This is a genomic window from Ideonella sp. FW305-24 (genome assembly GCF_058788035.1).
Genome location: NZ_JBYTAI010000017.1, coordinates 56,694 through 138,067, shown reverse-complemented (window position 1 = coordinate 138,067; position 81,374 = coordinate 56,694). Strand labels below are relative to the sequence as shown.

The window sequence follows — 81,374 nt, the reverse complement described above, 5'->3', positions numbered from 1 at the left end:
CCGGCCAGCATTCGGGCAGGGTCGCCAGCGAAGCCACGGCCTGATTCAACTGCCTGATTCAAATACCTCTTCAATTCGCCAGATTGCCTCGTACCGAGTTCCAGCATGTCTCGGGCTGACTGAATCGCTTTTCAGTGCCTCGAACTGACGGCCAATTACCCCCTTGGGAGCTACCTTGTTCAACCAAATGAAGATTTCAACCCGCCTGGCACTGGGCTTCTGCACGGTGGTGGCCTTGATGCTGGTCCTGTCGTTGACCGCCATCGTGAAGATGGGCGGCATGCAGGATCTCACCACCCAGATCACGAACGACCGCTATCCCAAAGTGATGCTGGTCAACGACTCGATCAAGAACACGCTGGACAACGGCCGGCTGCTGCGCAACATGCTGCTGAGCAGCGATGACACGGAGATGGCCACCTACAAGAAGGCGGTCGGCGTCAACACCGACGAAATCAAGACCTCGCTCAGCAAGCTCGACGGCATGATCAACACCCCGAAGGGACGCCAGCTGTTCGACGCGATCCGGGTCAAGAGTGACGCGCTCGGAGAGCACTACAGCAAGCTCTATGAACTGATGAGCACCGACCGCAAGGCCGCGGTCACCTACCTCAAAAGCAGCTTCGGCCCCGCCAATACCGCGTATTGGGAAGCCCTGGAGGCCATGGGCGCGTTCCAGTCCTCGTTGATGGAGGACGCCGTCAAGGCATCCGCCGCAACCTACGACAGCACCCGCACGACCGTCATCGGCCTGTCCGCCCTCGCCATGGCGCTTGCCGCCGTGATCGCGACACTCATCGTGCGCAACCTGAGCAAGGTTCTGGGCGGCGAGCCGGCCTATGTGGCCGAGATTGCCAGCAAGGTCGCGGCAGGAGATCTGACGATGGACGTGGTGACGCGGCCGAATGACGGTGGCAGTGCGGTGCTCGCGATCAAGAGCATGGTGGACAAGCTCAAGCAGGTTGTCGACAGCCAGCGCCGCATGGTCGAGGCGGCCAACCGGGGTAGTTTTGAAGAACGCATGAGCCTGGATGGACTTCAAGGCTTTCAGAAGGACATCGCGCTGGGCCTGAACAGCTTGATGAGCACCACCGGCAGCAGCATCGACGACGTCGTCCGCGTGATGGCCGCGATTGCCAAGGGTGACTTGAGCCAAAACATCGACAAGGACTACGACGGCGCCTATGGCCGCATGAAGTCTTACGTCAACGACATGGCGAGCACCACAAGCGGCAGCATCGATGACGTGTCGCGGGTGATGCGCGCGATGGCCAACGGCGATCTGACCCAGCAGATCGAGGCCGAGTACCCCGGTGTCTACGCCGAGCTGACGCGCTATGTGAATGCCACCGTGGTCAAGATGGCCGAGGTGGTGGCAGAAGTCAATGCCAGCGCAGAGTCGCTGGCCGGTGCTTCGGAAGAGGTGAGCGCCACCGCGCAGTCGCTGTCGCAAGCCGCCAGCGAGCAGGCCGCCGGTGTCGAGGAAACCAGCGCCTCGATGGAGCAGATGACGGCTTCCATCTCGCAGAACACCGAAAACGCCAAGGTCACCGACGGCATGGCCTCCAAGGCCGCGACCGAAGCGGCCGAAGGCGGCGAAGCGGTCAAGGCCACGGTGGCGGCGATGAAGCAGATCGCGCAGAAGATCGTGATCATCGACGACATCGCCTACCAGACCAACCTGCTGGCGCTGAACGCGGCCATTGAAGCGGCCCGCGCCGGCGAGCATGGCAAGGGCTTCGCGGTGGTTGCAGCCGAAGTGCGCAAGCTTGCGGAGCGCAGCCAGATCGCGGCGCAGGAGATTGGCACCGTGGCGTCTTCCAGCGTCGAGCTGGCCGAGCGCGCCGGCAGCTTGCTGAGCCAGATCGTGCCCAACATCCGCCGCACCTCGGACCTGGTGCAGGAGATCACCGCCGCATCGGAAGAGCAGTCTTCCGGCGTGGGCCAGATCAACGGCGCCGTGACCCAGCTCAGCCAGACCACGCAGCAGAACGCTTCCAGCTCCGAAGAGCTGGCTGCCACGGCAGAAGAAATGAGCAGCCAGGCCGAGCAGCTGCAGCAGACCATGGCCTTCTTCAAGCTGAGCGGCGGCGGCCAGCGCCGCCTGCCTCCAGCCCCGATTCGCCCGAGTGGCAAGCCAGCAGCGCGCAGCAGCGGCCGTGCAGCCCAGGCCAGTGGTGTGCGACCGCCAGTTGCACGCCCGGTCGCCTTGGCCACAGCCGACAGCATCGACGAATCGCAGTTCGCCCGCTTTTGAGTGATCAGCAGCCCTCAAGCCCACAGGACATCCCCATGAGCGCACTGGTTCCCCACACCTCTTCCGCCGCCCTCGCCGCGCCCGCATCCTCAACTGCCGAGCCTGGCCAGTACCTGACCTTCATGCTGGCCGGCGAGGTCTTCGCGATCGGCATCCTGGCGATCAAGGAAATCATCGAGTACCACAGCCTGACCGAGGTGCCGATGATGCCGGCCTGCGTGCGCGGCGTGATCAACCTGCGCGGCGCGGTGGTGCCGGTCATGGACCCGCTGGCGCGCTTTGGCCGCAAGTCCAGCGATGTCACCAAGCGCACCTGCATCGTCATCGTCGAGACCGAGGTCGACAACGACGGCCGGCTGGAACGCCAGGTCATCGGCGTGGTGGTCGACGCGGTCAACGAAGTGCTGGAAATCGCATCGAGCGACATCGAGCCGGCACCGGCCTTCGGCGCCCGCATCCGCAGCGAGTTCATCCAGGGCGTGGGCAAGGTCAAGGGCAAGTTCGTGATCCTGCTGGACGTGAACCATGTGCTCACGATTGACGGGGTCGGCGAGACCGCGGCGGTCGCCCCCGCTGAGCTCGCCATCGCGAACTGAACACCTCACCTGAGCTTTGGCTGGTGAGCTTGACCGGAAGACCCTGAAGCAGTCCCCGCTACACGCGGCTTGTATTCGTCCACCTGAAAGATACCCGTGCCAAATCAAAAAAGCATTGCCATTCGACTGGCCGGCAGCTTTGCAGCCGTCATCGTCTCGTTGCTGGGAACCAGCCTCTGGCTGAGTGCCCACGCCTCGGCCGTCTCCGAGTCCGGCAGCCTGCTCGCCGTCGTGGCAGCACTGTGTGGCGTATTGGGATTCTGGGTGATACGCAGCGTGACGGTGCCGCTGGGGCTGGCGGTAAGCGCCGCTGAGCAGATCAGCCTGGGGCATCTCGACGTCACCGTGCCCAGCGGCCCGGCCGATGAAACCGGCCGCCTGCTGCAAGCACTGGGCACCACCGTGCACGGGCTCAAGCGCATGAATGGCGAACTCACCCGCATGTCCGCCGAACACGACGCCGGGGACATCGATGTGGTGATCGACACCGAGGCCCTGGTGGGCGATTTCCAAAGCATGGGCCAGGGTGTGAACCGGATGGTGGCGGGTCACATTGCAGTGAAGAAGAAGGCCATGGCCTGCATCGCTGAGTTTGGCCGCGGCAACTTCGAAGCCCCGCTGGACAAGTTCCCGGGCAAGAAGGCCTTCATCAACGAGACCATCGAGCAGGTGCGCAGCAACCTCAAGGGCCTGATCTCGGAACTCAACCGCATGTCGCGCGAACATGATGCGGGCGACATCGACGTGATCATCGAAGCGGCGCGCTTCGACGGTGAGTTCCGCACCATGGCGCAAGGCATCAACCAGATGGTCGGTGGCCACATCGCGGTCAAAAAGAAGGCCATGGCTTGCATTGCCGAGTTCGGGCGCGGCAACTTCGAAGCGCCGCTGGACAAGTTCCCAGGCAAGAAGGCCTTCATCAACGACACCATCGAGCAGGTGCGCCTGAACCTGAAGGCGCTGATTCGGGACACCGAAATCCTGGTCACCGCTGCCAACGCTGGGCGCCTCGAAGTGCGCGCAGACACTGACCTGCACCAAGGTGATTTCCGCAAGATCGTGGATGGCATCAACCGCACCCTGGATGCGGTGATCGAGCCCCTGAACGAGGCGAAGCGAGTGCTGCAGGCCATGGAAGGGGGCGACCTGACCCAGGTGGCCAAGGCCGACTACCAAGGGCAGCTCAAGGACTTGTGCGACTGTGTGAACAGCACGGTGGCCAAGCTCTCGCAGGTGGTGACCGAGGTCAACAGCGGTACCGATGCCTTGTCCAGCGCTTCCGAAGAGGTCAGCGCCACTGCGCAGGCCCTGTCGCAGGCGGCCAGCGAACAGGCTGCCGGCGTTGAAGAAACCAGCGCGTCAATGGAGCAGATGACCGCCTCCATCTCGCAGAACACCGAAAACGCCAAGGTCACCGATGGCATGGCCACCAAGGCTGCTGCAGAAGCCGCCGAAGGTGGCGAAGCCGTGAAGGCCACGGTGGCGGCGATGAAGCAGATCGCACAGAAGATCGTGATCATCGACGATATCGCCTACCAGACCAACCTGCTGGCGCTGAACGCGGCCATCGAGGCCGCACGTGCCGGCGAACACGGCAAGGGCTTTGCGGTCGTGGCCGCCGAGGTGCGCAAGCTGGCCGAACGCAGCCAGGTCGCGGCGCAGGAGATTGGCACCGTGGCCTCGTCCAGCGTGGAGCTGGCCGAGCGGGCCGGCCAGTTGCTGAGCCAGATCGTGCCGAACATCCGCAAGACTTCGGACCTGGTGCAGGAGATCACCGCCGCCTCGGAGGAGCAGTCTTCCGGCGTGGGCCAGATCAACAGCGCCGTGACCCAGCTCAGCCAGACCACGCAGCAGAACGCCTCCAGCTCCGAAGAGCTGGCCGCCACGGCAGAAGAAATGAGCAGCCAGGCCGAGCAGCTGCAGCAGACCATGGCCTTCTTCAAGCTGGCCAATGTGCAGCACCTTGCCCGCGCACCACAGCCGAGCCTGGTCGTCCGTGGTGGCCGCGGCCATGCCCCGCAGGCGTCACGCCGCCAGACCCGCAGCAACTCGCTGGTTTCCAGGAGCGGTGCCGTGACCCTTGGCGGACAGAGCAGCGCGCTCGGCTCGGCCGAAACCCTGGACGAGTCGCAGTTCGCCCGCTTCTGATCCCATGGTCATTTGAGTTGGGAATCAGGCACTGCGCCTGGCGGGAAAAGTGGGAAAAGTATTCGCCGGTGGTCGTGGACAGCGTTTCCAAAAAGCCGTCCGGGGGTGCTGGAAACTGAAATGGCCGCTTGTACGAAATCCATTGTCTGCAATGGACAATGCATCACAATCATTAACAACTTCATCGAAAATCGATCTCGGCGCAAATAACTGATCGCTTTGTCCCTTATCAGGGTTTCATCCCCCATTTGCGGGAGTGCGCCCCCGCCCGGGAAGCCTATGATCCGGCTCCTCCGGCGCTCAAAGGTTTGGCGACTGCCGAGCCGGAGATTTTTCTCCTGTCGCCAGGAGGCTCTCCCATGGAAGCAGTAACAGATCTTCGCTTTCACACGGTGAGCAGTGACCTTCGTTGCGCCGTGCCGGCAACGCGGCGTGTGCTGCTGATCGACGACCACGAACTGGTGCGCGCCGGCATCCGCACGCTGTACCGGCTGCTGGACGACCTCAGCATCGAGTGGCTGGAAGCCGCATCCTTGCAGGAAGGCCTGCAGGTCTACCGAGACAGCGGGCCGGTCGACGTGGTCTTGCTGGACCTGAACCTCAGCGACTGCAAAGGCCTGCAGGGCCTGCGCCAGTTCCTGCAGGCCTTCCCCGAGGCCAGGGTGGCCGTCTTCAGCGGCACGCAGGACGAGTTCGTCGTGCGGCAGGCCAGGGCGCTGGGGGCGGTGGGCTACGTGCCCAAGGGCGCGATGATGGTCGAGATGCGCAACACGCTGGCAGCGCTGGTGGGCGACGCGCGGCGCGGCCGGCCTGCATCGCCCGGCACCTTGTTCCCCCGCTTCCCGTCTTCTGCCATGTACGACCGCGTGGCCGAACTGGGTCCCCGCCACCTGGAGATCCTGGAACTGGTGCTGTCGGGCTGCAGCAACCAGGAGATCAGCAACTCGACCCAGCTCTCGCTGGGCACGGTGAAGAACTACGTTTCTTCGCTGTTGCTGGCATTGGATGTGAAGTCCCGTTCGCACATGATCAGCCTGTTCCGCTGACGGCCACCCCGGACCAAGGTGGCGTCACACGCGGCCGGTTTGCCAGCGCCATGGGCGGCGCATGTTGCAGTCGCCGGCCTCTCCCGTGGCGACGAGGACTCGCCGGCCGACGGCCGCTGGCACGAGCGCCGCGCGCGGGCCAGGCGCCTGAAGGACGCCGCCTTCGACGAGGCCTGGACTCCGGGCGCCTGCCTGCTGGCGGGCTTGGCCTTGCTGCTGCTCGTCTGCCTGCTGGTGCAGGCCTTCGGCCGCCCGCTGGAAGTCGTGCAGGGCCTGTGGCTGCTGGCGGTTGCAGGGTCGGCAGGCAGTTGCGTGTGGATGGCGGCGCGCTTGCGGCGGCGCAACCGGCGCAGCCTCGGCAACCCGCGCGCCACGCGCCGTTGGCTGACGGCACTGGCTGTGGCCTGCCTGCTGTTGCTGAGCCTCTACCCCTGGCTGGCCAGCACGCCAGTCCCGCGCCCGCCCTGGGCCGATGCCTTGCAGATCGTCCTGACGATGCTGCTGGCGCTGGCACTCGCCCCATTGCGCCATGTGGCGACCATGACCGCGCTGCTGCCCATGTCCGAAGGGCTGGCGGCGCTCGCCGAGGCCGCGGCCATGGGCACGTCCTGGCAGGAGGCGGCCGACCCCGTGCCATTCGGCCTGGCGTTCGGCGTCGTGGGCCTGGCCTGGTGGGGCCACCGCCGCTGGCGCCGCATGCGCGAAGCGCTGATGGCGCGGGACGACCAGGTCGAGGTGCTGGCGGGTGCGCGTGACGCCGCGCTGCGTGCCGACCAGGAGAAAAGCCGCTTCCTGGCGATTGCCAGCCACGACCTGCGCCAGCCGGTGCATGCGCTCGGGCTGTTCGCCGCCACGCTGGAGCAGCGGCTGCAGGGCAGCGCCGAAGAGCCGCTGGTGCGCAACGTGATGCGCTCGATCGAAGGGCTGGAGCAGTCGTTCAACGCAATGCTGGACATCTCGCGGCTGGACGCCGGCACCATCGAGCCCAACATCCAGCACTTCCCGCTGCGCGATGTGTTCCGCCGCCTGCACATGCACCACGCCGGCCAGGCCGAAGCCTCGGGCCTGGGGCTTCGGTTTTCGCCCGGCGGCAAGTCGGTCAGCAGCGACCCGCAACTGCTCGAACGCATCCTCGGCAACCTGGTGCAGAACGCGCTGAAGTACACCCGGCAGGGCGGCGTGGTGGTGGTGGCGCGATCCACGGCCACGCACACCAACGTGGAGGTGTGGGACACGGGTCCGGGCATGCGGGCTGCCGACCTGCCGCGCATCTTCGTCGAGTTCCTGCAACTGGGCGACGGCCAGCGCAGCCGCGCGCAAGGCCTGGGCATGGGCCTGGCCATCGTCAAGCGCTTGGCTCAGCTGCTGGGCTACCGGCTGGTCGTGGCCTCGCGGCCCGGCCGGGGCACGATGTTCCGCCTCAGCATTCCGCTGGGCGGCTTGCCCGAGATCCAGGATGCCACCGCTGCCGCCGACACCGTGCCGATGCCGGTCATGGAGCCGCGCTCGGTGCTGGTGATAGACGACGAGGAACCCATCCGCGAAGGCCTGCGCATCCTGCTGGAGGAATGGGGCTACGAGGCCACCGTGGCGGCCAACGCGATGGAGGCCGAGCAATCGGTACAGCTCCGCGGCCTGGCGCCCGACCTGATCCTGTCGGACCTGCACCTGGGTGCCGGCCGGGACGGCATTGCCGCCATCGAGGCGGTGCGCCGCCTGTGCGGCCAGGAGGTGCCGGCCATCCTGGTGACCGGCGACACCACGCGCGACGAGCTGCGCCGCGCCACCGAAAGCGGCCACACCGTGCTGTTCAAGCCACTGCAGCCGCGCCGCCTGTTCGACGCGATGCGCGGTATGGTGCCTTGAGGCGCAGGGGGCATGACTGAGGCGCTGCCCTGGGGGGCAGAAAATCTGCATTCCCGTCCGCCGACCGTGCTCAGCGCGCATCGGATGATCATGTCGAATCGGCGGGTCTTCATTCGTCGTGTTTCTACGGGGCGTGCCGAGCCGAGTGCGCCGACCGGTCAATCCAACAGGAGAGAAGCCATGGCCTACATTGACGGATTCGTGATCGCAGTGCCCACTGCCAACAAACAGAAGTTCATCGAGCACGCGCGACATTTCGATGCGATGTTCATCGAGCTGGGTGCGATCCGTGTGATCGAGGGGTGGGGTGACGACGTGCCCGACGGGAAGCTCACCGATTTCCGCCGCGCGGTCCAAGCGGCAGCCGAGGAAACGGTGGCGTTTTCGTGGGTCGAGTGGCCGGACAAGGCGACGCGTGACGCGGCCATGACGAAGATGAGGGAAGACCCCCGCATGGACCCGTCCACACCGGGCAATCCTCCGATACCGTTCGATGGCAAGCGCATGATCTTTGGCGGTTTCGAACAGGTGGTCGAAGTGAAGGCCTGAGCGCCGAGCTGGGGGCAGCGGGGTTGGGCTCGGACGCACCTGTCCTTGCCGGCCCTCCACAAGCAGTGGTCAAAGTGACTTTCGACCACTGCGCGGCGGCGGCCCGATCTCTAGAGTGCAGCCATCCCATTCCCATGGCCCGCACACGCGATGGCTGACCTGGACCTCGACTCGCTGCTCGCCCCGCTTCAGCATGACGCACCTTGCGGCGCGGACCTGGAGTACGACCCGGTTTTCCTCGCGCTGCAAACCGCAGGCGCCGGCCGGCCCGAGCAGCAGTACGGTGACACCGTCATCCCCGCTGAGGAGCCTGACTGGCCCAAGGTGCGCGAGTTGGCGCTGGCACTCGCGGCCCGCACCCGCGACCTGCGCGTGGCCATGTGGCTGCTGCGCAGCGGCGCGCGGCTGCAGGGCTGGCAGGGCGCATTGCAAGGCCTGCAGTTGCTGCAGGGCCTGCTGTTCCAGCACTGGCCGCAGGTTCACCCCCAGCTGGACGCGAGCGACGGCAACGATCCCACCGCGCGGCTCAACGCGCTGCAGCCGCTGGTCAGCCCATCCGAGGTGCTGGCCGACCTGCGCGCCGCCAGCCTCACCGGCCAGCGCGGCAGCCCGCGGGTACGCGAAGCCGAGCTGGCCGCAGGGTTGGCCGAAGCCGCTCCGGGTGAGGCCATGCCCTCGCCGCAAGGCCTGCATGACGCGCTGGCGAAACACGCCGCCGCGGTGCCGGTGCTGGCCCAGCAGCTGAGCGCCGGGCTGCCGGTGGTGCAAGGCATTGCCGCGGCCATCGAACAGCAGCTTGGTGCGGCCCACGGGCCGGACTTCGCGCCGCTGCTGCGCCTGCTGAAGCCGCTGGCCGCGCTCGGTGCGCAGCTGCAAGGGGCGGACGCACCGCGAGTGGCCGCCGGGGCAGACGACGGCGCCGCGGGGCCGGTTGCCGCGGCAGCGCCGGCAGCCAGCGGCGTCATCGCCTCCCGAGAGGACGCGATGCGTGCGCTGCAGCGTGCCTGCGAATGGATCGAACGCAACGAACCCAGCCACCCGGCGCCGCTGCTGATCCGCCGCGGCATGCGGCTGATGAGCAAGAACTTCATGGACATCGTGCGCGACCTGGTGCCCGACGGCGTGCGCGAGCTGGAAAAGCTCGCCGGCGCCAGTTCCGAGTGACAGCCATCGATTGAGAACCCTCTTTTCACACCGCCCACCCGAACCGCCAGCGATGGCGATGCCGCCAACCAAGGAGCCGCCATGGCCACCAGCAGCCAGAAGTTCATTGCCCGCAACCGCGCGCCGCGGGTGCAGATCGAATACGACGTGGAGCTGTACGGGGCCGAGAAGAAGGTCCAGCTGCCGTTCGTGATGGGCGTGCTGTCGGACCTCTCGGGAAAGCCGACCGAGCCGCTGCCGCCGGTATCGGACCGCAAGTTCCTGGACTTCGACGTCGACAACTTCGACGCCCGCATGAAGGCGATGAAGCCGCGCGCCGCGTTTGCGGTGCCCAACACGCTGACCGGCGAGGGCAACCTGATGGTCGACATCACCTTCGAGAGCCTGGACGATTTCTCGCCCGCCGCGGTCGCCGCGAAGGTCGACGGGCTGCGCCAGCTGCTCGAAGCGCGGCAGCAGTTGGCCAACCTCATCACCTACATGGACGGCAAGGCCGGCGCCGAGCAGCTGATCGCCAAGGTGGTCAAGGACGAGGCGCTGCTGAAGTCCCTGGCGTCCGCCCAAAACCCGGCCCAGAAACCGGCCGACGCCGCGCAGTGACCCCCCAAACCGCAGGAGCTCCCCATGGCTGAAGACACCCTCGTGCAAGCTGCCTCGGCGCTGCAGGGCATCGAATACGAAGGCGGCGAATTCGCGCAGCTGCTCGGCAAGGAATTCAAGCCCAAGACCGAGGACGCGAAGAGCGCCGTCGAGCAGGCCGTGCAGACGCTGGCGCAGCAGGCGCTGAGCCAGACGCAGCTGATCGGCAGCGACGTCATCATGTCGATCGAAGCCATGATCGCCGAGCTGGACAAGAAGCTCTCCGAGCAGGTCAACGCCATCCTGCACCACGCAGACTTCCAGCAGCTCGAGAGCGCCTGGCGCGGCCTTCACTACCTCGTCAACAACACCGAGACCGACGAGATGCTGAAGATCCGCGTGATGAACATCTCCAAGCTCGACCTGGGCAAGACGCTCAAGCGCTACAAGGGCACGGCCTGGGACCAGAGCCCCATCTTCAAGCGCGTCTACGAAGAGGAATACGGCCAGTTCGGCGGCGAGCCGTTTGGCGCGATGGTCGGCGACTACTACTTCGACCACAGCCCGCCGGACGTGGAGCTGTTGGGCGAGATGAGCAAGGTCGCCGCGTCGGCCCACGCGCCTTTCATCGCCGCGGTGAATCCGTCGCTGATGCAGATGGGCTCGTGGCAGGAGCTGGCCAACCCGCGCGACCTGACCAAGATCTTCACGACGCCGGAATACGCCGCCTGGAAGTCGCTGCGCGAGTCCGACGATGCGCGCTACCTGGGGCTGGCGATGCCGCGTTTCCTCGCCCGCCTGCCGTATGGCGCGAAGACCAGCCCGGTCGAGGAATTCAACTTCGAGGAAGAGACCGCCGGCGGCGACCATGCCAGCTACACCTGGGCCAACTCGGCGTATGCGATGGCGGTCAACATCAACCGCTCGTTCAAGCTCTACGGCTGGTGCACGCGCATCCGCGGCATCGAGTCCGGCGGCGCGGTCGAAGGCCTGCCGGCCCACACCTTCCCGACCGACGAAGGTGGCGTGGCGATGAAGTGCCCGACCGAGATCGCCATCAGCGACCGGCGCGAAGCCGAGCTGGCCAAGAACGGCTTCATGCCGCTGGTGCACCGCAAGAACTCCGACTTCGCCGCCTTCATCGGCGCCCAGTCGCTGCAAAAGCCTTTCGAGTACGACGACCCGGATGCAACCGCCAACGCCAACCTGGCCGCGCGCCTGCCGTACCTGTTCGCCTGCAACCGCTTCGCCCACTACCTCAAGTGCATCGTGCGCGACAAGGTGGGCTCGTTCAAGGAGCGGGCCGACATGGAGAAGTGGCTCAACAAATGGATCATGAACTACGTCGATGGCGACCCGGCGAATTCGTCCGAGGTCACCAAGGCGCAGAAGCCGCTGGCGGCCGCCGAGGTCACCGTCGAAGAGATCCCCGGCAACCCGGGCTACTACAGCTCCAAGTTCTTCCTGCGGCCGCACTACCAGCTCGAAGGGCTGACGGTGTCGCTGCGCCTGGTGTCCAAGCTGCCGTCGCAGAAGACGCAGTGAACCCGCGCCGGCGGCCTGACCGGCCGGCCGTGCAAACCATTCCCCCGCATCCACTCAGGAGAGACGCAACATGACCATCGACACCAACCTCAAGATCGCCGGCGTCGACGGCGAATCCGCCCACAAGGACCACAAGGGCGAGATCGACCTGCTCGCCTGGTCCTGGGACGTGCGCCAGGACAGCACCGCCGCCGCTGGCGGCGGCTCCGGCAAGGGCAAGGGCATTCCCGGCCAGCTGGTGTTCGCCCATTACTACGACAAGGCCTCGCCGGTGCTGGCCAAGAGCTGCGCCAGCGGCAAGCATTTCGACTCGGCCATCATTACCTGCCGCAAGGCCGGTGAAGGCCAGCTGGACTTCCTGAAGGTCACGCTCAAGCAGGTGCTGGTCACGTCGGTGGCGCCGTCGGCCAGCAGCGGCGGCGAGATCTCGGAAAGCGTCGCGCTGAGCTATGCCGACATCGAGTTCGAATACAAGCCGCAGGACGACAAGGGCGCGCTCGGCGGCTCGGTGAAATTCGGCTGGAACGTGGCCAGCACCGAAACGCGCTGAACCCCGGCCCCGCCCATGCCTGCCGGCAGCTTGCCGCTGGTGGTGGTCCCCACCAGCGCCGACATGTACCTGGACCTGACACTCAAGCGCGCCGGCAAGGCCAAGGGAGAGGCCGTTGCCGCCGGCCACCAGGACGACATCGTCGTCATCGGTTTCAGCTGGGGCGTGGGTGCGGTGGGCGACGCGGTGGCCGGCCTAGCCACCGGCCGGCGCAGCTACCGCCATTTGCTGATCACCAAGCGGCTTGACAGTGCCAGCACCGCGCTGATGAGCGCTGTCGCCACCAATGACGAGGTGCGCAGCGCAGTGCTGCATTTGCGCAAGGCCGGCGGGGAGCAGGAAGACTTCTTCTCGCTCACGCTGGAGAAGGCCCGTGTGGCCAGCTACGACGTGGAGGCCGGCGCCGATGGTGCCACGGTCGAGAAGGTGGCGCTGAGCTTCCAGAAAGTGGCGATCGAATACCGGCCGCAAAGCGCCAGCGGCCAACTGGGCGCGAGCCACAGCTTCACCGACGATCTGAGCTGAAAGACCATGGACACGATCAAGGAACTGGTGGCGGCTGGCAGGCCCGGGGAGGCGCTGGCCCAGGCGCAGCAGCAGGTGCGTGCCAAGCCTGAGGACGCCAAGCTGCGTGTGCTGCTGTTCCAGCTGCTGGTCGTGACCGGCCAGTGGCAGCGCGCGAGCACGCAGCTGGAAGTCTGTGGCGAGCTGGACGCCGAAGCGCTGCCCATGGTCAACACCTACCGCGAGGCCTTGAAGTGCGAACTGGTGCGCGAAGCAGTTTTCGACGGCAAGACCACGCCGATGCTGTTCGGCCAGCCAGCCGAATGGGTGGCGCTGCTGGTGCAGGCGCTGCAGCAGCAGGCCGAGGGCAATGCCGGTGCCGCGCGATCGCTGCGCGAACAGGCGCTGGCGCAGGCCGAGACGGTGGCCGGCGCACTGGACGGCACGCCGTTCGAATGGGTGTGCGATGCCGATTCGCGCCTCGGCCCGGTGCTGGAAGCGGTGGTCAACGGGCGCTATGCCTGGGTGCCGTTCTCGGCGCTGAGCAAGGTCCAGATCGAGGCGCCGGGTGACCTGCGCGATCTGGTCTGGCTGCCGGCGCACCTGTGGTTCCCGAACGGCGGCGAGACCGTGGCGCTCATCCCCACGCGCTATCCGCGCAGCACGAGCTGGGACGACGAGCGGGTGTGGATGGCGCGGCGCACCGAATGGACGCCGCTGGACCCACCGAATGTCGAGCAGTACGCGGGCGTTGGCCAGCGCGTGTTCGCCACCGATGCGGGCGAACATTCGCTGCTGGATGTGCGTTGCATCGAGCTGGGTCAGTCGGGCGCCGAGGCATGAGGCATCCCGTTTCCGCCGGGCCGGGCGCCGGGCCGCTCCCAAGCCGGCCGGCATTCCCTCGGGAGATCGTCCGGCGTACCCGTCGGACGAGGGGCTGACGTGTCCACGAGCCCGCGTGACCGCCTGCAGCCGGCGCTGCTGGACCGGCTGACCGACGACGAGCCGCATCGCCGCGAGGAGGCCGAGCATCACCGCGTGATGAGCAAGTCGCAGCTGCGCCAGGCGGTGCTGCGCGATCTCGGTTGGCTGTTCAACGCCGTGCAGCCGCTGGGCAAGGAAGCCGAGGCCTGGCCCGGCCTGGCCGCCAGCGTGCTGAATTTCGGGCTGCCGGCGCTGTCGGGCCAGCTGGCCTCGAAGGTGGACGTGAGCCTGCTGGAAAAGGCGATCCGCAGCGCCATCCTGCGCTACGAGCCGCGCATCCTGCCCGAGAGCCTGGCGGTGCGCGCGCTGGAGGCCACCAGCGTGCTGGACACCCACAACATCATCGAATTCGAGATTCGCGGCCACCTCTGGTCGCAACCCGTCCCGCTGGAGATCCTGCTGCGCACGCAGCTGGATCTGGAGGCGGGGCAGGTGGAGGTGAGGGAAGCATAGCGTGACCTGTCCGGGTCCATTGATTCTTGAAGGAGCGTTCCATGGCCGACTTTGGCGACGACCGACCAGACCCATTTCAAAACCTGCCTAACGAGGTTTTGTTCCAGATATTCGGGTATCTCAATCCACAGGACTACCTTCGTGCAAGCCGTGTGAGCCAGGCCACACGTGGCTTTGCGGTGGCGAACCTTCCCAACGCGATCAACGCTTTTGCGAACGACCTTGCCGGCCTGAAAGACGCGGGAAGGAATTGGCTGCTGAGCACAGCGGAATTGATGCATGCAAACAATGCCAACGTGCTGCAAATCGATGCCTGTCTTGAAACAGGTAGAAGCTTGATCTCCCGGCTTGGTGGCTATCGGGACGCGACTGCCGCACCGCTTGTCGCTGGCATGAGGACGCTCTGCCAGCTCCTGGAGACGGCCAAGCAGGGCGTCGTGGCGAGATCCGACGCCTGATTGAACATGGACCCCCGACTCCTCCGCCACTACACCGACGAACTCGCGCATCTGCGCGAGGTCGGGGCCGAGTTCGCGCGGGACTTTCCGAAGATCGCGTCGCGGCTGGGCATGGAAGGCATCGCGGTCACCGACCCGTATGTCGAGCGGCTGCTGGAAGGCTTTGCCTTCCTCGCGGCCCGCGTGCAGCTGAAGCTGGACGCCGAGCACCCGCGGCTGATCGCCCACCTGCTGGAATCGATCTACCCGAACTTCCTCGCGCCGCTGCCGTCGATGATGGTGGCCCGCCTGGAGGCGGATCTGACCGACCCGAACCTGCTGGGCGGCTACCAGGTCCCACGCGCGAGCGCCATCGCGGCCGAGCTGGTTCGCGGGCAGGACACGCGCTGCGAATTCCGCACCGCGCAGGCGGTCACGCTGTGGCCGATAGCGATCGCTTCGGTTCAATATTTCACCCATGGCGCGGATCTGCCGCTCAAGCAGCTGCCGCCCGCGCTGGGCGCCAAGGGCGGGCTGCGCATCCGGCTGCGCTGTGGCGGTGGCGCCAGCTTCCGTCAGCTGCAGGGCCTGGATCGCCTGAGCCTGCACATCAGCGCGCCAGACGACGTGGCCCACCGGCTGCACGAGCTGGTCCAGAGCGCCGTGATGGGCAGCTGGGTGCACGTGCCGGGTGCGCCGGCCGCACAGGCCCTGGCCCAATGGTGCGACGCCGCCAGCGTCCGCATGCAAGGCTTTGGGCCGGACGAGGCCTTGCTGCCGGAGCTGCAGCGCGGCTTCTCCGGCCACCGGCTGCTGCAGGAATTCGCCGCGCTGCCGCAGCGGCTGCTGTTTTTCGAGGTGGGCGAGCTGGCCACGCGGCTGGCGCGTGTGCCGGGCGATGAGGCGGACCTGGTGCTGCTGTTCTCGCGCGGCGACGCTGCGCTGGAGCCGCTGGTGGACGCCGGCAGCCTGTCGCTGTTCTGCACCCCGGCGATCAACCTGTTCCGCAAGCGGCTGGACCGCATCCAGCTCGGCCCCGGCGCCTGGGAATACCACGTGGTGGCGGACCGCACGCGGCCGATGGACTTCGAGGTGCACAGCCTCGAATCGGTCGTCGGCTTCGGCACCGCGCGCGCCGGCCAGCAGGCCTTCCAGCCGCTGTACGCCAGCGCGCATGCCCAGGGGCAGGGCGAGGGCGCAGCGCCCTCGGGCTTCTACACGCTGCGCCGCGAGCCGCGCCTGATGTCCGAGCGGCAGAAGCAGCACGGCCCGCGCTCTGGCTACATCGGCGAGGAAGCATTCCTCTCGCTGGTCGACCCGCAGCACGCGCCGTACCGCGAAGACGTGCGCCAGCTCTCGGTCTCTGCCTGGGTCACCAACCGTGACCTGCCGACGCTGCTGCCCCCGGGCCAGGCGGGTGGCCCGTCGCTCTGGCGGCTGGACTCGCCCGGCCCGGTCAAGCGCGTGACGGCGCTGCGCGGGCCCACCCGCCCGCAGAGCCGCCGGCCGGTCGGCGAGCTGGGCTGGAGCCTGGTCAGCCTGTTGACGCAGCGCCAGTTGCCGCTGGCCGGCGACGACCCGGCCCAGGCCGCGGCGATGCTGCGCCGCCTGCTGGTGCTGCAGGGCCCGCCGGAAGACCCGGCCTGGCTGCGCATGGTGGACGGCGTGCGCACGCTGCGCGCCGGCACCGTGGTGCGCCGCCTGCCTGGTGGGGGCCGGCTGACCTTCGGCAGCGGCGCCGAGCTGGTGCTGGAACTCGACGAGCTGGCTTTCCAGGGCGGCAGCGCGGTGCTGTTCGGCAGCGTGCTGGAACACTATTTCGCGCGCTATGCGTCGATCAACACCTTCACCCAGCTGACGCTGCGCTCGGCCCAGCGCGGCGAGCTGATGCGCTGGCCGCCGCGCATGGCCAGCGAAGGCGCGCTGTGAACGGGTTCTGTTTGTCGTGAACCTGCCATGACAGCACGCGAATCAGCCGTGGAAAAGGCGGAGCAAGAGGCGGTGGAACAGGCTGCGGCGCTGCAGGCCTTGTTCAATTCGCTGGAGGTCGCACCCCACGCGCACGACTTCTTCGCGCTGCTGCGCCGCATCGAAGGCCTGTCGCCCAGCGCGCCGCGCTTTGGCCGCGCGCTGCGGCCGGGGCAGGAGCCGTTGCGCCTGGGCCAGGCGGCGGAGCTGCGCTTTCCGCCGGCCATGCTGGCCAGCTTCAGTCGCGAGGGCAGCATGCCGCGGCTGGCGGTGCATTTCTTTGGCCTGATGGGCCCGCAAGGCCCGCTGCCGCTGCACCTGACCGAATACGTGCGCGAGCGCCTGCACCAGCGCAGCGACCCCACGCTGCAGCGTTTCCTGGACGTGTTCCACCACCGCCTGCTGTCGCTGTTCTACCGCGCCTGGGCCCAGTCCCAGCCCTGCGTGCAGCTGGACCGCCCGGCCGACGACCGCTTCGCCACCTGGCTGGGCGCCAGCACCGGGCTGCACGAAAGCATCCGCCCGCAGGACAGCTTGCCGCATCACGCGCGGCTGTTCCATGCCGGGCTGCTGGGGGCGGCCAGCCGCTCGCCCGAAGGCCTGGTGAAGATCCTGCGGCAGCACTTCGGCGTGCCGGCGCGCATCGAGCAGCGCGTGCCGCACTGGCTGCCAATGGCGCCGGGCGAACGCACCCGCCTGGGCCATGCGCGCAACCGCAGCGAGCGTGTCGGCACCGTGCCGGCGGCGCTGGGCCGCAATGCCAACGCCGGCCACCAGGTCTGGGACCGGCAGTTCAAGTTCCGCGTGGTGCTGGGGCCGCTGACGCTGGCGCAGTACCAGGCCTTCCTGCCCGGCGGCAGCGCCTGGCGGCCGCTGGTGGACTGGGTGCGCGAATACGCCGGCCTGCACCTGCTGTGGGACCTGCAACTCACGCTGCAGCCGCGCGAGGCACCAGCGCCGCGGCTGGACCGCCGGCTGCGCCTGGGCCTGAGCAGCTGGATCGGCCGCTCCGGCACTTCCCCGCGCGCCGAGCTGCGCCTGCGGCCGCAAACCTCATTCGTTGCCAAAGCCCACGGAGGCCTTCCATGACCGAAATTTCCCGCGTTGCGCTGTTCGGCAAGCTGAACCCGCTGGCCTACAAGGCCATCGAGGGTGCCACGGTGTTCTGCAAGCTGCGTGGCAACCCGTTTGTCGAGCTGCAGCACTGGCTCTACCAGATCCTCAACACCCCCGATTCCGACCTGCATCGCATCGTCAAGCACCATGGCCTGGACGCCTCGCAACTGGCCGCGGACCTGACCGCCTCGCTGGACCGGCTGCCGCGCGGCGCCAGCTCGGTGACGGACCTATCGAGCTGGGTCGAAAACGCCGTCGAGCGCGGCTGGGTCTATGGCTCGCTGATGTTCGGCGACAGCCAGGTGCGCACCGGTCACCTGGTGATCGGCCTGTTGAAGACGCCGTCGCTGCGCAATGCGCTGCTGTCCATCTCCAAACAGTTCGAGCGAATCAAGCCGGACGAGCTGGCCGACAACTTCGCCCGCATCGTCGAAGGCTCGCCCGAGCAGCAGATGCGCGCGACCGACGGGGGAGCCGAACCCGGCGAAGCCAGCGGCGCGGTGGCGCCCGCGGCGATGGGCAAGCAGGAGGCGCTCAAGCGCTACGCGGTGGACCTGACCGAGCGCGCGCGCCAGGGCGAGATCGACCCGGTGGCCGGCCGCGACGAGGAGATCCGCCAGATCGTCGACATCCTGATGCGCAGGCGCCAGAACAACCCCATCCTCACCGGCGAGGCCGGCGTGGGCAAGACGGCGGTGGTCGAGGGCTTTGCGCTGCGCCTGGCGCAGGGCGATGTGCCGCCGCAGCTGAAAGAGGTGTCCCTTTATGCGCTGGACATCGGCCTGCTGCAGGCTGGCGCCAGCATGAAGGGCGAGTTCGAGAACCGGCTGCGTTCGGTGATCGACGAAGTGCAGGCCTCGCCCAAGCCCATCATCCTGTTCATCGACGAGGCCCACACGCTGATCGGTGCCGGCGGTGCGGCCGGCACCGGCGACGCGGCCAACCTGCTTAAGCCCGCGCTGGCCCGCGGCAAACTGCGCACCATTGCCGCCACCACCTGGGCCGAGTACAAGAAGCACATCGAGAAGGACCCGGCGCTGACGCGGCGCTTCCAGGTGGTGCAGGTGGGCGAGCCCAGCGAGGAGAAGGCGGTGCTGATGCTGCGTGGCGTGGCCAGCATCCTGGAGCAGCACCACCGGGTGGCGCTGCTGGACGAGGCGATCGACGCGGCGGTGCGGCTGTCGCACCGCTACATCCCGGCGCGGCAACTGCCCGACAAGGCCGTCAGCCTGCTGGACACCGCCTGCGCCCGCGTGGCCGTGAGCCAGCATGCCACGCCGCCGGCGCTGGAGGACAACCAGCGCCGCATCCAGGCGCTGGAGGTGGAGCAGGCCATCATCGGCCGCGAAGCGGCCATCGGCATCGAGGTGACCGAGCGCAAGCGCCGCGTGGCCGCTGCGCTGGACGAGGCGCACACCGAGAACGCGGTGCTGGCTGAGCGCTTTGGCAAGGAGAAGGCCGTGGTCGACCGCCTGCTGGCCTTGCGTGCCAAGCTGCGGGAGGATGGCGAAGGCGCACCCAGCGCCTCCGAGCGCGATGACCTGCTGGCGGAACTGCAAGGCCTGCAGCTGCAGCTGGGCGAGCTGCAGGGCGACGCACCGCTGATCCTGCCGACGGTCGACGAAGCGGCGGTCGCCAGCGTGCTGCAGGACTGGACCGGCATTCCGGTCGGCCGCATGGTCAAGAACGAGGTGCAGGCGGTCTTGCAGCTGGCCGACACGCTGAACCAGCGCGTGGTCGGCCAGCAGCATGCGCTGGAGATGATCGCCCGCCGCATCCAGACCTCGCGCGCCCGGCTGGACAATCCGAACAAGCCCATCGGCGTGTTCCTGCTCTGTGGCACTTCTGGCGTGGGCAAGACCGAAACCGCACTGGCGCTGGCCGAGTCCCTCTACGGCGGCGAACAGAACGTCATCACCATCAACATGAGCGAGTTCCAGGAGGCCCACACCGTCTCCACGCTGAAGGGCTCGCCCCCCGGCTATGTGGGCTACGGCGAAGGCGGGGTGCTGACCGAAGCCGTGCGCCGCCGGCCCTACAGCGTGGTGCTGCTGGACGAGGTGGAAAAAGCCCACCCCGACGTGCACGAGCTGTTCTTCCAGGTCTTCGACAAGGGCTGGATGGAAGACGGCGAGGGCCGTTACATCGACTTCAAGAACACCATCATCCTGCTGACCAGCAACGTGGGCAGCGAGCTGATCATGAAGCTCTGCGCCGACCCCGAGCTGATGCCCGAGCCCGAAGGCATTGCCAAGGCCTTGCGCGAGCCGCTGCTGAAGGTCTTCCCAGCCGCGCTGCTGGGTCGTGTGGTCACCATCCCGTATTACCCGCTGAGCGAAACCATGCTGGCGCAGATCGTCCGCCTGCAGCTCGGCCGCATCCAGCGCCGCGTGCAGGACCATCACGGCGTGCCCTTCAGCTTCGACGACGCGGTCGTCAAGCTGGTCATCAGCCGCTGCAGCGAGGTGGAAAGCGGCGGCCGCGTGATCGATGCCATCCTCACCAACACCGTGCTGCCGCGCATCAGCCGCGAGTACCTGACCCGCCTGTCGGAAGGGCAGGCGATCGGGCAGGTGGGCCTGAGCGTGCAGGACGGCGATTTCGCATATGCGTTCGATTGACCCCGAGCCCATGAACGGCTCTGCGGCTTGAGCAGAATCCCCTGATGGCAGGCCAGCGCATTCCCGGTGCCACCAGCCCCACGCTGCGCGAGCCGGTGGGCTGGGGTGAGCCGTTCGACCTTCGCTCGGCGCTGCCCGGGCCGACGGGCCTGGTGGCCACCGGCATCGGCGCCGGCCTCGAAGGCTTGCCGGACAAGCGCGGCCAGTCGCCGCGGCCCAGCGTGCAGCCGGTGCGCCGGCCCACACCCGAGGGCGAATGGCGCAGGCTGACGGTCAATGAGCGCGACATGGCGCGCACGCTGTTCGGCAACTCGGTCGACTACAACCGCGTGAAGGTGCACAACGAGGAGTACCTCTGGTTCGGCTTGCAGCCGGACGACACCGCGATGACGCCCAACGGCGAGATGTATTTCAACCCCAAGCGCTTCAAGGAAGACTTCGCGCTCGCCGGCTTCAGCGATTCGCTGTGGTTCATGCACGAGATGGTGCACGTCTGGCAGCATCAGCTGGGCTACCCGGTGATGCTGCGCGGCGCCATCCGCATCGGGCTGGGCTACGACTACACGCTGGATGCGAAGAAGACGCTGGGCGACTACAACATGGAGGCGCAAGGCGACCTGTTGTCCGACTATTGGGCCGTGAAGAACTTCAGCCGCCCGCCCGAGATGCACCAGACCAAACACATCAACGACCGCGCCTTGTTCGAGACCGTGCTGCGCCTGTTCATTGCCAACCCTTCGGACAAGCGCAACCTGCCATGAGGCTCGCCGGGCGCCCATTCGTCGCGTTACTGGCCGGCCTGTTGGTCTCGGCCGGCGGCCTGGCCGCTTCCAGCAAGGGCTCGGTCGAGGTCACGGCCGATGGGGGCTTGCCTTGCTTCGCGTTGTCGCAGCGCGAGCTGGCCGGCCCGATGCGCGTGTGGACGCTCAGCATCAGCCATGGTGAGCGCACCGACTGGCGCTCGCTGCCGCCCGAGGACTGGGGCTTCTCGTTCGGACCGCCCGGCGGCGCGGTCCAGCTTCGGCCGGAGGCCTGCCTGCGCTATGGCGCGCTGCCGCCAGGCGCCACCCAGCGCACCGCCGCCGCGCCGCTGCAGGCCGGCACGCTGTACCGCGTCGAACTCGGCGCGCAGCCCGAGGCTGGTGCCGATGGCACCGTGGCCTACGAGGCCCGGTTCTGCGTCAAGCCTGGCAAGGCCAGTGGCAGTGCGGTCCAGCCTGTGCTGTGGGACGAAGCCGCCCGGCGCTGGCGCACCGAGGACTGCGCTGCGCCTTGAAGGCAGCCGATGACTGAAGTGGCCGGGGTGACTTTGGTCGCTTTCGCGTGCGAAGCGGCCTGCGTACCGTAGGACCTCACTCGCGCCTGCGCCGCTTCATGCCGTCTGCCTCGATCACGCTCAGCTCCCCGCTGCCCCCTGACGACCTGCTCTTCGAATCGATGTTCGACGGCTGTGGGCTCAGTGTGCTGGGCGAGACGCAGCTGGGCCTGCTCAGCGAGAAGCCCGACATCCTGTCAACCGACCTGCTGGGCAAGACCGTGAGCGTGGCCGTCACGCTGCGCGATGGCGGCAAGCGCTACTTCCACGGCCATGTGACCCGCTTCGGCATCGGGCCGCACCGGGGGCGTTACCACGCCTACCAGGCGACCGTGCGCCCCTGGCTGTGGTTCCTCACCCGCACCACCGACTGCCGCATCTTCCAGGACCTGACGGTGCCGGACATCGTCAAGAAGGTCTTCGAAGATCACACCGCCATTGCCCATTTCGAGTTCAAGCTCTACCGCAGCTACCGGCCGTGGGTGTACTGCGTGCAGTACCGCGAAACCGACTACAACTTCATTGCCCGCCTGCTGGAGCACGAGGGCATCTACTGGTACTTCGAACACACGGCCACCGAACACAAGCTGGTGCTGGTGGACGCCTATTCCGCGCACGACCCTGCGCCTCACTGCGAGCGCCTGCCATACCACGAGAACACCGACCAGTTGCCGCCCGATGCCGACTACGTGTCGAACTGGTCGTTCAGCTGCGGCGTCAAGACCGGCCAGGCGGCGCTCACCAGCTACGACTTCGAGCGCCCGGCCACCAGCCTCGCGGTGAAGGCCACGCAGCCCCGCGGGCATGACCTCGACAAGCTGGAAGCCTTCGACTACCAGGGCGACTACCTGCAGGTGGCCGATGGCACCCAGTACAACGAAGACCGCCTGACCGAGCTGCAGAGCACCTATGTCAGCATGCGGGGTGCCTCCAATGCCCAAGGTCTCACCACCGGCCATGTGCTGACGCTGGAGAAGCACCCGCGCGAAGACCAGAACATCAAGTACCTGATTTCGGCGATGCGCACCAACGCCGTGGTCGACGGCTACGAGAGCCAGGGCGGCGCGCCCGGCGGCTACCAGTGCACCTTCGACGCCATCCCGGCCGACCAGCAGTTCCGGCCGCCCAGGCAGACGGCCAAGCCCTTTGTGCAAGGCCCGCAGACGGCAGTGGTGGTGGGCCCCTCTGGCGAAGAGATCTACACCGACAAGTACGGCCGGGTGAAAGTGCAGTTCCACTGGGACCGCTATGGCCAGCACAACGAGACCAGCTCGTGCTGGGTGCGTGTGAGCCACCCCTGGGCGGGCAAGAATTTCGGCGTGATGCACGTGCCGCGCATCGGCCAGGAGGTCGTGGTCGACTTCCTCGAAGGCGACCCCGACCAGCCGCTGGTCACCGGCCGCGTCTACAACGCGATGCAGATGCCCCCCTGGGACCTGCCCGCCAATGCCACCCAGTCCGGCATCCTGACCCGCTCCAGCAAGGGCGGCGCCTACGGCACCGCCAACGCCATCCGCTTCGAGGACAAGGCCGGCGCAGAGCAGCTGTGGATCCACGCCGAGAAGAACCAGGACATCGAGGTCGAGAACGACGAGACCCACTGGGTCGGCCACGACCGCACCAAGACCATCGACAACGACGAGACCGTGCATGTGAAGCACGACCGCACCGAGACGGTGGACAACAACGAGACGATCACCATCGGCGTGAACCGGACCGAGAAGGTGGGTAGCAACGAGAAGATCACGATTGGCGCGAATCGCACCGAGAACGTCGGTGCCAACGAGACCATCGGCATCGCCGCCAACCGCAGCGAAACCGTGGGCGGTAACGAAACGATCGCCATCACCGGCAACCGCTCGATCACCGTCAGCGCGAGCGAGACGGCGACGGTGGCACTGCAGCGCACCCACGCCGTGGGCATCAACGAAACCATCGCCATTGGCGCCGCACAGGAAATCGTGATCGGCGCCGCGCAGGTGGTGGCGGTGGGTGCAGCCCAGAGCATTACGGTCGGTTTGACCCAGTCCACCAGTGTGGGTGTCAATCAGAGCAATAACGTGGGCGCGAAGCAGGACACCTCGGTGGGCTCGGACCGGAGTGTGAGCGTGGGCGGTGCGCAGGCCACCACGGTAGGCAAGGGCCGTTCAGTCTCGGTGTCGGACGACGACGCATTGACGGTCGGCAAGAACCTGGTGATCGACGCCGGCGACTCCATCACGATCAAGACTGGCAGCGCCAGCATCGCGATGAAGAAGGACGGAACCATCGTCATCAAGGGCAAGGACATCACGATCGACGGCTCGGGGAAGATCAATGCCAAGGCTTCGAGCGACATCGTGATGAAGGGTTCGAAGATTCTTCAGAACTGAAGGGACCCAGTGAACATGAGTGCGAGAGAACACTTCGATGCATGGGCTGCGGGCGAAATCGCAACGGGGTTGTCCATGCAGATCAGCGAGCTGATCGCGATGACGGATGACGGCATGACGCCATTGGTGACCAATCCATTTGCAACGCCGGGCGAGGAACTTGGCTTGCTCCGAGCCCGCAGCAGCGTCGATCTGCATGCCGAACACATTGGCCGGCAGGTGCTGCTGGTCTTTGAGGGGGGGCACCCCGAAAAACCCATTGTCATTGGCGTGTTGCGCTGCGGTACCGGTTGGTCTTCTGCAGAAGAGCCAGTGCGGGTGCAGGTCGATGCAGATGGCGAACGCATGTTGATTAGCGCGCGGCATCAACTCGTTTTGAGGTGCGGCAAGGCAAGCATCACGTTGACGCGTGCTGGCAAGGTGGTGATCGAGGGTACCTATGTCATCAGCAAGTCTACGGGCTCCAATCGCATCAAGGGTGGCGCCATCGCACTGAACTGACGGCCTCCTTCACCATGTGGGCCGTCATCAACACGACACCGTACGCCGCCGACCGAACCTGGGTGCAGGATCGCGAGGGCAACAAGATCTGGCTGGTCGTCGTGAAGGCAACTTACGTCATCAAGGGAAACGGTGCTATCTGCCTAGCAGATGAGCAGCGACTGGTCTGCCGGATGGCCAGGTACGCCGGGAAAGTGGGCGAAAGCGGTCTGCTGGAGGAGTCCGATCTGCTGGGTGTTAAGCCTGGAACGGACCTGATCGTCAATGGCTGCGCTTGGACGCGGGAAGGGAGTCGCGCCTCTTGGGTCGACGTCCAGCTCGGCGTGGCCGGCACGAGGAAACGATTGAGGGTGTTTGGCGATCGTGTCTGGGAGCGCAGCCTGGTCGGGCTGCCATCAATGTCGGAACCTCGGCCCTTCGCGTCGATGCCCATTTGCTATGAGCGAGCATATGGTGGCTGGGATCGTCAGGCGCGTGATCCGGACGACCATCGGCTGGACATGCGCAACCCTGTGGGGACCGGATTTGCTACCCGCGCAGAGCATTGTTTTGGCCGGCATTTGCCGAACGTGGAAGACCCGAGGCAGCTGATCTCGTCGTGGAAAGACAACCCGACGCCTGCAGGACTGGGCAGCGTCTCCTGCGACTGGACCTCAAGGCGTGTCATGGCGGGCACTTACGACGCCAATTGGCAGGCCACGCGTGCGCCGCTTTGGGCAGCTGATTTCGACGCCCGATACCACCATTGCGCGCCCGTTGACCAGCAATTCCCTCAGCCTCTGCGGGGAGGTGAAGTTGTCGAGCTCGTGAACCTGTCACGTGAAGGCGTCCTGTCGATTCGATTGCCAAGGGTCTACCTCACTTTCGAAACTCGCTTTGGCAGCCGGTACGTGGAACATCGGGCCCAACTGTGCACCGTTCTCATCGAGCCCGACCTGAGTCGATTCACGATGGCTTGGCAGACCTCGATGGCATGCAATAGGCGAGTGGATGAACTCGACGCCACGATCGTCAAGGAAAAGCGCCTGCTATGACCGCCCAGATTCAGCCGCCTCAAGCGGTGCCCATTCCTTGCACGGCCTGGCGGGGGACTCCGGAACGAGAGGTCTGCCTTTGCGCCATCGGCGTGCACACTCCGCTTGGTCTCGATGTTCGCTCGTCCGCCGCGGCCGTCCGTGCCGGGATATCGGCCATCTCGCTGCATCCGAGCTTCGTGGACCGGTTCGGCGAACCCGTCGGCCTGGCCTGCGACGCCTTTCTTGCATGCGACCTGCCACTGGTCGAGCGGCTGGGGCGGATGCTAGCGTCGGCCTTGGATCAGGTGTGTCCCGTGCCCTGGCGTTCGACGATGCCCGTCGATCTATGGCTCGGCCTGCCAGAGCCCAGGCCTGGTATGACCGGGTCTGTCGCGGGAGACATGCGGAGTCGTGCCTGGCACTGGGCAAGCGCTCGCCTCCCGGTGTCCTCGATTCACGCACTGCCCACGGGGCATGCTGCCGGGCTGATGGCGCTCCAAGCTGCAGCGGGCCGGATCAGCAGTGGTGCCAGCGAGTGTTGTCTGGTCGCGGCTGTCGATTCGTACCACGATGGCGAGACCCTCAGCTGGCTCGACGAGCGTGGCCGCCTGATGTCCAGCGCCAACCGCAACGGTTTTCCGCCCGGCGAGGCCGCCGGAGCATGCCTGCTGGTCAGTCGCAGCGCCGCGACACAGTTGGGCTTGCCCATCCTCGGCAGGCTGGTTGCAGCCGCCACAGCGACCGAGCCCGTGCCACTTGACAGCGAAGAAGTGTGTGTGGGGCTGGGGTTGTCAACTGTGGTCGCACGTCTGGCCGAAGCATTGAGCCTGCCCCAATCGCCAATCACGGCCACCTACTGCGACTTGAATGGGGAACGGCATCGCAACGAGGAGTTCGGATACACCTTGCTGCGCCATCAGCTCGCATTCGTCGACGCACACGACTACCTTTGCCCGGCCGACTGTTGGGGCGATGTCGGGGCCGCCTCGGGCCTGCTCTACGCTGCGCTGGCGGCAGCGTCCGCGCAGCGCGGCGACCGGCGCGCTGGGTTGCCAATCCTGTGGGCGGGTTCGGACGGTGGCCTGCGGTCGGCAGCGCTGTTGTCATTGCACTCGGCGGTTTCCTCACCATGATCAGCGTGGGCGTCAATCCTCCCAAGACCCCGGTCACGGAGGGCAGCATGGACATGGCACCGGCCACGCTACCGAACGTCTGCAAGATGCCAGGGCCGCCAGCTCCTTTCGTTCCCACCCCACTGCCCAACCTCGGTCGTTCGGAAGACCGGCTCACGGACGCCACCACGACCGTCAAGATCGAAGGGAAGAAAGTCGCGATCAAGGGGGCCTACTACATGAGCCAGCCGTCGCCTGACGTGGCAAGCCAGGGAACAGGTGGCGGCATCGTTTCGTCCAAGACCCAGGGGAAGACCGAATTCGTCGCCCCGGGTTCAATGAATGTCAAGGCCGAGGGCAAGAACATCCAGTTGCTCGGGGATGCCATGACCAACAACGGTGGCAGCCCGTCGAACTCCGGCACGATGCCGGGCAATCAGCAACCACCGAGTGGCTTGGGCATCATCGTGCTGGAGTGCGATCCCACCTGGACCGATTGTCAGAAGAAGCAGATGAAAGCAAAGGCGGCGAAGATGGACGCTGCGGCAAAGCAGCGTGGCAACCTTCAATCCCGGTCCACGGCGGGGCGACTGCGCAAGAACGCCAACGGCTGGGCGGCGAAGTTTGCGAGGGACTGGAACAAGCCGAGTCCCAGCGGTTGGCCGCCAGCGTCCAACCCGTCCACTCAAACGAGTCATTTCTACGATGCTTGCGCGCAGACCGCGAACCCTCTTGCGGCTGGCATGGAGGCCGACCATGCGTTGGAGGTCCAGTTGGGCGGGCGTGTGGCAGGGCCTTTCCTGTGGCTGGACGGCGCGGTCAATGGGGCATCCGGTCGGCAGATCAAGGCCGCTCGCCAGCGAGGCACCACCAACCCCACCGGTTTCACCACCAAGAATTGCTGAGGAGCTGCAATGGATCCGCAGATGGTCGCTCGCCTGAGGCGGGCTGTGGACGACGGCATGACCGCCCGATCGCGCTACTACGCTGCGATTGACCTGCCCGACGGGCAGCAGTTGGGTGGACCGGCGCCAGCGTCGTTGATCGAGCAACTGGAGACCAAGTTCGGGAAGCCTTTGCCACCTTCTTACCGGGCGTTCCTGTCGTTCCACAACGGCTGGCAAATGGTGGACGGCATGACGGCGCTCCTGTCGGTCGAGGAGATGCTCGCCGGCGCCAAGGCTGCCAAGATCAAGCGCTGGCAGCGCGATGTGGGCCGCGATGGCGACGCAACGGCCGCCAATGGTCTGGTGATCGGCTGGTCGGACATCAATCCGATGCGCCTGATCCTGGATCCTTTAGACGTTGATCCAGATGGCGAGTGGCGTCTTGTGCAGCACTACAAGGACGAAGAAGCGGACTACCCCAGCTTTCTGGAATGGCTGGAGGAGTCGATCTCGGACTACGAGGCACTGGCGGACGATCCGGAAGGGGCTGGGGAAGACTCGGATCCATGAGGGCACGCCGGGGGCTGATATAGGCCAAACGAGGGTGACGGCGAGGCACCGCCCACCTCCTGCACCATGACTTTCGGACATTGCGCCCGCATCCCATCCGCGGAACCATGTCCGCATGTCTTCCGCTCCTCGCCATGACGATCAGGTCGGGCGTTCGCCTGGTTTGCCGGACGACGATTCGGCCACTGTCGACCCCGATGCCACCCGCATCGCGCCCGCTGCCGCGTCCTTGGCCCAGTTGCCCGAGCACACCGCAGCCAACAGCAAGTCCGTCGGCCGCAATACGGTTTATCCGCAGACCCAGCGTCTGTCCAGCGATACAGCGTCGCCGGCGCCCGTCACCGGCACCCTGCCAGGCGGTCGCATCGCACCCGGCAATGAGGCACCTGTCCGCCAGGTCGGTCGCTACGAGATCTCGGAGCGCCTGGGCCGTGGCGGCATGGCCAGCGTGTTCCGGGCGCATGACCCGGGCATCGCGCGGGATGTGGCGATCAAGTTCCTGCATGCGTCCTTGTGCGAGGACGAGGAGTACCGGGCGCGGTTCCTGAGGGAGGCGCGGGCTTCGGGGGGCTTGTCGCATCCGAACATCGTCACCGTGCACGATGTGGGCGAGATTGACGGGCGGCCTTACATGGCGATGGAGCTGCTGGACGGCGAGTCGCTGGCGGAGGTGCTGGCGCCGGGGCAGCCGCTGCCGGTGCGTGACGTGGTGATCATGGGCATGCAGCTGGCGCGGGCGCTGGACTATGCGCACAAGCGCGGCATCGTGCACCGCGACATCAAGCCAGGCAACATCGCCCGCGTGCGCAACACGCTGGACATCAAGGTGATGGACTTCGGCATTGCGCACATGGAGTCGACCAAGGGCGAGCAGCGCACCCGCGTGGGCGACGTGCTGGGCACGCCGCAGTACATGGCGCCCGAGCAGATGCAGGGCGAGAAGATCGATGGCCGCTCGGACCTGTTTTCGGCCGGCATCGTGCTCTACCAGATGCTCACCGGCCAGCGCCCCTTCCAGGGCGACAGCGTGGTCAACCTGGCGCTGAAGATCGCCAAGGAAGACCCGACGCCGATGGCCAAGCTGCGGCCCGGCCTGCCGGCCTCGCTGCGCCGGGTGGTGGACCGTTGCATGGCCAAGGCACCCGAGCATCGCTTCCAGACCGGCGCCGAATTGGCCGAGGCGCTGGGCCGGGTGCTGGCCGAGATCGACGAGGAAGCCGGTGCGGCGAACCGGCCGCGCATCGTGCCGCTGCGTGTGAAGTGGGCCGGCATGATGGCGCTGATCGTCGCGGTGGTGATGGCGCTCAGCGCCTCGCTGATCATCCAGCGCCAGTACGCCGCGATGATGGCGCAGGTGGCCGACTACGGCGCGGCGCTGGCGCGTTTCATCGCGGCGCAGAACGCGGTGGCGGCGCTCAGCGAGGATTGGGTGGCGGTGGACGTGTCGCTGCAGGAGGTGATGAAGACGCGCGACTTCCAGAGCGTGACCGTGGCCGACCGCGGCGGCGTGGTGCGCGCCTCCAGCCAGCCGGGCTTGCAGAACCTGCCTTACCAGCCGCCACCAGGCGAGTCGCTGGGCGAGCGTGGCGGCGTGAAGCTCTCGCGTTACCTGGCCGGCGGTGAGCCGGTGCTGGGTTTCGAATCCACCATCACCTTCCAGGGCAAGCCGGTGGGCCGGGTGGCGCTGGGGCTGCCGGAGCGGCCGCTGGAGCGCGTGGCACGGCTCTCGATCACGCTGATGATCGGGCTGGCGGTGGTCACGGTGCTGGCGGTGGCGGTGGCGATGTTCTTCGTGGCCAACTGGTTCGCGCGGCCGATCAAGCTGATGACCGAGGCGTTGGGCGAAATCTCGCGCGGCCGCTACGACTTCCGCATCCGCGAGCAGCGCAAGGACGAGTTCGGCCTGCTGTACGCCACCTTCGACCAGATGGCCCAGGCGCTGCAGGATCGGCACGCACCTGCAGCGGCAACGACGCTGGCGGCCGCCGAAGAAGTGGTCTCCGCCGAGGAGAAAAAACAGGCGGCCGACGCGGGCGGTTCGCCCACCGGCGCCACGGCGGACCTGCCGCTCTGAGCCTCGCGATGAACACCGTGGTGGCATGGCGCTGCAAGGCGCTCCTGGCAATGGCCTTTGTTCTGGCGAGCTGCACTTCGACGCCGCCCGCGCTGCAGAACCCTCCGCAAGTGGCGACCGAGCCAACGGCTGCGACCGGCGTGGTCGCGCGCAGCGAGCGCCTGCTGGTCTACCTGCCGGCGCCGGGCGACAGCCTGCGCAGCATCGCGGGCCGGTTGCTGGGCGACGAGGGGCGCGACTGGCAGATTGCCGAGGCCAACGCCGGCCTGGCCAAGCCCGAACCGGGCCGGCCGCTGGTGGTGCCGCTGCAGCCGCTGAACCCGCTGGGCGTGCATGCCGACAGCTACCAGACGGTGCCGGTGCTCTGTTACCACCGGCTGGGCACCGGGGGCGGCAAGATGAACGTCTCGCCGGCCCGCTTTGCCGCGCAGATGGAATGGCTGGTGCGCAACGACTACCGGGTGATCCGCCTGGGCCAGTTGGCCGACTACCTGGCGGGCCGCGAGGCGCTGCCGCCTCGCTCGGTGGTCATCACCTTCGACGATGGGTATGAGTCGACCTACCGCCATGCCTATCCGGTGCTGCGCCGGCTGGGGTTGCCGGCCACGCTGTTCGTCTACACCGACTGGATCGGGGCCGGCGAGGCGCTGAGCTGGGGCCAGCTGCAGGAGATGGCGTCTTCCGGCTTGGTGGACGTGCAGGCACATTCCAAGAGCCACCGCAACCTGATCGAGCGCACGGCTGGCGAGGCCGACGAGCGCTACCGGCAGAACCTGGACCTGGAGATTCGCGGCCCGCGCGAGCTGCTGGAAAAACGCCTGCCGGTGCAGGTGCAGCACTACGCGTACCCGTATGGCGATTCCAACGACCTGGTGCTGGACCTGCTGGCCCGCCAGCGCTACAGCCTGGCCGTGACGGTGAACCCCGGCGGCAACGCCTTCTTCGCGCAGCCGCTGATGCTGCGCCGGACCATGATCTTCGGCGACCACGACCTGGAAGCCTTCAAGGCCAGGCTGCAGACCAGTCGCCGCTTCGGGCCGGTGCCATGAGGTGCACCAGCGCTGGGTTTGCCGTGCTGCTGTTGCTGGCGGGTTGCGTCGGCACGCCGCCTGCAGTGCCGCCCGCGGAAGGCGGCGGCATCGCGGTCTTGCCGGACGCGCTGACCGTCTTCGAGTCGGCGCAGCGGCAACGCGCACAGGAGCTCGAGCGCAAGGAACAACTGGCCGACGCGGCCTGGGCCTGGGAAGTGCTGGCCACGCTGCGGCCGGGTGAAGCGGAGTACCGCGAGCGCGTTGCCGCGCTGCGCCGACGCATCGACACTGCGGTCGCCGAGCGGCTGCAGCGCGGCCAGCAGGCCCAGAAGCGGGGCGACCTGGAGGCCGCGAGCACGCAGTACCTGGCCGCGCTTGCATTGCAGCCGCAACCCGTCCAAGCGGCCCAAGCGGCCGACGCACTGCGTGCCATCGAGCGCGAGCGCAACCGCCGCAACTTCCTGGGCCAGCCCTCGCGCATCACCATCGCGCGGCGCAATCCGGCCGAGTTTCTCCAACCCGTGACGCCGGCCGCACCCGGCCGTGCGGACAACGCAGCACCGGACCGCAACGAGCTGGAACACATCACGATGCTGGCCGCGCAAGGCGAGCTGGACGAAGCGCTGGCGCTGGCCGAGCAACGTGTGGCGGCCGACAGGCGCGACGCCGCGGCGCGCCAGCTGCTGGCCGACCTGTATGTGCAGAAGGCCGAGCAACTGGCCGCACGAGAGCAGAAGCCCGAGGCCATTGCCTGGCTGCAGAAAAGCCTGAAGTTGCCGGGCAACCACGCGCGGGCCACGGCGCTGATGAAACAGCTCAAGCCAGCCGCGCCGGTGGCGGCCGGTGCCGTGCCGGCCAAGGCTGCGGATGCCGCCCGCTCCGCGGGCACCGCGGTTGGCACGGCCATCAGTTCGCCACCTGACGCTGCGCCGGTGGACCGCTGACGCAACCGACGCGCTCCCGCGCCCCGGCTGCAAGCCTCGCTTCAGCTCATTTCAGCTGATCGACCTTCAGCTTCAGCTGCACGGCTTTCTGGCGTTCCAGCTTGGCCAGCTCGTTGTTCGGGTCCAGCGCCAGCACGCTGTCCCAGCTGCGGATCGCACCGGCCAGGTCCTGCTTGGCAAAGGCCGTGCGTGCGGCCTGGGTGTTCTTGTCGACCAGGCGCTTGCGCACCGCTTCGGCCTTGGCCGTGGCGCCGGGTTGGTCCAGAGAAGCGGCGCGGCGGTATTCGTTCAGCGCCTGCTCCAGCTTGCCGGCGCGCTCGGCGGCCTCGCCGTTGCGCAGCGCGCGTTCGCCGGGCGAGGGTTCGGGCGGCGGGGCGGGGGCGGCAACCGGCGGTGGCGTGTCGGGCACGGCCGGCTTGCCCGCATCGCTGCCCTTGGTGCCTGGCGTGCCGCGGACCGGCTCTTTCGGTTCCAGCGAGCCCGGAGGAGGCGCCTTGCCGGGCACGCGGATCTGCTGGCCGCCGGCCACCTGCCTGGGCACCTTGATGTCGTTGTAGCGGGCCAGGATGTAGAAGGCGTAGATGTCGCCCATGAAGCGCCCGGCAATGCGCGAAAGCGAATCGTTGGGTCGCACGGTGTAGACCCAGGACTCGCGGCCCAGCGTGGCGACCGGGTCGGCGGTGATCTGGCGCATCAGGTTGTTGGCCAGCTTGTTCGCGTAGTCCAGGCCCAGGGCTTTCTGCAACTCGGCCCGCGCGTCGTCCTCGCGGCCGGCTTCCAGCAGGTCCACCGCGGCCAGCGCGATCTTCTGCGCCTGGGCCTGCGCGGCGGGGCCGGCGGGTGGTGGCGGCTCGGGCGGTGGCGGAGGCGGTGGTGCGGGTTGCGAGGCGGCCGAGGCCGCTGGAGCGGGTGCGGTGGCCGCCTGGCCCGCGGGCCGGCCGCCATCGGCGGCACAGGCGGCCAGCAGGGCCAGCAGCGTCAGCGCCGGCAGGGCGCGCGAAGAGGTGTGGAGCATGGGCATGGCGGCAGGCGCTGTGGCGGCCCTGCGTGTCCTCAGGAGACCAATGTGCAGTATGGAAGAAGCGCTGCGACTGCACAGGTGACTTTCGGACCTTGCAGCCACAGGCATGGGACAGGACCATCGGCCGCGATGCAAGCTGCACTTCCTTCCGCCACAGCCGCCGCCCCGCCGCGCCTGCTGCGTCCGCCCATCCCGGCCATCGTGCAGCAGCATGCCGACGACGCAGCCCACCTGCGCCACCTGCGCTCGGTGCTGGTGCGCGCACCGCATGTGAAGCTGCTGCAGCTGCAGCGGCTGGACGACCGCCTCGAAGCCCACCTGGACGGCCTGGCCGTGGCCGGTGCCTACGGCCTGGCGCGGGCACAGGAAGCGCTGGAGCGGCCGGGTTGCGGCGAGGTCTTCGCGGCGCTGGTCTGCGCGCTGCTGCTGCCGGACGAGCCTGCGGTGGATCGCCTGCTGAGCCTGGCGCCGGTGCTGCCGGAGGCCTGGCGCGGCGCGGTCTCGGCGCTGGGCTGGGTGTCACCTGCGCAGTTGCGCGAGCGGGTGCGCGGGCTGCTGGCGTCACCGCAGCCGTGGCGGCAGGCGCTGGGCATCGAAGCCTGCCGGCTGCACCGTGTGGACCCGGGGCCCGCGCTGGCCGCGGCGCTGCAGCAAGACGATGCGTTGCGCCGTGATGCAGCGCTGAGGGCCGCTGGCGAGCTGGGCCGGGTCGACCTGTTGCCTGGAGCGCTGGCCTTGCTGGACTTCGCGCCGGAAGCCGCGCGCGCCGCCTGCCTGCTCGGCGACCGGGCGTCTGCGCTGCGCGCCATCGAGCAGGCCGCTTTTGCCACGCCGGCGGCGCACCCCTTGCGCAGCCTGGCCGTGCAGGCGCTGGACTGGCCACAGGCTCGCGACGCGGTGCGCGCGCTGGCGCATGACCCGCGGGCGGTGCGCCAGCTGGTCCACGGCATCGGCTGGCTGGGCGACGTGCGGCTGGTGCCCTGGCTGATCGAGCGCATGGGCGAGCTGCCGCTGGCGCGCCTGGCCGGGGAGGCCTTCAGCTTCATCACCGGCGCGGACCTGGCGGCGCTGGACCTGGAGCGCAAGCCGCCGGAAGACTTTCAATCCGGCCCGACCGACAACCCCGAGGACGAAGACGTGGCGATGGACGAGGATGACAGCCTGCCATGGCCGGACGCGGACCGCGTGCAGCGCTGGTGGCAGGCCGAGGCGGCACGTTTTCCGGTCGCGCAGCGGGCGTTCGTGGGTGGACCGGTCACGCCGGCGCACTGCCTGCAGGTGCTGCAGGTCGGCACGCAGCGGCAGCGTGCATTGGCGGCGCAGCAGCTGGCGCTGCTGCAGCCCGGCCGGCCGCTGTTCCCGGTGGCCGCGCCGGTGTGGCGGCAGCGCCGGCTGCTGGGCCAGCCCGCACGGTGACTTTCGTTCATTGAAGCGCCCCGGATCAGCCGCGAACATGGCGGGCAAGGAGCACGTTCCACCATGACCCTCACGCTGCGCGCGGTGTCGCTGAACGACCTGCCCCTGACCCAGCCCATCACCGCGCAGTTCGACGCGCAGGGCGGCACCATCGGCCGGTCCGACCACAACACCATGGCGTTGCCGGACCCGGAGCGCCACATCTCGCGCCAGCAAGCCGAGATCCGCAGCAGTGCCGCGGGCTACCTGATCTGCAACGTCGGCAGCGCCAACCCGATCACCGTGCACGGCCAGCCGCTGGCGCAGGGCCAGTCGGCGCCGCTGGCGCACCACGACCGGGTGCGCATCGGCGGCTACCTGCTGGAGGTGATCGATGAATCGCTGGCGCCCGACGCGGGTGCCACGGTGATCCAGCGCTCACCCGACACGCCCACCCGAATGAACGGCCTGAGTCCGGCCACGCCGGTGCACATGGCGAACCACGCGCTGCAGGGCGCGCTGTCCAGCACCAACCCGTTCGCCGACCTGATGGACCGGCAGCAGGCCTCGCCTGCGCCTGCGCCCGCAGCGGCCGTGCCATCGCCTTCACCGGCCAGTGCACGCCTGCCGGATGATTTCGACCCGTTTGCCGCGCCCGTGGCCCAGCCCCCGCCGGCCCCTCGGCCAGGTTTTGGCGCCGACCCTGGCGGCGTCTTCGCGGACCTGATGCCCGACACCGGCCCGCGCTCCATCGACGACCTGCTGGGCCTGCAGCCCGGGGCCAGCAACGACCCGCTGGCCGCCTTCATGGCCGGCGCCGCGCCGGTGCCGCAGGCCGGCGGCAATGCGCCATTGCCGACCGATCCGCTGGCGCTGTTCGGTGGACCTTCGGTGGCCGACATGCAGGCGCCGGTGACCCCGGCACTGCCAGACCACACGCCGGCGCTGCAGACCGTTTTCCAGCCACCGCTGGCGGCCGCACCCCGGGCGCAGCCGGAGCCGGACACGCTGGCGCCGCAGCCGGTGGTGGCGCCTGCCGCGCCGGTGATGAGCGGCACCGGTGGCGACACGGTTGCGCTGTGGCGCGCGTTTTCCGAAGGTGCCGGCATTCGCCTGGACCCGCCGCAGGGGCTGAACCCGGAGCTGATGCGCGTGATCGGCCAGCTGCTGCGCTCGGCCGTGGAAGGCACGCTGCAGATGATGGCGGTGCGCGCCGCGACCAAGCAGGAACTGCGCGCCGAGGTCACGGTGATCCGCTCGCGCGACAACAACCCGCTGAAGTTCTCGCCGGGCGCGCAGTCGGCGCTGGAGCAGTTGCTGCAGCCGCCGGTGCGCGGCTTCCTGCCCGGCCCGGCGGCGATGACCGACGCGATGCGCGACCTGGTCGGCCACACCATCGGCACCATGGCCGGCACGCGCGCCGCGCTCGAGGGCGTGCTGGGCCGCTTCCGGCCCTCGGCGCTGGAGGCCAAGCTGGTCGGCCGCTCGGTGCTGGACAGCGTGCTGCCGCTGGGCCGCAAGGCCAAGCTCTGGGAGCTGTACCTGCAGCACTTCGAGGCCATCCGCGAAGAGGCCCAGGAGGACTTCCACACGCTGTTCGGCAAGGCCTTCCTCGAAGCCTACGAGGACCAGCTGGAACGCCTGGGCGAACTTGCGCGGGACAACGCCCGGTCCGCCGAAAAAGAGGTGTCTCAAGAGAGCGCCCGCGCAAGCTGACGCCGGGCCAGAGAAGTCCAGCCCATGTTGAACATCCGCATGGCCGCCTGCAGCGAGCCGGGCACGCGCAGCAGCAACGAAGACGCGCTGGCGACCGGCGACTGCGGCCCCGGTTGGTTCGCCGTGCTGGCCGACGGGGCGGGCGGCCACCGCCACGGCGCCGAAGCCGCGCGCCGCGCCGTCTACCGCCTGCAGACCTGCCTGGGCGACGCCACGCTGCCTTGGCGCCCTGAGCTGCTGACCGGCGCGGTGCTGGCCGCGCACGACGACGTGCGCCGCGGCCAGGACGGCGAAGGCCTGGCGCGCATGCACACCACGGTGGTGGCGCTGTGCGTGGATGCGCAGCGCGCTGTGGCGCTGTGGACTCACGTCGGCGACTCGCGGCTCTACCGCCTGCGTGATGGCGTGATCGACACCGTGACCCAGGACGACAGCCTGGTGCATTCGCTGCTGCAGGCCGGCCTGCTCACGCCAGACCAGGCCGAGACGCATCCGCACCGCAACCAGTTGCTCGCCGCGCTGGGCATCGAAGACGCGCTGGAGCCGCACACCACGGCGCTGCAGCCCTTGGTGGCGGGGGACGTGTTCCTGCTGTGCAGCGATGGGTGGTGGGGGAGCGTGGGCGATGCGTTGATCCCGGCGACCTTGGGCGAGGCCGCGTCACCGGACGAATGGCTGGCGGCGATGCGGCGAGCCATCGAACAGCGCGGGCTTGCGGACCAGGACAACTTCAGTGCGATTGCGGTGTGGGTGGATGCGGCGGCGGACGGGATTTGAGATTGGTTGCTGGATGCCGCGGCGAGGTGGAGTGAAAACAAATGGGGTCAGAGTCAATTTATCTTGAGATGCCTCAATTCATCGCGACCCATTCCGCCAGATAAATCGACTCTGACCCCATTTGTTTTTGGCACCGTGGGTGGCAGTGCGAGCCGGGAAAGTAGCAGGACGAGATCCTTCGGGCCGTCTGGCGAGTTTCTCAAGCCGCTCAGGTTTGCCCGTCCGCTTTCAGCAGCCCGGCAAAACCGGTCACCGTCGGCAGCCCCGGCCCCCAGCGCAGGTTCGCCGGTGCCGGCGCCGGCAGCGCTGGCGACCACAGCGTGCAGCCCGCCAGGCGTTCCAGCAGTTCGCCCGCGGCCAGCAGCGGTACCGCGTCACGCCAGCTGGACGACGAGGCGGTGAACTGCAGCCACGGGCCTTCGGCGATGGGCGCGGGCGGCGGCATGCCGGCCAACGGCCAAGCAGGCGCGCCGGCCAGGGCCTGCTCGAAGCCATCCACCGACGCACCATCGCCCAGCGTCTGCAGCGCAACCCGGGCGACGACCGTGTACCAGCGCTCCAGGTGATCGAGCGACTGCCGGTCGATCGGCGGGTGCATGCGGGACTGGGTGATGAGCAGCGGGAAGTAGCGGCCGACGTTGTCGCAGCTGGGCATCAGCACGCCGAACCACCAGCGCATGTCGACCACGCCCGGGGCCCAGGCGAAGCGCAGCACGGGCGCGGTGAGGTAGGTGTCCAGCCAGCGGGGCCCGAGTTCGTGCGGCAGTTCGCGCATCAGGCCGGCGAGCCAGGTGTCGCAGTGGCGCACCCAGTGCGGCGGCAGGCGGCGCTGCGCGAAGTCGCCCAGCGAGGCGAGCTTGCCGTACCAGCCGGGTGGGCCTTGGGCCGAGGTTTCGGTTTCGACGGCGGCCATCACAGCCCCGTCGGGCAGTTGAACTCGTTGAGCTCGCGCAGCTTGAAGGGGTTGCGCACGCTGCTGGTGGTGACGTCGAACACGGCCTTGCGGCCGTCGACCTCGAAGGTGGCGCGGAAGCGCTCGGGCGCGTTGCCGGGGTCGATGCGCACGCGGTCGAACATGCGGAACAGTGCCCACGGGCCATCGGTGACCGGGCCGGAGCCGCTGGCGCTGGGCGGGCTCATCTGCACCCGCACCTGCGAGCTGCCGCGCGGGCCCGGCCACTGCACCGACATCGGCAGTTGCGGGCCGTGGGCATAGCGCACGATCTGGCCATCCACGTCGAGGATGAACTGGGTGATGGACGGGTCCATCTCCACCGGCTTGAAGTCCAGCCGCAGCGAGGGCGTGTTGCTGCCGGGAAAGAGGGTTTCGCGGATCGCCGCGGCGCGCTGGAACTGCGGCAACGTGCCGGCGTCGCCGCCCAGCGGCGTGCCTTCCACCGGGCGGAAGCGCCAGGGTCGGCTGCTGGTGTCCACGTAGGGCGCGAGCTTCTGCTGGAACAGCTGGTCGATCTTGCCGCCGGGGGCGAACAGCATCGCGAAGTCGGCCTGCGTCGCGTCGCGCGTGGCATTGCGGTCCAGCGGGTAGCGGCCGGCCACGGCCTGCAGGCAGAACTCGCCCACCTGCGAGCGCACTTCCTGGCCGAGGGTCTGCCGCATCAGGCCTTGCGAGATGCGCGAGCTGCTTTGCGAGAGGTCGTCCAGCATCGCGCGCAGCGGCTGCGGCATGCGGGCAGCCTCGGCCTTGACGCGGTTGGGCACCGGCGAGGGCGGCGGCGCTGCGCCGCCTTGCAGCGCGGTCTCGGCCGAGTTCAGCAGCAGGTTGACCTCGGCGACCAGCGCCAGCGTGTCGTCCAGCGGCGCCTTGCCGCCGCCAGCCGGTGGCGTGACGAGCTGGCGCAGGCCGGCGAAACGGTCGTCGACGATGGCTTCGATGCGCGGGCCGTTGGGGGCAGCGCTGGCATCTCTGTTGCCGAGTGCGATGGCAAGCTTTTCGCGAGCGCCTTGCACCAGGTCGGTCGCGCGTTGCTCCGCGCTCTCCAGCGTGGAGCCACCGCTGGCCAGCGTGGTTTCGCGCGAGATGGCCTTCATCAGCGGCGGCAGCGGGCTGTCCGGGGCAGACAGCAGGCGCGAGCGTTCGACCGACTGGGACAGGCTGCCCATGGGCTGCAGCCGCAGGTCGGCAATGAAGCCTTCCCAGGCCGCCGCGTAGTCGTTCAGGTAGAGCCGGCGCACGTCGTCCACCAGTGGCGCGTTGGCGCGCACCTGGGCCGCCGCGTCCTTGGGCGCGTCGGCCACGCCCAGCACCCAGGGCTGCTCAGCGGCCAGTTCGTCGGCCGCCTTGCCGACCATGGGCTGGAAGCCGCGCAGGTAACCGTCGCGCGAGTACAGGCCGGGCACGCCTTGCGTGAGCGGCGCGCCGCTGGCGCGGGTGAAGACGAGTGCTGCGTTGTTGCCCGCCGCGCGGATCACCGTGAACTCGGGGAAGTCGTTGCCCAGTCCTTGCGCACGCAGCCGGTTGTAGATGCGTTGCGGCAGCGGCAGCGTGGCCAGCTGGGTGCGCGTGGCATCCAGCAGCGGCTTGTCTTCGGCCAGCGGCGAGGCCACGCCGCCCTGGGCCAGCAGCGCGTCCAGGTGACCGCTGAGCTGGCTGCGCTGCTCGGGTGTCAGCTCGCGGCGCGTGGCCTGCCAGTCGCCTTCGAAATGCTGCTTCAGCGCGGGCGGGTCGAAGTGCGTCGGGTCGTGCAGCATCACGTAGGCCTTCAGCGCTTCGTACAGCGTCTCGGGCGTGGCGGCGCCCTGGCGCAGCTGCTCCTCGATGCGCAGTGCCAGCCGCGGCAGCAGCGCGTCGCCCAGCATGCGCTGGTAGGCCGCGCGGGCGGCGCTGTCGAGCTTGCGGCCCTGGAACAGGCCCATGCGCAGCGACCACGGGATCGGGCCTTCGGTGGCGGCCAGCGCGCGCGTGGCCTCCAGCGCGGGCACGATGGGCAGGATGTCGGCGCTGGCGCGGTTGGGCGTGGCCTGCAGCAGCTGGCGCACCTGCTCGGCACGGGCCGAGACCTCGCCCACATAGCGCCGGTTCTGCACGTAGCTCAGGCCCCAGGCGCCCAGCAGGCCGATGCCGAGCACGCCGACCAGCGCGTAGCCGCCCACGGCCAGTGCGGTGCGCTGGCGCTCCCAGCGGCGATTGGTGCCGCCCAGGCCGGCCTCGGCGAACACGACCTCCTGCAGCAGGCGGTTCAGGAAGTAGGCCCGGCCACTGGTCTGGTTGGGCGGGATCAGCGCATGTTCCAGCCGGTAGCTGCGCGCCACCGCGCCCAGCACCCGGTCGATGGGCGTGCCCTCCTGGGTGCCGCTGACGAAATAAACGCCGCGCAGCTGGGCGCGCGTGGCCTCGAAGGAGGAGGGCGCGAATACGCCTTCGACAAACTCCTGCAGCACCTGGCGCAGGCCGGCGAACTGCTCGGGAAAGCCGTAGATGCGGGCGCGGCGCTGCGGGTCGCGCTCCAGCTGCAGGCGGTCGATCAAGCCGTCCAGCAGCCGCTGCTGCAGCGCCTCGAACTCGGGCCCGAAGGCGGCCAGTGGTGCAGTGCTTTCGCGGCCGAAGGTGAAGCCCCAGGGGGCCGCGCGCTGGTCCTTGTCCAGCGTGGCGAAGTAGTCCATGAAGCCGGCCAGCAGGTCGGCCTTGGTGACCAGCAGGTAGATCGGGAAGCGGATGTCCAGGTCCTTGTGCAGCTCCTGCAGCCGGGCGCGCACAGTGGCCGCGTGTTGCGCGCGCTCGCCCGGGCTGCGCGCCAGCAGGTCCGAGACCGACACGGTGACCAGCGCGCCGTTGAGCGGCTGGCGCGGCCGCGAGCGGCGCAGCATCTGCAGGAAGCCGCCCCAGGTGGCGCGGTCGGTGCCGGGGTCGCTGTCCTGCGTGGTGAAGCGGCCTGCGGTGTCGATCAGCACCGCCTGGTCGGTGAACCACCAGTCGCAGTGGCGCGTGCCGCCCACGCCGCGGATGGCCTGCTCGCCCATCTGCTCGGCCAGCGGAAACTTCAGCCCGCTGTGGCGCAGCGCGGTGGTCTTGCCCGAGCCGGGCGCGCCGATGATGAGGTACCACGGCAACTCGTAGAGGTAGCGCCCGCCGAGCTTGCCGGCCCAGCCCTTGAGGCGGCTGCTGCTGCCGAAGCGGGCACGCTGCAGCGTCAGCATGGCCTGGCGGAAACGCTCGCTGACGGCAGCCATGTCCGGGCTCTCGCGCTCGGCAGCCTGGGAGGGCGGCTGCATCAGCTGCTGCACCACGGCGGTGTTGCCACGCCTGGCGCGCCAGCGGCTCCAGGCGACCCAGATCACGACCAGCGCCACCAGCACGCCAATGGTGATCCAGCGCGAGGCTTCGGTTTCCAGCGGCCGCTTTTCGCCAATGGCCACCATCGGCCCGACGATCCAGACCAGCAGCGAGACCGCCAGCAGCAGCACCGCGAGCAGCACCCAGCGGTTGAAGATCCAGCCCAGCACGCGCTTCATTTGACGGCTCCATTGCCGGCCGATGCGGCCTGCGCAGCCGGTTCTGGGTTGCGGGCATTGACCATCAGGCTGATCTCCACGCGCCGGTTCATGGCCTTGTTGGCGGGGCTGTCGTTGGGGACCAGCGGCTCGGCGTCGGCCCGGCCTTCGGCGCGCACGCGCTCGGGCGCAACCTGGTGCGACACCAGCAGCTGGCGCACGGCCTGGGCACGTTCGTCAGACAGGTGCCAGTTGGACGGGAAGCGCGGCGTGCGGATGGGCGAGCTGTCGCTGTGGCCGGTGACCAGCACCGCGCCGGGCATTTGCGCCAGCGCGGCGGCAATGCGCAGCATCAGCGCCTCGCGCTCGGGTGCCAGCGTGGCACTGGCGGGTGGGAAGAGGCCGTCGCCGCGCAGCGTGATGACGCTGCGGTCCACCTCGTCGCGCACGACGACCTGGCCGCTCTTGATGTCCGGCTGCAGGAACTGCGCGAGCCGCGGCTTGGCGGGCGGCGGTGGCGGGGCAACGACGGGCGGCGTGAGCCGCAGCGACTGGATCTGGCCGAACACCGGGTCCGAACGCTCGGCCAATGACAGCGAAAGCGCGAGGTACACGCCGACCAGCAGCAGCGCCATGACCGCCGCGGAGGCGGCCAGCGGCAGCCAGCCCAGGTGGCGGCGCTGCCGGGTGGCCTCGACCTGCCAGTGCTGGGCCAGTGCCGGTGCATGGTCGCCACGCTGGGTCTTGAGGATCTGCGCCAGCCGGTCGCGCACGGCTTCGAGCTGCGCGCGGCCGTTGTCGATCACCCGGTAGCGGCCTTCGAAGCCCAGCGTGAGCACCGCGTAGATCAGCTCCAGCAGGTCGCGGTTGACGTCAGGCTTCTCGGCCAGCCGGGCCATCAACTGGAAGACCTTTTCACCGCCCCAGGTCTCGTTGTGGAACATGGACAGCAGGCTGTGGCTGGCCCACACGCCGGAGCCGCCCCAGGGCGTGTCGGCGGCGGCCTCGTCGATCATGGTGCACAGCACGTAGCGTGTGGCCATCACGCGTTCGGGCGCGATGCCGGCGGCCGCGGCTTGCGCCGCAAAGTCGCGGATGCCCTGGGCCAGCGCGTTGCGCAGCGCAGCAGGGTCGTCCACGCGGCGGGTGGCGCGCAGCTGCGGCACCAGCAGCAGCAGGCGGTTGGCCAGCGTGAGCAGCGGGTTCAGGCCGGGGGCGGTGCTGGCGGCCTCGTCGGCCGTGTCCTGCTGTGCTGGCGCGGCGGGTGAGTTGCGCAGCGCCGCAGCGGCACCGCCGGGGCGCGGCTTGATGAAGGTGCTCTGGTCGTCGAAACCGGCGAAGGGGTCATTCAAGGCGGAGGGGTCCATGGCGGTTCCCGTGGCCTACTGCCGAATGGCCCACAGCTCGAGTTCCAGGCCGGGGAAGTCACCGGCCACGTGCAGCGCCAGGCTGCCGGCGCGCTCCAGCTGCTTCCACAGCTCGCCGCCGCGGTCCAGCTCGAAGTAGTGGAACCCGGCATGGAAGGGCAGCTGGCGTGGCGCCACCGGCAGCGAGCGCAGGGCCACGCCCGGCAGCTGCAGGTTGACCAGGTCGCGGATGCGGTCCACCGGCCCGAGCTTGGACTGCGCCGGAAAGCGTTGGCGCAGCTGCTCGGCCTGCAGCTGCGCGTTCACCGCGAGCACGAAGTTGGCGCTGCGCAGCAGGCTGGCGTCCGGCACCACGGCCGTGCGCACGCCGTGCGAGCGGTCCACCAGCTCGATCTGCTGCGCATTGCGCTCCAGCACCACCGAGAGCATGCGGCGCAGCTCGTCCAGCAGCGGCGCGAAGCTGGCGCGCAGGTCGTCGTGCCGGTAGAGCGGGTACTCGGTGGCCAGGCGCGATTCGCTGACCAGCGTGGCCAGGTCGCCGGCGAGTTGCAGGCAGTCGCGGTGCAGGGTTTCGGGGTGCGCGCTGGGCGCCTGCGCATGCTGGCGGAACAGCGGCGCGGCGCGGTTCAGCGCCTGCAGCATCAGGAAGTCCGCCAGCTCGGAGACGCCGTTGCCGAGCTGGCCCATGCGCGAAGCCAGCAGCTGCGCGCGCTGCTGCACCAGCCCGTGCAGCAGCGAGGCCATGGCCGAGAGGTGGCCGCTGGCGTCGATGCGGGTCTGCGGCGCGATGTAGGCGCGGTCCAGCACCAGCTGCTGGTCGCTGCGGCGCTCCAGCACGCGGGCCACGCCGAGCGCGGCATGGCCGTCGCCCAGCTCGCGCGAGGGCATCAGCCGCAGGCACAGCGCGCCGGTCTGCACCGGCTCGGGTTCGTCGCTGGCGTTGGTGAGGTCGCGCAGCGTGTGGTCGGCCACGCGGTAGCGCAGCAGTTCGCCGGTGGGCTCGCCGTCGAACGCGACCTGGTTCACGCCTTCGCGGGCCATTGGCGCGGCCAGGCAGATGGTGTCGCCCTTCAGGTCGGCCGGCACGTCCAGCGGGGCGGGGGCGGCGTCGGCCTGCGGGATCAGGAAGGGCGTGCCGTCCGGCAGTACGCCGCTGGCGCGCAGCACGCCCAGCCGGCCGGTGGACAGCAGCGCCTCGTCCAGTACCAGCTCGGTGAAGCCCCAGCCGTGCGGCGCCAGCGCGCGCACGCGCAGGTCCACCAGGTGTTCGAGGTAGCGGGTTTCCTGCTGGAAGTGGTGCGGCAGCAGGAACATGCCCTGCGTCCAGACGACCTTGTTGCGGTGTGAACTCACGGTTGCACGACCGCGCTGACCGCCAGCTCGTCTGCCTGGATCAGCAACTGCTGCTGCTTGCCGGGGGTGACGGCAACGACGCTGCGCCACTTCGCGTGTTCGATGTCGCGGTAGGCCGCGAAGACGGCGATGAAGCGCGTCTCGGGGGCCAGCGTCTTGTTCAGCGCGCGGCGCTCGCCTGGCGCCAGCGTGAACTCCTCGCGTGCCACCACTTCCGTGCCCAGCTCGGCCTGGTCGCGCTGGTAGAGCGAGACGAAGTCGGCGGCATTGAAGGCGTTGGCGGTCTTCAGCTCATAGACCCGCAGCAGCAGCGGCGAGGGTCGCTGGCTGACACTGGGGTTGACCCGCGCCGAGGCCGCGATGCTGCCGGACACGACGGTCGGCTTGGGCGGCGGCGGGGCCGACGCGCAGGCCGCCATCAGCAGCGCCGCGGCGCAGGCGCTGCTTGCCGAACCCGCGAAGCCGTGACGCATGTTGACCATCTGGAATGCCTTTGGAGACCGGTGGCCAGAATAGCCAGCCGGGCAGGCCGCGCCGCGTGACCAAGGTCATCGGCCGGGTGCCTGCCTGAACGCACGGCTGAGCTTTCTTCCAGATGGCCAGCGGCGACGGCGGCTTCGCCCGTCGCAAGACATGCCGCTGGCGCTGCGCGCCTCGCCCGAATCTGCAGCGCTGTTGCAGATGCTCGACGAACAGCTGAACACGCTCGCCGTTGCGCGGTGACCCGTTCGACGGTCGCCTGGACTGCCCCCCAAGCCGGACTCAGGCGGGCAGCTCGAACTCGATGCCGATCTGGGAGCCGTAGATGGGGTAGCGGATCTTGCAGCGGTAGCCGCGCAGCCGCGCCGCGTCGATGCCGGCCACCGTGCACACGTGGCGAAGCAGCTCGCCATAGCGCGGGTATTCCGGCAGGCGGAAGGCGTCCGGGCCCGTGCCCAGGGACTGCACGGTCTCGACCATGTCCAGCCGGTCGTTGCGCCGTGCAGCGTCGTTGGGATGGGCGGCCCCCCGCACGACGGTGTCGAAGATGTGAACCTCGGCCCGCGAGTCAGGCCAGACCTCATCGTGCAGCCAGACGTCCACGATGAAGTACTCGCACGGCGGCTCCGCGTGCCCGCCGATGCCAGCGGTGGACGAATCGCTGGTTCTGCGCCTGCGATTGAAGTTGGACAGCAATTGGCCGCAGACGTAGTCGACGCCGGGTGCGTCGTCGCTTCGGCCCAGCGGCAGACCGGAAATCGTCGTTTCGACGAACACGCTGCTGTGCTGGACGGTTTCGACAAGATCTGGCGTGACGGTCGAGAAGCCGGCCAGCAACATGTCGCTGGCCTTGGCAATGGGCCGACCTTCGAGCGAAGTCACGGTGTGATGCGCGCCGGGGGGCACGAACCACGATCCGACGTTGCGCAGCAGCCCCGAAGGGCGCGTGCGGCGGCAGCCCAGCAGCGCATCGATGCCCACGGAGCTGAAGTTTTCGGCGCCGGGGGTCGGGAAGATGATGCCCGCGCTCAGCACCACGTCCGCCTGCACGCCGCGCAACGCGCTCATGGCCTTGAAGGCGGCGGCCTTGTGGCGTGCCTCGAATGCCGCGCGCGACTCCACGACCCAGTCGCTCAACACGGCGTCGAAGGCGGCACGGTCGCCGAAATCGGTATCGATGAAGTGCCCCAATTCGTCCACCGCGGCCGCCACCTTGGTGATGCAGTCGCGGTCGACATCGGCAGCGGACGCGCCCCGGAGCATCTGGCGCAGCGCCTCCTGGCCGGGGATCGAGTTCAGCGTCGTGAGCGGGTCGCCGCCACGCACCGAGGTCAGCAGCCGGCTGACCACCGGCTGGCTGAGCTGCAGCACCTCGCGAATCGAGCGCTGGTCGCGCATCCCGCGCCGCCCCAGCTCGGAGACGAGGGTCGAGAGGACATCCTGCAACTTGCGGCCCAGCAGTTCGGCGCGCTGACGCAGCGCGGTGTCGCGGCTTTCGGAAATCATGAGCATGTCGGCCATGGCGAAAGCATAGCAGCTACGCGTTAGGGATATTCTGAGAATGTTCCAGGAAAATCCTTGCAAAGAATCGAGGCTGGTCCTATCCTGACCTGACACGCGATTTGAGACACGGCCGACGACCCTCAGGGCGGCGCCGATGCCCATCGCGCCCGCCGTTGTTTCCGAGGAGAGAGTCCGATGTCACGTTTTTCTCTGCACGTCCTTGCCAGACGCCTGATCGTCCTTTCTGCGCTGGTGAGCCCGCTCGCCTGGGCTGGCATCAAGGACGTGGAGCCCAACAACAGCTGCGCTGCGCCGCAGAACCTGGGCCAGACCAGCAAGGTCAAGCTGTCCGGCACCATCGACGCGTCGGACGTCGACTTCTACACGCTGACCGCCAAGCCCGGCCAATTGCTCCAGATCGACATGCGCGGCGCGCCATCGGGCGCCGGCACGCTGGGCAACATGCTGATGGGCCTGCTGGATGCCGACTGCAGCGTCGTGCAGTACAGCGACAACTCCGAGAACGGCCTGGAGGCACGACTGGTCTTCATGGCGCCCGCTGACGGCGTGGTCCGCATCGCCGCCGCGGGCGATCCGGATTTCGGCTTCACCGGCGCCAATACCTCGACCGGGACCTACAAGCTGACCATCGGCCCGCCCACGGTGCCGGTGATCGCCTTCAGCGGCAACCTTACGGATGCGGTCACGGGCCTGCCGTTGACCAAGGCCGACTTTGCCGTCGTGAACCTGATGTCCTGCCCTTCGGCGGATTACCAGATCTGCACGACCTACAGCGCACAGGGCATCCCCGACGCGAATGGCCACTACGCGATCGCCCAGGCCTTGCCGCCCGGCGTGTACCAGATCCGCGTGCTTGCCGACAACCACGCCAGCAAGAACCTGGCGCCGGTCACCGTCACCGGCTTCGAGGGCAAGTCGACCAAGAACTACGCGCTGGCGCCGCTGCCCATGGTGGTGTCGGACATGACCCCGTGCCAGACCATCGCGGCCGGCGGGAGCTGCAAGTACTCCTATGTGTTGACGAACACGACGAGCAAGACCCTGAAGACCAGCGTCTGGTCGCAGACCGAACAAGGTCCCAACGGCTCGCCGATGTTCCGCACCAACTACACGATGGGCAAGTCGACCAGCGCCCCGATGGCGATCAAGCTCGCGCCGGGTGAATCCAAGAAGGTCACGCAGTCGATGTCCTTGAGCGACATGCTGTCGGGCAGCACGGGCGCCTTGTACGTCTACGCCTCCACCGCCGACGACCAGACCAACACCATCGGCTACGGCTACGGCTTCAACTACACCGTGACGGCACCCGACAAGGCTGTTTCGACCGTGCGCTCGGCCCAGGCCATGAAGCCCCTGATGGCCCGGCAGCTGCAAGCCACGGCGCGCAGCGGGCCCGCTGCGTCGGCAGCGAGCGACGTCATCAGCGGCGTGGCGCTGGATCCGGTGACGAATCAACCGATCACGGACGGCAGCGTGGCGGTGCAGCTTCAGGGCTGCCAGGACCCGAGCCTCGACCTCTGCATGGGCACCAAAGCGCTGTTCACCGTGGACGCCAACGGCAAGTATTCGTACAACGCGCGCCGCCTGGCGCCGGGGCACTACCAGCTCTGGGCATTCCGCCAGGACGGCACGACCTACGGCCTGAACTACTCGCAGGCCTTCGACTACGCAGGCGGCGCCGCCACCGTCGACATCACGGCCGCGAAGGCGCCGGTCAAGTACGGCCCGGTCACGGCGTGTGCAGGTGCCGACGCGCTGCCTGTCGGCACGCCTTGCAAGGCCACCTATGACCTGACCAATGTCACCTCGGCGCCGCTGACGGTGGACCTGTGGGCCGTGGTCTCGACCTACGAGACCGGCTCGGTCCAGGGCTACAGCCAGTACAGCGTGGGGGTGGATGGCAGCAGCACCTTGAGCAGCGTCACGATCGCCCCCGGCGCCACGCTGACCGTCTCGCACAGCCTTCCACTGGCCAAGCAGCTGCCTTCGGGCACCTATGCCAGCACGGAGTTCTTTGCCAGCGTGCCGGGCAAGCAGGCGATGACCCTGGGCAACGCATCCGGCTTCTACGTCAACATCGTGCCCTGATGGCATGCACGCCCGTTGGCGTGCATGCCCCGGGGCTGGCCGGTCCGGCTGGAACAGGAATCCGTGCCGCGGGGAGCGCCCCCACCATCTCGAAGCCTGGCCGCGACCCTGCCAGGCGCGGAATCACCTCACGCGCAGCTCCCGCGCTGCGGCCACCATGTGGCGCAGCGCGGCCTCGGTTTCGGGCCAGCCGCGGGTCTTCAGGCCGCAGTCGGGGTTGACCCAGAGCTGCTCGGGCGGGATGACTTCGGCGGCCTTGTGCAGCAGGCGCAGCATTTCGGCTGTGGTCGGCACGCGCGGTGAGTGGATGTCGTAGACGCCGGGGCCGATCTCATTGGGGTAGCGGAAATCGCCGAAGCCGCGCAGCAGTGCCATGTCGGAGCGGCTGGTTTCGATGGTGATCACGTCGGCATCCATCGCGGCGATGTCCGGCAGGATGTCGTTGAATTCGGAGTAGCACATGTGGGTGTGGATCTGCGTGGCGTCCGCCACGCCGCTGGCCGAAACACGGAAGGCACGCGCGGCCCACTTCAGGTAGGCCGGCTGCTGTGCGCGACGCAGCGGCAGGCCTTCGCGGATGGCCGGCTCGTCGATCTGGATCACCGCGATGCCGGCGGCTTCGAGGTCGGCCGCCTCGTCGCGCATGGCCAGCGCGATCTGCAGCGCGGTGTCGGCGCGTGGCTGGTCGTCGCGCACGAAGGACCATTGCAGGATCGTGACCGGGCCGGTCAGCATGCCTTTCATCGGCTTTTTCGTCAGGCTTTGCGCATAGGTCGTCCAGCCGACCGTCATCGCCTGCGGGCGGGCCACGTCGCCGAACAGCACCGGCGGCTTCACGCAGCGTGAGCCGTAGCTCTGCACCCAGCCGTTGGCGGTGAAGGCAAAGCCGTGCAACTGCTCGCCGAAGTACTCGACCATGTCGTTGCGCTCGGCCTCGCCGTGCACCAACACGTCCAGCCCCAGCGCCTCCTGGCGCGCCACGGCCAGCGCAATCTCCTGCTGCATTGCCGCCTCGTAGGCCGGCTGGTCGAGCTGGCCGCGCTTGAAGGCCGCGCGCGCCGCGCGGATCTCGGCCGTCTGCGGGAAGGAGCCGATGGTGGTTGTGGGGAAGGGCGGCAGGCGCAGGCGCTCGCGTTGCAAGGGCTGGCGCTGCGCGAAGGCGCTGGCGCGGCGGTCGGCATGGGCCGGCAGTTGCGCCAGGCGCTCGGCCACGGCCGGGCGGCGCACACGCGGGCTGGCCGCGCGCGAAGCCACCGCGGCGCGGGCGGCAAACAGCTCGGCGCGCACGGCGGTTTCGCCTTCGTTCAGCGCACGCTGGATCACGCGCAGCTCGGCCAGCTTCTCGGTCGCGCCGGCCAGCCAGCTGCGCAGCTCGGCGTCCAGCGCGGCGTCATGGGCCAGGCTGACGGGCACGTGCAGCAGCGAGCATGAAGGCGCGATCCACAGCTCGCCGCCGCGCCGGGCCAGCGCCGGGCGCAGCAGGGCAAAGGCCCGATCCAGGTCGGTGCGCCAGATGTTGCGGCCGTCCACGATGCCGATGGACAGCACGCGCTGCGGCGGCAGCCAGTCCAGCACCGCCTGCAGCTCGTGGCCGGCGCGCACGGCGTCCACATGCAGGCCGGCGACCGGCAGCTTGCAGGCCAGGCTGAGGTGGTCCTCCAGTGGCGAGAAGTAGGTGGCCAGCAGCAGCGAGACGCCACAGTTGTGCAGCGCGTTGTAGCTGCGCTCGAAGGCCAGCGCCCACGCGCCGGGCAGGTCCAGCCCGAGGATGGGCTCGTCGACCTGCACCCATTGCACGCCCGCAGCCGCCAGCTGGACCAGCAGCTCGCGGTAGACCGGCAGCAGGTCGTCCAGCAGATCCAGCTTGTCCAGGCCCTCGGCCTTGGCCTTGCCCAGCCACAGGAAGCTCAGCGGGCCGATCAGTACCGGCCTGGCCTCGTGGCCCAGCGCCTGCGCTTCGGCCACCTCGGCCAGCAGGCGACCGGCGTTCAGGCGGAAACGGGTCCGCGCGTCGAACTCGGGCACCAGGTAGTGGTAGTTGGTGTCGAACCATTTGGTCATTTCCAGCGCCGGCTGGCCCGCCGCTGGCGAAGCGGCGCCGCAGTTGCAGGCTTCGTCGTGGGCATGCGCCGCGGCCACGCCGCGCGCCATCGCGAAGTAGCGCGCGAGCTCGGGCTCGTCGCCGCTGAAGCCAAAGCGCGCCGGCTCGCAGCCCAGCAGCTGGATGTGGTTGGCCACCTGGTCGTAGAAGGCGAAGTCGCCCACCGCCACGCTGGCCAGCCCATGGTCGCGCTGCAGCTCCCAATGGCGCACGCGCAGGCGCTGGCCCTGCGTTTCCAGCTCTGCCGGGCTCAGCTCGCCGCGCCAGTGGCGCTCCAGCGCTTGCTTGAGTTCGCGCTGCGCGCCCATGCGCGGAAAGCCCAATGTATGAGTACGGATCATGTTCAAGCCAGATGTGTATGAATTCAGCTTGAATGATCGGCGGCCGCTCACTATGATTCAACCGAAACTTTCTTCTGATCATCCTGAGTCTGGCTCATGACCGTTTCGCACGTCTCCGCCCAATCCCCGCTGGAGCTTCGGCACCTGAAGACCCTGCTGGCCTTGCGCGAAGCGGGCAACCTCTCACGTGCGGCGCAACTGCTCAACCTCACGCAGTCCGCGCTGTCGCACCAGCTCAAGGGGCTGGAGGCGCACTACGGCGTGACGCTGTTCGAGCGCAAGGCCAACCCGGCCAGCTTCGGCGCCGCCGGCCAGCGCCTGCTGCGCCTGGCAGACGCCGTGCTGCCGCTGTTCGACGAAGCCGAGCGCGACGTGCGCCGGCTGGTCCAGGGCTCGGCCGGCCAGCTGCGCATCGCCGTCGAGTGCCATACCTGCTTCGACTGGCTGATGCCGGCGATGGACGCCTTCCGCAGCCGCTGGCCCGAGGTGGAGCTGGACATCGTCTCCGGCTTCCATGCAGACCCGATCGGCCTGCTGCACCAGGACCGCGCCGAGTTGGCCATCGTCTCCGAGGTGGACGAAGACGAAGCCGGCGTGGCCGTGCACCCGCTGTTCAGCTTCGAGATCGTGGCGCTGCTGCCCAAGGGCCACCCGCTGCTCGCCAAGCCCTGGCTGGAAGCGGCAGACTTTGCCGACCACACGCTGATCACCTATCCGGTGCCAGACGAAATGCTGGACCTCGTGCGCCGCGTGCTGCAGCCCGCCGGCATCACCCCGCCACGCCGCACCAGCGAACTGACCATCGCGATGCTGCAACTCGTCGCCAGCGGCCGCGGCCTGGCCGCGCTCCCCCTCTGGGCCGTCGAAAGCTACCTCGCCCGCGGCTACGTCGCCCGCCAGCGCATCGGCGAGCCCGGCCTCACCGGCCGCCTCTACGCCACCAGCACCACAGCCATGGCCGAAAAGCCCTTCATCGCCGACTTCGTGAGCATCATGCGGGAGACATCGCTGCTGAACCTGCCGGGGGTGAACCTGCTGCCGCCCGCTTTCCACCTTGCCTTGCCTGCCCCATGAACCACTGGTGGCCGCCGTCGTGCCCGCGCTGGGCCGTCGAAAGCGAGCTCGCTGCCGAAGCCTGTTGGCGCTCGGCAAGGCATGCTGGCAGGGAGAGAATCACGGTCTGGACTGCCCCTGGTCGGCTGGGCAGCCAGTCCCTTCTCTACGGCTGGTGCCGTCAAACCCCTCATGACCGACGCTCAATACACGACATTGCCTCAGTGGCCCAACGCTTATCCGGCCAGCGGCGCCAGCGCCACCCTGAAACGCCTCAACGAGGATTTCATCGTGACCGAGTTGCCGCTGCAGCTGCCCTCCGGTGAGGGCGAACACATCTGGCTGGACATCGAAAAGAACGGTGCCAACACCGCCTTCGTCGCCCAGCAGCTGGCCGAGGCCGCCGGCGTGCAGGAAAGGGACGTGGGTTATGCCGGGCTCAAGGACCGCTACGCCATCACCCGCCAGTGGTTCAGCATCTACCTGCCGATTGGGAAAGGGAAAGGCGAGACGCCCGACCTAACCCAGCTTCAGCACCCGGAATTCAAGGTACTGGGCCAGAGCCGCCACGTGAAAAAGCTGCGCCCCGGTGATCTGCAGGGCAACCGGTTCCGCATCGTGCTGCGTGACCTGACCGGTGACCGCGACGCCTTGGAGACCAGTCTCAAGGCCGTTGCGTCGCATGGCGTGCCCAATTACTTCGGCGCTCAGCGTTTCGGCTTCGAGGGCGGCAATGTCGAGCAGGGACGGGCCATGCTGGCGCGCGAGATCCGCGTGCGCAATCCGAAGAAGAAGGGCATCTACCTGTCGGCGGTGCGCTCCTTTGTCTTCAATGAAGTGCTGGCGCTGCGCATTCGGCAGGGACTCTGGGGCAAGACCCTGCCCGGTGACGTGATGGACGAGGCGGGCGGGCCCACCGGACCGCTCTGGGGACGGGGCCGCGTGAGCACCGCCGATCAGGCGCAGGCCCTGGAAATGGGCGTGGCCGAACGTCACGCCACTTTGTGCGACGGCATGGAACACGCCGGCCTGGATCAGGCGCGCCGCGCGCTGGTGGCCAGGCCGGTGGACATGTCATGGGAATGGCCGCAAGCCGGTCAACTGGTGCTCACGTTCTCCTTGCCCGCCGGCAACTACGCCACGTCCGTTCTGGACGAAATCCTTCGCACCACGGAGCCTGAGCGGCACACGGAGAACGAGTCTGCGGCTGTCGAATGACGGTGTCCTCCTCTCGGGTTGAAGGGGTTTGGCGACGATCACGCTGTGCCAGCGGTCGTTCTGTCATGCCGCCGGGCGCCGACGCAGTGGATGGATTGAAGCGTGAGCAGAGCGGGGCGGATGCTCGACGTAACATGCCGGCTCGCCGGGCAAGCGGTCCGGCGGGATTTGAATCCGTGCGTCGCTCATCGAGCGACGCGACACCACTTCCAGGGGAAATGGCATGGCACTGAAGTTGGGCCTGGTGGGCATTGGCAAGATCGCCCGCGATCAACACATTCCGGCGCTGGCCGCCGACCCGCGCTTTGAACTGGTGGCTTGTGCCAGCCGCAATGCGCGGGTGGACGGCGTGGCGAACTTCGCCGACGTCGAGACCATGCTGGCGGAGGTGAAGGACCTCGATGCGATCTCGATCTGCACGCCGCCCCAGGCTCACTTCGAGGCCGCGCTCGCCGCGCTGCGGGCCGGCAAGCACGTGATGCTGGAGAAGCCACCCGCGGCGACGACCCGGCACATTGCGCTGCTGCAGGCCGAGGCGCAGCGGCAGGGCCGCACCCTGTTCCAGACCTGGCACTCGCGCTTTGCGGCGGGCGTGGACGCGGCGCGCGAATGGCTGAGCAGCCGCACGCTGACCGGCGGCACCATCACCTGGAAGGAAGACGTGCATCACTGGCATCCCGGCCAGCAATGGATCTTCGAGCCGGGCGGGCTGGGGGTGTTCGACCCGGGCATCAATGCGCTGTCGGTGCTGACCGAGGTGCTGCCGGGCGAAGCCGTCGTGCACGAGGCCACGCTCGATTTCCCGGAAAACCAGCAGGCGCCCATTGCGGCCCAGCTGGCGCTGCGCACGGAGGCCGGTGTCATGGTGAACGCGGAATTCGACTTCCGCCAGAAGGGCGAGCAGACCTGGGACATCGAGCTCGTGACCACGACCGGCCGCCTGAAGCTGACCCACGGCGGCGGCGCGTTGCAGATCGACGGCCAGCCGCTGGCGGCCGACGCAGCCCTGGCGGGCGAGTACCCCCGGCTGTACGCGCGTTTTGCCGAGCTGTGCATGGCTGGCGAGTCGGAGGTCGACTGGCGGCCGTTCCAGCTGGTGGCCGATGCCTTCCTGGTGGGACGGCGGCGAATCGTCGCGGCGCATCAGGTCTGAGCGCCTGAGCAGCGAGCGGCGAAAACGATCGGCTACTTCTTCGCCGGCTTGCGCTTGGCGGCCCTGGCCGCAGTGTTGGCCGCCACGCCGGCCCGGATCAAGGCCTTGAGCGCGGCCTCGTCCGGCTTTTCGCCTTCGCGGATGTCGATGGCGCGGCGCACGTTGCCTTCGTGGCTGGCATTGAAGAGCCGGTGCGGGTCGGGCAGGGCAGCGCCTTTGGCGAAGGTGAGCTTGACGACCTGCTTGTAGGTCTCGCCGGTGCAGACGATGCCGTCATGCGAGAAGACCGGCGTGCCGGGCGAGGTGGGCTTGGCCCATTTCCATTCTTCTTCGATTTCGGGATCGGCCTCGTGGATGAGCTGGCGGACCCAGGCCAGCGTTTCGCCTCGCCAGTCGCCGAGCGCCTGGATCTTCTGGGTGATGTTCTCTGTCGCCGTCATTTCTGTCTCTCCTTCTCGGGTGCCGATGGCACGCCGTGGCGCTGCGGCTTGTTCGCTGACCTGCGGGATCAGTCGGCCGCGGGCGAAGCGGTGCTGGTGGTTTGTGGGTCGAACAAGGCCATGGCCTGCTTGGCGACCTGCCGGGTGTCGTGCCAGGCATAGGCGCCCACGCCGACTGCGCCGGCCACCGGCACCCAGCGGCTCACGCCGTGGCCCAGCGCACGCTGGCTGAGGTGCAGGCCGATGGCACCGGCCACGCTTTGCAGCACCTGCGCGCCGGCTTCCTTGACCAGCACGCGCTGGCCCATGCGCACGGCGAGGTCACGCACCGCCTGCGCAGCCGTGTGGCGGAACAGGCAGTACAGCATCTGTTCGCGTGTCGGCGCATGTTGGGTGCCGTAGATCGCGGCAATGTCGGCCACCATCTGCGCCTGGATGCGCCAGACCGCCACCAGCTCCGGCAGGATGGTCAGCCAGCCCAGCGGACCCGGTGGCAGCGCCAGCGTGCCGGCCGCCACGCCGGCCTTGCGGGCGGCACGCTGGGCCAGCTGCCAGGCGGCGTCTGCCGGCTGCGAGCTGGCGAGCTCCCGGGCCGGCGGCACGCTGCTGACCAGGTTCAGCACGGCTTCACCGAGCCGGACGGCGACAGAGGACGAATCGCTGCTCATTTGGCGTCAACTGGGGGCGTTCGGGGCGACTGCAAGCATCGCGCAACGATTCTTGACATCCCGGCAGCCTTGCTCAGCGCGGCGGCAACCGGGCAACAGCGGGGCTGCGGTATCGTCCCCAGGCTGATGAATGCAAGCCTCATGCCTCCCGAAACGTCCCCGGAACCTGCCGTTGCCACCCGCCCGCGCGGCGAGCGCTTTGACCGCCTGGATGCCTTGCGTGGCGTCGCCATCCTGTGGATGGCCTCCTTCCACTTCTGTTTCGACCTGAACCACTACAACCTGCTGACACCGCACCAGCGCTTCCTGTCCGACCCGTTCTGGACCACCCAGCGCACGCTGATCGTCACGCTGTTCCTCAGCTGCGCGGGCCTGGGCCAGGCGGTGGCGCTGGCGGCCGGGCAGGGCTGGCCGCGCTTCTGGCGGCGCTGGGCCCAGGTGGCCGGCTGCGCGGTGCTGGTGTCGGCCGGCTCGGCGCTGATGTTCCCGCACAGCTGGATCAGCTTTGGCGTGCTGCACGGCATTGCGGCGATGCTGCTGCTCACGCGCTTGCTGGTGCCCGCGCTGATGCAGCGCGGTGCGGCCGGGCTGTGGGCCTTGGCCGGCCTGGGCATGGTGGCGCTGGCCTTGCCGCGGGTGTGGCAGTCGCCGCTGTTGAATGGCCGCTGGCTGAACTGGACCGGGCTGGTCAGCGAGCTGCCCTTCACCGAGGACTATGTGCCGGTGCTGCCGTGGCTGGGCGTGATGCTGATCGGCGTGGCCGCCGGCCTGTGGCTGCTGGCGCACCGGCGGCACTGGCTCTCGGGCGCGGTGCCGCCGCTGCTGCAGCCGCTGGCGGTGCTGGGCCGCTGGTCGCTCAGCTTCTACATGGTGCACCAGCCGGTGTTGATCGGCGGCGTCATGGCCTGGGTGGCGTTCAGCCAGTGGTAGGCTAGAAGGTTGGCGGGCGCGTTGGCGCCCGTCCCAGCCTGCTGCCTCCACCGGGGCCTTCCGAGCCCATTTCCCCATGTCCACCAGCTTTCTCTACGGCTTCCATGCCGTCACCGTGCGCCTGAAAACGGCGCCGGAATCCATCCTCGAGATTCACCTTGATGCCAGCCGGCGCGACGCGCGCATGCGCGGCTTCGCAGACCGCGCCCGCGAGGCGGGCATCAAGCTGGTGGACAGCGACGATGACCGGCTGAGCAAGATGTCCGGCGGGCCGCGCCACCAGGGCGTGGTCGCGCGGGTCAACCCGGTCAAGCAGCGGCATTCGCTGGACGAGGTGCTGGAAGAGGTGGAAGCCGCGAAGCTCGACACTGCGCTGGTGCTGGTGCTGGACGGCGTGACCGACCCCCACAACCTCGGCGCCTGCCTGCGCGTGGCCGATGGAGCCGGCGCCCAGGCCGTGATCGCACCGACCGACCATGCCGTGGGCCTGAACGCCACGGTGGCCAAGGTGGCCTCGGGCGCGGCCGAGTCGGTGCCCTACCTGATGGTGACCAACCTGGCGCGTGCGCTCAACGAGATGAAGGAGCGCGGCGTGCGCATCATCGGCGCCAGCGACGACGCAACGCAGACGCTGTACGACGTGGACCTGACCGGCCCGGTGGCCATCGTGCTGGGCGCCGAAGGCCCGGGCATGCGCCAGCTCACGCGCAAGACCTGCGATGAGCTGGTCAGCATTCCGATGGCCGGTGCGGTGGAGAGCCTGAACGTGTCGGTGGCGGCAGCGGTGCTGCTGTACGAAGCGCGCCGGCAGCGCATGAAGGCCAAGCCGGCCTGATCAGTCCAGCGAGGGCATGATGACCGCGCCGTCCGCTGCCCATTCCACCAGCGTGATGCCCGGTTCCAGTGCCTCCAGGCGGCGGCGCTCCAGCTCCTGCGGCGAGAGCTGGCCCTGGCTGGAAGCCCAGGCATCGGCCGCATCGCGCTGGGTGCGCAGGCTGTCCGCATGCGCCAGCGCAGCCCGCATGTGCAGTCCCAGGTCGTCTTCCTGCCAGGGCTTGGTCAGGTAGCGGAACACGCCGATCTCGTTGACCGCCCGCTGCGCGGTGCCGAAGTCCGCCGAGCCTGTGAGCATCATGCGGGTGGAGTGCGGCTGCAGCTTGGCGAAGCGGCACAGGAAGTCCAGGCCGTCCATGCCAGGCATGCGGAGGTCGGAAATGACGATGTCGTAGCGCCGCTCCAGGCCCATGGACAGCGCCTGCGCGCCGCCCAGCCCGGTGTCCAGGCGCAGCTGCTTGCCGAACTGCTGGCGCAGCGCGCGCTGCAGTGCATTGAGGATCGCGGGTTCGTCGTCGACCAGCAGGACGTTGTGCATGGTGGGTTGCTCCGGGGGCGGGTGCGGATGAGGGTCAGGCTGGGGTGACGGCGGGTTCGCTGGCGCCGCCGGGTTGCTGCAGCGGAATGCTGAGCTGGAAGCAGGTGCGGCCGGGCACGCTCTGCACCTCGATGCGTCCACCGTGTTTCTGCACGATGCCGTAGGACAGCGACAGGCCCAGCCCGGTGCCCTTGCCAACCGGCTTGGTGGTGAAGAAGGGGTCGAAGATGCGGCCCAGGTGCTCGTGCGGGATGCCGGCGCCGTTGTCCTCGATCTGCACCCAGACCTGCTGCGCGTCGCAGCCGGTGCGGATGATGATCAGGCCACGTTCCTGCTGGATGGCCTGCGCGGCGTTCACCAGCAGGTTCATGAAGACCTGGTTCAACTCCGAGGGCAGGCACTGAACCTCGGGCAGCACGCTGTATTCGCGGTGCACGTCGGCCTTGTACTTGATCTCGTTGTTGACGATGTTCAGCGTCGACTCCAGGCCCTTGTGCAGGTCGCACCATTCCCATTCCTGCCGGTTGTCCACGCGGGAGAAGTCCTTCAGGTCCTGCACGATCTTGCGCACCCGGCCGATGCCCTCGCGCGACTCGGCCATCAGGCTGGGAATGTCCTGCTTCAGGTAGTCCAGCTCGATCTCCTCGCGCAGCGCGCGCAGCTCGGTGGCCAGCGCCGGGTCGACGATGCCGGCTTCGGCCCGCTCATAGGCTTCGAGCATGCGGAACAGGTCGGCCAGGTAGCGCTCAAGGGTGCCGAAGTTCGAGAACACATAGCCCACCGGGTTGTTGATCTCGTGGGCCACGCCGGCCGCCAGCTGGCCAATGGAGGCCAGCTTCTCTGACTGCATCAGCTTGTCCTGCGCCTGCGCCAGCCGCTGGTTGAGCTTGCTGAGCTGCTCGTTGGCCAGCAGCAGCGCGCGCACCTTCTCGGGCGTGAGCATGGCTTCATCGTCAGCCATGGTGGGTGGGAGGGCTTGCGTGTTCATGGTGGGGTCGAAGAGCCTGCTGGCGGTCGCACGGGACCGGGCCTCACAGCGAGAGCGCGGCGCACATGTCGCGCACGCCGCCTTCGACGCTGGCAAACAGCCGCATGGCGCGGGCTTCGTCCAGCCGCAGCCGGGTCCAGACGGAAAGGTCGATCTCCGGTACTGCTTCTTCGGCCAGGCCGGCGAGGTCCAGCGCATGCGCCACCGCGTCGCAGGCATGCACCAGGCCGGTCAGGTCCAGTGCGGCTGGGGCCGAGGCCGCCGCGGGCGGCGGCGCATGGTGCTGCGCAATGGCCTCGACGATGGGCGCCGGAAAGCGCCAGTGCACGGCCAGCAGCGCGCCCACCTGGCAATGGTCCTGCCCGAGCAGGGTTTGCTCGGCGCGCACACGTGGCACGTCCGTGCTGGTCATCAGCGCCTGCACCGCGTTGCCGGCGGCCGGGAAGTGGGCGGCCAGCACCAGCTGGCCGATGTCATGCATCAGGCCGGCCAGGAAGGCCTGCTCCGGGTCCAGGCCGCAATGCGATGCCAGCGAGCGGGCGCTCATGGCCACCGCGAGGCCGTGACGCCAGTAGGCGGCGAAGTCGAAGCCGGCGCAGGCGCTGGCCGGGAAGGCCTGGGTCAGCGCCGCTGCGGCCAGCACGCCCGAGACGGTGCGCAGGCCCAGCATGCTGACGGCATCCGCGATGCGCGCCACGCGGCCCGGGGCGCCGTAGAAGGCCGAGTTGGCCAGGCGCAGGGTGCGCGCGGCCAATGCCGGGTCCTTCTCGATCAGCTGGATGCAGTGCTCCGCGGACAGGTTGTCGTTGCGCAGCACCTGCAGCACTTCCAGCACCGCCTGGGGCAGCACCGGCAGGTCCTTGACCTTGTGCGGCAGCTGCGACAGGCCGTAGGTGTCAAGCATGCCGAGTCTCTTCGTCGGAGTTGGGTGCGGCCAGCGTGCGCAGGCTGCGGTAGCGGCGCAGCAACGGTGCCAGCGGGTGGATGCGGCTTTCGCGCAGGGTGTGGCGGAACAGCTGCTGTTGCCGCGCGTCTGCGGGGGCGACCGCGGCCTGCGGTTCGGACGCGGGAGGCGGCGAGGCGGGGCGGGGCAAGGTGGGATCGGTCATCGGGCGGTCTCGGAAACGGTGGCCTGCAGCAGCGGCTCGGCGGTGAAAGGGGCTGGCATCGGTGGACACATCAGCACCAGCATTTCGCCGCGCGGGCGGCCGTCGGGCGTGTAGACGCTGCGCTTCCAGGCCCGGCAGCGCTGGCCATGCACCAGCAGGGTGCCGGTGCCGCCCGGTGGCAGGGCCAGCGCCGGTGCCAGCAAGGGCCCGGGGGCCATGCCCAGCGGCAGTTGTTCGGCCGGCAGCCACTGGCGAGCGGTCTCGTTGACATAGGCCAGCAAGCCATCCGGGTCCAGACCCAGCACCGCTTGCGGCAGGCTGTCCAGCAATTCATGGGCGCCGCCGGCGCTGGTCTGCAGCAGGGCGGCCTGTTCGCGCTGCTGGCCGAGCAGGCGCTCCAGGCGGGCATTCAGCTCGGCCATCTCGCGGTTGGCACCGGTGACCTCGAGGTCCAGCCGGCGGTTCTCGTCGGCCAGCTCCTTGCGGCGGAAGGCTTCGACCACGTGGGCGCGCAGGCGCTCGTCGTCCCAGGGCTTGGTGAGGAACTTGTAGACCGCGCCTTCGTTGACTGCATCGATGATGGACTGCAGGTCGGTGAAGCCCGAGAGCGTCATGCGCACCGTGTCCGGGTACAACGCCTTGGCTTGGCGCAGGAACTCGACGCCGGTCATGCCTGGCATGCGCTGGTCGGAAATGATCACGTCGACCTCGGTTTCGGCCAGGCGCTGCAGGCCCTCGGCGGCGCTGCAGGCGGTGATGACGCGGTAGCCGTCGCGCCGGAACAGGCGCTTCAGGGCCGAGACGATGTTTTCCTCGTCGTCCACCAGCAGCAAGGTGCGCGGGCGGCTGCGGCGGGTGGTCAGGTGTTCGGGCAGGCAGCGGTGCTCGGCCAGCATGCGGGCCACCTCATCGGCCGGCACCGGCGGGCTGAACCAGTAGCCCTGGATCTGGTCGCAGCCCTTGGCCAGCAGCAGGCTGAGCTGGGCCTCGGTTTCGACGCCTTCGGCAATCACCCGCATCTGCAGGCCATGTGCCATGGTGATGATGGAACGGGTGACCGAGGCGCTTTCCGGGCCGGCGGTCACGTCGTTGACAAACGAGCGGTCGACCTTGACCACGTCGATGGGCAGGCTGCGCAGGCAGCTGAGGCTGGAGTAGCCGGTGCCGAAGTCGTCCAGCGAGATCTCGATGCCGATGGACTTCAGCTCGCACAGCATCGCGGCGGCCCGCACCGGGTCGTCCATCAGCGTGCTTTCGGTCAGCTCCACGCCCAGGCAGGCCGGGTCGGCACCGGTGTCCAGCAAGGCTTTTTGCACCTGCTGGGCCACGTCGCCCTGCTGGAACTGCAGCGGCGAAAAATTGACGCCGATGCGCACCAGCGGCAGGCCTTGGCGCTGCCAGGCCAGCGACTGGGCACAGGCCTGGCGCAGCACCCAGTCGTCGATCGCACCGATCAGGCCGGCGCGCTCGGCGACCGGGATGAATTCCGTCGGCGGGACCTGGCCCCAATCCGGCGAGTGCCAGCGCAGCAGCGCCTCGGCGCCAATGATCTGGCCGCTGGCCAGGCTGACCTGCGGCTGGTAGAGCACCGTGAGCTCGTTGCGCTCGATGGCGTGGCGCAGCGCGGCGGCCAACTGCAGCTCGCGCACCGCCTGGGCATTCGATTCGGGCCGGAAGAAGGCCACGCCGCCGGTGGCCGCGGCGCCCAGCCTGGCGGTCTGTGCGGCCTCCAGCAGTTCCTCGGCGCTGGCGCCGTCGGCCGGAAAGGCGGCAATGCCGATCAGGCACAGCGGAAAGACATCGGTCGCACCCAGCAGCACGGGCTGCTGCAGGCAGGTCTGCAGCGCCTGCGCACGGGCCCGGGCGGCTTCCACGTCATGCGGCCCCTCGTGCCGCTGCAGCAGCGCGAACTCGCTGTCGCCCAGGTGGGCCACGGCCTCGCGCTCGTCGGAAAACTGGCGCAGCCGTGCGGCGATGGCCATGGCCAGCGTGTCGCCTGCGCCAAAGCCCATGCTGGCCTTCAGCTCGACGATGCGCGGGACCTCGATCACATGCAGCGTGAGGCCGCATTCCTCGCGAAGTGCGGCCTGGGCATGGGCATCGATCTGGCCGAGGAAATTTGTGCGGTTCGGCAGGCCGGTGACTTCGTCGAAGTTGGCCAGCTCGTGGATGCGGTGCTCGGCCTGGCGCTGCTGCGTGATGTCCTGCAGGATGGCGATGCCGCGCTGGCCCACATGCCCGTCCTTGGCCCGGTGCAGCACCCCGCGGTGCAGCACGGTCAGCAACTGGCCGTCTGCGCACAGCACGCGGTGCTGGAATTCGAACGGTTCATCGAGCACTGCATGGCGCCAGATCGTGGCCACCAGGCTGCGCTCGTCGGCGGGCACCCAGGGCAGGGCGTCGATCAACTCCGGCCCGGCCGCGGGCGTGGCCTCGCCGACCAGCATGCGCAAGCCGCTGGAGCTGATCACCTGGCCGCTGGGCCATGCCAGCTCGAACGAGCCGCTGCGGCACAAGGCCTCGCTGCGGGCCAGCATCTCGGCATGCCATTCGGCTCGCCGCAGCGCCGCCTTCTGCTCGCTGACGTCGAACAAGGTCAGCAGGTTGGCCGGCCGGCCGTCGATGTCGACCAGCTGGCCGCACACCCTGCCGTCGAACTCGCTGCCGTCCAGGCGCACGCAACGCACGTCGTAGGGCTTGCCGGGCTCGCCTTCCAGGCGGCGTTGCCTTTGCGCCAGCACCTGCAGGTGGTCGGCCTTGGCAATGAAGCGCAGCCAGGGCTGGCCGATGAGCCGTTGCGGTTCACAACCGAACATTTGCGCCGCCGCGGGATTGGCCAGCCGCACGTTGCCGCCGTCAAGCAGCACCAGCCCGGCCTGGGCCTGGGTCAGCAACTGCACCGCATGCCGCGGCACGAGCTCGCTGGCGGCGGACAGACCGAGGCCCGGTGGCGACGGTGCGGGCAGGGAGGTTTGCGGTGCGCGCATCAGAAGCTTCCTGGCGGGGTCAGCAGGCCGCCTTCGGCAGCGGGGCCGGCCACCGGGATCCAGACCCGGAAGGCACTGCCCTGGCCGGGGGCCGATTGCAGGCGGATCGAGCCGCCATGCCGCTGCACGATGGAGAACGACAGCGACAGGCCCAGGCCGGTGCCCTTGCCCACCGGCTTGGTGGTGAAGAAGGGCTCGAAGATGCGCCGCTGCACCTCTTCGTTCATGCCGCAGCCGCTGTCGCGCACCTCGACCCAGACCCAGTCGTCCTGGGTGCCGCTGGACAGCGTGATGGTGCCGCGGTCTTGAATGGCGTGCGAGGCATTGACGATCAGGTTCATGAAGACCTGGTTGAGCTGTGCGGCCAGGCAGCGCACCAGTGGCAGCGGCGTGAGCTGCTTGATCACCTCGGCCTTGTACTTGACCTCGTGCATGACCACGTTGAGCGTCGACTCCAGGCCGGTGTTGAGGTCGGCCTCCTGCCAATCGGCCTGGTCCACGCGCGAGAAGTCCTTCAGGTCCTGCACGATCTTCTTGACCCGCGCCAGCCCGTCCTCGCTTTCGCTGAGCAACTGCGGCAGGTCCTCGCGCAGGTAGTCCATCTCCACGCTTTTCTTGATGTCGGCCAGGGTCGCGCGAGTCTCGGTGCCAAAGCCTTGCGACTCGGCCTGCTGGTAGCCGTCGATCAAGCGCATCAGGTCCTGCACATAGGTCTTGAGCGAGTTCAGGTTCGAGCCGACGAAGCCGATCGGGTTGTTGATCTCGTGCGCCACGCCGGCCGCGAGCTGGCCGATCGAGGCCATCTTGTCGGACTGCAGCAGCTGGTTCTGCGCTTCTTCGAGCTTGCGGTTGGTTTCCTGGATGCGGGCGAAGTTGCTTTGCAGTTCGTCTTGTGCGCGGCGGAATTCGGTGCGGTCCTGCACCAGCCACCAGGCGCCGGCGCTGAGGTCCTGGATGTCGGCCACGTAGGCGATCATCTGCACCCACAGTGCCGAGCCGCTGCTGTGGCGCAGCCACATTTCGTGCTGCACCGGCAGGCCCTGGGCCAGGCGCGGCTTGGCCAGCTGGGTCAGGGCGTCGTGGTCCTCGGCGCTGAGGAAGAAGTCGGCCCCGGCCATGCCGACGGCCGAGCCGCCCGGCAGGCCGAAGATCGCGGCCAGGGTCTGGTTGTTGTGCACCACCCGGCCGTCCATGGTGTGCAGGATGCCGATGGGCGAGTTCTCCATGAAGGCGGCCAGCTGGCGCACCGTGCCACCGAGCTCGGCCGAGCGCTCCTCCACCAACTGTTCGAGCTGGTTGCGGTGGCGCGTCAGCTCTTCCTCGGCCTTGCGCCGCTGGGTCACGTCCTGCAGCGTTTCGATCGCACCGATCAGCTCGCCCTGCGGATCGCGCAGCGGTGCCGCGGTGAAGAACAGCCAGCGGCCTTCTTCGCCTTCCTTGAGCGCAGGGAAAAAGGTTTCGCCTTCGTAGGCATCCTGCAGTTCCTGCGAAGGCTTGACGGCGTCCTGGTAGTGGTTCTTGAGTTCGTTCAGCTTGACGCCGTCGACGATCATGTCGGCCAGCAGCGGGCGTTCATGGTTGTAGAAGGCGCGCCAGTACTCGGTGCGGCCCAGCATCTCCCACGCCAGGCGGCCGGTCAGCCGCTCGCAGGCCTTGTTCCAGTGGGTGACGCGGTGGTCCCGGTCGACCACGAAGGTCGCGACCGGGCCGCCGTTGATGATCTGGTTCAGCAACTGGCTGACTTGCAGCAGGCTGCTCTGCACGTGCTGGATGTCGCTGAGGTCCTGGCAGGTGACGATCACGCAAGGCTGGCCGTCGAACATCACGCGGCGACCGTTGATCTCGACCTGGCGCGTCGCGCCGTGGGCAGTGATCAACTGCAGCTCCATGGCCGGCGGATCGCCTGCCGGGCTCAGGCAGGCCTCGCCATAGGCCTGCAGGCCCGGCTGGCCGGCTTCGTCGCAGAGTGCTGAATGGTGAAAGCGGCGCAGCGCGTCCAGTTCATGGCCGGCCAGCCGCAGCATCGCCGGGTTGGCGTGCAGGATGGGGCCGCCGGCATGCACATAGGTGGGCACGGTGACGGCGTCCAGCAACAGCGGCAGCAGGCTGTGCAGGCCGTTGGAGGGCAGGGCGCGGGGCGTGACCGGGCGCAGATCGTCACGCATGTTGTTTGTCCTGGGGGGCCGCGCCGCTGGCGCTGTTGCCGGTCAACGCGCGCGCGCTGGGCAGCGAGTCCTTGCGGATGCGCAGTGCGAGCTTCAGGCCCTCGCTGCTGACGAAGTCGCGCACCTGGCGGATGACCCGGGCGTCAAACACATAGCCGGCGGCCAGCAGCAGCGAGCCCTTGGGCGACAGCAGGTCGCGCGCCAGCACCATGCCGGGCTTGAGGTCCGGGGCTTCGACCGCGATGTCGTTGCTTTCGGATGCATCGGGGGTCTGCAGTGCCAGCTCCAGCGCTGCCACCACGCGAGGGTCGTAGCGGGTGCCGGCGCCGTTGGCCAGGGCTCGCAGCGCGGACTCCGGGCTGAAGCACTTTTCTGCCAGTCCGCCGTGCACCATGCCGTCGTAGTCGCTGGCGGCCGAGACGATGCGCGCGCCGATCAGGATTTCGTCGCCGGCCAGGCCGTCAGGAAAACCGTTGCCGTCCAGCCGCTCATGGTGCTGGCGCACGATGCGGCCCACCGTCTGCAACTGGGCCAGCGGCATCAGCGCGGCTTCACCGTCCCGCGGATGCTTGCGGTAGCGCGCCATCTCGTCTGGCGAGTAGGTCGAGACCGGTTTGCCCAGCATCTTGTCCGGAAAGCCGATCTTGCCGATGTCGTGCAGCAGCGCTGCGAGGTAGATGTCCTGCTGGGAACGCTCGTCGAGCTTCAGGGCGGCAGCGGTGCGGCGCGCCAGCGAGGCGACCCGGCGCGAGTGGCCGGCAATGCCGTCCTGGCGCATTTCCATCAGGCCGCTGAAGACGGTGACCGCGACCATGAAGTTCTGGTTCAGTTCTTCATAGGCCTTGTTCAGCATCGCATTGATCTGCTCGATCTCGGCGGTGCGGGACTTGACGCGGTTTTCCAGCCCCTGGTTGAGTTCGGCCAGGGCCTGGTTCTGGCTTTGCGTGAGGGCCAGCAGGCGGTTGTTCTGCTGTTCCAGGTCACGCCGGGTCAGGGCCTCGCGCACCACGAGCAGCAGGTCCTGGTCTTCCCAGGGCTTGGCGATGTAGCGGTGGATCTCGCCGCAGTTGATCGCGGCAATCGTGGCGCTGATGTCGGCATAGCCGGTCAGCAGGATGCGCACCGTGCCGGGGCAGCGGGCGCGCACCTTCTCCAGGAACTGGGCGCCGTCCATCTCTGGCATGCGCATGTCGGAGATCACCAGGTCCACGGTTTCCTGCTGCAGCAGTGCCAGGCCGTCTGCCCCGCTGGTGGCTTGCAGGATGCGGTAGCCCTGGGTGCGGAAGAGGCGCCGCAGGGCGCTCAGCACCGAGGCTTCATCGTCCACCAGCATCAGGGTGACCGGTGGCGCGTCGAGCGCGGGGCCGGCTGGTACGGGGGTCAGAGCATCGGACATGCGCAAGCGTCACGGCAGGAACAGTGCAGGGCGACGCGTGGCGCGTCGAGCGGGTTCGGGTGCGGCCAGACTTCGCCGCCTGAGTTGCTTATCGGCCTGCGGCGCTGCGGCATGCGTTGGCGGTGCGTGAATTTGTGCCGGCTTGATGTGGGGGACTACCCGCGGGTGCCGCCACTACACTCCGGGCATCCCTCGTTGCTGCGCCGTCGCATCGCCACCATGCCCGTCATCGCCGTTCCCCACCCGTTGGTCCGCCACAAGGTTGGCCTGCTGCGCGAATCCGACATCTCGACCAAGAAGTTCCGCGAGATCACCGGCGAGCTGGCGCGCCTGCTGGCCTACGAGGCCACGGCCGACTTCCCGCTCGAAAACGTGATGATCGACTGCTGGAGCGGCCCGACGCAGGTCGAGCAGATTGCGGGGCGCAAGGTCACGGTGGTGCCCATCCTGCGGGCCGGCCTGGGCATGCTGGACGGCGTGCTGGACATGGTGCCGAACGCCAAGATCAGCGTGGTTGGCCTGGCGCGGGACCACGAAACGCTGCAGCCGGTGCACTATTTCGAGAAGTTCGTCGGTGCGCTGGACCAGCGTACTGCGCTGATCGTCGACCCGATGCTGGCGACGGCCGGCTCGATGATCGCCACCATCGACCTGCTCAAGCGCCGCGGCTGCAAGGACATCCGCGCGCTGGTGCTGGTGGCCGCGCCCGAGGGCATCAAGGCGCTGGAGGCGGCCCACCCGGACGTGCGCTGCTGGACGGCCGCCATCGACAGCCACCTCAACGAGCAGGGCTACATCATTCCCGGCCTGGGCGACGCGGGCGACAAGATCTTCGGCACCAAGGACGAAGGCACGCGCTGAGCCGTGCCAGGCCCGCTCTCAGCGCAGGACCTTCAGCGCGTCCGGGTTGACGATGTTGGACGGCGTGCCGCCGACGAAGTTGACGACGTTGTCGAACGCGGCGGTGAAATAGAGCTCGTAGCTGTCCTGCTCCACGTAGCCGATGTGCGGCGTGCAGACGGCGTTTTCCAGCCGCAGCAGCGGATGGCCCTGCAGGATGGGCTCGGACTCGAACACGTCCACCGCGGCCATGCCGGGCCGGCCGCGGTTCAGCGCCGAGACCAGCGCGGCGTCTTCGACCAGCTCGGCGCGCGAGGTGTTGACGAACAGCGAGGTCGGTTTCATCTTCGCCAGATCGGCATGCGTGACGCCGTGGCGGTTGCGGTCAGACAGGCGCAGGTGCACGCTGAGCACATCGCTCTGCTCGAACAATGCGTCTCGGCTGTCGAACGTGGCCCAGCCGTCGGCCTGGGCACGCTCGCGGCTGGCTTCGCTGGCCCAGATGCGCACGTCCATGCCAAAGGCCTTGCCGTAGCCGGCCACCAGCGCGCCGATCTTGCCGTAGCCCCACACGCCAAGGATGCGGCCGCGCAGCTGCAGGCCCAGGCCGAAGTTGGGCGGCATCGAGGCCGACTTCAGGCCGGATTGTTGCCAGGCGCCGTGCTTGAGGTTGCCGATGTACTGCGGCAGCCTGCGCATGGCGGCCATGATCAGCGCCCAGGTCAGCTCGGCCGGCGCATGCGGCGAGCCGACGCCTTCTGCCACCGCAATGCCCAGCCGGGTGCAGGCGTCCACGTCGATGTGCGGGCCCACGCGGCCGGTCTGCGAGATCAGCCTCAGCTTGGGCAGCTTCTCCAGCAGGGCGCGGTTGAACTGCGTGCGTTCGCGGATGGCCACCAGCACCTCCGCATCGCGCAGGCGCACCGACAACTGGCCTTGGCCCTTGACGGTGTTGGTGAAGACCTTGGCCTGCAGATGATTCAGTGCCGATGCGCAGTTGAGCTTGCGCACGGCGTCCTGGTAGTCGTCGAGGATGATGATGTTCACCCCGCGATTTTGCACCGTGATGCAGCCTCCGCCCGGGCCGTGGGGCCTCAGGACGTTACTTCAGCAGCCGGAAGCCATACCAGCTGTGTCAGGTGTATCGGCTGGAGGGTTGAACGGCGGCTTCAGCTTCAGCGGCGCGCGGCCTTCTGGTGCTCGGCCAGGCTGCGCATCGCGTCCATGGCCTGGATCGCCCAGGGTTCGGGCAGGTTCAGCGGCGGCAGCGTGACCGGGCCACCGATGGCCGCTGCAGCGGATGTGCCGTGGCCGTGGGCGTGCGGGAACAGGCTGTCCAGCCCGCGGTAGAGCTCGGCGCGCAGGCCGCGGGTTTCGCCGTCGGTCTGGCGCAGGGCGGCCAGCACCGGGCCGCGCAGCAGCCACAGGTCCAGCGGTTCGTTGGCCAGCCGCACCTGGTTGCGCAGCCATTCGCCCTTGCGGTCCTTCATGGTGGCCACGGCGCGCATGAAGATGTGTTTCATCTCGACGAAGGCGCGTCGGGCGGCAATGCGGGCAGCGCGTTCGGCCGGCAGGCCGGCGGCCGCCAGTTCGGCGTCGAAGGCGCTGGGCATCACGCTGTCCAGCTCGCTCAGCAGCGAGGACCCGGGCAAGGTGTTGGCAAATGCCGGTGCGCGGCGCTCAGGAATTGTGGCGTTGGGCATGGCGATCAGTCGACTGCAGGACATTCGTGGCCGTGCCCGCGGCGCGGGCCGGGAAATGGCGGTTCACCTGCGCCAGCCGGCGGTCGGCCTCGGTCTGGTTCAGGTGGAAAGCGATCAGGTTGTAGAGCTCGGCGCGCAGGTGCCACAGCTCGCGCAGCGAGCGGGCATGGCAGGCGCGGCGCGACAGGTCGTGCGTGGCCTCGCCGTGCAGGTCGCCCAGCGCGGCGCAGAAGTCCTGCCTGGCCTTGTCCAGCACGGTGGGTCGGGCACCGCCGGTGGCCGGCGACTGGCGCATCCAGCTCCACACCGACTGCCAGACCGGCTCGGCCTGGCCCCACAGCGCGGGCGGCCGGATTTCAATGCGGCTGGGCGGCACCGTCGCCGAGGGGCGGCGGCGCAGCAGGCGTTGAAGCAGGCGTGTGGGGCTCATGCGAGCTTCATCGGTCAAAGGCAGTGAGAACATGAGGGGATTGTTGAGATTCCCTTTCGTGTCCAAAGCCCGGAAAAGACCGGGAAACGGCCCCAGCCGCTCAGCGTGTGGCTGTCTTGGGCTGGAACTGGCAGTCCACTGCCACCTGGCAGGCCGCGCAGCGTGGCAGCCGGGCCTGGCAGACGTAGCGGCCGTGCAGGATCAGCCAGTGGTGGGCGTCCACCCGGTAGGCCGGCGGCACGCGGCGCAGCAGCACCTGCTCGACCGCCAGCGGGTTCTTGCCCAGCGCCAGGCCGGTGCGGTTGCCCACACGGAAGATGTGCGTGTCGACCGCCATCGTCGGCTCGCCGAAGGCCACGTTCAGCACCACGTTGGCGGTCTTGCGGCCCACGCCGGGCAAGGCCTCCAGCGCCTCGCGCTCGCGCGGCACCCGGCCGCCATGTTGCTCGACCAGCATGCGGCAGGTCTGCAGCAAATGCTTGGCCTTGGTGCGGTAGAGGCCAATGGTCTTGATCTGTGCTTCCAGGCCTTCGAGGCCCAGCGCCAGCATGCGTTGCGGCGTGGGCGCCAGCGCGAACAGCTTGCGGGTGGCCTTGTTGACGCCCACGTCGGTCGCTTGGGCCGACAGCAGCACGGCGGCCAGCAGCTCGAACACATTGGTGAACTGCAGTTCGGTTTCGGGGTGCGGGTTGGCGGCGCGCAGCGTGGCGAAGAAGTGTTCGACCTGGGCGTCCGTCATTGGGGCCGAGCTGCCGGGCGTGGCCAGGGCTTCGGGAGCGGCTGCAGGCGGGACAGGGTTGCGGCGGGTGGCGTTCATCGGGCCTTGTCGTCAGGAGGGGCGGGCTGGCGCTGGGCGCGGGCACGGGCCATCGCGGCTTCGACGATGGCGCGCTTGCGGTCCAGTGCGGCCGGGTCGGTGAGCTGGCTGGCGGCGGCCAGGTCGGCCAGCTTGTGGGCAGCCTTGGCGGCCAGGCGCTCGTCGTTCTCGCGCTTGTCGCGTGTGGTGCGGAACTGGTGGAAGGCGTAGCGCTGGCGGGCCTCGTCGGCCAGCTGGCTCTCCCATGCAGCCCAGCCAGTGGCCTGGCCGCTGACCGGCAGCATGGCGATGCAGTCCACCGGGCAGGCCGGCACGCACAGCTCGCAGCCGGTGCACTGGGCTTCGATGACGGTGTGCATGCGCTTGGCTGCGCCGCTGATGCAGTCCACCGGGCAGGCCTTGATGCACAACGTGCAGCCGATGCACCAGGCTTCGTCGATGACGGCCACCGCACGCGGGCCTTCGTGGCCGTGCTCGGGGTTCAGCGGCAGGACGGGTAGGCCAGTCAATGCCGCGAGGCGGGCCACGCCTTCCGCGCCGCCGGGCGGGCATTGGTTGATGCCGGCCTCGCCCGCGGCGATGGCCTGGGCATAGCTGCGGCAGTCCGGATAGCCGCAGCGGGTGCACTGGGTCTGCGGCAGCGCCGCGTCAATGCGGACGGCCAGCGTGGGCAAAGGGGATGCGGGAGGCGGGAAGGGCGCGAGCGTCACCCTCGGATTATCCCGCTGGCGGGCTTCGCTCCCTCAGGCCTGTGACTTCTTGCGCGGCGTCGCGCTGCGCTTGGCAGCGGCTTTCACCGGCGCCTTGGCGGCCAGCTTGACCGCAGCCTTGGCTTCGGTCTTGGCCGGCACCTTCGCAGCGGCGCGAGCGGCCACCTTGCGGGCTGGCTTGGGGGCGGCAGCAGGTTCGTCTGCCGGGATGGCTTCCGGCGCAACAGGCACCGCGCTGGGCAGCGATTCGGCCGGGTTGAAGCGGCGGATGAACTCGCACACTTCCGGGTAGACCTTCTCGCGCCAGCGGCGGCCGGAGAAGATGCCGTAATGGCCTGCACCGACCACGTCGTAGTGCTGCTGGTGCTCCGGCGGGATGCCGGTGCACAACTGGTGCGCGGCGCGCGTCTGGCCAGCGCCGGAGATGTCGTCCAGCTCGCCTTCGATGGTCAGCAGCGCGGTGTTGCGGATGTCCTGCGGCCGGACCTGGGTGCCATCGACTTCCCAGGTGCCATGGACCAGCGCGAACTCCTGGAACACGGTCTTGATGGTGTCCAGGTAATACTCGGCCGGCATGTCCAGCACGGCGTTGTATTCGTCGTAGAACTGGCGATGGGTTTCGGCGCTGTCGTCGTCACCCCGCACCAGGTCCAGGAAGTAGTCGTAGTGCGAGCTGACGTGGCGGTCCGGGTTCATCGCAACGAAGCCGGTGTGCTGCAGGAAGCCGGGATAGACCGCGCGGCCCGCGCCGGGGAAGTTCTGCGGCACGCGGTAGATCACGTTGTTCTCGAACCACTCGAAGCTCTTGTTCATCGCCAGGTTGTTCACCGCGGTGGGCGATTTGCGGGCGTCGATCGGGCCGCCCATCATGATCATCGTGCGTGGCGTGAATTCCTTGTGCGTGGCCATCAGCGAGATGGCAGCCAGCACCGGCACCGTGGGCTGGCAGACCGAGATCACATTGACCTCGGGGCCGATGTGGCGGATGAATTCCTGGATGTAGGCGATGTAGTCGGCCAGGTGGAACGGGCCGGCTTCCAGCGGCACCATGCGGGCGTCGGTCCAGTCGGTGATGTAGACCTTGTGGCCCTGCAGCAGGCTCTTGATGGTGTCGCGCAGCAATGTGGCATGGTGGCCGGACAAGGGGGCCACGACCAGCACCACCGGCTGCGCCTTCATGTCGCCCAGCGCGGTGGCATCGTCCGAGAAGCGCTTGAAGCGCACCAGTCGGCAGAAAGGCTTTTCCACCGCGACCTGTTCCTGCACGGCGACGTCCACGCCGTCCACGCGCACGGTCTGGATGTTGAAGGTGGGCTTTTCGTAGTCCTTGGCCAGCCGGTGCATCAGGTCCAGGCCGGCGGCCACGCGCTGGGCCATGGGCGTGTGCGTGAACGGCGACAGCGGATGGCTGTACAGCTTGGCCGAGGCACTGGCGAATTCGGCAAACGGCGCCATCAGCGCGCGTTGGGTTTCATAGAGCTGGTAGAGCATGCGGGCTCCTGTTGGGGTGGCCCGGCGAGGTGAGCCGGCGGCTGGCTTTGGCAGCGCGCCAGCGTCCTCCATGGACCGAATTCTGCAATTGTGCACTGCAGCAAAAGTTTGCGCATCGGTAGTGCCACGATCAGCACTTGCACCGATTGGCAGCGACTTGGCACCCATTGGGCAGCAGTTGCCTGCATGCTGCAGCGCGAAAAAGCGGCGCCGCGACGGGCCAGTTCAGCCGCTTGCTCAGGCCATCCAGAACATGACCACACTCATGCGCTTGGTCTCCGGCGTGTTGCCCCAGTAGGCGGTGGCGCTGTGAATCAGGTCGGCCTTGTAGACCAGCATCCGGTTGAAGCGGTGGTCAATCGCGACGTCCTCGACGAACAGGTCGGGCGGCACGAAGCGGGTGTCCAGCGCCTCGACCAGATTGGCGAAACGGGCGGGCAAGGTGTTGCCACCCAGCGAACCGTCCGGCAGGCGAACGCGGTAGAGCGCGGTGCCGCAATGGTCAGGCACGTCCGGGTTCAGGTACAGCACCGCGGCGTATTTGCACAGGCGGCGCGAGTCGGTGTGCGGCTTGGCGCCGCTCTCGCCTGCGCCCACCAACTGCACGCAGTTGTGGTTGAACTGCGGGCCAGTCTTGCCCGGCAGGCTCACGGCAAACAGCTTCTTCTGGCCCGTCTGCTGGCGCGCCCAGGCTTCCAGCGGGGCCAACTCATCTGGCGCCAGCGCCGGTTGGGCGCGCATGCCGGGCCAGGCCTCCGGGCGATGCGGCGCGCCTAACACCCAGTCCTCACGCTGCAGCAGGCGCTGGCGCACGGCCAGCGGGTCGGGCAGGGCGTTGTCGAGGATCCAATAGTCCCGGCCGAGCAGCGGCGGGCGGTAGATCAGCCGGTGGGCCTTGGGCACGCCGGGCGCGGGAGAGAGCACAGCCATGCGGCGATTGTGCCCTTTCGCCCGCGCCTGCTCGGGGGTCAGAGCACCTTGGCGATGGCCTGGGTGACGTAGCCGATGTTGTGCTCGTTCAGCGCAGCCACGCAGATGCGGCCGGAGTCCACGCCGTAGACGCCGAACTCGTTGCGCAGGCGTTCCATCTGGGGCTTGGTCAGGCCGGAGTAGCTGAACATGCCGCGCTGGGTGGTGATGAAGCTGAAGTCTCGGGTCACGCCTGCCGCCTTCAGTTGCTCGACAAACGCACCGCGCATCTTCTTGATGCGGTTGCGCATGCCGGCCAGTTCTTCTTCCCACTGGGCGCGCAGCGCGGGTGTGGTCAGCACGGTGGCGACGATTTGCGCGCCGTGCGTGGGCGGGTTGGAGTAGTTGGTGCGGATGGTGATCTTCAGCTGGGACAGCACGCGCGCCGTTTCCTCCTTGCTGGCGCAGACGACCGACAGGCCGCCGACACGTTCGCCGTAGAGCGAGAAGCTCTTGGAGAAGGAGGTGGAGACGAAGAAGTCGATGCCGGCGGCAACGAACTGGCCGATCACGGCGCCGTCTTCCTGGATGCCGTCGCCAAAGCCCTGGTAGGCCATGTCGAGGAAGGCGACCAGGCCGCGCACCTTGACCGCGGCGATGACCTGCTCCCACTGGGCCGGCAGGATGTCGTAGCCGGTCGGGTTGTGGCAGCAGGCGTGCAGCACGACGACGGTGCCGGCGGCGGCGCTGTTCAGCGCGGCCAGCATGCCGTCGAAGTTCACGCCTTGTTTGTCGGCGTCGTAGTAGGGGTAGGTGTCGACCGTGAAGCCGGCGTTGGTGAACAGCGCGCGGTGGTTTTCCCAGCTCGGGTCGCTGATCAGCACCTTGGCGGTGGGGTTCAGCTTCTTCAGGAAGTCGGCACCCAGCTTCAGGCCGCCGGTGCCGCCAATGGCCTGCACGGTGGCCACGCGGCCTTCGGCCAGCAGCGGGCTGCCTTCGCCGAAGACCAGGGCCTGCACGGCCTTGTCATACGCGGCAATGCCATCAATTGGCAGGTAGCCGCGGGCGCGGGCGGCTTCGACCAGTTGGGCCTCGGCGGCTTTCACGCAGGCCAGCAGCGGCAGCTTGCCGTTGGCATCGGTGTAGACGCCGACGCCGAGGTTGACCTTGGCGGGATTGGTGTCGGCGTTGAACTGTTCGTTGAGGCCGAGGATCGGATCGCGAGGCGCCATTTCAACGGCGGCGAACAGCGACGAGGCGGAGGAAGACATGGAAGCAGTCCTGTGGATCGGAGGAGGCGCCGGGGCGGCAAAGGCATCGACAGTCGGCGCGGCCGTTTGGGATGCGCTACGCTGTCAGGTTGGCCCGGCGTGCAACTCGCGCCGAGCTTGCGGATTTTAAGCGTTGAAGGGGGAAAGACCCGATGTCGGAACTCACGGGCCTGGGAACGGGCGCTGGAATGGATGCAGGTGCAGGTGTGGGTGCGGGCACTGGCGCGAAGGCAGTCTCGCTGGATGCCGAAGGCTTCCCCGAGGGCGAGTTCGTCAGTTTCCCGGATTCGCCGTTCCAGCTGTACCAGCCCTACCCGCCGGCGGGGGATCAGCCAACGGCGATTGCGCAGCTGGTCGAAGGCATACAGGACGGGCTGGCCTACCAGACGCTGCTGGGCGTGACCGGCTCGGGCAAGACCTTCACGATGGCCAACGTGATCGCCCGCATGGGCCGGCCGGCCATCGTGTTTGCGCCGAACAAGACGCTGGCGGCGCAGCTGTACAGCGAGTTCCGCGAGTTCTTCCCGAAGAACGCGGTCGAGTACTTCGTCAGCTACTACGACTACTACCAGCCCGAGGCCTATGTGCCGCAGCGCGACCTTTTCATCGAGAAGGACTCGGCGATCAACGAGCACATCGAGCAGATGCGGCTGTCGGCCACCAAGAGCGTGCTGGAGCGGCGCGACACCATCGTCGTCGCCTCGGTCAGCGCGATCTACGGCATTGGCAAGCCGGAGGATTACACGCAGATGCGCTTCATCCTGCGCAACGGCGACAAGATGGGTCAGCGCGACGTGATCGCCCAGCTGATCCGCATGCAGTACACCCGCAACGAGACCGATTTCTCGCGCGGCAGCTTCCGCGTGCGCGGCGACACGATCGACGTCTTCCCGGCCGAGCATTCGGAGCTGGCGGTGCGCATCGAGCTGTTCGACGACGAGGTCGAAGCGCTGTCGCTGCTGGATCCGCTGACTGGCAGGGTCCAGCAGAAAGTGCCGCGTTTCACCATCTACCCGTCCAGCCACTACGTGACGCCGCGTGACCGGGTGCTGGCGGCCATCGACGCCATCAAGACCGAGCTGCGCGAGCGGCTGGCGTTTTTCGTCAAGGAAGGCAAGCTGGTGGAGGCGCAGCGCGTGGAGCAGCGCACCCGCTTCGACCTGGAGATGCTGCAGGAGGTTGGCCACTGCAAGGGCATCGAGAACTACAGCCGCCATCTTTCGGGCGCTGCACCCGGCGACCCTCCGCCGACGATGGTGGACTACATGCCCAAGGACGCGCTGATGTTCCTGGACGAGAGCCATGTGCTGATCGGCCAGTTCAGCGGCATGTACAACGGCGACCGGGCACGCAAGACCACGCTGGTGGAATATGGCTTTCGCCTGCCCAGCGCGCTGGACAACCGGCCACTGAAGTTCGCCGAGTTCGAGACCAAGATGCGGCAGTGCGTGTTCGTCTCGGCCACGCCGGCGGACTACGAGAAGCAGCACGCCGGCCAGGTGGTCGAGCAGCTTGTGCGGCCCACCGGGCTGGTGGATCCCATCGTGGAAGTGCGGCCGGCGCAGCAGCAGGTCGACGACGTGCTGCAGGAGATCCGCGAGACGGTGGAGAAGGGCGAGCGGGTGCTGATCACCACGCTGACCAAGCGCATGGCCGAGCAACTGACCGACTACCTGACCGACAACGGCGTGAAGGTGCGCTACCTGCACTCGGACATCGACACCGTGGAACGCGTCGAGATCCTGCGCGACCTGCGGCTGGGTGTGTTCGATGTGCTGGTGGGTATCAACCTGCTGCGCGAAGGGCTGGACATCCCCGAGGTCAGCCTGGTGGCCATCCTGGACGCCGACAAGGAAGGCTTTCTGCGCGCCGAGCGCAGCCTGGTGCAGACGATTGGCCGGGCGGCGCGCAATGTGAATGGCCGCGCCATCCTCTACGCCGACCGCATCACCGACTCGATGCGTCGTGCGATGGACGAAACCGAGCGCCGCCGCGCCAAGCAGGTCGCGTTCAACGAGGCCAATGGCATCGTGCCGCGCGGCATCCGCAAGCAGGTGCGCGAGATGATCGACGGCGTGGTGGCGGAAAAGTCGGGCAAGGACGACCTGCGCTTCGCGCAACAGGCGGCCGAGGTCGAGGCGATGAGCGAGAAGGACCTCAGCAAGCGCATCAAGCTGCTGGAAAAGCAGATGCTGGAGCATGCAAAGAGCCTGGAGTTCGAGAAGGCGGCCCGCATTCGCGACCAATTGGCCCTGTTGCGAGAACAGGCTTTTGGCGGCGGCAGCACGCACGACAGCAGTGCCGTGAGCCTGGTCGCCGCCAGCCGCTGAGCCTGGTTTCCCTGGGAGCGCGCCATTTCCGTTGCTTTTCCGGGGCCTGCATGACCGGACGCCGGGTAAGGAAATTTCCCGCCAGACCACGGAACCTTTGACCGGGATACACGACTAAAAGACTCGGCTTCGCCTATAATCGAGCAAATCACTCGGGATCTTCCGAGGGTTAACCCGGCGCGAAAGCGGTCATCCGCCCAGCCCACCGGGAGCCGGTGAGGAAGCCGGCCGCGGGACCAGATGTTCCGCTGGCATGTGTCGCCAACCGAGTAGACAGGAGAGTCTCATGCGTCTGACCACCAAAGGCCGCTTTGCGGTAACCGCCATGATCGATCTGGCGCTGCGTTCGAACAACGGGCCCGTGGCCCTGGCAGCCATCAGCCAACGTCAGCAAATCTCCTTGTCGTATCTGGAGCAACTGTTCGGCAAGCTGCGTCGCCACGAACTGGTCGAAAGCACCCGCGGCCCTGGCGGCGGCTATTCGCTGGGCCGCAAGGCCGAGGAAATCAGCGTTGCCGACATCATCGTCGCGGTCGATGAACCCATCGACGCGACCGGCTGCGCCGGCAAGGAAAATTGCATGGGCGAGGATGCCGGCCGCTGCATGACCCACGAACTGTGGGCCAATCTGAACGCGAAGATGATCGAGTACCTTGACTCCATCAGCCTGCGCAAGCTGGTTGATGATCAACTGGACAAGGGCCTGTCGATCGAGGAGGCGCCAATCAAGCGTGCCATCTCGACCGTGCCTGTGGTCAAGCCGATCAAGGTCACCGCGCCGAACTCCGTGTTCGCGCTGGGCAACGCCTTTTCCAAGTAAGCCAGGCGCCAGCCTGCATCACGCCGGCCGCTGGGCGGCTCGGCCGGCGTGGTGAATGGTGCTGCCCTGCGGCGCCAACTGTTTCCCTTACTGCCGTGCATTTGAAGCGCAAGAAGAACCGATCATGGACATGACCCCGCACTTCCCAATCTACATGGACTACGGCGCGACCACCCCGGTGGATCCGCGTGTTGTGGACGTGATGGTGCCGTGGTTGCGCGAGCATTTCGGCAACCCGGCGTCCCGCAGCCATGCCTGGGGCTGGGAAGCGGAAGAGGCGGTCGAAAAGGCCCGTGTGCAGGTGGCCGACCTGATCGGCGCCGACCCGCGCGAGATCGTCTGGACCTCCGGTGCCACCGAGTCGAACAACTTGGCGCTGAAGGGCGCGGCCCACTTCTACCAGAGCAAGGGCAAGCACCTGATCACGGTGAAGACCGAGCACAAGGCCGTGCTGGACACCATGCGCGAGCTGGAGCGGCAAGGCTTCGAGGTGACCTACCTCGACGTGAAGGAAGACGGACTGCTGGACTTCGACGCCTTCAAGGCTGCGATCCGCCCGGACACCATCGTTGCCTCGGTCATGTTCGTGAACAACGAGATTGGCGTGATCCAGGACATCACGGCGCTGGGCAACTTGTGCCGCGAGCGCGGCGTGATCTTCCACGTCGACGCGGCCCAGGCCACCGGCAAGGTCGAGATCGACATGAAGACGCTGCCGGTCGACCTGATGAGCCTGGCCTCGCACAAGACCTATGGCCCCAAGGGCATTGGCGCGCTGTACGTGCGCCGCAAGCCGCGTGTGCGCCTGGAAGCGCAGATGCACGGCGGTGGCCATGAGCGCGGCCTGCGTTCGGGCACGCTGCCCACGCACCAGATCATCGGCATGGGCGAGGCCTTCCGCATCGCCAAGGAAGAGATGGCGAGCGAACACGCGCGCATCTCGGCGCTGCACCAGCGCCTGCTGAAGGGCCTGTCGGAGATCGACCAGACCTTCATCAACGGCGACCTGACGCGCCGCGTGCCGCACAACCTGAACATCTCGTTCAACTACGTCGAAGGCGAGTCGCTGATCATGGGTGTCAAGGGCCTGGCGGTGTCGTCCGGCTCGGCCTGCACCTCGGCCAGCCTGGAGCCCAGCTACGTGCTGCGCGCCCTGGGCCGCAGCGACGAACTGGCGCACTCCAGCCTGCGCATGACCATCGGCCGTTTCACGACAGAAGAAGAGATCGACTACGCGATCAGCGTGCTGAAGGATCGCGTGGCCAAGCTGCGCGAGCTGTCGCCGCTGTGGGACATGTACCGCGACGGCATCGACATCTCCAGCATCCAGTGGAGTGCGCATTGACGGCATGACGACCCCCGGCTGCGGGCCTACCGCAGCCACCCCCCGCGGGGGAGCGGGGCCGCTTGGGAGCGGCCCGGCGCTGGCCCCGCGGCAGTGATCAAGAGACAGACAGGAGTTCGAAATGGCATACAGCGACAAGGTCATCGACCACTACGAAAACCCGCGCAATGTGGGCGCCTTCGACAAGGGCGACGAAACCGTTGGCACCGGCATGGTCGGCGCACCGGCGTGCGGCGACGTGATGAAGCTGCAGATCAAGGTCAACCCGGTGTCGGGCCTGATCGAAGACGCGCGCTTCAAGACTTACGGCTGCGGCTCGGCCATTGCCTCGTCGTCGCTGGTCACCGAATGGGTGAAGGGCAAGACGCTGGACCAGGCGCTGACCATCAAGAACACCCACATCGCCGAAGAACTGGCGCTGCCGCCGGTGAAGATCCATTGTTCCATCCTGGCCGAAGACGCGATCAAGGCCGCGGTGGACGACTACAAGGCTCGCCACGCCGCGGCTTCGGCCCCGCAGGTCGCCACGGAAGCGAACTGACATGGCGGTGACCCTCAGCGAGGCCGCAGCGCGCCATGTGACGCGCTACCTGGCGCGCCGTGGCAAGGGCGTGGGTGTGCGCCTGGGCGTGAAGACCACCGGCTGCTCCGGCCTGGCCTACAAGCTGGAATACGCCGACGACATCACGCCTGACGATGTGATCTTCGAAGACCACGGCGTGAAGGTGCTGATCGACCCGAAGAGCCTGCCGTACCTGGATGGCACTGAGCTGGATTTCGTGCGCGAAGGCCTGAACGAAGGCTTCAAGTTCCACAACCCGCGCGAGAAAGACCGCTGCGGCTGCGGAGAGTCCTTCCGGGTTTGAAGTGCACGCGGGCCCATCGGCCTGCGTTGCGGCGAAAATCTGCTGGTTTTTCTGAAAACCGGCAATCCTGAGCGCGGAGCCCCTGGCCGCGCTCTTGGTTTTTTGAAGCGCCTCTTTCGCGCGTTCCTCTACTTCCGCTGTTTGACATGACCCACGCCTCGCCCGTGAGCATTCGCCCCGAGCGCGCCGATCATCCCCAGGTCGGCCCGTTGCTGGCGGCGCTGGACGACTACCTGGCCACGCTGTATGCGCCCGAGGACAACTACATCCTGGACATCAGCGCACTGCTGCAGCCCGAGGTCGACTTCCTCGTTGCCACGCAGGGCGACAGGCTGGTGGGTTGCGGCGCCACGCGCCGCATGCCGGGGGAAGCTGACACGGCGGGCCAGGCCTATGGCGAGATCAAGCGCATGTACGTGGCGCCCGAGATGCGCGGCCAGCGCATTGCCGAGCAACTGCTGGCGCAGTTGGAGGCCCGGCTGCTGGCCGATGGCCTGACGCTGGCGACACTGGAGACCGGCCGCGACCAGTTGCAAGCGGTGCGCCTGTACGAGCGTTGTGGCTACCAGCGCCGCGCGCCCTTCGGTGGCTACCCGGACAACGGCCTGTCGCTGTTCTACGAAAAGCGGCTGGCGCTTTCGGCACCGGTTCCGGCATGAACCTGCAGGTCGACGACTTCACGCTGTTCGGTCTGCCGGCCCGCTTCGCGTTGGACCGTGCCGCGCTGGACCAGCGCTGGCGCGAGTTGCAGGGCCGTGTGCACCCGGATCGTTTCGCTGCCGAAGGCGCGGCGGCGCAGCGCATTGCGATGCAATGGTCGGTGCGCATCAATGAAGCCTACCGTCGCCTGAAGGATCCTCTGGCACGTGCGCAGTACCTGTGCGAGTTGCGTGGCGCGGCCATCGAGGCAGAAAGCAACACCGCGATGCCGACCGGTTTCCTGATGCAGCAGATGGCCTGGCGCGAAGCGCTGGACGATGCGCCAGATGCCGCGGCCGTGCAGTCGCTGGACGACGAGGTTGCTGCCGACGAGCGCCGCCTGCAGGCCGACATCGGTCGCCTGCTGGACGAGGCCAATGACGCCCCCGAAGCCGCCCGCCAGGTGCGTGCGCTGATGTTCGTGAACCGCTTCCGTGCCGACCTGGCGCGCCGGCTGGACGCGGACGACCGTTGAATTCAAGAACCCGGACTTTCGCTGTACCGATCCATGGCCCTGCTCCAGATTTCCGAACCCGGCCAGGCGCCGGACCCGCACCAGCGCCGCATCGCGGTGGGCATTGACCTGGGCACCACCAATTCACTGGTCGCCGCGCTGCGTCATGGCGTGGCCGAGTGTCTGCCGGACGGGCAGGGCCGCACCATGCTGCCGTCTGTCGTGCGCTACCTGGAGGGCAATGGCCGCCAGATCGGCGTGGACGCCGCAGCCGCCTCGGCCGAGGACCCGGAAAACACCATCGTCTCGGTCAAGCGCCTGATGGGCCGCAAGCTGGCCGACGTGACCGGTCATGAGCGGCTGCCCTACAAGTTCATCGACCAGCCTGGCATG

Annotated in this window: 71 protein-coding genes (1 of these 71 only partly in view); 46 read left to right on the top strand and 25 right to left on the bottom strand. The window is 68.1% G+C overall.

Going from position 1 to position 81,374, the window contains the following annotated elements; all coding sequences use genetic code 11:
- The first annotated feature begins 187 nt into the window (after nucleotides 1-187).
- The 28 genes from AC3WR5_RS30055 to AC3WR5_RS29920 all read left to right on the top strand — a co-directional run bounded on the left by AC3WR5_RS30055 (nucleotide 188) and on the right by AC3WR5_RS29920 (nucleotide 32,205).
- Nucleotides 188-2,257, top strand: coding sequence for a methyl-accepting chemotaxis protein (locus AC3WR5_RS30055; protein WP_141290971.1), 2,070 nt, complete (start codon nucleotides 188-190; stop codon nucleotides 2,255-2,257).
- A 35-nt stretch (nucleotides 2,258-2,292) separates the two neighbouring features.
- A complete protein-coding gene (locus tag AC3WR5_RS30050) occupies nucleotides 2,293-2,853 on the top strand; it encodes a chemotaxis protein CheW (protein ID WP_231013014.1) in 561 nt (186 codons plus the stop codon).
- Between the two features lie 96 nt (nucleotides 2,854-2,949).
- Nucleotides 2,950-5,001, top strand: coding sequence for a methyl-accepting chemotaxis protein (locus AC3WR5_RS30045; protein WP_492489252.1), 2,052 nt, complete (start codon nucleotides 2,950-2,952; stop codon nucleotides 4,999-5,001).
- Between the two features lie 392 nt (nucleotides 5,002-5,393).
- Nucleotides 5,394-6,047, top strand: coding sequence for a response regulator transcription factor (locus AC3WR5_RS30040; protein WP_211361568.1), 654 nt, complete (start codon nucleotides 5,394-5,396; stop codon nucleotides 6,045-6,047).
- Between the two features lie 39 nt (nucleotides 6,048-6,086).
- Nucleotides 6,087-7,913 (top strand): ATP-binding response regulator, encoded by a 1,827-nt coding sequence (locus AC3WR5_RS30035; protein WP_492489250.1) that lies wholly within the window; start codon nucleotides 6,087-6,089, stop codon nucleotides 7,911-7,913.
- A 180-nt stretch (nucleotides 7,914-8,093) separates the two neighbouring features.
- The gene (locus AC3WR5_RS30030) at nucleotides 8,094-8,462 is read left to right on the top strand and encodes a DUF1428 domain-containing protein (protein WP_141291446.1); all 369 of its coding nucleotides are present in this window, start codon (nucleotides 8,094-8,096) and stop codon (nucleotides 8,460-8,462) included.
- Nucleotides 8,463-8,612: 150 nt separating this feature from the next.
- Entirely contained in the window at nucleotides 8,613-9,626 is a 1,014-nt protein-coding gene (gene tssA, locus AC3WR5_RS30025; RefSeq protein ID WP_492489248.1) for a type VI secretion system protein TssA, read from the top strand.
- Nucleotides 9,627-9,707: 81 nt separating this feature from the next.
- Nucleotides 9,708-10,226 carry a type VI secretion system contractile sheath small subunit gene (gene tssB, locus AC3WR5_RS30020; RefSeq protein ID WP_141289182.1) on the top strand — a complete coding sequence of 173 codons (519 nt, stop codon included), beginning with the start codon at nucleotides 9,708-9,710 and terminating at the stop codon, nucleotides 10,224-10,226.
- Nucleotides 10,227-10,250: 24 nt separating this feature from the next.
- A complete protein-coding gene (tssC, locus tag AC3WR5_RS30015) occupies nucleotides 10,251-11,750 on the top strand; it encodes a type VI secretion system contractile sheath large subunit (protein WP_141289180.1) in 1,500 nt (499 codons plus the stop codon).
- A 70-nt stretch (nucleotides 11,751-11,820) separates the two neighbouring features.
- Nucleotides 11,821-12,300, top strand: coding sequence for an Hcp family type VI secretion system effector (locus AC3WR5_RS30010; protein WP_141289178.1), 480 nt, complete (start codon nucleotides 11,821-11,823; stop codon nucleotides 12,298-12,300).
- A 15-nt stretch (nucleotides 12,301-12,315) separates the two neighbouring features.
- Nucleotides 12,316-12,825 (top strand): Hcp family type VI secretion system effector, encoded by a 510-nt coding sequence (locus tag AC3WR5_RS30005; RefSeq protein WP_141289177.1) that lies wholly within the window; start codon nucleotides 12,316-12,318, stop codon nucleotides 12,823-12,825.
- Between the two features lie 6 nt (nucleotides 12,826-12,831).
- On the top strand, nucleotides 12,832-13,647 hold the full coding sequence (locus AC3WR5_RS30000) for a type VI secretion system accessory protein TagJ (protein WP_492489245.1): 816 nt from the start codon (nucleotides 12,832-12,834) through the stop codon (nucleotides 13,645-13,647).
- A 99-nt stretch (nucleotides 13,648-13,746) separates the two neighbouring features.
- Nucleotides 13,747-14,241 (top strand): type VI secretion system baseplate subunit TssE, encoded by a 495-nt coding sequence (gene tssE, locus AC3WR5_RS29995; protein WP_492489243.1) that lies wholly within the window; start codon nucleotides 13,747-13,749, stop codon nucleotides 14,239-14,241.
- Between the two features lie 41 nt (nucleotides 14,242-14,282).
- Nucleotides 14,283-14,699 (top strand): F-box protein, encoded by a 417-nt coding sequence (locus AC3WR5_RS29990; RefSeq protein WP_141289168.1) that lies wholly within the window; start codon nucleotides 14,283-14,285, stop codon nucleotides 14,697-14,699.
- A 6-nt stretch (nucleotides 14,700-14,705) separates the two neighbouring features.
- A complete protein-coding gene (tssF, locus tag AC3WR5_RS29985) occupies nucleotides 14,706-16,607 on the top strand; it encodes a type VI secretion system baseplate subunit TssF (protein WP_492489241.1) in 1,902 nt (633 codons plus the stop codon).
- A 27-nt stretch (nucleotides 16,608-16,634) separates the two neighbouring features.
- Entirely contained in the window at nucleotides 16,635-17,735 is a 1,101-nt protein-coding gene (tssG, locus tag AC3WR5_RS29980; protein ID WP_492489239.1) for a type VI secretion system baseplate subunit TssG, read from the top strand.
- The gene (gene tssH / locus AC3WR5_RS29975; RefSeq protein WP_492489236.1) at nucleotides 17,732-20,383 is read left to right on the top strand and encodes a type VI secretion system ATPase TssH; all 2,652 of its coding nucleotides are present in this window, start codon (nucleotides 17,732-17,734) and stop codon (nucleotides 20,381-20,383) included. The genes tssG and tssH overlap by 4 nt, the downstream gene beginning before the upstream one ends.
- A 44-nt stretch (nucleotides 20,384-20,427) precedes the next feature.
- Nucleotides 20,428-21,144 (top strand): hypothetical protein, encoded by a 717-nt coding sequence (locus AC3WR5_RS29970; RefSeq protein ID WP_231013009.1) that lies wholly within the window; start codon nucleotides 20,428-20,430, stop codon nucleotides 21,142-21,144.
- Complete coding sequence (locus AC3WR5_RS29965) at nucleotides 21,141-21,659, top strand: hypothetical protein (protein ID WP_492489234.1); 519 nt, start codon at nucleotides 21,141-21,143, stop codon at nucleotides 21,657-21,659. Before AC3WR5_RS29970 ends, AC3WR5_RS29965 begins: the two co-directional genes overlap by 4 nt.
- Before the next feature lie 98 nt (nucleotides 21,660-21,757).
- Nucleotides 21,758-24,070 (top strand): type VI secretion system Vgr family protein, encoded by a 2,313-nt coding sequence (locus AC3WR5_RS29960; RefSeq protein WP_492489233.1) that lies wholly within the window; start codon nucleotides 21,758-21,760, stop codon nucleotides 24,068-24,070.
- A gap of 15 nt (nucleotides 24,071-24,085) precedes the next feature.
- Nucleotides 24,086-24,571 carry a DUF6484 domain-containing protein gene (locus AC3WR5_RS29955; protein WP_492489231.1) on the top strand — a complete coding sequence of 162 codons (486 nt, stop codon included), beginning with the start codon at nucleotides 24,086-24,088 and terminating at the stop codon, nucleotides 24,569-24,571.
- 14 nt (nucleotides 24,572-24,585) lie between these two features.
- Nucleotides 24,586-25,605: a DUF2169 family type VI secretion system accessory protein gene (locus AC3WR5_RS29950; protein WP_492489229.1), complete on the top strand. Its 1,020-nt coding sequence runs from the start codon at nucleotides 24,586-24,588 to the stop codon at nucleotides 25,603-25,605.
- Entirely contained in the window at nucleotides 25,602-26,720 is a 1,119-nt protein-coding gene (locus AC3WR5_RS29945; RefSeq protein ID WP_492489228.1) for a hypothetical protein, read from the top strand. The genes AC3WR5_RS29950 and AC3WR5_RS29945 overlap by 4 nt, the downstream gene beginning before the upstream one ends.
- The gene (locus AC3WR5_RS29940) at nucleotides 26,717-27,604 is read left to right on the top strand and encodes a PAAR-like domain-containing protein (RefSeq protein ID WP_492489227.1); all 888 of its coding nucleotides are present in this window, start codon (nucleotides 26,717-26,719) and stop codon (nucleotides 27,602-27,604) included. Before AC3WR5_RS29945 ends, AC3WR5_RS29940 begins: the two co-directional genes overlap by 4 nt.
- A gap of 9 nt (nucleotides 27,605-27,613) precedes the next feature.
- Complete coding sequence (locus tag AC3WR5_RS29935; RefSeq protein ID WP_492489225.1) at nucleotides 27,614-28,156, top strand: SMI1/KNR4 family protein; 543 nt, start codon at nucleotides 27,614-27,616, stop codon at nucleotides 28,154-28,156.
- A gap of 115 nt (nucleotides 28,157-28,271) precedes the next feature.
- On the top strand, nucleotides 28,272-30,230 hold the full coding sequence (locus AC3WR5_RS29930; RefSeq protein WP_492489223.1) for a protein kinase domain-containing protein: 1,959 nt from the start codon (nucleotides 28,272-28,274) through the stop codon (nucleotides 30,228-30,230).
- 8 nt (nucleotides 30,231-30,238) lie between these two features.
- Complete coding sequence (locus AC3WR5_RS29925; RefSeq protein ID WP_492489221.1) at nucleotides 30,239-31,279, top strand: polysaccharide deacetylase family protein; 1,041 nt, start codon at nucleotides 30,239-30,241, stop codon at nucleotides 31,277-31,279.
- On the top strand, nucleotides 31,276-32,205 hold the full coding sequence (locus AC3WR5_RS29920; RefSeq protein ID WP_492489219.1) for a hypothetical protein: 930 nt from the start codon (nucleotides 31,276-31,278) through the stop codon (nucleotides 32,203-32,205). The genes AC3WR5_RS29925 and AC3WR5_RS29920 overlap by 4 nt, the downstream gene beginning before the upstream one ends.
- 46 nt (nucleotides 32,206-32,251) lie before the next feature.
- Here the strand turns inward: AC3WR5_RS29920 and AC3WR5_RS29915 are convergent, their stop codons facing one another.
- Complete coding sequence (locus AC3WR5_RS29915; protein ID WP_492489218.1) at nucleotides 32,252-33,220, bottom strand: LysM peptidoglycan-binding domain-containing protein; 969 nt, start codon at nucleotides 33,218-33,220, stop codon at nucleotides 32,252-32,254.
- A 135-nt stretch (nucleotides 33,221-33,355) separates the two neighbouring features.
- Between AC3WR5_RS29915 and AC3WR5_RS29910 the strand changes: the two genes are divergently transcribed.
- The 3 genes from AC3WR5_RS29910 (at nucleotide 33,356) to AC3WR5_RS29900 (ending at nucleotide 37,114) form a co-directional block, all read left to right on the top strand.
- On the top strand, nucleotides 33,356-34,642 hold the full coding sequence (locus AC3WR5_RS29910) for a TIGR02270 family protein (RefSeq protein ID WP_492489217.1): 1,287 nt from the start codon (nucleotides 33,356-33,358) through the stop codon (nucleotides 34,640-34,642).
- Nucleotides 34,643-34,705: 63 nt separating this feature from the next.
- Nucleotides 34,706-36,337 (top strand): type VI secretion system-associated FHA domain protein TagH, encoded by a 1,632-nt coding sequence (gene tagH / locus AC3WR5_RS29905; protein ID WP_492489215.1) that lies wholly within the window; start codon nucleotides 34,706-34,708, stop codon nucleotides 36,335-36,337.
- Nucleotides 36,338-36,361: 24 nt separating this feature from the next.
- Nucleotides 36,362-37,114: a PP2C family protein-serine/threonine phosphatase gene (locus AC3WR5_RS29900; protein ID WP_492489214.1), complete on the top strand. Its 753-nt coding sequence runs from the start codon at nucleotides 36,362-36,364 to the stop codon at nucleotides 37,112-37,114.
- Between the two features lie 208 nt (nucleotides 37,115-37,322).
- On the opposite strand, the gene tagF is transcribed toward AC3WR5_RS29900, so the two are convergent.
- The 6 genes from tagF to AC3WR5_RS29870 form a co-directional block, all read right to left on the bottom strand.
- Complete coding sequence (gene tagF / locus AC3WR5_RS29895) at nucleotides 37,323-38,027, bottom strand: type VI secretion system-associated protein TagF (RefSeq protein WP_231013001.1); 705 nt, start codon at nucleotides 38,025-38,027, stop codon at nucleotides 37,323-37,325.
- Nucleotides 38,027-41,584 carry a type VI secretion system membrane subunit TssM gene (gene tssM, locus AC3WR5_RS29890; protein ID WP_492489213.1) on the bottom strand — a complete coding sequence of 1,186 codons (3,558 nt, stop codon included), beginning with the start codon at nucleotides 41,582-41,584 and terminating at the stop codon, nucleotides 38,027-38,029. The genes tagF and tssM overlap by 1 nt, the downstream gene beginning before the upstream one ends.
- Complete coding sequence (locus AC3WR5_RS29885; RefSeq protein WP_492489212.1) at nucleotides 41,581-42,930, bottom strand: DotU family type VI secretion system protein; 1,350 nt, start codon at nucleotides 42,928-42,930, stop codon at nucleotides 41,581-41,583. Before AC3WR5_RS29885 ends, tssM begins: the two co-directional genes overlap by 4 nt.
- A 15-nt stretch (nucleotides 42,931-42,945) precedes the next feature.
- On the bottom strand, nucleotides 42,946-44,283 hold the full coding sequence (tssK, locus tag AC3WR5_RS29880; RefSeq protein ID WP_310742449.1) for a type VI secretion system baseplate subunit TssK: 1,338 nt from the start codon (nucleotides 44,281-44,283) through the stop codon (nucleotides 42,946-42,948).
- Nucleotides 44,280-44,765, bottom strand: coding sequence for a type VI secretion system lipoprotein TssJ (gene tssJ / locus AC3WR5_RS29875; RefSeq protein WP_231012998.1), 486 nt, complete (start codon nucleotides 44,763-44,765; stop codon nucleotides 44,280-44,282). The genes tssK and tssJ overlap by 4 nt, the downstream gene beginning before the upstream one ends.
- Before the next feature lie 280 nt (nucleotides 44,766-45,045).
- Nucleotides 45,046-46,428 carry a hypothetical protein gene (locus AC3WR5_RS29870; RefSeq protein WP_492489210.1) on the bottom strand — a complete coding sequence of 461 codons (1,383 nt, stop codon included), beginning with the start codon at nucleotides 46,426-46,428 and terminating at the stop codon, nucleotides 45,046-45,048.
- A gap of 33 nt (nucleotides 46,429-46,461) precedes the next feature.
- Here AC3WR5_RS29870 and AC3WR5_RS29865 point away from each other — a divergent pair, with 33 nt between their 5' ends.
- Nucleotides 46,462-48,375, top strand: a complete 1,914-nt coding sequence (locus AC3WR5_RS29865) for a hypothetical protein (protein WP_492489208.1) — start codon at nucleotides 46,462-46,464, stop codon at nucleotides 48,373-48,375.
- Between the two features lie 123 nt (nucleotides 48,376-48,498).
- On the opposite strand, the gene metE is transcribed toward AC3WR5_RS29865, so the two are convergent.
- Nucleotides 48,499-50,817, bottom strand: a complete 2,319-nt coding sequence (gene metE, locus AC3WR5_RS29860) for a 5-methyltetrahydropteroyltriglutamate--homocysteine S-methyltransferase (RefSeq protein ID WP_492489257.1) — start codon at nucleotides 50,815-50,817, stop codon at nucleotides 48,499-48,501.
- 96 nt (nucleotides 50,818-50,913) lie between these two features.
- Between metE and AC3WR5_RS29855 the strand changes: the two genes are divergently transcribed.
- The 3 genes from AC3WR5_RS29855 (at nucleotide 50,914) to AC3WR5_RS29845 (ending at nucleotide 54,241) form a co-directional block, all read left to right on the top strand.
- Nucleotides 50,914-51,891: a LysR family transcriptional regulator gene (locus AC3WR5_RS29855; protein ID WP_141289811.1), complete on the top strand. Its 978-nt coding sequence runs from the start codon at nucleotides 50,914-50,916 to the stop codon at nucleotides 51,889-51,891.
- 81 nt (nucleotides 51,892-51,972) lie between these two features.
- Nucleotides 51,973-53,088, top strand: coding sequence for a tRNA pseudouridine(13) synthase TruD (truD, locus tag AC3WR5_RS29850; RefSeq protein WP_492489206.1), 1,116 nt, complete (start codon nucleotides 51,973-51,975; stop codon nucleotides 53,086-53,088).
- Between the two features lie 223 nt (nucleotides 53,089-53,311).
- On the top strand, nucleotides 53,312-54,241 hold the full coding sequence (locus AC3WR5_RS29845; protein ID WP_492489205.1) for a Gfo/Idh/MocA family protein: 930 nt from the start codon (nucleotides 53,312-53,314) through the stop codon (nucleotides 54,239-54,241).
- A 32-nt stretch (nucleotides 54,242-54,273) separates the two neighbouring features.
- Here the strand turns inward: AC3WR5_RS29845 and AC3WR5_RS29840 are convergent, their stop codons facing one another.
- Both AC3WR5_RS29840 and AC3WR5_RS29835 read right to left on the bottom strand, forming a co-directional pair.
- Nucleotides 54,274-54,681 (bottom strand): DUF1801 domain-containing protein, encoded by a 408-nt coding sequence (locus tag AC3WR5_RS29840; RefSeq protein WP_492489203.1) that lies wholly within the window; start codon nucleotides 54,679-54,681, stop codon nucleotides 54,274-54,276.
- A gap of 68 nt (nucleotides 54,682-54,749) precedes the next feature.
- On the bottom strand, nucleotides 54,750-55,349 hold the full coding sequence (locus AC3WR5_RS29835; RefSeq protein WP_231012996.1) for an EcsC family protein: 600 nt from the start codon (nucleotides 55,347-55,349) through the stop codon (nucleotides 54,750-54,752).
- Nucleotides 55,350-55,490: 141 nt separating this feature from the next.
- Here AC3WR5_RS29835 and AC3WR5_RS29830 point away from each other — a divergent pair, with 141 nt between their 5' ends.
- Both AC3WR5_RS29830 and rlmB read left to right on the top strand, forming a co-directional pair.
- Nucleotides 55,491-56,279, top strand: coding sequence for a heparan-alpha-glucosaminide N-acetyltransferase (locus tag AC3WR5_RS29830; RefSeq protein WP_492489201.1), 789 nt, complete (start codon nucleotides 55,491-55,493; stop codon nucleotides 56,277-56,279).
- A 76-nt stretch (nucleotides 56,280-56,355) separates the two neighbouring features.
- Entirely contained in the window at nucleotides 56,356-57,114 is a 759-nt protein-coding gene (gene rlmB / locus AC3WR5_RS29825) for a 23S rRNA (guanosine(2251)-2'-O)-methyltransferase RlmB (RefSeq protein WP_492489199.1), read from the top strand.
- Here rlmB and AC3WR5_RS29820 read toward each other — a convergent pair whose 3' ends face one another.
- The 7 genes from AC3WR5_RS29820 to nosR all read right to left on the bottom strand — a co-directional run bounded on the left by AC3WR5_RS29820 (nucleotide 57,115) and on the right by nosR (nucleotide 66,296).
- Entirely contained in the window at nucleotides 57,115-57,651 is a 537-nt protein-coding gene (locus AC3WR5_RS29820) for a response regulator (RefSeq protein WP_141290296.1), read from the bottom strand.
- A 34-nt stretch (nucleotides 57,652-57,685) separates the two neighbouring features.
- A complete protein-coding gene (locus AC3WR5_RS29815; protein ID WP_492489198.1) occupies nucleotides 57,686-58,612 on the bottom strand; it encodes an ATP-binding protein in 927 nt (308 codons plus the stop codon).
- A gap of 70 nt (nucleotides 58,613-58,682) precedes the next feature.
- Nucleotides 58,683-59,543 (bottom strand): HDOD domain-containing protein, encoded by an 861-nt coding sequence (locus AC3WR5_RS29810; protein WP_141290298.1) that lies wholly within the window; start codon nucleotides 59,541-59,543, stop codon nucleotides 58,683-58,685.
- Entirely contained in the window at nucleotides 59,536-59,748 is a 213-nt protein-coding gene (locus AC3WR5_RS29805; protein WP_492489196.1) for a hypothetical protein, read from the bottom strand. The genes AC3WR5_RS29810 and AC3WR5_RS29805 overlap by 8 nt, the downstream gene beginning before the upstream one ends.
- Entirely contained in the window at nucleotides 59,745-62,735 is a 2,991-nt protein-coding gene (locus tag AC3WR5_RS29800; protein ID WP_492489194.1) for an EAL domain-containing protein, read from the bottom strand. The genes AC3WR5_RS29805 and AC3WR5_RS29800 overlap by 4 nt, the downstream gene beginning before the upstream one ends.
- Nucleotides 62,735-64,900 carry a PAS domain S-box protein gene (locus AC3WR5_RS29795; protein WP_492489192.1) on the bottom strand — a complete coding sequence of 722 codons (2,166 nt, stop codon included), beginning with the start codon at nucleotides 64,898-64,900 and terminating at the stop codon, nucleotides 62,735-62,737. The genes AC3WR5_RS29800 and AC3WR5_RS29795 overlap by 1 nt, the downstream gene beginning before the upstream one ends.
- The gene (gene nosR / locus AC3WR5_RS29790) at nucleotides 64,893-66,296 is read right to left on the bottom strand and encodes a response regulator c-di-GMP phosphodiesterase, NosR family (RefSeq protein ID WP_141288355.1); all 1,404 of its coding nucleotides are present in this window, start codon (nucleotides 66,294-66,296) and stop codon (nucleotides 64,893-64,895) included. The genes AC3WR5_RS29795 and nosR overlap by 8 nt, the downstream gene beginning before the upstream one ends.
- 219 nt (nucleotides 66,297-66,515) lie before the next feature.
- Here nosR and upp point away from each other — a divergent pair, with 219 nt between their 5' ends.
- Nucleotides 66,516-67,157, top strand: coding sequence for a uracil phosphoribosyltransferase (gene upp, locus AC3WR5_RS29785; protein WP_141288356.1), 642 nt, complete (start codon nucleotides 66,516-66,518; stop codon nucleotides 67,155-67,157).
- 18 nt (nucleotides 67,158-67,175) lie between these two features.
- Here upp and AC3WR5_RS29780 read toward each other — a convergent pair whose 3' ends face one another.
- From AC3WR5_RS29780 to AC3WR5_RS29745, 8 genes are all read right to left on the bottom strand, one after another.
- Entirely contained in the window at nucleotides 67,176-68,183 is a 1,008-nt protein-coding gene (locus AC3WR5_RS29780; protein ID WP_141288357.1) for a D-2-hydroxyacid dehydrogenase family protein, read from the bottom strand.
- A gap of 128 nt (nucleotides 68,184-68,311) precedes the next feature.
- Nucleotides 68,312-68,839 (bottom strand): hypothetical protein, encoded by a 528-nt coding sequence (locus AC3WR5_RS29775; RefSeq protein ID WP_141288358.1) that lies wholly within the window; start codon nucleotides 68,837-68,839, stop codon nucleotides 68,312-68,314.
- Nucleotides 68,817-69,269: a hypothetical protein gene (locus tag AC3WR5_RS29770; RefSeq protein ID WP_231012992.1), complete on the bottom strand. Its 453-nt coding sequence runs from the start codon at nucleotides 69,267-69,269 to the stop codon at nucleotides 68,817-68,819. Before AC3WR5_RS29770 ends, AC3WR5_RS29775 begins: the two co-directional genes overlap by 23 nt.
- 100 nt (nucleotides 69,270-69,369) lie before the next feature.
- Nucleotides 69,370-70,008, bottom strand: coding sequence for an endonuclease III (gene nth, locus AC3WR5_RS29765; protein ID WP_141284708.1), 639 nt, complete (start codon nucleotides 70,006-70,008; stop codon nucleotides 69,370-69,372).
- A gap of 74 nt (nucleotides 70,009-70,082) precedes the next feature.
- A complete protein-coding gene (gene rsxB, locus AC3WR5_RS29760; RefSeq protein ID WP_492489190.1) occupies nucleotides 70,083-70,796 on the bottom strand; it encodes an electron transport complex subunit RsxB in 714 nt (237 codons plus the stop codon).
- Between the two features lie 33 nt (nucleotides 70,797-70,829).
- Nucleotides 70,830-72,287 (bottom strand): polyhydroxyalkanoate depolymerase, encoded by a 1,458-nt coding sequence (locus AC3WR5_RS29755; protein ID WP_141284662.1) that lies wholly within the window; start codon nucleotides 72,285-72,287, stop codon nucleotides 70,830-70,832.
- Between the two features lie 237 nt (nucleotides 72,288-72,524).
- On the bottom strand, nucleotides 72,525-73,217 hold the full coding sequence (locus AC3WR5_RS29750) for a DUF6445 family protein (protein ID WP_492489188.1): 693 nt from the start codon (nucleotides 73,215-73,217) through the stop codon (nucleotides 72,525-72,527).
- A 38-nt stretch (nucleotides 73,218-73,255) separates the two neighbouring features.
- Complete coding sequence (locus AC3WR5_RS29745; RefSeq protein ID WP_492489187.1) at nucleotides 73,256-74,467, bottom strand: amino acid aminotransferase; 1,212 nt, start codon at nucleotides 74,465-74,467, stop codon at nucleotides 73,256-73,258.
- A 152-nt stretch (nucleotides 74,468-74,619) separates the two neighbouring features.
- Here AC3WR5_RS29745 and uvrB point away from each other — a divergent pair, with 152 nt between their 5' ends.
- The 8 genes from uvrB to hscA form a co-directional block, all read left to right on the top strand.
- On the top strand, nucleotides 74,620-76,797 hold the full coding sequence (gene uvrB, locus AC3WR5_RS29740) for an excinuclease ABC subunit UvrB (protein WP_492489185.1): 2,178 nt from the start codon (nucleotides 74,620-74,622) through the stop codon (nucleotides 76,795-76,797).
- A gap of 286 nt (nucleotides 76,798-77,083) precedes the next feature.
- Nucleotides 77,084-77,617 (top strand): Fe-S cluster assembly transcriptional regulator IscR, encoded by a 534-nt coding sequence (gene iscR, locus AC3WR5_RS29735; protein WP_141284715.1) that lies wholly within the window; start codon nucleotides 77,084-77,086, stop codon nucleotides 77,615-77,617.
- 124 nt (nucleotides 77,618-77,741) lie between these two features.
- Nucleotides 77,742-78,962 carry an IscS subfamily cysteine desulfurase gene (locus tag AC3WR5_RS29730; RefSeq protein ID WP_492489183.1) on the top strand — a complete coding sequence of 407 codons (1,221 nt, stop codon included), beginning with the start codon at nucleotides 77,742-77,744 and terminating at the stop codon, nucleotides 78,960-78,962.
- Nucleotides 78,963-79,083: 121 nt separating this feature from the next.
- On the top strand, nucleotides 79,084-79,503 hold the full coding sequence (gene iscU / locus AC3WR5_RS29725) for a Fe-S cluster assembly scaffold IscU (RefSeq protein ID WP_141284670.1): 420 nt from the start codon (nucleotides 79,084-79,086) through the stop codon (nucleotides 79,501-79,503).
- Nucleotide 79,504: 1 nt separating this feature from the next.
- Nucleotides 79,505-79,828, top strand: coding sequence for an iron-sulfur cluster assembly protein IscA (gene iscA / locus AC3WR5_RS29720; protein WP_141284672.1), 324 nt, complete (start codon nucleotides 79,505-79,507; stop codon nucleotides 79,826-79,828).
- 164 nt (nucleotides 79,829-79,992) lie between these two features.
- Entirely contained in the window at nucleotides 79,993-80,487 is a 495-nt protein-coding gene (locus AC3WR5_RS29715; protein ID WP_492489180.1) for a GNAT family N-acetyltransferase, read from the top strand.
- Entirely contained in the window at nucleotides 80,484-81,002 is a 519-nt protein-coding gene (gene hscB / locus AC3WR5_RS29710) for a Fe-S protein assembly co-chaperone HscB (protein ID WP_492489179.1), read from the top strand. The genes AC3WR5_RS29715 and hscB overlap by 4 nt, the downstream gene beginning before the upstream one ends.
- Before the next feature lie 33 nt (nucleotides 81,003-81,035).
- Nucleotides 81,036-81,374 carry the 5' end (the start) of a Fe-S protein assembly chaperone HscA gene (gene hscA, locus AC3WR5_RS29705; protein WP_492489177.1) on the top strand. It continues 1,521 nt past the right edge of the window, so only the first 339 of its 1,860 coding nucleotides appear in the window; its start codon is at nucleotides 81,036-81,038; its stop codon lies off the right edge, out of view.

Bases quoted from the DNA above. Each gene is read 5' to 3' on its own strand.
- tssB (WP_141289182.1), top strand. From the start codon at position 9,708: ATGGCCACCAGCAGCCAGAAGTTCATTGCCCGCAACCGCGCGCCGCGG.
- AC3WR5_RS29775 (WP_141288358.1), bottom strand. From the start codon at position 68,839: ATGCCCAACGCCACAATTCCTGAGCGCCGCGCACCGGCATTTGCCAAC.
- tssF (WP_492489241.1), top strand. From the start codon at position 14,706: ATGGACCCCCGACTCCTCCGCCACTACACCGACGAACTCGCGCATCTG.
- upp (WP_141288356.1), top strand. From the start codon at position 66,516: ATGCCCGTCATCGCCGTTCCCCACCCGTTGGTCCGCCACAAGGTTGGC.
- AC3WR5_RS29910 (WP_492489217.1), top strand. From the start codon at position 33,356: ATGCAAGCTGCACTTCCTTCCGCCACAGCCGCCGCCCCGCCGCGCCTG.
- AC3WR5_RS29955 (WP_492489231.1), top strand. From the start codon at position 24,086: ATGAGTGCGAGAGAACACTTCGATGCATGGGCTGCGGGCGAAATCGCA.
- AC3WR5_RS29855 (WP_141289811.1), top strand. From the start codon at position 50,914: ATGACCGTTTCGCACGTCTCCGCCCAATCCCCGCTGGAGCTTCGGCAC.
- tssM (WP_492489213.1), bottom strand. From the start codon at position 41,584: ATGAAGCGCGTGCTGGGCTGGATCTTCAACCGCTGGGTGCTGCTCGCG.
- AC3WR5_RS29925 (WP_492489221.1), top strand. From the start codon at position 30,239: ATGAACACCGTGGTGGCATGGCGCTGCAAGGCGCTCCTGGCAATGGCC.
- AC3WR5_RS29900 (WP_492489214.1), top strand. From the start codon at position 36,362: ATGTTGAACATCCGCATGGCCGCCTGCAGCGAGCCGGGCACGCGCAGC.
- AC3WR5_RS29935 (WP_492489225.1), top strand. From the start codon at position 27,614: ATGGATCCGCAGATGGTCGCTCGCCTGAGGCGGGCTGTGGACGACGGC.
- tssJ (WP_231012998.1), bottom strand. From the start codon at position 44,765: ATGGTCAACATGCGTCACGGCTTCGCGGGTTCGGCAAGCAGCGCCTGC.
- AC3WR5_RS30000 (WP_492489245.1), top strand. From the start codon at position 12,832: ATGGACACGATCAAGGAACTGGTGGCGGCTGGCAGGCCCGGGGAGGCG.
- nth (WP_141284708.1), bottom strand. From the start codon at position 70,008: ATGACGGACGCCCAGGTCGAACACTTCTTCGCCACGCTGCGCGCCGCC.
- AC3WR5_RS29830 (WP_492489201.1), top strand. From the start codon at position 55,491: ATGCCTCCCGAAACGTCCCCGGAACCTGCCGTTGCCACCCGCCCGCGC.
- iscA (WP_141284672.1), top strand. From the start codon at position 79,505: ATGGCGGTGACCCTCAGCGAGGCCGCAGCGCGCCATGTGACGCGCTAC.
- AC3WR5_RS29755 (WP_141284662.1), bottom strand. From the start codon at position 72,287: ATGCTCTACCAGCTCTATGAAACCCAACGCGCGCTGATGGCGCCGTTT.
- AC3WR5_RS29945 (WP_492489228.1), top strand. From the start codon at position 25,602: ATGACCGCCCAGATTCAGCCGCCTCAAGCGGTGCCCATTCCTTGCACG.
- AC3WR5_RS30010 (WP_141289178.1), top strand. From the start codon at position 11,821: ATGACCATCGACACCAACCTCAAGATCGCCGGCGTCGACGGCGAATCC.
- AC3WR5_RS29885 (WP_492489212.1), bottom strand. From the start codon at position 42,930: ATGGACCCCTCCGCCTTGAATGACCCCTTCGCCGGTTTCGACGACCAG.
- AC3WR5_RS29940 (WP_492489227.1), top strand. From the start codon at position 26,717: ATGATCAGCGTGGGCGTCAATCCTCCCAAGACCCCGGTCACGGAGGGC.
- AC3WR5_RS30055 (WP_141290971.1), top strand. From the start codon at position 188: ATGAAGATTTCAACCCGCCTGGCACTGGGCTTCTGCACGGTGGTGGCC.
- AC3WR5_RS29915 (WP_492489218.1), bottom strand. From the start codon at position 33,220: ATGCTCCACACCTCTTCGCGCGCCCTGCCGGCGCTGACGCTGCTGGCC.
- AC3WR5_RS29805 (WP_492489196.1), bottom strand. From the start codon at position 59,748: ATGACCGATCCCACCTTGCCCCGCCCCGCCTCGCCGCCTCCCGCGTCC.
- AC3WR5_RS29870 (WP_492489210.1), bottom strand. From the start codon at position 46,428: ATGGGCATCGGCGCCGCCCTGAGGGTCGTCGGCCGTGTCTCAAATCGC.
- hscB (WP_492489179.1), top strand. From the start codon at position 80,484: ATGAACCTGCAGGTCGACGACTTCACGCTGTTCGGTCTGCCGGCCCGC.
- AC3WR5_RS29800 (WP_492489194.1), bottom strand. From the start codon at position 62,735: ATGCGCGCACCGCAAACCTCCCTGCCCGCACCGTCGCCACCGGGCCTC.
- iscU (WP_141284670.1), top strand. From the start codon at position 79,084: ATGGCATACAGCGACAAGGTCATCGACCACTACGAAAACCCGCGCAAT.
- AC3WR5_RS30005 (WP_141289177.1), top strand. From the start codon at position 12,316: ATGCCTGCCGGCAGCTTGCCGCTGGTGGTGGTCCCCACCAGCGCCGAC.
- tssC (WP_141289180.1), top strand. From the start codon at position 10,251: ATGGCTGAAGACACCCTCGTGCAAGCTGCCTCGGCGCTGCAGGGCATC.
- AC3WR5_RS29950 (WP_492489229.1), top strand. From the start codon at position 24,586: ATGTGGGCCGTCATCAACACGACACCGTACGCCGCCGACCGAACCTGG.
- rlmB (WP_492489199.1), top strand. From the start codon at position 56,356: ATGTCCACCAGCTTTCTCTACGGCTTCCATGCCGTCACCGTGCGCCTG.
- tssA (WP_492489248.1), top strand. From the start codon at position 8,613: ATGGCTGACCTGGACCTCGACTCGCTGCTCGCCCCGCTTCAGCATGAC.
- AC3WR5_RS29745 (WP_492489187.1), bottom strand. From the start codon at position 74,467: ATGTCTTCCTCCGCCTCGTCGCTGTTCGCCGCCGTTGAAATGGCGCCT.
- nosR (WP_141288355.1), bottom strand. From the start codon at position 66,296: ATGTCCGATGCTCTGACCCCCGTACCAGCCGGCCCCGCGCTCGACGCG.
- AC3WR5_RS29815 (WP_492489198.1), bottom strand. From the start codon at position 58,612: ATGGCTGACGATGAAGCCATGCTCACGCCCGAGAAGGTGCGCGCGCTG.
- AC3WR5_RS30050 (WP_231013014.1), top strand. From the start codon at position 2,293: ATGAGCGCACTGGTTCCCCACACCTCTTCCGCCGCCCTCGCCGCGCCC.
- AC3WR5_RS29845 (WP_492489205.1), top strand. From the start codon at position 53,312: ATGGCACTGAAGTTGGGCCTGGTGGGCATTGGCAAGATCGCCCGCGAT.
- iscR (WP_141284715.1), top strand. From the start codon at position 77,084: ATGCGTCTGACCACCAAAGGCCGCTTTGCGGTAACCGCCATGATCGAT.
- metE (WP_492489257.1), bottom strand. From the start codon at position 50,817: ATGATCCGTACTCATACATTGGGCTTTCCGCGCATGGGCGCGCAGCGC.
- AC3WR5_RS29835 (WP_231012996.1), bottom strand. From the start codon at position 55,349: ATGAGCAGCGATTCGTCCTCTGTCGCCGTCCGGCTCGGTGAAGCCGTG.
- AC3WR5_RS29965 (WP_492489234.1), top strand. From the start codon at position 21,141: ATGAGGCTCGCCGGGCGCCCATTCGTCGCGTTACTGGCCGGCCTGTTG.
- uvrB (WP_492489185.1), top strand. From the start codon at position 74,620: ATGTCGGAACTCACGGGCCTGGGAACGGGCGCTGGAATGGATGCAGGT.
- AC3WR5_RS29960 (WP_492489233.1), top strand. From the start codon at position 21,758: ATGCCGTCTGCCTCGATCACGCTCAGCTCCCCGCTGCCCCCTGACGAC.
- AC3WR5_RS29970 (WP_231013009.1), top strand. From the start codon at position 20,428: ATGGCAGGCCAGCGCATTCCCGGTGCCACCAGCCCCACGCTGCGCGAG.
- AC3WR5_RS30030 (WP_141291446.1), top strand. From the start codon at position 8,094: ATGGCCTACATTGACGGATTCGTGATCGCAGTGCCCACTGCCAACAAA.
- AC3WR5_RS29840 (WP_492489203.1), bottom strand. From the start codon at position 54,681: ATGACGGCGACAGAGAACATCACCCAGAAGATCCAGGCGCTCGGCGAC.
- AC3WR5_RS29990 (WP_141289168.1), top strand. From the start codon at position 14,283: ATGGCCGACTTTGGCGACGACCGACCAGACCCATTTCAAAACCTGCCT.
- truD (WP_492489206.1), top strand. From the start codon at position 51,973: ATGCTGGCAGGGAGAGAATCACGGTCTGGACTGCCCCTGGTCGGCTGG.
- AC3WR5_RS29820 (WP_141290296.1), bottom strand. From the start codon at position 57,651: ATGCACAACGTCCTGCTGGTCGACGACGAACCCGCGATCCTCAATGCA.
- tagH (WP_492489215.1), top strand. From the start codon at position 34,706: ATGACCCTCACGCTGCGCGCGGTGTCGCTGAACGACCTGCCCCTGACC.
- tagF (WP_231013001.1), bottom strand. From the start codon at position 38,027: ATGGCCGCCGTCGAAACCGAAACCTCGGCCCAAGGCCCACCCGGCTGG.
- tssH (WP_492489236.1), top strand. From the start codon at position 17,732: ATGACCGAAATTTCCCGCGTTGCGCTGTTCGGCAAGCTGAACCCGCTG.
- tssG (WP_492489239.1), top strand. From the start codon at position 16,635: ATGACAGCACGCGAATCAGCCGTGGAAAAGGCGGAGCAAGAGGCGGTG.
- AC3WR5_RS29930 (WP_492489223.1), top strand. From the start codon at position 28,272: ATGTCTTCCGCTCCTCGCCATGACGATCAGGTCGGGCGTTCGCCTGGT.
- AC3WR5_RS29750 (WP_492489188.1), bottom strand. From the start codon at position 73,217: ATGGCTGTGCTCTCTCCCGCGCCCGGCGTGCCCAAGGCCCACCGGCTG.
- AC3WR5_RS29920 (WP_492489219.1), top strand. From the start codon at position 31,276: ATGAGGTGCACCAGCGCTGGGTTTGCCGTGCTGCTGTTGCTGGCGGGT.
- AC3WR5_RS29810 (WP_141290298.1), bottom strand. From the start codon at position 59,543: ATGCTTGACACCTACGGCCTGTCGCAGCTGCCGCACAAGGTCAAGGAC.
- AC3WR5_RS29730 (WP_492489183.1), top strand. From the start codon at position 77,742: ATGGACATGACCCCGCACTTCCCAATCTACATGGACTACGGCGCGACC.
- AC3WR5_RS29865 (WP_492489208.1), top strand. From the start codon at position 46,462: ATGTCACGTTTTTCTCTGCACGTCCTTGCCAGACGCCTGATCGTCCTT.
- AC3WR5_RS29770 (WP_231012992.1), bottom strand. From the start codon at position 69,269: ATGAGCCCCACACGCCTGCTTCAACGCCTGCTGCGCCGCCGCCCCTCG.
- AC3WR5_RS29795 (WP_492489192.1), bottom strand. From the start codon at position 64,900: ATGCGTGACGATCTGCGCCCGGTCACGCCCCGCGCCCTGCCCTCCAAC.